Raw genomic sequence first — 83,708 nt, 5'->3', positions numbered from 1 at the left:
CGCGAACGCGACGCCCTGGTCGAACTCGGCAAGCACAACGGCAAGCGGATCCGGGAAGACTCCATCCAGCGCTTCAAGGGTCTGGGCGAGATGAACGCCGAGGAACTGCGCATCACCACCATGGACGCCGACCACCGCGTACTGGGCCAGGTCACCCTGGACGACGCCGCACAGGCCGACGACCTGTTCTCGGTGCTGATGGGTGAGGACGTCGAAGCCCGGCGCTCCTTCATCCAGCGCAACGCCAAGGACGTCCGCTTCCTCGACATCTGAACGCGGCCGCATCCGGCCCCCCACCCCGGTCGGCCCCCTCGGCTGACGCGCTCGCCAACGGCGTGACAGAGCCCGGCCGGGGGGCTACGTTCCCGGCCGGGCTCTGCGTATGGGGGGCGGGTGGAGCTCCGGTCAGAGCTCCTCGTCGCGGTGGTCCTCCTCGCGCGGCGGGTCGTCCGCACGGCGGCGCGAGGGATCGTCCCGGGCCGGGTCGCGGGACGGCCGGCCGAACTCGGGGTGGACCGGGTCCGGGCCGGAGTCCTGGCGGCGTGCCGGCTCCTCGCGGCGCTTCCCGGGCTCTCGGCGATCGTCCTGCGCATCGCCCATGACGGCGACTCCTTCGCTTCCTTCGGCGTACTGGTGACGCCTGCCCCTCCCACGCTGCCACGGTTCGTCACGTTCCGCACCACGAGAGCCACCCACGGTGAGGTGCGGGTCGGGCGGCGGGGCCGCCCCCGGAATGCGGACCGCGCCCAGGGATCCGAAGATGGACGCCACCACACCACCCATGTCGTCAGGAGCTTCCCCATGCTGGAGCGCACCCCGCGCACGGACCGCACCGAGATCACCTTCGTCCTTCCGGCGGACGCTCCGCCGGGACCGGTGAGCGTGGTCGGCGACTTCAACGACTGGCGGCCCGGCGCCCACACCCTGCGGACGCGCGAAGACGGGACGCGGGCCGTCACCGTCGAGCTGCCGAAGGAGAGCACGCACTCGTTCCGGTATCTGGCAGCCGGTGACTACTGGTTCAACGACGGGAGCGTCGGCGACCAGGACGGCCCGAACAGCCGCCTGCACACCTGATCCGTCCGCCCCGTGCCCCGGCGGGCCCGCCACCGCGTCCGCACGGACCGGTTCACATGAACAGCGCGCCGACGAGGACGAAGTACGTCGCGGCCAGAGCGGTCAGCGCCAGTAGGGTCCCCCACGGGTGGGCGTGCCACCAGGACAGCCGTACGCGGGGAAACCGCCTCCTCAGCTCCTTGGGAGTCGAGGCCGGCGCGTCCTCCACCGGTACGTCCCGCAGCCGGCGCGTCAGCCGCTCGACGTCGGCGGCGCGCCACAGCCGCAGGTCGAGCACGTAAGGGCGGGTGCTCTCCGAGGTGATGACCACGCGTCCCGGCGTCGGGTTGAAGGGTCCGGCGCCGAACGTGATCGGGCGCAGCGCGGTCACGAACTCCAGCGGCGCGCTGTAGGTGTTCACGCCGAAGGCGTTGTCGATCCGGAGCTCGTCGCCGACGACCGCGATCTCGGCCATGGACGTGCGCAGGGCCATCATCACGAGGGTCGCCGCGACGGGCAGGACGATCAGCACCACGAAGGGGACGAGCCAGCCGACGCCGAACTCCCCCACCGTCAGCGCCGCGAGGGAACAGCCCGCGGGAACGCCGATCATCCCGTACAGCGCCAGCCGTCTCCGGTAGACCGAGTTGTCCGGCTTCACCACCACGCGCGCACCCACCGCACTCACGGCAACCCCCTGATTCCCCGCGACCGTTCGCACCATCATGGGGCCCTCGCGCACGCCGCGACAGGGAGCGGTCCGGACAACCGGCGGCTTGCGGCCGGCGGCTACGGCTGGCGGCCGACCACGAACTGCGTGCAGGCGGCCACCGTACTGATCACCGCGCCGGACAGCGCCGAGGGGCGGTCCCCCGCCACGACCGCGGTGAGGTCGACCGTGAGGTAGCCGGGCGGGCGGTTGATCCACCGGTCCGCCCGCAGGGTCATCCGGCCGTCCTCGAACGAACCGACCATGGTGAACGACCCGTTCGGCACCGTCGGGTTGTCGGAGTGCGCGGAGAAGGCGAAGACCGCCTCCAGCACCTTCCCGCCCGGCGAGGTGATCCTCAGGTCGAGCCGGGTCAGGCCCTGGCCGCACAGGTACGTACCCTGCCACGAGCCGACGACCGGGACGGCCCGTGCCGAGGAGGTGCGCGGCCCCGAACTCCCCGGCGCCGAACTCCCCGGCGTCGCGGTCCGGGGCGTCGCGGTCCGCGAGGCCGAGGGGCGCGCCGGGCCGGTCCGCACGCCGGGGGTGGGGGTGCCGCTGTCGGCCGTGCTCCCCGCGGCGCCTTGGCCGGCGGCCGGCGTCGAGTACGCGGGCGAGGGGGTCGGGGGCGAGGCGCTGGTCCCGGTGCCGCCGGTCATCCGGGGCACCAGCCAGACCAGCAGGCCGATCGCGGCCACCGCCGCCGCGGCGGCCGTCAGGGTGCGCCGGGGGGAGGACCCTCCTGCCGTGACCACGGGACCGTACGCCCGCGGCGGGTCCGTGACGACCGGCGGGTGCGGCGGTACGGGTGGGGGCGCGCCGACGGTGCCGCGGCCGGGCGGGGGCGCCGTCCAGGTCGGCCCTTCGGGATCGACGGCGGTCGGGGACACGGGCGGAACGGGCGCCCCGGGCGGGGCGGAGTCCGACCGCGCCACCGGCGTACGCGGATCGGCCGGGACACGGGGACCGGCCGGGGTACGCGGATCGGCCGAGGCACCGGGCCCTGCCGGGGTGCGGGGATCCGGCGGGGCGGGGGGATCGGCCGGAGTCGCGGGCTCCGCCGACGGTCCGGGGCCCGCCGGCGCGAACAGCAGGCCGGCCAGGCCCGGGGGCAGCCACTGGGAGCCGGCGGCGGTGTCCGGCCCGTCGGCGAGCTGGTCGAGCAGCGCCGAGACGGTGGGCCTGCGAGCGGGGTCCTTCGCCAGGCAGCGGGCCACCAGGTCGCGCAACCCGGCGGGGAGCGCGCCGAGGTCCGGTGCGTCGTGCACGACCCGGTACATCAGCTCGGAAGTGGTTCCGGCGCCGAAGGGTCCGGTGCCTGAGGCGGTGAAGGCCAGCACCGCGCCGAGCGAGAACACGTCGGTGGCCGCGGTGACGCCGGCGCCGGTGAGCTGCTCGGGTGCCATGAATCCGGGGGTGCCGATCACCGTGCCGACACGGGTGAGTTCCGTGGCGGCGTCGGCGACGGCGGAGATGCCGAAGTCGATGACGCGCGGGCCGTCGGACGCCAGCAGCACGTTGGACGGCTTCAGGTCCCGGTGGACCACGCCGTGGACGTGGATGGCCTCCAGTGCCTCGGCGACCCCTGCCGCCAGCGCCAGGACGGATTCCCCGGGCCAGGGGCCGTGGTTCCGGACCGCCTCGCTCAAGGAGGGCCCGGCGACGTAGGCGGTGGCCAGCCACGGCGGGCTGCCGGTCGGGTCGGCGTCGATGACCCCGGCCGTGTACACGCCGTTCACCAACCGCGCGGCCCGTACCTCGCGGGCGAACCGCCGCCGGAACTCAGGGTCCTCGGCCAGTTCCGGGCGGATGACCTTGACCGCGACCGACCGGCCGCCCCGCGAGCGCCCGAGGTAGACGGAACCCATCCCGCCGCTGCCCAGCCGGGCCGCGATCCGGTACGGGCCCACCAGGGTGGGATCCCCCGCGCGCAACGACTCCATCTCCCGTTCCTCCCCCACGCCTTTCCGGCCGGCGCGGCGACCACGCCCTCCGCTGACGCGCCATGATGTCAGCGTTGCACCCGGCACAACAGCTTTTCCGGACAAGCCGCCGCATAGGGCCCGGCCTGAAATCCGGTCAGTCCCGCCGGGCCGTCGAATCGCCGAGTCGCCGCGCCCTACAGGACGACGGGCAGGGCCTGGAGACCGCGCATCAGGCGGGTCTGCCGCCATTCGAGGTCCTCGCCCGGGACGGCCGGCCGCATCCCCGGGAAGCGGGTGACGATCGCCCGGAGCGCGATCTCCGCCTCGGCCAGCGCGAGCGGCGCACCCAGGCAGCGGTGGATTCCGTGCCCGAACGCGAGGTGGCCGGCGGCTCCGCTCCGGTCCAGGTCGAGCCGGTGCGGCTCCGCGAAGCGGGCCGGATCGCGGTTGGCGGCTCCGGGGGCGATGAGGACCGCAGCGCCCTCGGGGATGTCGGTACCGCCGAGCCGGAGCGCTTCGGTGCTGTAGCGGAAGGTCGCGATCCCGACCGGGGAGTCGAAGCGCAGCAGTTCGTCGAGGGAGCCGGCGATCAGGTCGGGGTCCCGGCTCAGCCGGGCGAGGGACTCGGGGTGCTGGATGAGGGCCAGGACGGCGTTGGCGATGAAGTTGGTCGTCGTCTCGTGGCCGGCCACGAGCAGGAGCACGGCCAGGGAGACGACCTCGTCCGGGTCCAGCGGTCCTTCGTCGCCCTGTTGGATCAGCAGGTGCAGAAGGCTTTCGCCTGGTGCGCGGCGCGCGGACGCGACGAGGCCGGTCATGTAGTCGCCGATGGCGTGCGAGGCGGCGTCGATGCGGTCCGGCCGGCCTGCGGCGAACAGTTCGTTCGACCATCGGGAGACCATGGCGCGGTCGTCCCGGGGCACACCGAGCAGTTGGCAGATGACGGTGACGGGAAGGGGTGCGGCCAGGCCTTCCACGAGGTCGACGCGGGTGCCCGGCTCCCAGCCGTCGAGCAGGCCGTCGACGACCTGCTCGATGTACGGGCGCAGCCGCGCGACGGGGCCCGCGGTGAAGAGCCCGGCCGCCACCCCGCGCTGCCGGGTGTGTTGGGGCGGGTCGCTCGCGAGCATGTTCCGGGACACGGCCGGGTGCAGGTTCCGGCGGGAGGCCTGGCCGGCGAAGAAGCGTGCCGTGTCCTTGGACAGACGGGGGTCGGCGAAGGCCTGCCGGGCCTCGGCGTGGCCGGTGACGAGGTACGAGTAGTGCCCCTCGGACCCGGTGGGGACCTTCTGGACCGGCGCCGCTCCGCGCAGGCGGTCGTAGGTCGCGTACGGGTCGCGGAAGAAGCCGGGATCGTGCAGGGGGTCGGTCATGATACCGATCCGGCGGCCGTGGCGGACGGCTCGGCCGCGGCGGTGTCCCGGGGCCGGCGGCGGAGGTAGGCGCGCGTCACGAGCAGGAGCCACGCGGTCTCCGCCTGGAGGTCCCCCCTGCGGGAGTGCGTACCGGCGGCGGGAGGCGCCTCCGCTCCGCCGGGCGCGTCGCCCGCTCGCTTCGCGGCGACGGCCGCGACAAGAACCGCTGCTTCCACTTCCGCGTTCCCTTCCGGGGTGCCGGCTTCACCGCGGTCCGCGACCGCACCGGCCTCCGCCGCCTGTACCTGCGGGGAACGGTACCCGCGCAGGGCCGGCACTCCGTCGTTGATCTCGATCACGCGGCGGTGGAGGTGGAAGTCGAAGTCCTGCCCCCGGGTGCCGGACGCGTCGTCGCCGTGGTCGAGGCGTGACCCCGCCCCGCCCGTACGCCGCCGGGCGCGGCAGAGGGCGCGGAGGGTCCGGAGCGGACCCGACCCACCGCTGCCGACACGGCCGGGCACTACCCCTAGGGTGACCCCATGCCTGCCACATTGAGTTCCACCAAGGCCGCCGCCGCGCTCAGAACATCGGCGCGCGTCTCCGTCGAGTTGCTGCTGGTCCTCGCCATGGCCGCCGTGGCCCTGTGGGTGCTGGGCAGGATGTGGTCGGTCGTCTGGCCGCTCATAGTCGCCCTGTTCCTCACGACCCTGACCTGGCCCGTGGCCAACTTCCTGCGCCGGCGCGGCTGGCCGCCCGCGATGGCGTCGGCGGTGGTGACCGTACTGTTCCTGCTCGTCGCCGCGGGCATCGTGGCGCTGATCGCGGTGCCGGTGGCCTCCCAGTCCGGCGAACTGGCCGACGGCGTGGTCGAGGGCATCCAGCGGCTGCGCGAGTGGGCCGCCGGGCCGCCGCTGAACATCGGCGACGACCAGATCACCAGTGCCATCGACACCGCGGTCGCCCGCATCCAGGACAGCGTCGGCAGCATGCTCACCACGGTCGTCACGGGGGTGGGCACCGTGGTCAACGGCGTGGTCACCGCGGTCCTGTCCGTCTTCCTGATGTTCTTCTTCCTCAAGGACGGGCCGCGGTTCCTGCCGTGGCTCACCCGCCAGCTCCCCGGCCGGCTCGCCACCGACGTCCCCGTCGTGGCCTCGCGCGCGTGGGACACCCTGGGCGCGTTCGTGCGCTCCCAGGCCTTCGTCGGTCTGCTCGACGCCGTGTTCATCGGCCTCGGCCTGTGGATCGTGGGAGTGCCGCTGGTGCTTCCGCTGGCGGTGCTGACCTTCGTGTCGGCGTTCGTGCCGATCGTGGGTGCCCTGTTCGCCGGTTTCGTGGCGGTGCTCATCGCCTTGGTGTCGAACGGCCCGACGGACGCGCTGATCGTGCTGGCGATCATCGTCGTGGTGCAGCAGCTCGAGGGCAACGTCTTCCAGCCCATGATCCAGAGCCGCGGGCTCGGCCTGCACGCGGCGATGGTCCTGCTGGCCGTAACCCTGGGCGGCAGCCTGGCGGGCGTGGTGGGCGCCCTGCTCGCGGTACCGGTGGCGGCCCTGATCGCGGTGGTCTGGAACTACCTCCGCGAGCAGCTCGGCGACGCGCCGGAAGAACCGGAACAGGAGGCGGGCGCCACCGTCCGCTCTTAGCACGCCGCTGCGGCGGGTTGAGCGGGGCCGGCCGGCCCGGAGCCGCTGACGAGGCGCCCCGGGTCCTGGAGGACGCGGGCGCCCGCGGCGCCGGCCGGACCGGGCTTTGACGGCACCCCCTAGGTTCCGGTGTACGTCAGGTGGGTGGGGGCGAGTGCCCGCAGGAAGTCCGGGGCGTCGAAGAGTTCGCCCGCCGCGGCCACGCCGGTCCGGGCGCTGCGGCCGTCCAGGATCCGTACGGCGGCCTCCACGACGAGGGGCGCGGTGACCGCGTAGATGTCTCGGCCGGACGCCGTCGCCCGGCGGTGGGCGCCGGCCCGGGTCGCGACCACGTCGACGACGAACGTCTGCGCCGAGCGCCCGTCGGCGTCCACGGCCGTGGGCGGGGGCGTCGCGGGGTCGCCCAGGTCGAGCAGGGGCTCCTCGTTGATGCGGACGTGGATCTCCGGGACCCGCAGGTGGCGGGAGATGGTGACCTGGTCGGCCGTGGAGAGCGCGGTGACCTTCCGGGTGCCCAGCGGGGGCGGGAAGTCCCAGGTGGAGGTCTGTGGGGGGCCTTCGGGCCGAACCAGGCGGTTGCCGGTGAAGACGAGGTGCCGGCCGGCGTTGCGGCGGACCGTCTTGCGGGTTCCGTCGGTCGGGTGCCAGCTGTCGAGGGCGATCGCGACCGTGATGCTGTTCGAGGCCGCCGCGGCCTGCGAGGTGTTCGGCGTGGACCGCGGGCTGACCGACGCCTGGTACGACTTCCGGGTGTGCGGGCCGCGCGGGGCCCGGCTCGGCGGCTGGCTGCGCGTCGACACCCCTCACGGCTTCGACGCCCTCGCGGAGGCGGACACCGTCGTCGTCCCGGCCTGCGCCGATGTCGACGCAGGCCTGCCGGGCGACCTGGTGGAGGCCGTACGGGCGGCCCATGACCGGGGGGCCCGGGTCGTCTCGCTGTGCACGGGGGCGTTCGTGCTGGCCGCCGCGGGCGTGCTGGACGGCCGCCGGGCCACCACCCACTGGGAGCACACCGCCGCGCTCGCGGCCCGCTACCCCCGGGTCGAGGTCGATCCGGACGTCCTCTACATCGACGACCGGGGCGTGCTGACCTCCGCGGGCAAGGCCGCCGGGATGGACCTGTGCCTGCACCTCGTCACCGCCGACCACGGCGCTGCCGTCGCCAACGCGCTGGCCCGCCGGCTGGTGGTTCCGGCCCGCCGCGCGGGCGGGCAGGCCCAGTTCATCGCCGCCCCGCCGGCCGCCGACACCGGCCACGCGCTCTCGGAGCTGCTGCACTGGATGGGCGGGCGGCTGGACGAGCCGCTGACCGTGCCCGACCTGGCCCGCCGGATGAACATGAGCACCCGGAACCTGACCCGCCGCTTCACCGCCGCGACCGGCACCACCCCGCTGCGCTGGCTGCACACCCAGCGCGTCCACCGGGCCCAGGAGCTCCTGGAAACCACCGACGACAGCATCGAACTCATCGCCTCCCGCACCGGCATGGGCACCGCCACCACCCTGCGCCGCCACTTCCACCGCGCGCTCGGCGTGCCCCCGGACGTGTACCGGCGTACGTTCCGCACCCACCGCCCGCCCGCCGCCGCTGACTGACGGGCCCCGTCGAGGGCCCCCGGCGGTGTCCGTCGGGGGCCCCGGCACCGGCTACGGCGCGGGGAGTTCCGCGAAGTCGGCGACCAGCCCCCGATGGTGGCCGGCCGTGCCGAGGGCCAGGGAGTCGGCCTTGGCGCGCTTGAGGTAGAGGTGGGCCGGGTGTTCCCAGGTCATGCCGATGCCGCCGTGCAGCTGGACGCACTCCTCCGCGGCCCGGACGGCGACGCCCGAGCAGTAGGCCTGGGCGACGGCCACCGTCAGGGGCGCGTCGGGCGACCCGGTGGCCAGCGCGTCGGCCGCGGCCCGGGCGGCGGCGCGGGCGGACGCCACGTCGAGCCAGAGCCGGGCGAGGCGGTGCTTGAGGGCCTGGAAGGAGCCGACGGGCCGGTTGAACTGGTGGCGGCCCCGTACGTACCCCACGGTCTGCGTCAGGCACCATTCGGCGATCCCGAGCTGTTCGGAGGCCAGCAGCCCGGCCCCGGAGAGCAGCGCGCCGGCCACCGCGGCCCGGGCCGTTACCGGGTCCGCGAGCCGGGTTCCGGCGGCGGCGTCGAGGGTGACCCGGGCGAGCGGGCGGGTCAGGTCCAGCGGTACGAGGGGCGTCAGTTCGGCGGAGGCCGCCGGTACGGCGTACAGCCCGGTGTCGGCGAGCACCAGCAGGACGTCGGCGGCGGCCGCGTCCGCCACGGAGGTGGCGGTGCCGGTCAGCACTCCCCCGCCGCCGTCGCGGATCAGGGCCGGCAGGGGCGCGCCCGGGGCGAGAGTAAGCGGTACGGCCGGCGCGCACACCTGCCGGCCGGAGGCCAGCTCCCGCAGCAGCGGCGCGACGTCCGCCGTGTCGCAGGCGAGCAGGATCTCCGTCGCGAGTACGGAGCTGGTGAGGTAGGGCAGGGGCGCGACCGCCCGGCCCAGTTCCTCCAGGACGACGGCGGCCTCGCGGTGGCTCGCGCCCTGGCCGCCGAGCTTCTCGGGGACCAGGAGCCCGGCGGCGCCGATCCCCGTGGCGAGGGTGTCCCACAGGGCCGGGTCGTGCGGGCGGCCGCTCTCGGCCCGGGCGAGGACGGTCGCGGCGTCGCAGCGGTCGGCGAGCAACGACCGTACGGCTGCGCGGAGTTCCTCTTCGGTCTCGGAGTAGAGCAGGTCGAGGGGGGCGCTCGGGAGGGGCGAGTCGGTCATCGGGCCAGGTCCTTCCAGGCGAGGTCCTTGTCGTCGCGCGGTTCGGCGGGCAGGCCGAGGACGCGTTCGGCGACGATGTTGAGGAGGATTTCGCTGGTGCCGCCCTCGATGCTGTTGCCCTTGGCGCGCAGGTAGCGGTATCCGGCGTCGCGGCCGGTGAAGTCGACGTGTTCGGGCCGGCTCATGGTCCAGTCCTCGTACAGGAGGCCCTCCTCGCCGAGGAGTTCGACTTCCAGGCCGCTGATCTCCTGGTTGAGCCGGGCGAAGGTGAGCTTCATGCCCGACCCCTCGGGGCCGGGCTGTCCGGCGACGAGCTGCTGGCGCAGCCGCTCGCCGGTGAGCCGGGCCACCTCCGCTTCGACCCACAGCTCCAGCAGGCGCTGGTGGAGCGCGTGGGTGCGCAGGGCGGGGCGCTCGCGCCAGGCGGAGGCGACCGGGGCGATCATGCCGCCCTCGCGCGGGATGCGCATGCCGCCGATGGAGACGCGTTCGTTCATCAGGGTGGTGCGGGCGACCGCCCAGCCCTCGCCGACGGGTCCGAGGCGGTGGGCGTCGGGGATGCGGACGCCGGTGAGGAACACCTCGTTGAACTCGGCCTCGCCGGTGATCTGGCGCAGCGGCCGGACCTCGACGCCGGGGGCGTGCATGTCGCAGAGGAAGTAGGTGATGCCCCGGTGCTTGGGGAGCGCCGGGTCGGTGCGGGCGATCAGGATGGCCCAGCGGGCCGTGTGGGCACTGGACGTCCACACCTTCTGGCCGTCCACCACCCATTCCCCGGCGGCCTCGTCAAGGACGGCGCGGGTGCCGAGCGCGGCGAGGTCGGAGCCGGCGCCGGGCTCGCTGAAGAGCTGGCACCAGACTTCTTCCCCCATCCACAGCGGGCGCAGAAAGCGGCGCTTCTGCTCCTCGGTGCCGTACGCGAGGAGGGTGGGGGCGGCCATGCCGAGGCCGATGCCGATGCGGCGCGGGTCGTTGTCGGGGGCGCCCGCGGCCTCCAGTTCGGCGTCGACGACAACCTGGAGGGAGCGGGGGGCGCCGAGTCCGCCGAGGCCCTCGGGGTAGTGGACCCAGGCGAGCCCGGCGTCGAACCGGGCGCGCAGGAAGTCCGTACGGGGCGTGCCTGCGGGCGGGTGCGCGGCGAGCAGGTCCGCGACCCGGGTGCGCAGTTCCCCGGCGGTGGCGGTCATCGTGCTCCTCCGTCCAGGGCCGGTACGACGACCAGCCGGCCGGTGGTGGTGCCGTCGGCGACGCGTTGCACGGCGTCGGCGGCCCCGGCGAACGGGACCCGCTCGCTGACCAGCGGTTTGATGGCGCCTTCGGCGGCGAGGCGGGTCAGCTCGGCGTGGCAGGCTCCGATCGCGGCGGGCTCCTTGATCGCGTACAGCCCCCAGTGGAGGCCGAGGACGGCGTAGTTCTTCACGAGCGCGTGGTTGAGCGCGGGGGTGGGGACGGTGCCGCCGGCGAAGCCGACGACGACGATCCGGCCTTCAAAGGCAACGCACTTGGCGGAGGCCGTGTAGGCGTCGCCGCCGACCGGGTCGTAGACCACGTCGGCGCCGTGGCCGCCGGTGAACTCCTTGACGCGGGCGGCGATCCCGGCGGGGTCCTCCGTCTCGCGGTCGATCACCAGGTCGCAGCCGAGTTCCTCGGCGGTGCGCACCTTGGCCTTGCCGCCGACGACGCCGATGACGGTGGCCCCGGCGGCCTTGCCGAGCTGGACGGCGGCGCTGCCGACCCCGCCCGCGGCGGCGTGCACGAGGAGGGTCTCGCCGCGCTGGAGGCGGGCCCGGCGGTGCAGGCCGAACCAGCCGGTCTGGTAGCCGATGTGCAGGGCGGCGGCCTCGGCGTCGTCGAGGGAGTCGGGGGCGGGGAGCAGGGCGCGGGCGGGCGCGGTGACGTACTCGGCGAAACCGCCGTGCGGGAGGCTGGGGTTGGCGATGACGCGGCGGCCGTCCTCGGTCTCGGCGCAGACCTCGACCCCGGGGGTGAAGGGCAGCGGGGGCTTGATCTGGTACTGGCCGCGGGCCAGCAGGGCGTCGGGGAAGTTGACGTTGGCCGCGAGCACCCGCAGCTTCACCTCGCCCTCGCCGGGCACCGGTTCCGGAACCTCTTCGAGGCGCATGGCCTCACGGGGCTCTCCGGGGGTATGTACTCGCCATGCCTTCATCCGGGGCCTCCAGCCGCCGTCGGTGAACCACGCTCCGGGCGCATACTAAGCGGTCGCTTGCCCTCCTGGGAACCCATGCGGGAAGGGATCGGGTCCGGATGAGCGCCCGCGGTGCGGCCCTCGCGGTCCCCGACGACGACCGGGTCGGCGGCTCCTGCCGGAACCGGTCCGGTGGCGGGTCCGGCGCGGTGATCCGGACCCGCGCGAGCGGGCCGGCGTACCTCCCGCGGGGCCGATGCCGTCACGGGCATGGCGATCTGCGCGTCCGCACGCTATCGATGCCCCCATGACGGACGACGCCACGAGCCACCACGCCCCCACGGACGGCACCGCGCGCGGGCTGCCCGCGCCGCCGCCGCTCGGTGCGGCCGCCCTGCCCCCCGGGACGTACGCGGGGCAGGTGGTCCTGGTCACCGGCGGCGGTACCGGGCTGGGCAAGGCCATCGCCGCCGAGTTCGCCCGGCTCGGCGCCGACCTGGTGATCGCCGGCCGGCGGCCCGCGCGGCTGGAGGCGGCGCGCGCGGAACTGGCGGCCGTCCCCGGCGCGGGCCGGGTGACGGCCGCCGTCTGCGACATCCGGGACCCCGAGCGGATCGAGGAGGTCTTCGACGCGGCGCAGGCGGCGCACGGCCTGCCGGACGTACTGGTCAACAACGCGGCCGCCAACTTCCCCTCCCCCGCGGAGGACCTGTCCCCGAACGCCTGGCGGGCGGTGGTGGACATCACCCTGACCGGCACCTGGTTCATGACCCGCGCGTTCGGCCGCCGCCACCTCGCCGCGGGAACGCCGGGGTCCATCGTGAACATCGGCGCGTCGTACGCCTGGACGGGCGGCCCGGGCTTCGCGCACAGCGCGGCCGCCAAGGCCGGGGTGAAGAACCTGGTGGAGACCCTGGCCGTCGAGTGGGGCCCGTACGGCATCCAGGTCAACGGGCTCGTCCCCGGCCTGTTCCCGCACGCCGACATGACCGCGGACGTACGGGACGGGCTGGAGCGGGCGGCGCCCCACGCGAAGGACGCCCGGCAGCCGGCGCTGCGGGTGGGCGTCCCGCGCGAACTGGGCTGGGCCGCCACCTTCCTGGCCTCGCCGTACGCCCGTTTCGTCACCGGCCACACCCTGGTGGTCGACGGCGCGAACTGGCAGCGGCGGTCCCTGGTCCGGCCCGAGGTCGTCCCCGTACGGGAGCAGCTGGGGCGCGGGCCGTTCAGCCCGTGAACCGGCGCGGTGCGCCGCTCCGCGGCTCCGCCGCGGCCTGCCCCGCCGTGCGGGTGTGGCAGATTGCCTCCCGGAGGTGGCGCGGTGACGACGGTGCGGGCGACCAAGAGCGGTACGGGCGACGCGGGCACGGGCGGGTCCGCGGCGAGGGGGCGGCCGTCCCTGACGGAGCGGCGCCGGGAGGCCACGCGGTACGAGATCGCGGAGGCCGCGGCGGCCCTCTTCGCCGAGCGGGGGTACGAGGCGACGACCGTCGACGACGTCGCGCGCGCGGCGGGGATCTCCCTGCGGACCTTCTACCGGTACTGCCCCACCAAGGAGGACGCCCTGACCCCCGTGCTGACGGCCGGGGTCGCGGAGCTGGTGGAGCAGCTGGCCCTGCGCCCGGCGGCGGAGCCGGTGACGCGGGCCGTGCAGGCGGCCTTCGCCGCCTCGACGGCCGGCGCGCGGTACGCGGAACCGGGCCGGACGGTCCGGCTGATCCAGGTGATGAGCGGGGTTCCGGCGATCCGGATGCGCTGGCTCGCCGCCGCCCGCGCGATGCAGGACCGACTTGCCCCGGTCCTCGCGGCGCGCACCGGCCGCCCGGAGTCCGACCTGGAAACCCGGCTGCTCGCGGCGGTCCTGATCGACGCGGTGACGGTCGCGCTGGAGCACTGGGCCGCCGGGGACGGCCGCGAACCGCTGACGGACGTGTCCGCGCGCGCCCTGGCCCTGCTCCGGCTGGAGACCTGAGGCCGCACCCGGCGCGGCCCCGTCAGCCTCCTGTGAAGTGCGGGGGACGGCGCTGCGCCTTCGCCCCGTAGCCCTCGCGGCAGTCGTCGGAGGTGAGGGTGAGGGCAGCGGTCATGGCGACGCGGTCGAGGGCCGCCGGGAGGGCGGCGTCGGCGTAGGCGTCGACCGCGCGCTTGATGCCCTGGACGGCGAGCGGGGCGTTCGCGGCGATCTCGGCCGCCAGCGCGCGGGCGGTGGATTCCAGTTCCGTTACGGGGACGACCAGTTGGACCAGGTTGAGGCTCTGCGCGGTCGCGGCGTCGACGCGACGACCGGTCAGGGCGAGGTACTTGGCCCAGCCGGCGCCCGCCTCGCGGGCGATGCGCAGGTCGCCGCCCGCGTCGACCGCCACCCCCAACTGCGCCTCGGGCAGGGCGAACACGGCGTCCTCGGCTGCCACCCGGATGTCGGCCATCAGCGCCAGCTCGAATCCGAAGCCGAGGCAGTACCCCTGGACGGCCGCCACCACCGGTTGCGGGAGGCGGGCGAGGACCGCGAAGCGTTCGTGGACCCAGCGGATGCCCTCGTAGTAGTTGCGGGTCCGCTCGGCGGCCGTCGCGCCGGAGACGGCGCCGCCGGGGGCGGTCACGTCGATGCCCGCGCAGAAGGCACGGCCTTCGGCACGGAGCAGGACCGCCCTGACCTCCGGGTCGAAGCGGATGCGGTCCGCCAGCAGCCCCAGCTGCCGGGTGGAATCCCAGCTCCATCCGTTGAGCCGGTCGGGTCGGCACAGGGTGAGGACGGCGAGGCCGTCGGCCACCTCCAGCCGGATCCGCTCCTCGCCCTCCGCGATCTGCGTGCTGACGGTGTCGATCACCCTTGCCTGCACCCCCCTGGGAAACTGACGGACCGTCAGCCTAGGGGTGGCGGGTCAGCGGGGGAAGACCTCGAACAGCACCGCCGGGCGGCCGCCGAAGCGGGCTGCGGCCTGCTCGGCGTATCCGGTGAGGAACCCGCGTACGTACTCCTCGGGGTCCTGGTCGGTCAGCACCTCGATGTACGCCTTGTGCTCCATGAGGGACTTCACCGCCCGCTCCATGCCCGGACCCGCGTCGGCGGCGTGCGTCGGGGTACTCGTGCCGGTCACGGCCACCCAGCGCACCCCGTTCCAGGGCTCCAGGCCCTGTTCGGAGAGCAGCTCGGGAAAGATCCACCGGTTGCCCGCGTCGGAGGCCGCGTCCAGGGTGGCGCGGCCGACGGCCTTGTGGTCGGGGGTGTTCCAGGCACCGCCGCCGCCCTCGCCGCCCCACGTGTCGCGGTGGTTCATGGTGATGACCAGTTCGGGGCGGTGCCTGCGGATGGCCGCGGCGATGTCCCGGCGCAGGTCGAGACCGTACTCGACGACACCGTCCCGGTGGTCGAGGAACTCGACCCGTGACACCCCGACGACCGCCGCGCTCGCGCGCTGCTCCGCCTCGCGGAGCGGGGCGCAGATGGCGGGGTCGATGGTGTCGATGCCCGCCTCGCCGCGCGTGGCGAGGAGGTAGCCGACCTCGCGGCCGCCGTCCGTCCAGTCCGCGATGGCCGCGGCGCCCCCGTACTCCAGGTCGTCGGGGTGGGCCACCACCGCGAGGGCGCGCCGCCAGTCGGTGGGCAGGGGCGGCAAGGGGGCCCGCCGGTCAGGTGCTTCGCTCATGCCCCGCACCTTAGGGGGTGTCGTCAGAGTCGCTCCGTACGCCCGCGGGGCGGGCCGCGCGTGTCTGATGCGTGCGCTCGCAGGAGCGTCGACCTTCCCGCCGGCGTCCCCGACCGGGCACGCGACAACCTCGACGCCGGGCCCCGGTCCAGGGGGTACGGGCCGTCCGGCACGGAGGCCGGATCCGCCGCCCGGTAACCGGTGGCGGCGACCGCGCCGGCCACGTCCGCCGGCGCCCGCCCGGGATTCAGTGCGCGTACGACGTCCTCGGTCAGCGGCCGGAGCGCCAGGACGTGCCGGACGGCCCCGGCCAGGCGGGATGACGCCCGCTCGACGCCCAGCGCACCACCCCGCCGTCGGCCGGGGGGACGAAGGCGTACCGGTGGAAGTCGGGGCCGGCGATCGCGTCGACGGCCGCGAGCGCCCGGCACCGGTCGAGCAGGGCGGGCACGTCCGGCATCAGGCGCGCTGTGTGGTGAGCGTTCATTGCCCGTGATGAGTGCACGCCGGTACGACAGCGCCCGCGGCGGCCGCCCCCGCGCGGCCGGTTCCGGCGCGCTCACACGCCGGGTCGCGGAGCGCGTCCCGGCGTGTGAGCCTTTTGTGCATGGACTGGGCGTCGTGGACCACGGTCAATGTCTTCGCAGGCCGAGGCGGTGTGCGCACCGAGGAAGCCGGTTCGATCACGGGTGACCTCACCGTGCACACCACCTGGACGGGCGCCGAAGCGCGCGTGTCCGTGCAGTACAGCGGCTCGTCCGACTGGTTCACGCTCACCGGCAGCCCCCTGTCCTGCACCTCGGAGCGGGACAGCCGCGACCTCCACGACGTGGTGGTCGAGCTGGTGCGCGCGGGGAAGGCCGCCGAAGGCCTGCCCCCGATCCTCGCGGCGTAGGCCGGGGGTACTCCCGGCCCGGCGGCCGGCCGCGTACGCAAAAGACGCCCGGCGGGGAGTCCCCGGCCGAGCGTTCAGGTGCGTCTACTGCCCGCTGGTACTGCCCACTGGCGGCTTAGTACCAGTGGTGGGACTGCCAGAAGTTCCAGGCGCCGACGGGGCTGCCGTAGCGGGAGTTCATGTAGTCCAGGCCCCACTTGATCTGGGTGGCCGGGTTGGTCTTCCAGTCGGAGCCCGCGGAGGACATCTTCGAGGCCGGCAGGGCCTGGACCAGGCCGTAGGCGCCCGAGGAGGAGTTCGTGGCGGTGTGGTTCCAGCCGCTCTCGCGGGACACGATGTTGTTGAACGCCGCGAACTGGGCCGGGTCCTTGATCATCTGCTGCGCGATCGCCTTGGCGTTCATCGGGGCGGCCTGCGCGGGGACGGCGGCGAGCATGGAGCCGGCGACGCCCAGGGCGAGGACGGAGCCCGCGATGGTCTTCTTGGAAGCGGCGATGCGGCGGATGACGGTGTTGGACACGGACTGACCTTCCGACGGGGACAAGGACGGTCGCTGCATGCCGGAGACATGCGTGAGCCACTCACGCGGTGGAGAGGGGTTCGTCTGCGGCGGGTGAAGTACCCCTGCCGGCTGGCGACTCATCCAGTTCTACAGACGCCCCGACCCCTTGGCAACGCCGTCACCTACTAGGCGCCCTCGCAGCCCGGGACGTCGGCCCCGCCCCTGCCCGCACCGGTATCCGCGCAGGTGGGCGCGGATGCGGGCAGGACCGACGGCCCCCCTCGGGGCTACTATTCCGGCTCGTAAGTGACGTGGGTCCTATGGGGCGGGTCACCTCCCGGACCCCCGGATCTCACCGAACGTGACGGCACGAACCCCTCCGAGTGGCCGCTCCGGACGCCGGGACGACGGGCATCCGGCGGCCCGCCCACGCGTACAGGGCGGCGGCCCCCACCAGTGCTCGGCCCCGACGGCGGTCACCATCGCCCCGAACAGCGCGCTGCCGCGCAGCACGGCGGGTCCCCGGGCGGCGCCGACGGGGAAGACCCGCAGGAACCGGCACACGTCCCCGGCCCCCAGGTCCGTCGGCCGGGCGAGCTCGGCGCGCATCAGCCGCTCGGACTCGGCGTCCGGATCGGCGCAGCCGGTGACGTCGGCCGTCTCCATCCGCAGCGGCGGCGGCCCGGCGGGTATCTGCCGCACCGTGCCGTCCTCCTCGGCGAAGCGGACGCGGAGCGCGTCGGTCCCGGCCACCGTCAGGCGCACTGCCTCCGCGAGGAGCACCGGGTCCACCGCCCCGCGGATCTCCAGGTACGCGCCGATGGTGTGGTCGAGGCGCGAGGGGTCGAGCTGCTGCGCGCACAAGACGCCGTTCTGTGGGCGGGGTCAGGGGCAGCGGCCCGCGGTCGTGAGTGGCCATGCGATGGTCAGTCTCCTCAGTCGGATCGGTCGACCAACGACGACGTGACGTCACTCTCCGTGACGGGGAACCGCCCTGAAAGTTCCACCAATACACCTCTTGACGGCCATCGCACCCGGGCTTCGAAACCCGGTACCGCGAATCCGTGACAGCCGGTGCGGCCCGCCCGATCGGCCCGGCCCGCGCCGGGCCGCCCGCTCCGGCCGCGCCGCACTGCTCATCGGACAACTCACTCGTCGGGAGTATTCGTATCCCTCTGACGTGGTACGGACGGGAATCCCGGGCCGCGACCAGTGTCACAGCCGATTGACTGGTGCTCCTTGATGATCTGCCGGCAGAGGAGCACGGGGCATGACCGGAGAATCGTGGGACCAGGCACAGCAGGCACAGCGGGCACAGCAGGCACGGCAGGCACGGCAGACGACCTGGAGTCCCTTCGCCGCCCTGGAAGAGGTCGCTCTGCTCGCTCTGGGCGCCGTCGATCTCGCGCTGGACCAGGTGCGGCAGGCCACCGGCCGGGGCGAGGACGTGGTGCGGCGCTCGGATCTGCGCGAGCTCGTCGCCGACGGGGTGAAGGAGCTGAGGGCGCGCGGGGAACTCGCCTCCAAGCGCGTCGTCGCGGCGGACGACGACAACTACCTGGAGCTGATGGCCCGTCGGGCCGCCGGGCGGCGCGAACGGGCCGACGGCGCCCGGACCCCGGCGGGGGCCGGGCCGACGGCGGGGGCCGGGCCGGCGCATGCATGACGACCTGGCGTTCCGGCGGCGCATCGACGACCACCTGCATCGGCTGGTCGACGAGGAGGAAGCCGAGCTGTTACGCCTCTCCAGTGAACTCCGCCCGCTCTGCGACCAGTTGCGCAGCTCGCTGACGCGGGGCAAGCGGATGCGGGCCGCCTTCCTGTACTGGGGCTGGCGGGCCGCCGGCCAGCCGGACTGCGACGGGGTGATCAGGGCGGCCGCGGCCATGGAACTGGTGCACGCGGCGGCCTGCACCCACGACGACATCATCGACGACAGCCTCATGCGGCACGGCGTCCCCACCGCCCACGCGGCCTTCTCCGAGACCGGAGCGGCCCGGTGGGGCGGTAGCGGTGGCAGCAGCGGCAGCGGTGACGGCAGCGGTGCCGTCGCACGGACCCTGGTCGTACGGCAGCATCGGTCCGCCGCGCTGGCGATGATGCTGGGCGACCTGCTCATGGGGTACGCGGCCCAGGTCTTCGCCACCTGCGGGCTGCCCGGCGCGTACGTGGCGCGGACGGTGCCCCTGTGGTCGACGCTGCTGCGCGAGACCGTCGCGGGCGAGTTCCTGGAAGTGCTGCGGACGGGTACCGACGTGCCCGAGGTCGCCGAGTCGCTGGAAGTGGCCCGGTACAAGACGGCCAAGTACACGGTGGAGCGGCCGCTGCACATGGGTGCCACCCTCGGCGGCGCCCCCCGGCAGGTCATGACCGCCTTCACCGCGTACGGACTGCCCCTGGGCGAGGCGTTCCAGCTGCGCGACGACCTGATCGGAACGTTCGGCGACCCCGCCGAGACCGGCAAGTCGAACCTGGACGACCTCCGGGACCGCAAGCCCACCGCGCTGCTCGCCACGACGCTCGCCCTGCTGGAGCCGCACGACCGGGCGCTGCTGGACAAGACCCTCGACAGCCCGGCCCTGGACGAGTCCGGCGCAGCGCTGGTGCGGAGGCTGATGGACGGGTGCGGGGCCCGCCGGCGCGTCGAGGACATGATCTCGGACCGGGTCGCGACGGCCCGCGGCGCGCTGGACTCCGTGGCGCTGCCGATGGACGTACGGACGGCGCTCGCCGCGCTGGCCACCTCGGCGACCGCACGAACCCTCTGAACGGCCCCGCGGACCACCTGCCGGGCGGGACCGTACCGGCACGAGCACTACGAGGAGCACGACGTGACAACCGAGACCCGGTCGCGCTACACCGACGCGAAGCTCGACGAACTGAGCGGGCAGGGCGACCCCTTCGCCGACGAGACCGTGGCCGCCATGTTCGAACGCGGTGAGGTGGGGGACTTCAACACCCTCATGCGCTTCTTCAGCACCGCCGGCCACAAACTGCCCGAGGGGCTCCCGCCGTCCGCGGTGGCGTTCCTGGAGGCCACCGCCATGCCGCCGAAGTGGGTGGACTGGGACGTCATGGAGCGCGCCCGCCTGTTCTTCATGGACAACGCCGCGCACATCAACACGGGCCTGTCCTTCGCGGCGATGCCCGCGACGTACGCCGTACCGCGCGTCGCCCGGCTGCTGGCCTCGACGCACTCGATGGACTACCCGTCGCGCCGGATGGCGAACACCGGCCAGTTCGTCACGTACCTGATGCGGACCAACGCCTTCGAGGAGGGCAGCAAGTTCATCCCGGCCGCCCAGAAGGTCCGGCTGCTGCACGCGGCGGTACGCCACCACCTCACCGGGTCGGGGCGCTGGGACGTCGCGCGGGACGGTGTGCCGATCAACCAGGAGGACATGATCGGCGGGCAGATCTGCTTCTCGATCCTCGTCCTGGACGCCATGCACCGCCTCGGCATCCACATGAGCGAGGAGGGGGCGGAGGCCTATTACTACGCCTGGCGGGTCGTGGGCTCCATCCTCGGCTGCGACATGACGGCCGTCCCGGACAACCTCACGGAGGCCCGCGCGTTCGCCGACCTCTATCTCAGCCGCAACCTCGGCCCCTCCGAGGACGGCGTCCGGCTCAACAACCAGCTGATGCGGATGTACGAGGACGTGGTCCCCGGCACGCTCTTCGACCCGATCGTCCCCGCCACCATGCGCTACCTGATCGGCCCCACGATCGCGGACTGGCTCGAGATCCCCCGCGGCCCCTGGGACACCGCGGCGAAGGCCGTGCCCCTCGTCCTCGGCCTGCTGGAGACCGTGGAGGACAGCAGCCCGCTCGGCGAATGGGCGCTGGACAAGGCGGGCAGCCTGCTGACGGCCTTCGAACTGGCCTCGCTCACCCGCGGCCGGGTCATGCAGTACGCCATCCCGGAGGAGCTCAAGGGCGAGTACGGCGTACGGTCGCAGGCCCCGCGCACGAACCGGTGGGTGCCGCCGGTGCCGAGCCCCGCGTAACGGCGGGACCCGGACGCGCCGGCCGGGCGGCGCTCAGGGGCGCTGGGCGTCGACGGCGTCTTCGACGGTGGGCTGGAAGGTGAAGAGCTGGTCCAGGCCCACGATGCGGAAGACGTGCATCAGATCGGCGCTCAGCCCGACGAGGGACAGGGGGGCGTCGGCCTCGCGCGCGCGGTGGTAGGCGCTGAAGAGCACGGTGATGCCGGTGGAGTCGCAGTAGGTCAGCTCGGAGAGTTCGATCAGTACGGGGACGTCGGGGCTGAAGGGCGTTTCCTGGATGACCCGGGTGAGCTCCGGTGCGGTGTGGTGGTCGAGTTCACCGGCTACGGACAGCACGGTCGCACCGCGTGCGTGCGTGCGTCGGGTGGCGGTCAGATTGCGGTCGGTCACCTGTTCTCCTGGGCGGGTGGGAGTGTGCGGCGGGACGGGGCGGACTGGGCGAGCAACGCGCTGTCGCCGCTCACTCCGGCTCCCGGATCGGTGAAGAGCTGGTGCACCGTGGCCGGCGGGTCGGCGGGTCGGCGGCTCCTCGGCGGCGGGAGCGGGTTTCGAGGACGTTGACGGTACCCAGGCAGCACCCGTCGGCCGTGGTGATCGCCGCGACGGCCCCCGCGTGCCGGCGGACGGCGTGCCCGGCCCCCGTCATGTCGCCTCCCACCCCGCCTCGTCAGCCGTGCCTGTCCGTCCGAGGCGCAGCTGTCCTATCCTACGGATCACGTCGGCAAACGCCTCCTCGGGGACCGCGGAACGCGGATGGGCCAGCACGAGGAACACCGGCGGGCCGCGCTCGGACACCGGCCGCCGCGAACGAAGGGGTGGGCAGTGACGCGTTCGGGGGATGCCGGGCCGGAAGCGGCGGTCGGGGCCGGCGTGTTCGCCGCCGACGAGGCGGTCGGCCGGGACCTGGCCCTGGTGGACTGGGCGGCCACTCCGCTCGGGGTCCCGGAGGGCTGGCCGCAGAGCCTCAGGACGACCGTGAGCATCCTGCTGTCGTCGAAGTTCTCGATGTGGATGGCCTGGGGACCGGAACTCACGTTCTTCTGCAATTCCGCCTACCGGCGCGACACCCTGGCCCGGAAGTACCCGTGGGCCCTGGGCCGGCCGGCGAGCGAGGTCTGGGCGGAGATCTGGGGCGACATCGGCCCCCGCATCGACACCGTGCTCACCACCGGCGAAGCGACCTGGGACCAGGCGCTGCTGCTGTTCGTGGAGCGCTCCGGGTACCTGGAGGAGAGCTACCACACCTTCTCCTACAGCCCGCTGCGCGACGACGACGGCGACGTGGTCGGCATGCTGTGCGTGGTCAGCGAGGAAACCGAACGCGTCATCGGCGAACGGCGGATGGCCACGCTGCGCGACCTCGGCTCCGATCCGAGCGTGGTGCGCACCGAGCGGGAAATGCTCGACTTCGCCCGCCTGCAGCTGAGCCGCAACCCCCACGACCTTCCGTTCACGCTGACGTACCTCCTCCAGGACGACGGCAGCTCCGGACTGGCCGCGGCGACCGGGATCCGGAAGGACCACCCGGCCGCCGTGGAGCTGCTCCCGCCGGACTCGGAGTCGGTGTGGCCGACGGCCGCTCCGGCCCGGGGCGAGACCGCGCTGGTGTCGCTGGACGGCGACGGCGACGGCGCCGTGTTCGCGGATCTGCCGACGGGAGAGCGGGCCGAAGCGCCGCTCCAGGCCCTGGTGGTGCCGCTGCGGCGGCAGGGCGGCGCCCCGTACGGATTCATGGTGGTCGGCCTGAACCGGTACCGGGACCTGGACGAGGGATACCGCGGCTTCGTGGAACTGGTCGCCGGGCACGTCGCCACCGGACTGGCCAGCGCCCGCAGCTACCAGGCGCAGCAGCGGCGCGCGGAGGAGCTCGCGGAGCTGGACCGGGCGAAGACGGCGTTCTTCTCCAACATCAGCCACGAGTTCCGTACCCCCCTGACGCTGATCATGGGGCCGGTGGAGGAGCTGCGGGACCGGCTCGCGGACGCGGACGCGGGCGTGCGCGAGGAGCTGGAGGTCATCCGCCGCAACGGGTTGCGATTGGGCAAGCTGGTCAACACGCTGCTCGACTTCTCCCGCATCGAGGCCGGCCGGATGCAGGCGAGCTACGAGCCGGTCGACCTGGCCGCGGTCACCGGTGAACTCGCCAGCGTGTTCCGCTCCGCCGTCGAGAAGGCCGGGCTCGACTTCCGGGTCGACTGCTCCCCGCTGCCCGAGCCGGTCTTCATCGACCGGGGCATGTGGGAGAAGGTCGTCCTCAATCTCCTCAGCAACGCGCTGAAGTTCACCTTCGACGGCTCGATCCGCGTCGCCGTGGGTGCCGAGGACGGTGCGGCCGTGGTGAGCGTCGCCGACACCGGGATAGGTGTCGCGGCCGGGGAGATGCCACGGCTGTTCGAACGGTTCCACCGCATCGAGAACGTGCGTTCCCGCTCCAACGAGGGCAGCGGCATCGGCCTGGCCCTGGTGAGGGAGCTGGTCGGGTTGCACGGCGGCGAGATCAGCGCCTCGTCCACGCAGGGCCTGGGCACCCGGTTCACCATCCGGCTGCCCTTCGGCTCCGCCCACCTGCCAGCCGACACCGTCCTCCCGGGTACGGGTGCGGACCCCGGTGCAGGTGCAGGTGCGGGCGCAGGCGCAGGCGCGGGCGCGGCTCACACCTCGACCGAGCCCTTCGTGCAGGAGGCCCTCCGGTGGCTGCCCGGCGAGCGCACCGCGGCGGTGCCCGCCACGGTCGGGCGCATGCCGGTCGGGAGCGTCCCGGACGGGAGCGCCGACGGATCCGCCGCCGGCTCGGAGCTCCCGGCGCACGTACTGGTCGCCGACGACAACGCCGACATGCGCGAGTACCTCAGCCGTCTGCTGCGCGGCGCCGGTTACCAGGTCGGCACGGTCGACGACGGCCGGCAGGCCATGGCCGCCATCCGCGCGCAGGCCTTCGACCTGGTGGTCACCGATGTGATGATGCCCCACCTCGACGGGCTCGCCCTGGTCGCCGCGCTGCGGGCCGACCAGCGCACCGCCTCGCTCCCCGTACTGCTGCTGTCCGCCCGGGCCGGGCAGGAGGCGTCCATCGAGGGCCTGCAGGCCGGTGCGGACGACTACCTCGTCAAACCGTTCGCGGCCGCCGAACTCCTCGCGCGGGTGCGGGCGAACATCCAGTTGGCGCGGCTGCGCGGCCACCACGCCCGCTGGCGCACCGCACTGGTGGACTCCCTGCAGGAGGCCTTCTTCGTCTGCGACGAGGACGGCGCCGTCATCGAGATCAACACGGCGTTCACCGACATCCTCGGCTACGGCACCGAGGGCCTGCCCTACCGGCCGGTCCACCCCTGGTGGCCCGACGCCGCCACGGACTCCGAGGCGCACCGGCAGGTCGGCGACGCCTTCGCCACGCTGCTCGGCAGCACCAAGGGCTCGTACACCATTCCGGTCACCCACCGCGACGGTCACCGGCTGTGGGCGACGGCCACCTTCAACCAGGTCGACGATCCCGACACCGGGCGCCGCGTGACGGTCGGCACCTTCCGCGACGTCACCGCCGAGCACTACGCCATCCAGCGCGAGAGCGCCCTCGCGGCCCTGGGCACCGGCCTGTCCCGGGCCGCCAGCCTGCCCGAGGCGCTGGCCGGCGCCCTGGGCGAGCTGAAGAAGCTGTGGCGCGCCCGGCGGGTCCTGGCCGCGGTCTTCGACTACGGCGACGAACCCAAGCTGACCTCCACCGACGCGTCGTCCGCCTGGTCGGAGCTGTCCGCCGAACGGCGCGGGGCGCTCGACGACCTGCGGCGGGGGCCGATCCTGACCCCGGTCGCCGGCCAGGGCGGGGCGGGCATCCTGCTGGAGTTCCCCGACGGCCCGCTCGCCCTGTGGATAGACCTGGGCGAGAACCGTCCCTTCACCGGCGAGGACCAGCTGCTGCTGTCCCTCCTGGCCGGTCACCTCGCCCAGGGGCTGAACCGCGCGCACCAGACCGACCAGCAGCGCGAGACCGCGATTGCCTTGCAGCGCGCCATCCTCGGCCCCTCCCGGCTGCCCGACGGGTTCGCCGTCCGCTACGAACCCGCGACGCAGCCCCTGGAGGTCGGCGGCGACTGGTACGACACCGTCACCCTGCCGGACGGCCGGATCGGAATCGTCGTCGGCGACTGTGTCGGCCGGGGCCTCGAAGCCGCCAGCGTCATGGGCCAGCTGCGCAGCGCCTGCCGCGCCCTGATGCTCCAGGACGCGACTCCCGCCCGGACGCTGATGGCCTTGGACCAGTTCGCCGCCGGCGTTCCGGGCGCGGCCTGCACCACCGTCTTCTGCGGCGTCCTCGATGCCGGCACCGGGCAGCTGACGTACTCCAGCGCCGGCCATCCGCCCGGCATCCTCGCCCATCCCGACGGCACCACCCGGCTCCTCGAGGAGGGCCGCTCCCTGCCGCTGGCCGTCCGGCCCGGCAACCAGCGCCCCGAGGGCACCTGCGCCATCCCGGCGCGGTCGACGCTGCTGCTGTACACCGACGGGCTCGTCGAACGCCGCCGCCGCCCGCTCAGCGCGGGCATCGACCAGGCCGGCGAAGCCCTCCAGGACGGCCGGAACACCGCGCTCGACGACCTCGCCACCGACGTCATGTCCCGGCTGGCCCCCGCGGACGGCTACGACGACGACGTCGCCCTGCTGCTCTACCGCCACCCGGCCCCGCTGGAGCTGTCCTTCTCCGCCGAATCCTCGCAGCTCGCCCCCGTCCGCAAGACGCTGCGCGGCTGGCTCGACCAGTGCGACCTGCCTCCCACCACCGTGCAAAACGTCTTGGTCGCCGCCGGCGAGGCGTGTGCCAACGCCGTCGAACACGGCCACCGGGACGCCCCCGGCGGCACCATCCGCTTCCGGGCCGAGGCCGGCGTCGACCATCTCCACCTGACCATCGTCGACAGCGGCTGCTGGAAAGCCCCGCAGCCGGAGCTCAACACCCACCGCGGTCGCGGGATGGGCCTGATGCGCGCACTGATGCAGCAGGTCACCGTCACCCCCGGCCCGTCCGGCACCACCGTCGACATGCACACGAGGATCGCCTGATGACCACTCCCCTGACCCTCACCCCGGGGCGGCGGCCCGACGGCACCGCGCTGCTGGCCGCTGTCGGCGAGATCGACATGAGCAACAGCAGGGAGCTGGCCGCCGCCCTCGCGGGCACGGACGGCCCGCTGGTCCTCGACCTCACCGGGGTCGAGTACCTCGACAGCGCCGGCCTCAGCGTGCTCTTCCCGCACGCCGAACGCATCGAGCTCGTCGCCAACCCCCTCCTGGAACCCGTGCTGACGATCTCCGGCCTCTCCGGCCTCTCCGGCCTCACGACCGTCCACGGCGGGTAGGCCGTCCGGCCGCCGCCTCCGGGCCGGTCAGGAGGGGGACCAGCCCGGGTCACGACCGCTGAGCCCGACGGCGCGGTCCAGCAGCGGGGCGTCGTCCGGTACGGGCACGACGGGTCCGAAGATGTCCCCGCCGCCGTTCCCCTCCTCGGCGGAGGCCAGCAGCAACGCGTACGAGGCGCTCAGCGCGGCCTGATCGGGTGCGTACGGCTGGCCGGTGGCCCTGGCCAGGTCCCAGCCGTGCACCAGCAGTTCGTCGGTGGCCACCGCTGCCGCGACGTCGCCGGGCAGGTCCACGCCGCCCGCGCGGGTCATGCCGGTCCAGGCGGCCGGGTCCTTCCAGGCCTCGGCCAGTTCTCCGAGGACCCGGGGAAGGTCCTCGCGCCAGTCGGCGGGCAAGGTGGGCGCGGTCGAGTCGGGGGACGTGTCCGTGGTGGGGCCCAGGTCCTTGCGGGCGGCGTCGCGGAAGGCGACGGCGAGGCCCGCGAGGTGACCCAGCAGGTCGCCGACCGTGTACGCGGGGCAGGGCGTCCGGTCGGCGAGCCGCGCGTCCGGGACGGCCGCCGCGAGGCGGGCCACGATCAGGGCCTGCGGTCCGAGGTCGAAAGTGGTCGTATCGGTCATCTGCCGCACCTTTCGCAACGAGGGGTGTGAAGGGTAGACCGGCGACGGCCCCCGAACTCATCGCGACGCGGGCGGGGACGAGGGCCCCGGGGGGATGAAAGAGCAGGGCCCACGGGCGCCCGGCAGTACCGGCGGGGCCGGAGGGCTTCTTCGTGCTGGTGGGTCGTGACGTTGTCGTCATGCCGATGACCATGACGCCGGGGCGCCCGCCCGGTCACCGCGGTGGGCCGCCCACCCGGGGTGTGGCCTGCCACACCCCGGCGGTGATGCGCGTCAGTTGTTGACGTCCTCGTTGAAGCGGTTGGAGCAGTCCTGCTGTTCCTGCTGCGTCTGGGCGTTGTTCATGCAGGACCGCAGGTCCTTGCCCTCGTCGGAGTTGAGGATGGACACCCCTACGGCGACCAGGATCCCCGCGATGACCACGGTCACGGCGCCCAGGACCAGGCCGGCGATGGCCATGCCGCGGCCACCGGCACCGGCGCGGGCTCTGCGGAGGGCGGCTATGCCCAGGCCGATGGCCACCAGCGCCAGCGGGATGCCCACGAACCAGATCCACAGGAGCAGCAGGGACGCGATGCCGGTGATCAGTGCGGCCACGGCCAGGCCGCTGCGCCCCGTGGCGGGCTCGGGGTGGGCACTGGTGGCGTCGGGAGAGCGGTACGCGTCGGACATGAGTGGGTCCCTCCAGGAGCCGGTCGGTGAACAACTTCACTGCGGAGCAGTGGTGTTCAGCCCGTGTGCCACGGCCGGCCCGCCGCAAACCCACCCCGCCCGTTCGGCGTGGGGAACGGGGCCGGCGGACGGGCACGGCGGACAGGGACGGCCGACAGGGACGGCCGACAGGGCGCGCCCGGCGCGCCCGGGCGACCCCGCCGGGCGGCGCTCAGGACGGGGCGTTCCAGGCGGTCGTCAGTCCGTCCAGCCAGGCGGGCGGCAGCTCCGCGGCGTCCCACTCCTCCCGCAGCCCCTGCGGGGCGGCGACGAGCCGCTCCAGCACGGCGATGCTCGTGACCGAGTGGACGAGCGAGTACCGGCCGTGGACCGTGATGGCGCTGCCCGGCCCGTACGCCGCGAACAGCCGCTCCAGCCGGGTCCGGTGGGCCGCGGCGAACCGCGTCAGCCGCCCGGGGTACCCGGCCCGCTGCCGGGGGCTCATCGTGGCGAGGACGGCGGTGAGGACCTCGCCGGTCACCTCCGGGTCCAGCTCCGAGGCCGCGGTGAACGACAGGTACAGGGGGGTGACCGCCACCTGCGCCCGCTCCACCTCCATGCGCCGCGGCCGCGGCCGCTCCCCGGCCGGGTCCGGCGGCCCGTCCTCCCCCACCACCCGGGCCAGGGTCCGTTCGGCGACGGCGCCCAGCTCTTCCAGGAGGCCGGCGGCGCCGTCGAGCCAGCCCGACTCGTACGCCTCGCCCTTGTCGCCCGGCGCGCTGCGGCCGTCGGCGCCCAGCTCCTCGTACGCGAGAGCCAGGGTGCCGGCCTCGACGAGCCCGATCAGCGCCCGCGCGTCGTCGGCGGGCACGCCGGCCCGCGCGAGGAGCTGCAGCAGCGTCGTCCTCGCGTTGTCGACACTGGCCTCGTCCGGCCACTGCCGTCCCTGGTCGGCCGCGCCCATCGGCCCCTTCTCATCGCTCGGGTTGTGCGGTGTGTGCAACGTGATCGCTCCCTTCGACGGTCCAACGCCCGACGGCCCGGCTGTGATCCCGTCGGCAGGGTACTGCCGGGGGCACTCCCACAGGACCGACCGGACCGTCAGCGCAGCCGCCGCCTTCGCCGGGCGGGCCACCAAGCGCGCCGTGCGTCACGCCGTGTTCCGGTCGACGAGGAGCAGCACCAGCGTGAGGGCGCACACGAGAAGGAGACCGCCCGACGCGAGGAGACAGCCGGAGCGGGATTCCTTCGGCCTGAAGTGCGCGATGGCGACGCACACCGCGAGGACCATGAGGACGGGAACCATCAAGAGGACGACGATGCCGAGTGCCATGTACCTCTCCGAGAACCGCTGCGAGGGGTGGGCCGGCAGGCGCACCCCTCACCCATGACACCCGAGCGGGACGGACGGTCCTTCGGCGGGTTCGAGTCGCTGGCGCCGCCGGCCGGAGCGTACAACCCTGGGGGGAGGCGGAAATCAACTCCGGTGGGCCGGCACGGGCGGCGGCCGAGGGCTACGTTGACGCCCGTCCCGCACCCCTTCCGCGTGCGCTGGTCGGCGCCCGGGCCGCCGCGTCTGCGCTGCTGGGACCGCCGATCGGCCTCGGGCCGCCCACGTACGACCACAACCACGCGCCCACCTGCTCCCAGTGGCCCGCGGAGCGCCCGAGCCGCTTCGAGGGTTCCTACGGGCGGCCGGTTCCGCCCCGATCCTCGTCCTCGGCACGACCGGAGACCCGGACACCCCGTACCAGGACGCCGTGGCGCCGGCCGGGACGCTGGACAACGGGCGGCTGCTGTCCTTCGCCGGCGAAGGACACACGGCCTACAACCGGAGCGCGTGCGTCAGCGCCCTGGCCACGGCCTACCTCGCCACCCTGGCGCTGCCCGCGCGGGCACCGTCTGCGCGGACGAGGCCCCCCGGGCGCGCTCGGCCGCAGCACCACCGCGGCCCTCGGGGTCGACGAGACGCGCGATGTGATCCCCGCCCCGCACTGAGCCCCCGGAACCGGCCGCGGGCGCGGCCCTGGACACCGGCCACGGGGTCGGGGCGGCAGCCGGCAGCCGGCCGCCGGCCGCGGCCCCGCGCCTCCCGGGCAAAAAAGTTCCGGCGCGGATGTCGAGAACCCGTGGCCGGCTCCGTCCCCGCTGCGAACGCGGCCACAATGGGTCGCACCAGCACCGAGGAGATGCACCATGGCCAAGTACCTGCTGCTCAAGCACTACCGCGGCGCCCCGGCTCCGGTCAACGACGTGCCCATGGATCAGTGGACGCCGCAGGAGATCTCGGACCACATCCAGTACATGAACGACTTCGCGGCCCGGCTCGAGGGGACCGGCGAGTTCGTCGGTGCCTCCGCGCTCGCCCCCGAGGGGTCGTTCGTCCGGTACGACGGCGAGGGTCGCCCGCCGGTGACCGACGGCCCGTTCGCCGAGACCAAGGACCTCATCGCCGGCTGGATGGTGATCGACGTAGACAGCCACGAGCGCGCCGTCGAGCTGGCCGGGGAACTGTCGGCCGCTCCCGGGGCGGGCGGGAAGCCGATCCACGAGTGGCTCGAGCTGCGCCCGTTCCTCACCGCGCCGCCCACGGTCACCGAGTGAGCTCCGAGGTGGACGAGGTCCTGCTCCGGAGCCTCACCCCGAGCGTGATCGGGATCCTCGTCCGCCGCGGAGCCGACTTCGCGGCGGCCGAGGACGCCGTGCAGGACGCGCTGGTCGCGGCGGTCCGCGCCTGGCCGGCCGGCGCCCCCCGGGACCCGAAGGGCTGGCTGGTCACCGCGGCCTGGAGACGGTTCCTCGACGCGACCCGGGCGGACGCCGCCCGCCGCCGGCGTGAGGGAGTCGCCGAGGAGGAGCCGCCGCCCGAGCCCGGGCCCGCGGTCGACGACACGCTCCTGCTCTACTTCCTGTGTGCCCACCCGTCGCTGACCCCGTCGTCCGCGGTCGCGCTCACGCTGCGCGCCGTCGGCGGGCTCACCACCCGCCAGATCGCCCGGGCCTACCTGGTGCCCGAGGCAACCATGGCGCAGCGCATCAGCCGGGCCAAGCGCACCGTCTCCGGCGTGCGCTTCGACCGGCCCGGCGACGTCGCCACCGTATTGCGCGTCCTCTACCTGGTCTTCAACGAGGGCTATTCCGGCGACGTCGACCTCGCGGCCGAGGCCATCCGGCTCGCCCGGCAGCTCGCGGCCGCGGTCGACCACCCCGAGGCGGCGGGACTGCTCGCCCTCATGCTGCTCCACCACGCCCGGCGCGCCGCCCGGACGGCGTCCGACGGCAGCCTGGTGCCGCTCGCCGAGCAGGACCGGGGCCGGTGGGACACCGGGGCGATCACCGAGGGCGTCGCCGTTCTCCAGGCGGCCCTCGCCCGCGACCGGCTGGGCGAGTTCCAGGCGCAGGCCGCCATCGCGGCGCTCCACGCCGACGCGCGGAGCGCCGACGAGACCGACTGGGTGCAGATCGTCGGGTGGTACGACGAGCTCGTACGCCTGACCGACAACCCGGTCGTCCGGCTCAACCGCGCGGTGGCCGTCGGCGAGGCCGACGGACCGCGCGCAGGCCTGGCGGCGCTCGCGGCGCTGGAGGAGTCCTTCCCGGGCTCCGCGGGCACGGAGCACCCCGTGCCCCGTCACGCGGCGGTGGCGGCGTACCTCCACGAGCGTGACGGCGACCTGGCGGCCGCGGCCCGGCTGTACACCGAGGCGGCCCGGAAGGCGACCAACCTCGCCGAGCGCGACCACCTGACGCGGCAGGCCGCCCGGCTCAACGCCCGCCGGATGCTCTGACGGGTCACGCCGTCCGCCCGGCCCCGACCCTGCGGTGCCGTCCTCGGGGAGGGGGGGCGGGGCCGGGGATACGCAAGGGCCCCGACCGGCCGGGGGGGGAGGGCCGGCCGGGGCGGCCCCGGCCGGCAGGGGGGACAGCCGGCCGGGGCGTTCGAAGGCGGGAGCGGGAAGGGCGGTCGCCTCGCGGCGAAAGGCTCTGCGGGGCTTCAGCCGGACGATCTTCCCCACAGGCGATGGTCAGGCCCGGGGACATCATCCCTTCCCGCACCCACATGTAGATGAACGGTCAACGAAACCTGTTTGTTCCCCGCTCCCGAAACCGAACGGCAAACACCGGGGGTGTGCGGTCCGCGCACCCCGGGGAGGGTAACGGTGGCCCCGGCGGGGCCGACCGATCGTGATCCGTCCTCCCTGGAGCAGCCCATGGCAGTGAAGATCCTCATCGTGACCGGTGACGCGGCCGAGTCGCTGGAAGTCCTCTATCCGTACCAACGCCTGCGCGAGGAGGGCTACGAGGTCCACATCGCGGCGCCGTCCGTCAAGAAGCTGCGGTTCGTGGTCCACGACTTCGAGGACGGCTTCGACACGTACACCGAGAAGCCGGGCTACACCTGGCCGGCCGACCTGGCCTTCGCCGACGTGGTCACCGAGGACTACGAGGCCGTGGTCGTCCCGGGCGGGAGGGCTCCGGAGTACCTGCGCAACGACCCGGAGGTACGGCGGATCCTGGCCGCCTTCGCCGGGGCGGACAAGCCGATCGCCCAGATCTGCCACGGCCCGCTGATCACGGCCGCGGCGGGCGGCCTGGCCGGCCGCCGGGTGACGGCCTACCCGGCGCTGGAGCCGGACATGAAGGCGGCCGGAGCGGCGTTCGAGGACTCCGAGACCGTGGTCGACGGCACGCTGGTCTCGGCCAGGGCCTGGCCGGACCACTCGAGCTGGATGCGGGAGTTCCTGACCGTCCTGCGGGCCAAGGCCCCCGTGACCTGACCGGCCCGCTCGGAGCGGGCGCGAACGTCACGGCGGGCTCAGGGCCGGGCTCGTCAACGTCACGCGTCCTCCTTCCGGGCAGCGCGGGCGGCCCACCCGTCCTTCTCCGGGCAGCGCGGGCGGCCACCCGTGCTGCCCGGACCGGCGGGCGGCGGCGGGGCGCAGCTCAGTAGGCGTGTCCCGCGTAGGCGAGTGCCTGCTTCAGCAACACCCCGTGCCCGCCCGGCATCTCGTTCTGAACGGAGATCGAGGCCGCCTCCTGCGGACTCAGCCAGACCAGGTCAAGCGCGTCCTGACGGGGCCGGCAGTCGCCGGTCACCGGCACGATGTAGGCGAGGGACACCGCGTGTTGGCGGGGGTCGTGGTACGAGGTGACCCCCACCGTGGGGAAGTACTCGGCGACCGTGAAGGGCTGGAGGGAGGCGGGGACGTGGGGCAGGGCCATCGGGCCGAGGTCCTTCTCCAGGTGGCGCAGCAGCGCGTCCCGGACCCGCTCGTGGTGCAGGACGCGGCCGGACACCAGGTTCCGGCTGACCGTCCCGTCCGGGCCGATGCGCAACAGCAGCCCGATGCTGGTGACTTCGCCGCTGGTGTCCACACGTACGGGCACGGCCTCCACGTACAGGATCGGCATCCGGGCCCTGGCCAGTTCCAGCTCGTCGCTGGTCAGCCAACCGGGCGTGGTTTCGGTCATGTCAGACATTGCTTGATCATACTTTCCGGGTGCGGCGGCCGCAGGATCCCGGGAAGAGTTCGAATACGCCAAGCGGGCGCGCGGACCCCGCCCTTCACCGCGGTTCCCGGTCAAGGCCTGATCGGGGAGGGCTGGGCGTCGGCCCCGGGCCATCTTGAACGAGCGGACCGGGGGGATGGTCACGACCGTCCCGGCGGGGAGCGCCGCCGGGTCCCCCGGCGCTCCCGGGTACGCCCCGTCCCCGTGTCCCCCTGGGCACAGAGCGTCGCACCGCGTCGCACCGGCCCTCTCGGGCGGCCGCGGGGGTTCGGGCCGCCCGGTGGGCGTACCGGCCGATATCCTGGGTGTTGCCTCGGGGCTCTCCTCACGAAGGACAGCACGATGATCCGGCAGACGAACCGGCGTCGGTGCCTCTCGCTTCTCGCGGCCCCGCTCCTCGCCTCCTCGGTAGCCCTCACCCCCGCCTTCGCGGCCCAGGGCCGCGCGGCGGGCCCGGGCGCCGCACCCTCGGCACCCTCCTGCGAGCTGGTGCCGGGCGGCGGCGGCAAGCCGGGCGTCACGTGCGCCAAGCCTCTCCCGCAGAAGCCGGGAGGCGGCAAGGGGAGCGTGAAGGTCACCAAGGCCGAGGTGGTCGTCCTGACTCCGCCCGGGTCCGTCATCGACTGCTCCAAGGGGACCACGGCCGAGTTCGACGGCAAGATCACGGCCACCGGGCCGGGGAAGGTCCGCTACTACTGGACGTTCGCCTCCAGCTCCGACCCGGTCTCCCCGGGCTCGGCCGACTTCGCCGCCGGGACCGGCAGCCGAGCCGTGCTGCACGTGGTGAAGGTGCCGGGCCAGGCGAACGCCTCGACGGTGAGCACCTTCGTCACCCTGCACCTGCCGGACCAGAAGATGAGCGCGCGGAGCGCTCAGGTGACCTTCACCTGCGAGAAGAAGTAGCGCCGCGCCCCCGCGACGGCGGGCCGCCCCCTGAGCCGTGCGCGGTGCCGGCCTGGAAGGGCCGCGAGCAGGACGGCCGCCCGGCGTAAGGGGTGTACGCGCGTCCCGACCCGGACTCCGAGCCCGGCCCACGGTTGTACGGGCCGGGCCCTTCGGCGTGAACGGAAAGTGGCGGAAACCAGATGGGGTTCCGGTCCGACTACATGGCGGAGGTGATCAGGAGCCGGCAGGCGGTCCCTCACCCGTGCGTGCCAGGAGGAGGAGCCGTGTCGGAGCGGAAGTACCGGGTGACCCGCACGTTCTCCGGCCGGTGTACCGGGCGCGGCCGCGGTTACCGCGCCCGCGCGCCCGGCACACACCACCTACCGGCTTCGCCGTACGCGCACGCACTGAGCGCGCGTACTGATGGGGGAACACACATGTCTTCGGCCATCGGTCACGACACGCGGGGGCAGGACCGGACGACACGGGAGGAGCCCCCCGGCCGCTCGTGGCGGGGTGCGCGCGCCCTGGTGCTCCGACTGCACTTCTACGCCGGGGTGTTCGTCGCCCCGTTCCTGCTCGTCGCGGCCCTCACCGGGCTGATCTACACCTTCACCCCTCAGCTCGACCAGCTCGTGTACGGCGAACAGCTGCGCGTCGAGCAGAGCGGCGGGCAGGCCCGTCCGCTGGCGGAGCAGATCACCGCGGCACGGTCGGCGCACCCGGAGGGCACCCTCGCCTCCGTCACGACACCCGCAGGGCCGCGGCACACCACCCGAGTGGTGCTGTCCGTGCCCGAGTTGGGCGAGAGGCAGCGCACGGTCTTCGTCGACCCGTACACCGCGCGGGTGCGGGGCGAGCTCACCACCTGGTACGGATCGACTCCGCTGACCACCTGGCTGGACGACCTGCACCGGAACCTGCACCTGGGCGAGACCGGCCGCCTCTACTCCGAGGTCGCCGCGAGCTGGCTCGGGGTGGTCGTCGCGGGCGGCCTCGTGCTCTGGCTCGGCCGCTGTCGCGGGCAGCGCGCCGGCTCGGCCCGCGGCGTGCTGCTGCCCGACCGGGGTGCCAAGGGCGTGCGCCGTACCCGCAGCTTCCACGCGGCGACGGGCGTGTGGCTCGCGCTCGGCCTGTTCTTCCTCAGCGCCACCGGGCTGACCTGGTCCCACTACGCCGGCGAGCGCTTCGGGCAGCTGCTGGACGCGGTCAAGGGGCGCGCGCCGGAACTCGACACCCTGCTGCCCGGAGCCGAGCCGCCGGATGGGGCGGAGGGCGGGGAGCACGCGGGCCACGGCGGTACCCCGAAGGCCGCCGACGCCGATCCGGCCGCCTTCGACTCGGCACTGGCCGCCGCCCGGGCGGCGGGTCTGGGCGGCACCGTCGAGGTGACGCCCCCTGCCGACGCGTCCAGCGCGTGGGTCGTGGCGCAGAACGACAACGCGCAGGGCCTCGATGGGCAAGGCCCCGGCCCGCGGCGCCTGGCGCACCCTGCCCCTGCCGGCTCTCGTGGCCGGTCTGCCGGCCGTGGCGGCGCCTGGGCTGGGCGCTGCCGGTACTCGGGGTGACGCTCCTCGCCTTCCTGCTGTTCGACGGGGCCGTCGGGCTCGTACGCGGGGTTCGGGCGCGGCGCACCTCGACTTGATAGGCAAGTGTGTGGTTGCCTATCGTGTGGACGTGGCCGGTGACCTCTTCAAAGCCCTGGCCGACCCCACCCGCCGCACCATCCTCGACGAGCTCACGGAAAGGTCCGGACAGACACTGTTCGAGATCTGCGCGCGCCTGAGCATGAAGCACCGGCTCGGCATCTCACGCCAGGCGGTTTCCCAGCACCTCGCCGTGCTGGAGGCCGCCGGGCTGGTCGAGAGCAGGCGGGAGGGCCGCTACAAGTTCCACGACCTGAACACGGCCCCGCTGCGGCGGATCGCCGAGCGATGGCTCGCGCCCGACCCATCCGGACCGGAGGAAAGCACCCCGTGAAGATCCATCTGACCAGCGTCTTCGTAGACGACCAGGCCGAGGCCCTGCGCTTCTACACCGAGATCCTCGGCTTCGTGAAGAAGTACGACGTCCCCGTGGGCGAGAAGGACCGGTGGCTGACCGTCGTCTCGCCGGACGAGCCCGGCGGCACCCAGCTCCTCCTGGAGCCCGCCGGCCACCCGGCCGTCAGGCCCTACCGCGACACGCTCGCCAAGGACGGCATCCCGCTCGCCCAGTTCGCCGTCGACGACGTGCACGCGGAGTACGCGCGCCTGCGCGCCCTCGGGGTCCGCTTCACCCAGGAACCCCTGGACATGGGCGTCGTCACCACCGCCGTCTTCGACGACACCTGCGGCAACCTGATCCAGATCGCCACTCAGCCGCAGTAGGCGGCCGCCGGGGCGCGGGATTGGGACGGCGGCCCGGGGGCACGCGGGCCTCATGACCAGTCACGACATGTGGAACCACCGACAGGCCCCGGAGTTCGTCGAGGGCGTGGACCTGGCCGGCTGGCCGGTCGAGGCGACCGACGGCACCGTGGGCAAGGTCGACAAGCACTCGGCCGAACTCGACTCCTCCTACCTGGTGGTCGACACCGGAGTCTGGGTCTTCGGCAAGGAGGTACTGATCCCGGCCGGGACCATCACCCGCATCGAGCTGGACGAGCAGCGGATCTACGTGGGCCTGACGCGGGTGCAGATCGAGAACGCCCCCGAGTTCGACCGGCAGCTACACCTCGGCGATCCTGCCTACCACCACGGCCTCAGCACCCACTACGGCCCCGGCGGCACGACCGCCTGAGCGGCACCCACCCCCGCCCCCGCGCCACGAGGGGCGGGATGTGTACCGGGCGCGCATCGGGGAGCGCGTGGTTGTCCCTGGGCTTGAGCGGCGGGCGGCGGCGGGCGGCCGCTGCCCGCCGCCGTCCGTGTCACTGCTGTTCGGGGGGCTTGCCCTGCGCCGCCGACACCTCGACGAACTCGGCCTGGCCCGCCGCGTTGAGCCGCAGGACCGGTACCGCCTTGTTGCGGGGGTTGCCGTTGTTCTGGAAGGAGATGAAGCCGCTGGCTCCCGCCACCTGCTGACTTCCGTCCATCTGGTGGAACATCCGGGCCACGGCGTCGCCGGCGACCTTGCCCTGCCAGCGTGCGGCCATCTGGATGCCGTGGGCGGCGGCGAGGACGGCGTCGTGGCCCATCAGCGCGCCGCCGTCGTGGCGCGCGTCGTGCGGGAACCACTGGTCGAGCAGGCCACCCTGCTGGAAGTTCTTCGCCGAGGGGGCGGACACCGACTGCGGGGACGCCCGGTACATGTCGGGGTGGGAGAGGCCGGTGTAGAGGACCTCGACCCCGGTGTCGGCGGCGTGGGCGAGCTGTTCGGCGGTCAGGTTCGTGGTGTCGTCCCCGGCGAAGACGGTGAACTTCTGCTCGGTGCAGCTTCGGTTGGCCAGCGAGTCCAGGAAATGGGTGAGGTGCCGGCCGCGGCCCGCGAAGTAGACGACCTGCGGGCGTTGCAGGCACAACTGGCCCGACATGTAGCGGAGTTCGTTCTGCCAGGCGCTGCCGACGGAGGAGTCGTAGGTCATCCGCTCGGCCACCAGTTTGTGAGCGCCGCCGTCGTGGAAGGCCTCGGTGAAGGCCGTGCCGAGCGTGGAGGCGTACAGATTGCCCTTGGCCACGTCCTGGATGACGACGGCGCTGGCGACGCCGCGCCTCTTCAGGTAGCCGGCGGCGGCGTACGCCTCGTCGACGTTGGTGGGGGCGACCCGGACGAAGCCGTTGATGTTCTGGATGTCGGTGGCCGTCATGGTGGCTCCGACCATGGCGATGCCGTGTTCGGAGAGCCGTCGTATGGCCGCGAGGTTCTCGTCCGTGCTGGGGCCGAGGCCGGCCACCGCGACCAGCCGGTCCGGGGAGTCCTTGCGGGCGATCAGCTCGTCGACGGTGTGCCGCCAGTGGGCCGACCGGCTGCCCGGGTTGGCGATCAGCAGGCGGATCTTCGGCGTGGCCGACAGGTCGCCGCGGTTGTGGCGGTACTGGGCGAGGTAGGCGCCCTGGAGTTCGTGCCGGACGCCTTCCGCGGAGTTGCTGTCCTCGGCGGTGGTGGTGAAGGAGGTGAGGTAGGCGACGCTGACGTAGGGCTCCTCGCCGGCGTCGGCCAGGACGCGGGCGTTCTCCTCCTGGATCTTCTTCCCGACCTCTTCGAGGTGCGGGGCGAACGTGTAGGAGCCGTCGGTCACCCCGACGCATTCGTCCCGTTCGCCCCGTTCTACGACTCCCTCGGCGCAGGTGGAGCGCCATTCCTGGATCCAGCCGGCGCCCAGCCAGAGCGCCGTGGCGAGCACGGCGGCGCCCGCGAGGGCGAGGGCGACGCGGCGTACCACGTGCAGCGGCCATTCGAGTCTGACCACGGGCTCAGCCCTCCCCGCCGGCGGTCTGGGGATCGCGCCAGTGCCGGTGTCGCTCCGCCTCGTTGAAGAGGGCCACGATGTCGTTCCTCCGCAGTTGGGACAGCTGGGTGAAGCCGTCGGCGATCATGTCGTTGAGTCGCATGGCGGGGTCGGCGAGCGGATCGCTCCACACCCATCGGGTCGTCACCAGCGTGTGGATGACGGCTTCCACGTCCATGACGCGCCCACCGGCGCGCCCGGTGGTGCGCGGGCCCAGCCCGGCGAGGAGTTCCAGCGGGCCGCCGTCGGCGGGGAGGCGATTGGGTGCGGCGGTGACCGCGTGGAACTCCGCGATCCACTGCAGGGCCGGCACCGTGGTGAAGCGCCGGGTCAGGTGGGCGGTGACCGCGTCGGTACGCCCGAGAGCGAGCTCGTGGTACATCTCCTGGACGGGGCGTCCCTCGTCCCGGTAGTGCTCGGCGAGGAGTTCGTGCGCGGTGTCCCACGCGTCGGGACGCCGGGCGAGCCGCCACAGCAGCAGCCGGCGCAGCCAGGGGTGGAGTACGGGGACGACGGCGGCCGGTCCTGACAGCAGCCAGCGGGACCGGACTTCGCCGAACAGGGCGTCGCCGGGGCTGAGGAGGCGCGTGCCGACGGAGAAGTCCCGGGCGGCGGCGCATTCGGCGAGGGCGGCGCGCCCGGTCTCGTCGAAGTCGCGCAGGAGGTGGCCGAGGGCGGTGTCGGCGAGGGTGGCGGTGTGCTCGCCGATGCTCAGCGGCCGGTCGGGAAGGGCGCGCAGCCAGCGGTCCTGCCGGGGCCCCGAGTCCGGGGGCGGCCCGGACTGGCGCAGCGTCTCCAGGACCTGGTGGACGGCGCGCGGCAGTCCGCCGGTGAGGCGGTGCACGAAGGGGGTGAGGCGGGTCAGCGGGGCGAGGTCGCCGTGTCCGCCGAGCTGGAGCTCGATGCGGATGCGGACCTCGTCGAGGTTGAGGTCGCGCAGGCGTAAGGGGTACCACCAGGTGTCCTCGCTGTCCCGGGTGGGCCGGTGGGTGTTCCAGTCGGTCAGGGAGGCCCGGTCGGGGCCGCGGAGCTGCCAGGGCCAGGAGTCCCCGGTGGCGGGACCCCAGCGGGGCAGCCAGCGGTTGGAGCTGGCGACGACGGTCAGCGGGTCGCTCGCGTGGCCCGCGACGACCGTCTCGTCGTGCCGGGCGCGCACGAGCAGGTCCAGGAAGCGGCGGCCGTACTCGGTGTGGGAGTTGTCGAGGAGGAGCAGGTAGGAGCGGGGCATGAAGTTGCGGGCGGTGTTGCGTCTGAGGTCTTCCAGGAACGCCGAGAACAGCACGAGGTCGAGGCGCTCCTGTGCGTTCTCGTCTCCCTCGTGGCGCCACAGGTTGAGTTCGACGAGGGCTTCCATGGGGTCCCCGCTGCGGGTCATGGGGTGAGCGCCGTACCAGTGGGCGCCGGTGGTGAGCCTGCTGCCGGTTCGTCCGCGGAACAGGCCCGGCATGCTGCGGCGGCCCCGGCGCAGGGCGTCCTGGAACAGGGCGAGGGCGGCGGTGGAGGCGCCTTCGGGCATGCCGACCGCGCCCATGCCGACTTCGAAGAAGGCGGCGAGGTAGTCGCCGTGGCGGGCCTCGTTGTCCTGCTGGAACTCGTCGAGCTGCCGCTGGACGGCGCGCCGGCCCTCGGTGAGGCTGCGCATCCGCAGCTCCTGGTCGGAGGCGAGCAGGCCGAGGCTGAGCAGCGGGAAGCGGGAGCGTCCGTAGCGGGGGAGTTTGCGTTCGAGCTGGCGGGCGAGGAGGCCCAGGGCGTAGCGGGGCAGGAGTGACTGGGAGCCGCCGAAGTTGACGAAGGCGAAGGGGTACTCGGGTCCGAAGTGCTCCATGAGGGCGCTGTGCGCCTCGCTGGCGCCGCTGCCGGGTGGTCCGAGCAGCATCGTGAGGGGCCGTTCGGCCGCCGGGGTCTCCTTGAGGCACGCGTCGACAAGGGTGAGGATGCCGCTGCGGCCCCGCAGGCCCATGCCGATACCCGGCTCCGTCACGTGTCCGCCCCCCAGGCTCGCGCATTCGAGGACACGAGCGTGTCATCTGTCGCCGATCTCTGCCATAGGCCGGGTCTCCCGGATTCGGGGCGGCGCGCGGGACGCCCCTCCCCCGGGCGGCGGGGGCCGCCGCCGGTCTCCGCGAGTCCGGCGGGGCGGGCGGCGGGCTGGGAGAATGGCGGGGTGCCGCATCCACAGCCGACGGAACCCGTGAGCGCGGAGCCGCCCTTCTCCCTGGCGCGCCCCCTGCTGACGCAGTCCTGGCTCGACCTGGCGTTCCTGCACTGGGCGGTCGACCCGGCCGAGGTGGCTCCCCTGCTGCCCGCGGGGACCGTCCCCGACACCCTCGACGGATTCTCCTACGTCGGCCTCATCGCCTTCCGGATGCACCGCGTGGGCTGGCTGGGGCTGCCCGGCGTCCCGTACTTCGGCTCCTTCCCGGAGACGAACGTACGGCTGTACTCGGTGGACGCCCGGGGGCGGCGGGGCGTCGTGTTCCGGTCCCTGGACGCCTCGCGGCTCGTACCGGTGGTCATCGCCCGTGCGGGCTTCCGGCTTCCCTACCGGTGGGCGCGGATGTCCGTCGTGCGCGACGGTGACGTCCTCACGTACACGGGCCGGCGCAGGTGGCCGGGCCCGCGGGGCGCGGGCTCGCGCATCGCCGTCCGCGTGGGCCCGCCGGTCGACGAGCCGACCGCGCTGGAGCACTTCGTCACGGCCCGGTGGGCCCTGCACAACGACTTCCACACCGGCCCGCTGTACCTGCCCAACACCCATCCGCGCTGGCCGCTGCGGCGCGCGGAGCTGCTGGAGTGCACGGAGGACCTGGTCGCCGCGGCCGGACTCTCCGCCCCGGCCGGCGCCCCGGCCAGCGTCCTGTACTCCGCGGGGGTCCCGGTCCGCTTCGGGCGCCCCCGCCGGCTGACCCCGCGCTGACGGGACCGCGCGGGACGGGACCCCCGTGGGGCGGGGCCGCTCAGGCCTCGTCGCGTACGAGGGCCAGCAGCCGGTCCAGGACGCGGGAGCCGCCCGCGCGGACGCCGTCGTGCTCGAACTCGTCCGTCACCCACGTCCGCAGCCCCCGGATCGCGCGGGCCGTCTCCAGCGAGTGCGCGGTGTCGACGTACAGGTCGTCGTGGTAGACGGCGGCGGCCACGGGTACCTCGTTGGCGGCGAGCCGCGCGGGGTCGTACAGGGGCGTCCAGCCCGTACGGGCGGCCAGCAGCTCGGCGGTCTCGCGCAGCGGGGCCAGGGCCGGGTCGGTGGTGAAGTGCCAGGGGTGGACGTTCTCCGCGGTGAACAGCAGGGGTTCCGTGCCCGCGAGGGTCGTGCCGGCGTCGAAGCGCGGGTGGCGCGCGCGGACCCGGTCGGCCGCCCAGCCGGTGGGGACGGCCGGGTCCTGGGCGTAGATCGACTCGTGGATCAGCGCGTACAGGGGGTGTCCGGCGTAGGAGAGGAGGGCGTGGACGCCCTCCAGGAAGGCGTCGGAGAGCTCCGGTCCGCCGGGGGCGGGGACGAAGGCGTCCTCGAGGAGGTAGTGCAGCTGGTGGCTGCCGTCGCCGGAGCCGAGGAGGATGCCGAGGGACTGGAAGGCCTCGGGCGTCAGCCGGTGGCCGCCCGGGAGTCCGGCCGGGCGGACGGCGAGGTGGGCGGCGATCCGGCGGGCGCGCTCCACGTCCATGGGGTAACGGGCGTAGTGCGCGGCGGTCTTGCGTTCCATCCGGGGGTACGCGGCCTCGTACACCTCTTCGGCGGTGGCGGTCAGCGACGGCAGCCCGCCGGTGATCAGGACCGCGGCCAGTCCCTCGGGCGCGTGGCCGAGGTAGTGGGTGGCGCAGAAGCCGCCGAAGCTCTGCCCCAGGACGGTCCAGGGCGCACCGCCGGTCAGGCCGGGCCGGATGGCCTCGGCGTCGCGCACGATGGAGTCGGACCGGAAGTGGGCCAGGTAGTCGGCCTGTTGGGCCGTTCCGCCGCGCAGCGGCAGGGTCTGCCGGTTGACCGGGGTGGAACGGCCGGTCCCGCGCTGGTCGAGGAGCAGGACGCGGAACTCGGTCAGGGCCCGGTCCAGCCAGGCCTGACGGCCGATGAACCGCCGCGCGCCGAACCCGGGGCCGCCCTCCAGGTACAGCAGCCACGGCAGGCTCTCCGGGTCCTTGCCCGCGGCGACGACCTCGCGGGCGTAGAGCTGGATGCGCTCGCCGTCCGGGTGCGCGTGGTCCAGGGGGACGGTGAACCGGTGGTCGGTGAGGACCGTTCCGGGCTGGCGGTAGGTGTGCTCTGCGGTCACGGACGGCCCCTGGGGTACGAGGTGCGAAGCCCCGCGGCCCGGCCGGATCGCGGCGGGGGCACGGGGGTGGCGGTCCGGCGGACCTGCGGACCGCCGGACCCCCGGTCCGGCCGAGTTTAGTACCGGGTCCGATTCCCGGTACGGGGTCCGGCGGGCGGCCGGGTCTTACGGGAACTCGACCACCGAGCGGAGCACCTCGCCGCGCTCCATCCGGGCGAAGGCGGCCTCGACCCCGTCGAGCGGGATCGTCTCGGACACGAAGGCGTCCAGGTCCAGCCGGCCCTGGAGGTAGAGGTCGACGAGCACCGGGAAGTCGCGCTCGGGCAGGCAGTCCCCGTACCAGGAGGACTTCAGCGCGCCGCCGCGGCCGAAGACGTCCAGGAGCGGCAGTTCGAGCTTCATCTCCGGGGTCGGGACTCCGACCAGGACCACGGTCCCGGCCAGGTCGCGGGCGTAGAACGCCTGCCGGTAGGTCTCGGGCCGGCCCACGGCGTCGATGACGACGTCGGCGCCGTTCCCGTCGGTCAGCGCCTGGATGGCCTTGACCACGTCCTCGGTGCCGCCGTTGACGGTGTGCGTGGCGCCCAGGCCGCGGGCCCACTCCAGCTTCCGGTCGTCCAGGTCCACCGCGATGATCTTGGAGGCGCCCGCGAGGCGGGCCCCGGCCACGGCTGCGTTGCCCACTCCCCCGCAGCCAATGACGGCGACGGAGTCGCCCCGCCCGACGCCTCCGGTGTTCAGGGCGGCGCCGAGGCCGGCCATCACGCCGCAGCCCAGGAGTCCGGCGGCCGCGGGCGAGGCGGCCGGGTCCACCTTGGTGCACTGGCCGGCCGCGACCAGGGTCTTCTCGGCAAAGGAGCCGATGCCGAGCGCCGGGGACAGGGGGGTGCCGTCCTCCAGGGTCATCGGCTGGGTCGCGTTGTGCGTGGCGAAGCAGTACCAGGGGCGTCCGCGCCGGCACGCACGGCAGGTCCCGCACACCGCCCGCCAGTTGAGGACGACGAAGTCGCCGGGCGCCACGGAGGTGACGTCCGGGCCGACCGACTCGACCACGCCCGCGGCCTCGTGGCCGAGGAGGAAGGGGAACTCGTCGTTGATTCCGCCCTCCCGGTAGTGCAGGTCGGTGTGGCAGACCCCGCAGGCCTGGACCTTGACCAGCGCCTCGCCGGGTCCCGGGTCGGGGACGAGGATCGTCGTCGTCTCCACCGGTGCGCCCTTGCTCCGGGCGATGACCCCTCGTACGCGGTGCGTCACGTGCTACCCCACTCTCATTCGGCTGCCGTCCGAACGTACACGGGCGCCCCACCAGGCGGGAGCCGTCTCACCGCGCGGCGCGCGAACCGGCCAGTTCCGGTGGTACGGACTCCCGCAGCGCGGCGGCGAACGCGGCCACCGCCGGGTGGGCGGCGGATCCGCTGCGGAAGGCGACCTCGGTGCGGCGCTCCATGGGCAGCCGGGTGAGGCGGACGGCGGGGTCGGGGGGTGCGGTGACTCCGAGTTGCGGTACGACGGCCACGCCCTGGCCGGCCGCGACCAGGGCGAGCACGGTGGCGAACTCGTCGACCCGGTGGCGGACGCGCGGGGTGAATCCGGCCGCCTGGCAGGCCCGTACGGTCATCGCGTGGCAGAGGGTCCCGGGGGTGGCCGTGATCCAGGGGTCCTCCGCGTGCGCGAGCAGGACGGCGGCCTGGTCCGTGGTGCGGCCCGGGCTCCCCTCCGTGGTGCGGCCCCGGCTCCCCTCCGGGCCGCGGCCCGGGCCGCCGGGCGGCGGCGGGCCCGGGGCCCGGCCCGCGGGCGCCGCCAAGTACATCGCCTCCCGGTACAGCGGCTCGGTGTCGAGCCCGGGCTCCCGCGGAGCCGGCACCAGGTCGTACGCGTGGATCAGCGCCACGTCCAGGTCCCCGGCCCGCAGGGCGTGCGCGACGGCCGCCGGGTCGGTCTCCGACACCATCGGCTCCAGCCCCGGGTGGCGCCGCGCGAGGGCGGTCAGGGCAGCCGGGACGATGGCCCGCGCGGCCGTGGGGAAGGCACCGACGCGCAGCGCCCCGGCGAGGCCGCCACGGGCTTCGGCGAGGTCGGCACCGGCCCGTTCCAGCCGTTCGAGGACGGCGTCGGCATGGCGGACCAGGGTCTCGCCGGCGGGGGTGAGGCGGACCCGGCGGCCGGTGCGCTCCAGCAGGGGCAGGCCGGCTTCGCGTTCCAGGACGGTCAGTTGCTGGGAGACCGCCGAAGGGCTGAAGGCGAGGGCCTCCGCCACGGCGGCGATGGTCCCGCGGCGGGCGAGTTCGCGCAGCAGGCGCAGGCGTCGTACATCGAGCATCGGCTCAGCTTACGGTTCTGGTGAGAAACGCGAACTGGATTCGGCGCTCCCCGGGCGCCAGGCTCGGAGCATGAACCAGGACACCGATCGACGTTCCGCCGGGGGCCTCTCCCTGCACGGGATCCACGTACCCCTCGTCACGCCCTTCGACCGTTCCGGGGAGGTCGCCGCCGAGGCCCTGGAGGCCCTCGCCCACGACATGCTCGACGGGGGCGCCGCCGGTCTGGTGGCCCTCGGGACGACCGCGGAGGCGGCCCTGCTCGACGCGGCGGAGCGCGACCTCGTCACCGACGTGTGCGCCCGGGTCTGCGGGGAGCGGGGCGCGCTGCTGACCGTGGGCGCGGGGGCGAGCGGGACCCGTGCGGCCGAGGAGTCGCTGGCCCGGCTGGCGCGCCGGCCGGGGGCCGGGGCGGCGCTGGTGACCGTGCCTGCGTTCGTACGGCCTTCGGCGGCGGGGGTGTTGGCGCACTTCGCGCGGCTGGCCGAGGTGAGCCCCGTACCGCTGATCGTCTATCACGTCCCGTACCGCACGGGGCAGCCGCTGGACGCCGCCGCGCTGCGGGCCGTCGGCTCGCTGCCGGGGGTGGCCGGGGTGAAGTACGCGGGCGGCGGCATCGACCAGGAGGCGGTGGCGCTGCTCGGGGACCTGCCGGACGGGTTCGAGGTGCTGGCGGGCGACGACGCGTACCTCTCGCCGCTGCTGGCCATGGGCGCGGTGGGCGGCGTACTGGCTTCGGCGCACCTGGCGACGGCCCGGTTCGCGGAGCTGGCCGAGGCCTGGCGGGCGGGCGACGTGGAGCGGGCTCGGCCGCTGGGGCACGCGCTGGCCCGGATGTCGGCGGCGGCGTTCGCCGAGCCGAATCCCGCGGTGGTCAAGGGGGTGCTGCACGCGCAGGGCCGCATCCCGACCGCCGGTGTACGGCTCCCCCTGCTGCCGGCCTCGGCGGGGGCGGTGGCCGCGGTCGCGGAGCGTCTGGCGGAGCTGTGAACGGCCGCGGCGCGGTCGAAGCGCGGTGGCCCCGCGGCCGGCACGACGTCGACGGCCTCCGACTGACCGCGAAAAGCCGGAAAGAGTCCTGAATGGGCGATTCGCAACCAACGCGCGAGTCGCCCGAATGAAGCACGTGGAGCGCCGACTTGCCCGTATTGAGATTCCGGCCGCCAAACCGTGACGTCAGTCACTCGAAAACATTCAACATCATTTCCGTGCGACCGGCCGATTCCCTTTCCCCGGAAAGGGAATCGGCAATTGCACGAAGACCCTTCCATGGTCATTTTGCGGGCGGAATGCGGGAAGTCGATCTCCGGGCGGAATTCATGTCTTGTTCCGGCCCGGCGAACTCGCCTACGGTCACCTCGTTCCCAGCGGCCGACAGCCGAATCAGGCCACCGCCGGGGATCTCCCGTCCCCCCACGTGAGGAATTCCGCCATGCCCGCACAGGGTAAGCACCGCCGGCCGAAGCAGAACCCGATCACCCGCAAGCTGGCCCTCGCCGGCATCGGCGGGCTGGCCTTGGCCCTCCCCCTGGTCGGCGCGACCACCGCCGGAGCGGCCGAGTCTGCCGCCGCGCGCACCACGTACGCGGTGGTCGCCGGCGACACCCTGTCGCAGATCGCGGCGAAGCACTCCCTCACCGGCGGCTGGGAACAGCTCTACGCCGCCAACCGGAGCACCATCGGCGACAACCCGTCGACCATCCGCCCCGGCCTGAAACTGACCCTCGGCACGGCCGCGAAGAAGGCCGCGGCCACCACCGCGGCCAAGGCCTACCCGAACAACCTGGACGGCTGGATCCGCGAGTCGCTCGACGTCATGGCGAAGCACGGAATTCCCGGCACCTACAACGGAATTCACCGCAACATCATGCGGGAATCCTCCGGCAATCCGCTGGCGATCAACAACTGGGACTCGAACGCCGCGGCCGGCATCCCCTCCAAGGGCCTGCTCCAGGTCATCGACCCGACCTTCCGGGAGCACCACGTGCCGGGCACCTCCCTGGACTCGTACGACCCGGTCGCCAACATCACCGCCGCCTGCAACTACGCGGCCAAGCGCTACGGCTCCATCGACAACGTGAACGGCCCCTACTAGAACCCGCCCGGCTCCGGTTCGCCGCCGGTCAGGAGCGCTGGACCTTGCGCACCTTGCCGTCGATTCCGGCGAGGACGTAGCCGCCCTGGCCGTACTCGTCGCTCAGGTACGGCCTCATGCACGGGAGGCCGTCCATCATCCAGGCGTCGACGATGACGTAGCGCGATGTCGGAGCGGACACCCCCAGCTCCTTCCGGGACTGCTCCAGCAGGCCCGGAAGGGCGTCCCAGGAGACCGTGGACATGTCGATCAGGGGCTTGTCGGCAGCGACGGTCCCCTTCGGGCCGGTGCGCTTGGCGGCCCCATCGCGGTACTGCCAGGCGTCGACCGTCCTGGCGCCCGGGGCGGTGGGGATCGAGGCGAGGACGTACCCGTCGTAGACCAACAGGTCCACGAACACCGTGGTGCCGGTCTGCTGTTTGAGCGCCTCCAGGGCCGTCCGGATGCCCGCCGGGGTCAGCAGCCCGCCCTTGGCCGGGACGGCGGAACCGTCCTGCCGGCCGCCGCCGGTGGCCGCCTGCGGGGTGCTCGCCTGCGGGACGGGCGTCTTCGCGGCCGGGGTGCCGGGGCCGCTGGTGGCGGTGGTGGCGGTGGCGCCCTTCGCGTCGCCGCCGGACCGCTCGCCCCCGAAGGGCAGCCACTGGACGAGGCCGATGGCCCCGCCCGTCAGGGCCACGGTCAGGACCGCCGCGATCAGGGCCGTCCTGCGGCGCGGGCCGCGGGTGGCCGGGAGCGGCGCGGTGGCGTCGTACGGGGAGCCGCCGCCGGGACGGAACGCCGGCGGCGTGTGGGCCAGGGGCGCCGACGGCCGGTACGGACCGTACGGCGCCGGGGGCCCGGTGTGCGCCTGCGACGCGGCGGCCGGGGCGGCGGGCCGTACGGGCGGCGGGGGCGGACCGTACCCGGCCGCCGGGCCCGCGAGAGCGGTGCTCGCACCGCGGAGCAGCTGTTCCAGGAGCGCCGCGTCGGGGCGCGCGGCCGGGTCCCGTACAAGCAGCCGCTCCAGTACGGGCCCCAGCGGGCCGGACCGTACGGGCGCGGGCAGCGGCTCGTCGAGCACGGCGACCACGGTGGCCAGGCTGGAGGCCCGGCGCAGCGGGTGGACACCCTCCGCGGCCACGTACAGCATCATGCCGAGCGACCACAGGTCGGAGGCGGCCAGCCCCTCGGCGCCGCGCACCCGCTCGGGCGCGATGTACTCGGGCGAGCCGATCAGCACCCCGGTCGAGGTGAGGCCCGCCGAGTCGTGCAGGGCGGCGATGCCGAAGTCGGTGAGCACCGCGGAGCCGTCGGGGCGCAGCAGCACATTGGCCGGTTTCACATCACGGTGGAGGACGCCCTCGGCGTGCGCGGCGCGCAGTGCGGACAGCACGTCGAGGCCGAGCCGGACCACCTCCGGGACCGGCATGGGGCCGGACTCCAGCCGGTCGTACAGCGAGCCGCCCCGGACCATTTCCATGACGATCCACGGGTGGCCGTCGGCGCCCGGCGCGGGCTCCACGATGTGGTGGATCGTGACCACGTTCGGGTGGGCGAGGCGGGCGAGGGCGCGGGCCTCGCGGACGGCCCGTTCGCGCAGCTGGCCGGCGAGACCGGGCTGGGCGGCGGCGGTGGCCGGGTCCGGCGGGCGCACCTCCTTCAACGCGACGTCGCGGTGCAGGGCGATGTCACGGGCGCGCCACACCGTGCCCATGCCGCCGGCGCCCAAAGGTTTGATCAGTTCGAACCGGCCGTCGATCAGCTGTCTGCCGGCCTCACTCGTCTCCATGGCCGGTCATCGTAGGGCCCCGCTCCGTCAGCAGCGGAGGCGGTCCACCGTGAGGGTGCCCTGCACCGCGGTCAGCGTGCGGTCGTGACATCCTCCGGGCGTCTGAGCCCCGTACGCCCGGGTGTGGGCGGTGGTGGTGGCGACGGCGTGCCGCTGATCGCGCGGGACGCCGGTCGTGTACGTGGCGTCGCCGGTGTAGCGGTCGTCGAGCCGGGAGGCCTCGACGGTCCGGCCGCCGCGCCGGGTCGTGGTGTCCGCCCGGTCGCCGAGGGACAGGACGGTGCGCAGCCGGTCGCCGGCGCCGAGGGTGGTCTCGCCCTCCATCGTGTAGGTGCGCACGGTGCGGGTGGTGGTGGCGCCGCGGGTCACGTTCTCCTCGTCGGTCCACCCGGCGGTCAGGGCGTCCAGGTTCTCGCCGTCGGTCCAGCGGTGTACGGAGGTGTTGCGGACCGCGCGGGTGACCGTGGTGGTGACCCGGCCGTGCGAGGTGTCGAGGTATCCCGCGACGGTGAGCCGGTGGCCGCCCTCGGTGTCGAGGCGGTGCGCCGCGCCGGGTGCGGCGGGCGTCCAGCGGGAGTGGCCGGTCGGCTCGCCCTCCTCGTGCCGGGTCAGGGCGCCGGTGACGACCGCCCGTGCCTCGTCCTGCCACAGCAGCAGGTTGGCCGGGGTGCTCCAGCCGCTCTGGCCGGCCGGCACACCGGCGACGGTCACCTCGATCCGGTGCGGGCGGCCGTCGTTGAGGAGGGCGGCGAAGGGGGTGAGGTCGTAGAGAACGGGCTGGACCTCGAAGGCGCGGGGGCCGGGGGTGACGTACCAGAGGAAGGGGTTGGACCAGCCGCCGGTCCAGACGGTGGGGAAGGGCGCGGCGAGGCCGGCGAGCCGGCCGTCGACGTGGACGCGGACCTCGCGGTACGGGCCGTCGGCCGCCTTACAGGAGTACGGGGCCGGATCCGGGGCGGTCATGTACCAGTACTCCTCGCAGCCGCCGCCGGAGCCGGTGGCGTACACCTCGGCGAGCAGCCGCTCGGTGTTGCGCGGGGTGGTGACGGCCGGGGAGGTGAGCGGCAGGACGCGGTCCGGGGTAGCGGCCGGGCCGGTGCGGCCTTCGGCGGCGTAGAAGGTGAGGGTGACCGTGGCGTCGATGACTCCGGTGTAGGTGTCGTCGACGACGTTCCCGATGAGCATCTCGACGGGCTGCGGCCGGGCGAGGGTGTCGCGGTAGCGGGTGACGTCCTTCTCCACGGACCAGGTGATGCCGTCGGGCGAGGGCTGGGGCGTGGAGGTGCGCAGGATCTCCACGCCGCCGACGGAGAGGTGGCCGAGGCGGTCGTACTGGCGGCCCTTGACCTTCCCGTCGAGGCGGAGCACCACCGCGGCCCAGTGGTCGGCGCCGCAGCCGGCGGGGGGTGCGTAGGTACCGCGGTACGGGGTGAAGTCGCGGAACCGCGCCTCGGCGAGGGTGACCCGGCAGGACCGTGTCGCGGGGCGGGCGGCGGGCGGGGCGGGCGTGAGGGGGTCGTGCCAGTCGGTTCCGAACTCGGCGGGCGGGGTCGGCCAGCCGGGAGCGGGGGCCGGCCCGCGGGGAGCCGGGGCCTTGCCCGGGGCGGGGGCCGGGGCCGGGGCCGGGCGGACGCCGGCGGCTGCGCCCGGGGCAGGGCGGAGGTCGGCTGCTACGCCCGAGGCAGGGGCAGGGAGGACATCTGCGACGGCGGGGCCCGGGAACTGGCGCGCGGCGGGGCCCGGGACGGGCGCCGGGGAGGCCGCCGCCGTCGCGGGTCCCGAGGCGCCGGCCAGGCCGGCCGCGGCGAGGGTGAGCGCGCCGAGCAGGCGCATGATCCGGTGTCGTGTCATGGCCCCGGAGTGAAGCCCGGCGTCCGGTGGCACACCAGGGCGGGCCGCCCCGCCCTGGCGCGATCCGGCCCCCGCGACGGGGACTCCGGCTCAGCCCGCGGAACGGCGCCACGGCCGCTCGTCGGCAAAAGCGCCGCCTGGGGCTCTGGTTGGCCCACTGGAGGGGGCTGTTGCCCCGCGGCCGGCCGACCGCGTGCCACCGGGGGCTCCGCCTGCGAGCCGGGGCCGGCGCCCCGACCGGTGCCACCGCGAGTGACGGCGGGGGTGACCGCCCCCCAGCGGGAGTCCGGCGGCCGTGTCCCGCCGCCCGCCGGGGCTCCGGCCGCCTCCGGCCGGGCGGCGGAACAGGACCCGCCGGGGGCCGGACAGGACCCGCCGGGGCCGGTCAGCTCCCGGCGGGCAGGACGGCGACGGCGTCCGCGTACACCGTGTCCCCGGGGCGGAAGGTGACGTCGCCGATGGCGACGGGCCCGTCCGCGGCGCCCGCGCCGGTGTTGCCGCTCGTGCACGGGATCGTACCCAGGGCCTTGATGCCGAGGTCGGGTACGCCGAGGGCCACGCTGTCGCGGACGGCGCCGTGCAGGATCGGCCCGGCCCAGCCGTTGCGCTGCGCGGCGCCCGCGATCAGGTCGCCGACGAGGGCGGTGCTCAGCGAGCCGCCGCCGTCCACGACGAGGACGGCTCCGCCTCCGGGCTGTGGACGAGCTCGCGCAGCAGCGCGTCGTCCGCCTCGCCCGCTCTTCGTCTCGTCTCTACGCGTCTACGTCGCGCCGTGCGGCCGGGGTAGGCGGGACGGCGGCCGTTCAGTCGCGGGAGTTGCCGAACAGGATGCGGTAGCCGATCAGCAGGACCAACGAGCCCGCGATGGCGGAGCCCCAGGTGGCGAGGTCGAAGAACTGCGTCTGGATCGGGCGGTCGAGGAACTTGGCCGAGAGCCAGCCGCCGAGGAAAGCCCCGGCGACGCCTATGAGGACGGTACCGATCAGGCCGCCCGGATCCCGGCCCGGCAGCAGGATCTTGGCTGTGCCTCCGGCCAGCAGTCCCAGGATGATCCAGCTCACGAACCCCATGACCAGTCACTCCGTTTCGGTGGTGCGTCGCGTTCACCGGGGAGGACGCGAGCGGGGCCGAAACGGTTCTCCGGCCGTGGTCAGCGGTGCGCGGCCGACCTGGTGAGCGCGAGCACGGTGAGGGCCGCGACACCGGCCGCTCCGACCGCGCCCGCCGCCAGGAAGCCGCCGCGCGAGCGCCAGGAGAGTACGGAGAAGGAGGACTGCGCGGAGAGGACCGAGCCCACGCTGAGCCAGGAGCCGGCGGAAATGAGCGAGAGGCTCGAGCCGAGGGAGGCGGCGGACAGCGTGGAGCCGACCGAGCCGATCGAGAGCACGCTGCCGACCGAACCGACGGAGAGCACCGAGCCCACCGAGCCGATCGACAGCACCGAGTCCTTGGACCACAGGGAAAGGGACGATCCTTCGCGCATGCGCGTCATGCTGCCACACGGGCGGGCGGTACGGCGGGAACGACGGGGAGGGTGGGCGCGGTGGGGCTGGTGGGGCCTGAGGGACTGGTGGGGCCTGAGGGGTCGACGGAGACAGTCGGCCCCACGGGCACGGCAGGCCCCACGGGCACGACGGGCACGACGGGCCCCACGGGCACGGCAGGCGCGACGGGCGCGGCGTCCCGGGGTGCCTGTGCGCCGCCCGCCGGAGCCGGGGTCGTCCGGGTGAGCAGGAGCACCCCGCGCGCCGCCGCGAGGGCACCCGCCGCCGCCAGCAGTACTCCCGCCGCTCCGCCCTGGAGGCGTTCGCCGAGCAGCACCATGCCGATGGCGGCGGCCGCGAGGGGGTTGGCCAGGTTCACGACGGCGAGCGGCGCACCGAGCCCGCCGCGGTAGGCGCGCTGGGACAGCAGCATCCCACCGACGGCGAACACCACGACGAGCAGGGCCACCGAGACGACCCGGACGCTGAGCAGGGCTCCCCCGCGGCCGCCCGCCACGGCCACGGTCTGGGTCAGTGCGGAGGCCGCCGCGGAGGCGAGTCCGGAAGCCGTCGCGTGCCGCAGTCCCGAGCGCGGGTCCCGGGCCGCGGTCAGCAGCAGGATCACGGCGGCCGTGGCGCCGGAGACGGCGAACGCCTCGGCCAGGCTGAGGGTGTCGTCGGGGGCCGGACCGGAGGCGGGGAGCAGCAGCAGGCCGAGCCCGGCGACGGTGGCCAGGGTGCCCCGCCATTCGGTGGCCGCGACCCGGCGCCCGGCTCCGCGCGCCCCGAGCGGAACGGCCGCCACGAGGGTGAGTGCGCCGAGCGGCTGGACCAGGGTGAGTGGGCCGTACCGCAGGGCCGCCGCGTGCAGCAGCGCCGCGGCGGCGTTCAGCCCGGCCGACCACCACCAGGCGGCGTTGCCGAACAGCGCCCTGGCGGTACGGGCCTCGGCGGCCCGGGCGAGCCGCTCCTGGGCGACGGCGGCGGCCGCGTACGTCACGGCGGAAGCGAGGCAGAGCCCGACGGCGAGGGCGGTGGCGTTCACCGCCCGGCTCCCACGGCGGCACGCCTGCCGCGCGGTCGCGGCGGGCGGAGTACGGGGACGGCTCCTGCGGCGGCGGGGGGCACGCCCGGGCCGGCACCGGACACGCCGACTCCGGCACCTTCCGTAACGGAGCTTTCGGATGCCTCGCAGGCTTCGGCTTCGAGGGCATGGGAGGCTCCGGCGCTGCCGGTGTCCGCGCCCGGTGTCGGACCCGGCGTGCCCGGTCGGGGGATCAGCAGCAGCGCCGCCCCCAGCAGTACGGTCGCCACGATCGCGTCGAGCCAGTAGTGGTTGGCGGTGCCGACGACCACCAGCAGGGTCACCAGCGGGTGGAGCAGCCACAGCACGCGCAGCCGGGAGCGGGTGGCGGCCATCATGCCGAGCGCGAGCATCAGGGCCCAGCCGAAGTGCAGCGAGGGCATCGCCGCGAACTGGTTGGCCATCGTGTCGGTGGCGGGCGCGGCCCGGTAGACGGTGGGGCCGTAGACCTGCCCGGTGTCGACGAGGTGCGCCGCGGCGAGCATCCGCGGGGGCGCCAGCGGGAAGGCGAGGTGGAGGGCGAGGGCGGCTCCGGTGAGGACGACGAGGACCCGGCGCGCCCACAGGTAGTGGGCGGGGCGGCGCGCGTAGAGCCAGACCAGGAACAGCACCGTCGCGGGGAAGTGGACGCCCGCGTAGTAGGTGTTGGCGGTGCGCACGAGGATCTCCCCGTGCAGCAGCAGCCCCTGCACCGCCCCCTCGCCCGGGAGGCGCAGGACGCGCTCGGCGTCCCAGATCCACCCGGCGTTGCGGAAGGCCTCGTCGGTGCGGCCGGTCGAGAGCGTCCGGCCCGCCTTGTAGACGGCGAACAGTCCGGCGACGAGCAGCAGCTCGCGTACGAGGCGGCGGCGCGCGGCTCTCGGTCCGGCTGCCGGCCCGGCAGGTGTGGTGTGGGAGGTCATCCCCCGTCTCGCTTCCTGTTTGCGCGCACATCGACCATCGACACGCCAGTGTATCGATACATTCGCGTATCGATACGCGGGTGTACCGATACGCTCGCGTTCCCGTACACTCCGAACTGGAACGTGCCACCGAAGCGCCCCCGAGGAGAGCCGCACCCCATGACGTCGACGCCGGTCACCGCGCGCCGCTCCAAGATCAGCCCGGAGCGGGAGCAGGAGTTCTACGACGCCGTCCTGGACCAGCTGCGCGAGGACGGCTACGAGGCCCTCACCATGGAGGGCATCGCCGCCCGGGCCAGCTGCGGCAAGTCCACGCTGTACCGGCAGTGGAAGACGAAGCCCCAGCTCGTCGCCGCCGCCCTGCGGGCCGGCCGGCAGGGGACCCTGGTGGCCGTGGACACCGGATCGCTGGCGGGCGACCTGCGCGAGGCGGCCCGGATCGCGGGCTGCACCTCGGGGCGGGACACCCGGCTGATGCAGGCCCTGGGGCACGCCGTACTGAGCGACGAGGAACTCCAGGCCGCCCTGCGCGAGGCGCTGGTCGGGCCGGAGCTGGCCGCCTTCGACGTGATGGTGGCGCGGGGCGTGGCGCGGGGCGAGATCACCGCGGACCACCCGGCCGTGGAGTTCCTGCCGGCGCAGCTGATGGGCGTGCTCCGCATCCGGCCGGTCCTCGAGGGCCGGTACGCCGACGCCGAGTACCTCGTCCGCTTCGTCGACGCGGTCCTGCTGCCCGCCCTGGGCCTGACCCCGCCCGGCGCCCCGGACGGCCCGACCCCCTGATACCGGTGGCCCGCCGGCTCGATGACCGGACGGCGGACCGCCCGCGCTGCCTCGTGGGGACGGCGGCAGCGCGCCACCCGGACCGGGCGGCGGCCACTCCCGAGCGGAGTGACCGCCGCCCGATCTGCGCGGACGCCACCCCCGGCCCGTGGCGGCACGCCTTCCCCCCTCCGGAACCCGCGCGACGGCCCGCCCGGGGCCGCCCCAGGCCCGCGCTCCTCATGCACGCACTCCTCGGGCACGCACTCCTCAGGCCCGTACTCCTCAGGCGCGGCCGGTGATCGCGCGCCGGGCCCAGCGGGCCGCGGCGAGGAGGCACTCGTCGAGGTACATCTCGCCGTCGCGCGTGGAGTCGTTCGCCGGTATGCGGCGGCGGCCGATCACCGACTCCACGGCGGGCAGCGCCGGCCGTGCGGCCGGGCCGATCCGGCCGAGCCCGGCCGGGTACCACTCCCCGAAGCCGTACGCGCGCACGTGCGGGGTCATCAGGGCGAGCACCCGGGGCAGTTCGGCGGGCCCCGCGTGCCGGAGCCACACGGGGGCGGCCGCCGCCTGGCCGCGCGAGAGCCACCGGAAGGCCGGCCCAGCCGCCCGCGGGCCGCCCCCTACTCCTCCGCCGAACCGTCGGCCGGAGCGGCGTCGAACCAGTCGGCCGGCGCCGTCAGTGGACGGCGCCCATGATGCGGGTGAACTCCTCCGGATCGGTGTCGAAGCCGTGCAGCCGCGCGGCCAGCGACCACCCGCCCGAGCCGTCCCGGGTGAACTCGGCCACGGTGGCCGCGGTGGCCGTCGCGATGGAGTCGAAGCCGGTCGCCGCCAGGTCGGTGTGGCCTTCGCGTATGCGGACTCCCGCGCCCTCTATGTCGGCGAAGGTCTTCCGGGTGCCGCCTTCGCCTGCCCGCTGGATGACCACGCCCACCACGACCCGGCGCAACTCCGCCGCCATCCGGTCCAGTTCGAGGGTCATGACCTCGTCGAACCCGAAGCCCTGGCCGGTGTGGCTGTCCCGGTTCAGGGTGATGGTGCCGTCGGGGGACCTGCTGCCGAAGTGGACCAGATGGACGGGGGTGCCGTGCGGGTCCGCCGCGCCGTAGACCGCGATGACTATGTCCAGGTCGTTCGCCGGTGTGCCGGCCCGACTCGGGTCCCACCGCAGTGCGACCTCTATTTTGGCCAGGCCCTTGCGTACACCGGTCACCGAACTCCCCCTCCGTTTGCCGGGATCTGCCCGGCCATGGTCCCACGGGCTCCGGGCGGCGGGCCGGGCGAACGTACGATCCCGGCCGCCGGTCCGCCGCCCGGCGGCGTCACCAGTCGCCGTCCTGCACGGGTTTGCCCGGCCGCGGGGCGTTTCCGAGCGGCTTGATCTGGCCGGGAACCGGCTCGGACCACGGGGTGTGGTCGTCTCCCAGCCACTCCCCCACCGGCTTGACCTGCCCCAGGGGTCCGGCCGGCGCGAGGTCGGTCCCGGACTCGTCGTAGTAGTCGAACCAGGGCAGGCCGGCCCGCGTGTAGGCGGCCCGGTCGACGGGTGAGGGCGGCGCCTCCTCCCCGGTGATGCGGCGCCACGCGGGCGGGGTCACCAGGTGGACGAAGACCCGGGCCGCCGGCTCCTCGTCCCAGTCGGACAGCGGCCGGTCGTCCCGGTAGACCTCCTGGCGCATGGAGCCGCCGGCCCCGAGCCCCATCGCGGGGGCGGGGACCGCCGCGGCACGCGCGGGCGCCGATCCGGGCTGGGGGAAGCCGCCCGGGGCCGCCGCCATCGGCATGGGCACCGCGCCCCCGTACCCGCCGGGCGCTCCCGGGCCCGTGCCGTACCGCGGGAGGGGCGCCCGGAGTCGTTCCCGCTCCGCCCGGAGCCGCTCCTCCTCCGCCCGGCGCCATGCGGCGAGCGGCGCCGTACGCAGCGGGAACGCCTGGAGCTGCACTCCGCCGGTCGTCTCCTCGCCGGTGACCTGCCCCTCGACGGTGGCGCCGAGCCCCAGCGGTACGGCGACGAACTGGCGCACGGTGCCCTCGCCCGAGTTGATCCCGTCCAGCCACGGCTGGCGCGGCAGCACCACGTAGTTCTGCGGGGTACGGGCGGGCCGCCCCGTCCAGCGCTCGCCGGAGACGGCGCACACCTTGCCGACGCCGACCTGGAGGGCGGCGGGCTCCAGGGTCCCCCCGAAGCTGAGCCACATCGCCTCGCGCAGGTAGACGGGCAGCATCACGCCGCCCTTCGCCAGCCACTCCGGCGGCACCGTGCCGGGATAGTCCTCGACCCTGCGCAGCGGGAAGTCACCGAGGCCCGGGGGCAGCGCGTGCGTACCCGTCTCGGGCAGCCGCAGGGTCCGGACGAACCGGATCCGCACCCCCTCGCCCAGCAGCAGCGTGCTTCCGTCGATGCGTACCGAACGTGCTCCCATGCCCACCCCTTTATCCCGCTCCGGACCGTTTCGGCCGGAGATTCGGCGGCCGATCCGGATCGTTATCCTCAAGTTTTACTCAGATCTAGTGACGCTGCGGCCGTCGCCTTCCTAGCTTCCTCGTACACGTGTCACGACGTCCCCCCACGTCCCCGCGGTTCCACGTGCGCAGGCGATCCCCGCGCACGTCCCGCGTTCCGAGGAAAGAGTGCAGCATGAAGGTTCCCCAGGTCGGCGCGGTCTCCGCAGTGATCGCCCTCGTCCTGACCACCTCCGGATGCGGTGGCGACGAAGAGACCAAGGGGATCTCCATCGGCATCAAGTTCGACCAGCCGGGCATCGGGTTCCGCGAGGCCGACGGATCGTTCACCGGCTTCGACGTGGACGTCGCCACCTACGTGGCGAAGCGGCTCGGCTACAGCGCGGACCGGGTCGAGTTCAAGCAGGTCTACAGCAACGACCGCGAGCTGCTGCTCCAGTACAACGAGGTCGACTTCGTCGCCGCCAGCTACTCGATCAACAACAAGCGCAAGGAGAAGGTCGACTTCGCCGGCCCGTACTTCGTCGCGCACCAGGACCTGCTCGTACGCGCCACCGACACCAGCATCACGAAGGCGGAGGACCTCAACAGCAAGAGGCTCTGCTCCGTGACGGGATCCACCTCGGCGGAGAACATCAGGACCAACCTGGCGCCGAAGGCGAGCATCCTGGAGCTCCCCGGATACTCCGAGTGTCTCGTCGCCCTCCAGGAGAACCAGGCCGACGCCATGACCACGGACAACGCCATCCTGGCCGGGTACGTGGCGCGCAAGGGCAACGAGGGCAAGTTCAAGCTGGCGGGCCAGAGCCTGAGCAACGAGAACTACGGCATCGGCGTCAAGAAGGGCGACAAGGAACTCCAGGGCAAGATCAACGACGCGCTGCGGAAGATGGTCGAGGACGGCTCCTGGGACCGCGCCGTGAAGAAGAACTTCGGGCCGGCGAACTTCAAGTACGACCCGGCCCCGCAGGTCACGGCGGGCAGCTGACGCGCGCCGGAGGCGTGAACCGCCGCGCGGCGGTTCACGCCTCCGGCGCGGGCGGCGCGTAGTGCTCCGGGTAGTCGCGCAGCAGCGGATCGAGCCCGGACGGGTCGCCGACGGTGACCGCGCTCCACAGCCTGATCCCGATCCCGGAAGCGGTGGGCGAGCTCCTCGAGCGAGGGCGCGCAGCAGAGCATCGCGGTTCGCCGCTCCTCGGTGCCGCCGAGGCGGTCCCCCTCGTACGCGTGGTCGAGGTGGGAGTGCACGACGAACGCCTCTTCCGACGGTCGCGGGCAGAGGTACCAGAGGACGCGGCCCTGCCGGTCCCGCGGAAACCGGACGAGGAAGGCCCCCGCTCGACCGGACTCGGCAGGGGGTCCGGGATGTCGCCCCGGCACCCGTCACGGATACCTCGTCCAGCAGCCGGTAGAGCCGTGCGGTGGTCTGGAAGACGGTGAAGTCCCGTGGCACCGCCAGGCCGTGGGCGGCCAGGTCGCGCGCCAGGCGGGGGGCGGGCGGCCACCCCGGCGGGAGCACTGATTTCCGCGTGCCGGACACATGGTTTTCACCTGATCAGCACATGACAATGCGAGCCTCGCTCTGCCACCTGACACCCCGCCAACCGCAAGGGCGGGGACGGTGCGTGGAGAGGAACCCCCACGTCATGAGATTCTCCCGCCTGACTCCCGCGGCCGCCGGCCTCGCGGCGGTCGCCCTGCTGGCCGTACCGGCCACCGCCACGGCCGGACAGGAGCGGACGGCGGCTCCCCACGCCGCCGCGACCGGTTCCGCCGCCGTCGAGCCGTACTACGCGGCCGCGGAGGGCAAGACCGGAGCCGCGCTGAAGGCCGCCCTGCACACCATCATCAAGTCCCAGTCGAAGGTGAACTACGACGGCGTGTGGAACGCCCTGAAGGTGACCGACCAAGACCCCGCGAACCCGAACAACGTCATCCTGCTCTACTCCGGCCGCTCCCAGTCCAAGTCCACCAACGGCGGCGGGGCCAACGACTGGAACCGCGAGCACGTCTGGGCCAAGAGCCACGGCGACTTCGGCACCGCCACCGGCCCGGGCACCGACCTGCACCACCTGCGCCCCGAGGACGTCACCGTCAACAGCACCCGCGGGAACAAGGACTTCGACATGGGCGGCAGCCCCGTCGGCGAAGCTCCCGGCAGCCTCACCGACTCCGACTCCTTCGAGCCGCGCAACGCCGTCAAGGGCGACGTGGCGCGGATGCTGCTCTACATGGCGGTCCGCTACGAAGGCGGCGACGGCTTCGCGAACCTCGAAATGAACGACAAGGTCAACAACGGCTCCGCCCCGGCCATGGGCCGGATCAGCGTCCTGAAGCAGTGGAGCCAGCAGGACCCGCCGGACGCCTTCGAGAAGCGCCGCAACCAGGTCATATTCGACAGCTACCAGCACAACCGGAACCCGTTCATCGACCACCCGGAGTGGGTCGCCGCCATCTGGTGACGCCACGGCGCGGGGTTGGACCGCGCCAGGACGGGTATTCGCCGGTCAGAGGCCGCCGACCGCGCCCCGCGGCCGGTGGCCGAGCCGACGGAGGTACGTCGCCATGGACGGAGCCGGACTCTCGGATCGCGAGCAGCGCGCCCTCTCCGCGATCGAGGCCGAACTCAGGGGAGACCGCTCCCTCGACCGGATGCTGCGCTCAGGTCCCCGGCGGCACCGGATCGTGGCGGCCTGCCTGCTCGGCGCGGTGACGGTGGCGCTGCTCGTCGCGGCCTCGGTCACCGTGTCGCAGCCCCTGATCTGGGCGTTCGCGGCCACGTGGACGCTGACCGTGGTGACGGCCCTGCCGCTGCTCGGCCGATGGGTCCTCCGGCGCTGGCAGGGCCGGGACCGCACGGCCCGCCGGAGCCTCGACGACCACGTGTAGGGGACGACCGCGCGGAAGGTACGACCGCACAGCGGGGACGACCGCGTGGAGGGGACGACCGTACGTCCGCCGTCACCGGATCCGGTCGGTCAGGGCCTTGAACTCGGCCCAGGACTGCCGGGGTTGACGCTCGTCCCACACCTTCTGGGAGAGCGCGGCCAGCGGCGTCCGGATGCCCTCCGCCACCTGCGCCTGGGTCTGGGCGTTCGCCAGGTCGCTCCAGACGGCGAGCCGGGCTCCGAGTATCTGTGCCCCGTACCGGGCGGGCACCGCGGTGGTGCCGCGGAGCACCAGCGGGGTCCACTCCTCGTAGATGCGCCGGCCGGTGGGGTAGGTGAACTGGTTGGGCTGGCCGAGGACGTAGTACAGGTACTCGTCGTTCAGGTTGACCACCTTGCGGCCCTCGCGCAGGTACTCCAGCGGCGGGCGGGCGCCGAGTTCCTTGCCGGTCCAGTATTCGACCTGGATGTCCTCGGCGGCCTTGGCCACGCCGCCGGAGAAGAAGCCGTCGTTCCAGGCCTTGAGCGCCTTGCCGGACGGGCGGACCACGTCCGCGCGGTCGTTGAGCCAGCCCGTCGCGAGGTCCTGGACGCGCGCCGTGGGGCCGTACCGCTCCCGGGCGGCGGCGGCGAGCCGCGGGAAGGAGGCCTGCGGGTCACGGACGACGAGGGCCTGGTACTCGTCGGCACCCAGGTGCCAGGCCCCGCCGGGGAACAGCGGCAGGTACTCGCGGAGCAGTTCGTCGATGAGCTTGGCCGCGGCCGGGTTGGATATGTCCACCGCGCCCTTGACCGCCTTGCCCTGTACGTCGCGCAGTTGCAGGTCGGGGTGGGCGCGCAGCACCGCGCCGAGGTGTCCGGGAGAGTCGATCTCCGGGACGACGGTGATGTGCCGGCTCGCGGCGAGGGCCGTGATCCGGCGCACGTCCGCCTTGGTCAGGTGCGGCGTGGAGACGATCTCGGGGTGGCTCTCGGACTCGATGCGGAAGGCCTGGTCGTCGGAGAAGTGCAGGCCGAGCTGGTTGAGTTTGAGGTCGCCCATCTCGCGGATCCGGTCCTCGATCCAGGCCGGGGTGAAGTTCTTGCGCGCGATGTCGAGGTTGAGGCCGCGCTGCGGGCGGGCCGGGGCGTCGCGCACCGTGCCCTCCGGCGCGGAGCCGGCCGTCTTCACGGCCTGCTTGAGGGTGCGGGTGCCGTAGAAGACGCCGGCCTCGTCGCGGGCGGTGACCCTGGCCCGGCCGTCCTTGACGGTGAGGGTGTACGACTCGGGCATCTCGGAGGCCCCGGCGTCCAGGGACAGCTCTACGTCGCCGGGGCCGGGGTCCTGTGCCTCGGCGAAGCCCATGCCCAGTTCGCCCGCGAGCAGCTTGCCCTCGTCGGTGAGTGCCGAGGCGTCGTCCGCGCGGACGATCACGCGGCCGCTGGTGGCGGGCTTCCAGCCGGGGCCCCGGGCCGGAACGTGCTCGCGTACGGCGGGGACGGTGCTCGGGGCCGTCGACAGCGGGAGGGCCGGCGACGGGGTGGGGACCGGGGTCGGGTCGGCCGCACCGGGGGTCGCGGCCCGGGCCGACGCCGCGGCGCGGGTTCCGGGGGTGGGGGCTGCCGCGGGGGCCTCGTCGGAGGCCGCGGTGCAGCTCGGGACGGCGAGGGTGACCAGCGCGGCGACCGTTGCCGTCGCGATGACGTGGACCCTCATGTGCCGCCTCGGATTTCGCATCGTGCGCCCGTGTCCCCCGTACCAACGTGGCACGGGGGACACGGGCGCGCGACCCGGCGTGCTCAGACCAGGGCGTCGAGCGCCGCGGCGGCGAAGCCGTGGTCCTGGTCGGGAGCCCCGCCGCCGACGCCGATGGCGCCGATCAGGCGGCCGTCGCGGTGGCCGGGCAGCCCGCCGGCGATGAAGAGGAGCGGCCGGTCGAGGGCGGTCGGCAGGGTGTGGAAGAGGCCGTCGGGCCGGACGGCGTCGACCAGGTCGGCGGCCGGTGCGTCGAGCTGGAGCGCCGTGAAGGCCTTGGTCAGCGGGGCGACGGCGGTGCGGGCGGTGGTGGTGGTGAGGGACATGGTGCGTGCTCCTTGAGCGGTGCGGGGCCTGGGTACGGGGCTTCGGTACGGCCCGGTACGCCCCGGTACGGGGCTTCGGTGCGGGGTGGGTTCCGGGGGGTGTCAGTGGTGGGCGGATACGGGCGCGGCGGCCCCGGGGACCTCGGCCCCGTCCGCACCGGCCGGGGCGCCGCCGAGCGGGCGGGCGGCCGTACGGCGCTCCAGTGCGCCCGAGACGAGGGCGAGTACGAGGGCAGAGGCGGCCAGGGCCGCGCCGACCCAGTTCGGAGCGGTCCAGCCGAGGCCGGCGGCGATCACGAGCCCGCCGAGCCAGGCGGCGAGGGCGTTGCCGAGGTTGAAGGCGCCTATGTTCACGGCGGAGGCGAGGGTGGGTGCGCCGGCGGCCTGGTCGAGGACCCGCTTCTGCAGCGGCGGCACGGTGGCGAAGCCGAGGGCGCCGATGAGCACGATGGTGACGGCCGCTCCGGCCTTCGTGTGGGCGGTCAGGGTGAACACCGCCAGCGTGACGGCGAGGGCGCCGAGGGACACGTACAGCAGGGGCATCAGGGCGCGGTCGGCGAACCGGCCGCCGATGAGGTTGCCGGCGACCATGCCGAGGCCGAAGAGGACGAGCAGCCAGGTGACGGACGTGTCGGCGAAACCGGCGACGTTGGTCATCATCGGGGTGATGTAGGTGATCGCGGCGAAGACGCCGCCGAAGCCGAGGACGGTCATCGCCATCGCGAGCAGCACCTGTACGTTGCGGAAGGCGGCCAGCTCGCTGCGGATGCGGACGCCGCCGGCGGGCCGGGGCAGCTCGGGCACCAGCTTGGCGATGCCGAGCAGGCCGAGGACGCCGAGTCCGGCGACGATCAGGAAGGTGACGCGCCAGCCGAGGGTCTGCCCGACGAGGGTGCCGAGGGGCACGCCGACCACGTTGGCGACGGTGAGGCCGGTGAACATCATCGCTATCGCGCCGGCCTTCTTCTCGGGGGCGACGAGCTCGGCGGCGACGACCGCGCCGATGCCGAAGAAGGCGCCGTGGGCGAGGGAGGCGACGACGCGGCCGGCCAGCATGACGCCGAAGGCGGGGGCGAGCGCGGAGAGCACGTTGCCCGCGATGAACAGGCCCATGAGCAGCATCAGCATCCGTTTGCGGGGGATGCGGGTGCCGAGGGTGGTCATCAGTGGCGCGCCGAGGACCACGCCGAGGGCGTAGCCGGTGACCAGGAAGCCCGCCGTGGGGATCGAGACGCCGTAGTCGCCGGCGACCTCGGGGAGCAGGCCCATGATCACGAATTCGGTGGTGCCGATCCCGAAGGCCCCGATGGCGAGGGCGAGGAGTGCGAGAGGCATGAGGGGAGGTGCCCTTCAGGGAGGTGGTGGTGCGGGGTGCGGCGCGCGGCCGCCGAGGGCGACATATGTGTGCTGTCGCTGCTTACGTGCGTCCACATTAATTGCAGACGCGGGATATTTGCAAGCGCGGGATATTGCGGGAGTGGCCTATCCTGGTGGCACAGGTACGGCTGCGGCTGCGGCTGCGGCTACGGCTGCGGCTGCGGCTACGGCCGATGTGGCTGTGGCCGCGCGGCCCGCGCGAACGTTCCGCACCGAAGCACCGAAGCACCGCAGCACCGGATCTCCAGTTGGAGGAGCCCATGACGGCCACGGACAGCGCACTCACCGCCCTTTCCCAGGGCTGGTGCGCCCTCTCCCTCCTCCACGGGCGGATCGAGGCGCACATCGAGCGGGCGCTACAGACGGGGCACGGGCTCAGCGTGCGCGAGTACTCGCTGCTGGACGTCCTCAGCCGCCAGCACAGCGGACCGGGCGGGCACCTGCGGATGCACCAGGTCGCGGACTCGGTGGTCCTCAGCCAGAGCGCGACGACGCGCCTGGTCAGCAGGTTGGAGGACCGCGGCCTGCTGAACCGCTACATCTGCGACACGGACCGCCGCGGGATCTACACGGACGTGAGCGAGGCGGGCCTGACCCTCCTCGCCGCGGCCCGGCCCACGAACGACGCCGCCCTGCGCGTCGCCCTGGACGAGGCCGCGCGCGACCCGCAGCTGGCCCCCTTGGTCACGGCGGTGGAGAACACCGTCCCCGCCGGGCTCCAAGGGCACTGAACACGGGCTGGCCTCGCGGCCCGGTCAGCGCTGTCCCGGTGACGACGGCGTGGCCCCCGGGCCGGCCGAGTGGGCCGGCGAGGACGGCTGCCGGGACGGGCTCGGCCCGCCCGGCGGCTGCGGTGACGAGGCCGAGGGGGCTGCCGACGGGGTCCCCGCCCGGGGCGTCGGGGTCACGGACGGGGTCGCCCGCGGGTGCGGGTACGACGGTGTCGCGTCCGGCCCGGGGGCCGCGGTGGGCTCCGCCGGCTCCGCGGTCCCGGGTGGCGGGGACGGGGTCACGTACGGCGACCGTTCCGGCGCCGGGGTGGACGGGGTGAGCTCCCGGGGCGCGGCCGGCGGGGTCGGCCGCGGCGGGGCGGGGTCCGGGGTGAGCACCAGGTAGCCCACCAGGGCCGCCGCCGCGGCGAGACCGCTCAGGGGCAGCGTGAACCCGCGCAGCCGGGCCACCGGGGACCGCCACAGGCCCGGCCCCGGCGGGTCGGCCGGGCGGAGCTCGCGCATGGTGATCCCGGCGGCGCGCGCCTCGAGGGCCTGCCGGAGCCGCCGCTCGGCGGGGCGCTCGCCGTCGTGCGTCGTACGCGTCATACCCGACCCTCCAGGATCCGTTCCAGCGCGTCCAGGCCGCGGCTCGCGTTCGACTTGACTGCCCCCCGGCTGATGCCGAGGGTGGCCGCGATCTCCGCCTCGCTGAGGTCCGCCCAGTACCGCAGCACCAGCACCTGTCGGCGGCGCGGGGTCAGCCTGCCGAGCGCGGCGAGCACTTCGCGGTGTGCCTCGCCGAGCACGACGTGCGCCTCCGCCGACGGTACGTCGGCCGCGGCCGGCGGGGTCCACGCCCGTACGGTCCGCCTGCGGCGCAGCACCGAGCGGGAGGTGTTGACCACGGCGGTGCGCAGGTAGCCGAGGGCGTTGTCCACTTCGGTGATGTGTTCCCCGTGGCGGCGGTACAGGGCCGTGAAGGCGTCCTGGACCACGTCCTCGGCGGTGGAGAGGTCGTCGACGAGCAGCACCGCCAGCCGCACCATGCCCAGCCGGTGGGCGTGGTAGAGCGCGCTGACGGTGGGCGGGGCGCCGTCCCCGTGGGCGGGGTGGTGGGCGTCCGGCCGCGCGTACGGGTAAGCGTGCGCGGGCCCGGCGGGAGGGGAGGAGCGGTCGCGGCGCAGGAACGACCACAGGCCCCGCCGCGCCCGGTCGATGACGGGAGCGGCCGGGCCGGCGGTCGGTGCGAGGTGGAGCACGTGGTTCCTAGACGTTGGCGCGGCGCCGTACGACGTACAGGGCTCCGGCGCCGACGACGATCAGGCCGGCCGCCCCGGCGCCCAGGGCGGCGGTGGTGGCGGAGGAGCCGGTCTCGGCGAGCTCGGGCGTACCGGACGGGGCGCCGGGGGCCGCGCTGGGAACGGCGGCGGGGGCGCCGGTCGGCCGGACGCTCGGGGCGGCGCTCGGGGTACTGCCCGCCGGGGCGCTGACCGACGGAGCCGGGGCGGCGCTGGGCTTGGCGCTCGTCGCCGGAGTCGGGGCGGCGCTCGGCGTGGCGCTCGCCGGCGCACCGGCGACGGCCGGAATCGGGGCGGGGGCGGCCGGGGCGGGGGCGACCGGGGCGGGGGCGGCCGAGGCGGGGGTCGCGGCGGAGGCCGGCCCGACGAGAGCGACGGCCACACCGGCGGCGGCAGCGGTGACGGCCACCGCTCGGCGGACGGACAGGGGGACGCGCTTCAGGTTCTTCACTGTGGTTCTCCACGGTCGGTCGAGGACGCCGGATCACGCCCTTCAATCCCGCACGACGCGCGACCCGCCGTTCGGTTGCCGCCGTCGGCGAAGTTTTTTTCCGGCGGTCGGAAACCACCCCGCTGCCGGACCGGTCGGCGGACGTCGCGCGCCAGCGGGGGTCAGCGCGCCGGAAGGGGACCGGCTGCGGCCGGGCGGGGCCCGCAGGACTCGTCGCCCGAGCTCGGGGGTGTCGTCAAAGTCGTTCCGTACGCCCGCACGGCAGAAACGAGTTTGACGACACCCCCGGGGGCCCGTCGGCATGACGAACAGCCAGACCCAGCCGATCAGCGGGACGACGACCTCCGGGGTCCACCAGCCCGAGCGGCCGATGCCGTGCAGTCTGCGTACGGTCGCGCCGAGGGTCGCCAGCAGGACGGCGAGACCGCAGAGGGACGCGGGGCGGTCGTCGCCGAGGAGGTCGCCCAGGCGGACGCACCCCGCGATGATCAGGGCGTTGAACAGCCAAGGTCCAGAACGTCCAGAACTCGCGGCGCGGGGCCCGGCCGCCGAGGACGAGGCACTTGCCGAGGACGTCGGTGGAGTGGCGCATGACTTCCCGGAGAGAGGAGGAACGGGCCCCGGACCGGAACGGAACCGGCCGGACTCGGACCGTAGAGCGGACGCACCCTCCCGTCAAGGGGAATCGGCCCAGGTCAGAGGGTCGGTCGGGCTTCCCCGGCCAACCCGCGTCCCCACGCCCGTCCCCTCAGCCCGCTCAGCCTGCTCCGCCCGCTCATCCCGGTCCGCCCAGCCCGTCCAGGGCCGCCGCCAGGGTGGCGATGCCCTCCTCGATCTCGCCGGCCGGGCCCGCCGCGTAGCCGAGGATCAGGCCCGGCGGCCCCGGGCGCATCCGGTGCCAGGACAGCGGGTGGGTCTTGACGCCGAGCGCGAGGGCGGCCGAAGCGAGGTCGGCGTCCTCGAAGCGGGCCCCGTCGAACGTGACCATCAGGTGCAGGCCGGCCGCCGCGCCGTGCACGCGGGCTCCGGGCAGCCGCTCGGCGAGCGCCCGGAGCATCGCGTCCCGGCGGCGCCGGTGACGGCGCCGGACGAACCGGAGGTGGCGTTCCAGCTCGCCCGACTCCATCAGCCGGGCCAGCACCAGCTGGGCGAGGACCGGATTGCCGAGGTCCTCGTAGCGCTTGGCCTCCGTGACCGCGTCCCGCAGCCGAGGCGGCACCAGCAGCCAGCCGAGGCGCAGCGCCGGGGCGAGCAGCTTGGACACGCTCCCGGCGTAGCAGACGCCCTCGGGCATGAGGGCGCGCAGGGCGGGCACGGGGGCCCGGTCGTAGCGGTGCTCGGCGTCGTAGTCGTCCTCGATGACCAGTCCCCCGGCGGCGGCCCAGCCGAGCAGGTCCCGGCGCCGCTCGCCGTCGAGGACGACCCCGGTCGGGAACTGGTGCGCCGGGGTCAGCAGGACGGCGGCGGCCCCGCAGGCGCGCAGCTCGGACACGTCCAGCCCGGCGGCGTCCACCGGCACGGGGACCGGCTCCAGCCCCCAGTGCGCCAGCTGCCGGCGGGCCCCCAGCGAGCCGGGGTCCTCCACCGCGACGCGTCGTACGCCGTCGTCCCGCAGGACCCGCGCCAGCAGCGCCAGCGCCTGGGCGACTCCGGCGACGATCACCACCTCGTCGGGGGCGGCGCGGATGCCCCGGTTGCGGGCCAGCCAGCCCGCCACGGCCGCCCGGAGTGCGGGCGCGCCCCGGGGGTCGCCGTAGCCGAAGTCGGCCGGGGTGAGTCCGGCGAGCACCCGTCGCTCCGCCTGGAGCCAGGCGGTACGGGGGAAGGCCGCCAGGTCGGGCACGCCGGGCGAAAGGTCGATCCGGCAGGGCACCGCGCGGAGCGCTTCGACGAGCCCGCCGCGGGCGGGTCCGGCCGGCCCGCCGGGGGCCGGGACGGCGGACGGGCCGGCCGCCGCGGGCGGGGCGGCAACGAGCGGGGCGGCGACGGGCGGGGCGGCGACGACGACCGTGCCGCCGCGGCCTCGGCCGGAAACCTGGCCGGTCTCCGCCAGCCGCTGGTACGCCTCGGTGACGAGACCCCGGGAGACGTGCAGTTCGGCGGCGAGGACGCGGCTGGCCGGGAGGCGGGAGCCGACGGGCAGCGTGCCGTCGGCGATGGCGGCGCGGAGCCGGGCGGCCAGCCACTCGGTCCGGCCCCCGGCCGGTGCGCCGGTCAGGTCGAGCTGGAGGAAGTCGGAGCCCCCGGCGGCCGCGCGCCCACCGGGCACCGTCGTTGTGGACCCCTGTGTCGCGTGTTCTTTGGACCTGCTCACCGGTCCATTATGGGACCAGGCTGGACCGCATGAGGACATCCAGCGCGCCATCCACCGCACCTTCCACCACGCCATCCGGCGCACCTTCCGCCACACCACCCGCCACTACCGCCGCATCCACCTCCCTTCGGGATCTGGCACCCGGTATCGCCGGCATGGCGCTGGTCGGCAGCAGCGTCACCGTCTCCCGAGCCCTCGTCGACGCTCCGCTCTTCGCCGTGCAGGCCGTCCGGTACACGGCGGCCGCGCTGCTGCTGCTCGCCCTGGCCCGGGCCGCCCGGGTGCCGGTCCTGCGCCCGCGCGGCCGCGAGTGGCTGTGGCTGGCGGGGATCGCGGCGACCGGCCTGGTGCTGTTCAACGTGGCCGTCGTCCGCGGGGTCGCGCACGCCGAACCGGCCGTCATAGCGGTCGCGGTGGCCTCCGTACCGGTGCTGCTCGGGGTGATCGGTCCGTTCCTGGAGGGACGGCGGCCCAGCCGCCGGGTGCTGCTGGCCGCCCCCGTCGTGGTCGCCGGGGCCGTGATGGTCGAGGGGACGGGCCGGACCGACGCCGTCGGGGTGGCCTGGGCGGCGCTCGCGCTGGGCTGTGAGGCCGGCTTCACCCTGCTCGCCGTACCGGTGCTGCGGCGGCACGGTGCGTGGGGAGTCTCGGTGCACGCGGTGTGGATGGGGGCGGCGATGCTGGCGGGGCTCACGCTGCTCTTCGAGCGGCCGGCCGACCTGGCCTCGCTCGGCGCGGGCCAGTGGGCGGCCGCGGGGTACCTGGCCGTCATGGTGACGGCGGTGGCGTTCCTGCTCTGGTACCGCACGGTGGCCGCCGTGGGCTCCGGCCGGGCGGGGCTGCTGTCCGGGGTCGCACCGCTCGCCGCGGCCGGTGCGGGAGCCCTCACGGGCAGCGGGGTCCCCGGCCCGGCGGTCTGGCTGGGGCTGGCCGTCGTAGTCGCCGGACTCGCGGCGGGGCTCCGGCCCGAACGCGGCGGTCCGGTGCCCGCCGCCCCCCGTGCGGCAGCGGACCGCCCGGCCTGCTCCAGCCGCCCGCTCAGCCGCCTGTTCGTCCGCCCGTTCAGCCGCCGGGCGGGCACGGCTTCCGTCAGGTTCCGGGCCCGCCGGCCGGAACGGGGGCCGGGCCCGGTCCGCTGACGTTCACGGCGGGGCGCCGCGCGTAGCAGAACAGGTGTTCCTCCGGGTCGGCCAGGCCGCCGGCGGGGTGGAACAGGACCGTGCGGTGGTGCAGCACCTCCAGCCCCTGGGCGGTGAGCCGGGTCAGGTGGTCCTCGGCGGACAGGCTGCTGACGGTGACCCGGTGGCCCATGAACTCGATGCCGAGGCCGCGGATGTCACCGGGCACGGTCGCCAGGACGAGGTATCCGCCGGGCCGGACCCACGACGCCATCCGCTCCAGGGAGGCCGCCACCTCCGGCTGATCCATCATCAGCAGCGGGAAGAAGGAGCACACGGCGTCGAAGCCAACCTCGCCGGGCGCGTACGTGCGTACGTCGGCCTGCTCGAACCGGGCCCGCGGCACCCGGCCCCGGGCCAGGGCGACCATCGCCGCCGAGACGTCGATGCCCGTCACCGCGCAGCCCGCCGCGGCGAGCACCTCGGCGGTGGGCCTGCCGGTGCCGCTGCCCACGTCCAGCACCCGGGCGCCGCTCGGCAGCCGGGCGGCGAGCCAGTCGAGGGCCTCCAGCTGCGCGGGGTCCTGTCCGAAAGCCTCCTCGTAGCGGATGGCCAGGGCGTCGAACACCTGGGCCGCGGACGCTTGTTCCGGCTCGTTCATCGGCACGTTCGTTCCTCCATCGGCACGTTCGTTCCTCCCGGTCGGTCGTCGTCGGTGCGGGGTACGGGCGGCGTCAGCGCAGGATGCCGGCCCGGCGGGCGTCCTGGATCCAGGACGGGAACTCCGACAGGAGCCGGTCGTACAGCTCGGGGTCGGAGACGGTGTCGATGTCGTCGACGGCGAAGAAGCCGACGTTGTCGACGCGGCGGCCGGGCAGGGTGTCGAAGCGTTCCAGTACCCCGTAGTCGGCCCGGCCGAGGCCGATGAACTGCCAGAAGACCGGCTCCTCGACGGCCCCGCGCAGTTCCCGTTCGATCGCGTCGTTGCGGTAGACCCCGCCGTCGGAGAAGAAGAGGACCAGCGTCGGTTCGGGCGCGGGGTGGTCGCGGACGAAGGCGCGGACCTCCGCGATGACCTTCTGCTCCTCGTTTCCGATGCCGACGGCGCGCATGTCGATCTGGCCGGGGACCAGGCCTTTGGGCGGCTTCCGGCGGCCGAACAGGCTGAACTCGCCGCCGCGCACGTGCAGGCGCAGCCATTCGGGCAGCGCGCCGATCGTCAGGTCGGGCAGCCGTGCCGGGTGGGAGGCGAACGTCCAGGCCTGCATCTCGCCGTCCTCGTCGAGCTGGGCGGCGACGGCGGCCATCCGTTCGGCGACGCCCGCGACGGTGCCGCGGTGGTAGAGGCCGGCCATGGAGCCGGACGCGTCGAGGACGAGCACGACCCGGGCGGACAGGCCGGTGACCCCCCGCTTGCTCAGGCTGACCGCGACCTGCCGCTTGCGCAGCGACAGGCGCTCGCGCACCTCGGCGGGCAGCCGCTCCTCCCCCTTGGTGAACCGTACGGCCGGCTCGGCGGGCGCGGCCCGAGGAGCGGAGGCGGGAGCGGGCGCGGCCGGAGGAGACGCGGACGGAGAAGGGGCGGCCGGAGAAGGGGCGGCCGGAGAAGGGGCGGCCGGAGGAGACGCCGCCGGAGAAGGGCCGGCGCTCCGAGGGGCCGCCTGCGGAGCGGCCGCCCGCTGCGGCTCGTCCACGGTGATGCCGAAGTCCGTCGCCAGGCCGGCCAGCCCGCTCGCGTACCCCTGGCCGACCGCCCGGAACCGCCAGGCCCCGGACCGCCGGTAGAGCTCGCCGCTGACGAACGCGGTCTCCGGGCCCGCCCGCATGTCGAAGCGGGCGAGTTCCACCCCGGAGGCCGCATCGAGGAGGACCAGGTGGAGCCCAGGCACCTGCCCGAAGCTGCCGCCGTCCGCCGACGCGCAGAGCAGGACCCGCTCGACCCCCGGCTCCACCGCGGCCAGGTCGACGGCGACGGTGTCGGCGCAGGGCCGCTTGCCGAGGTGGCGTACCGCCCCGGAGGCGTGCCGGGGCTGGTTGTAGAAGACGAAGTCGGCGTCGGAGCGGACGCGTCCGGCCCCGGTCAGCAGCAGCGCGGACGCGTCCACGTCCGGAACCCCGGGCCCGGCCGTCCAGGCGAGCACGGCCCGGACCCCGGTCGACGCGATCGGCAGGTGGGAGCCTTTGTCCATGAGGGTCACGGCGACCAGTCTGCCGCTCCACCCCCTACGGGCGGTAGGAGACGGCCGGTTCCACGACGGAGGGCCGGATGAGGGAGGACGCTCACGCGGAGGCGGGGACGAGGACCACGGCCGTACCGTAGGCGCACACCTCGGTCCCGACATCGGCCGCGTCGGTGACGTCGAAGCGCATCATCAGCACCGCGTTCGCGCCGCGCGCCTTGGCCTGCTCGATGAGGCGGTCCATGGCCTGGTTGCGGGTCTCCACCAGGGTCTTGGTGAGACCCTTGAGTTCGCCGCCGATCATGGACTTCAGCCCCGCGCCGATCTGGCTGCCCAGGTGGCGGGAGCGGACGGTGAGGCCGAAGACCTCTCCGATGACCTGCTCGACCCGGTAGCCGGGGACGTCGTTCGTCGTCACGACGAGGACACCGGTCTGCTGGGCCCCGGGGCCGCCGCCGTAGTCATCGATTCCCATGGCACCCACTGTGGCGCGGGCGGGCACCGGCCGCATCCGGAGGGGCCGGTGCCCGCCCGGTCAGGGCCTGCGGGCGGCGAGGCCGAACTCGTACGCCATGACCACGGCCTGGGCGCGGCTGGACAGCTCCAGTTTGCTCATGCAGCGGTGCACGTGCGTTTTGACGGTGGCGGCGCTGAGGGCGAGCCGGCCGGCGATGTCGGCGTTGGACAGCCCGGCGCCGACGAGGCCGAGCACCTCGCGCTCGCGCGGGGTCAGCGTGTCCAGACCGGCGTGCGGGGCGCGGGTGACCGGGGCGGCGTACGTGTCGATCAGCCCGCGCAGCGCCCGGGGGCTGAACAGCATGTCGCCGGCGTGCACGGTGGAGATCGCGGCGAGCAGCCGCTCGGGCGGGGTGTCCTTGAGGAGGAAGCCGCTGGCGCCGGCGCGCAGCGAGCGGAAGACGTACTCGTCGGAGTCGAAGGTGGTGAGGATCAGCACCTTCGGCCGTCCGGGCTCCGGTCCGGCCAGGATCCGTTCGGTGGCGGCGATGCCGTCGGTGCCGGGCATCCGGACGTCCATGAGGACGACGTCAGGGCGGGTCCGCTCCGCGAGGCGGACGGCCTCCTCGCCGTCCGCGGCCTGGCCGGCGACCTCGTAGCCGACGGCGGCGGTCAGCAGCGCGGCGAGTCCGGACCGGATCAGGAACTGGTCATCGACGACGAGTACGGACGGCATCCGCTCCACTCCTTTCCGGTCGGGGTACGGGGATCCTCAGCCTGACGTCGAATCCCCCCTCGGGGGCGGGCCCGGTGATCACCGTACCGTGGTGATCGTCGCCCTTTCGTGGACGCGGGCGGTGGTGCGCGCCTGCGGGGCGTGCGGGCGGAAGGGCGTACGCCGTGCCCGTGATCCGCACCTCCACGGGCACACCGGCCTCCCCGATCCGCCTGACCGGCTCGGCCGTTCCCTGTTGCTTCAGGCGGAGTTGGCGGGTGAGCCGGCGCAACCTGCGGGAGCCGTAGGCAGTGACCGGGCACACGACGGTGGCGGCGGTCACGGATCCCCCGCTGAGGGCTTTGGCCGTTCGGGTCGGGCCAGTTGCGGAGCACGGTGGAGGAGATCCACAGCGAGCCGACGGCGTACACGGCCTCGCCGGCGACCGGTAGCGCGGCACGGCGCGGCGCCGGACCGTCGCCGGATGTGTGGACAGCTGCACGTCAACCCCCTCGTGTACACCCCTGGTTGTACAGGGTCGCTCCCCGAGGGGGTAGCCGGGTTTCAACCCGTGGATGGGCGCGGGCGGATGCCGCGCGCCCGTAGATTCGCCAGCGCCGGTTCACCGGCCGGCATCGGCCCTGCCCCCCGGGGCCCGCCGCGCGGCCGTGCCCGTTCGGGGGAGGGCACGGCCGCGCCTCCCCGCTGTCCCGGGACGGACGGGACGGAGGGGACCGATGGGACCGATGGGACCGACACGACGGCCCGGACGGACGGGGAGCGGAGCCGGGTCCGACGGCCACGGCCACGGCGTCCCCCCACAGTGACGGGCACCCCCGGCGGCACGCCCGGCCGGCGCTCCCACGGGGACACCCGGCGGCGGGACCCCGGCGCCCTCCGGGTCGACACTCCCGGCACCCTGCCACGGCGCACACTGTCACGGCCGACCCGGCCCGCGCCCCGACGACCGGCCCGTGCCGCTCCACGCGGCCGAGCCCACGACGCCGTCCACCTGCCGGCGCGCTGCGCACACAACCTGGGCCGCGCCCAGGTGGGCCGCGGCGACCTGGTGCCCACCCCGCTCGGGACGACATACGGGGGCGTTCCGCCTCCTCGGCACCCGCTCCACGGCTTGGCCCGGCTGACTCCGGCTGACCCGTCGACAGCCCGCCCCGTGCGATGCGGCGGGAGCCCGGCCCGCTCGGTTTCGCGGCGGTGTCCCCGCCCGCCCCGCATCCCGCCCCTCCCGAGTACGTGGACCCAGCCGTCGGAAGTACGTGCGCGCCCGCTGTCCGGGGGTGATGGTCCGCCGGATCCGCCTCCGGGGTGCAGATTGGGCATTTCGGGCTAAACGGCGGTGAGTCAGCGGGGCTGTCGGCTCCCGCGTCGTCATAGTCGACCCTGGCAGCCGCCTGGTTGCCGTCCCGCGCCGCGCGTCGCGGCCGGGTGGATGTCTTCGTAGAGGAGCCGGCTCATGCTGAAGCCCACCAGGACCATCCTCGCTCTCGCCGCCGGAAGCCTGGTTCTCGGCCTGGTCGGGACGGGCGCCGCCATCGCGGACGAGAACCCGATGGCCGGGGCCCCGTCGCAGGCCGCGGCGGTCCGCGACGGCCACGCCGTCGGCCGGGTCGTCTCGAAGGGCCCGCTGAAGGTCCGCAGCAAGCCGTCCACCCGCTCGCGGATCGTCGGCCAGGTGTACCCGAACCGCAAGGTCGAGATCGAGTGCAAGAAGTACGGCGAGTCGGTCGACGGCAACCGCCTGTGGTACCGCCTGGACGGCCGCAACGGTGAAATGGAGAACGGCAACGGCGGCATGGACGGACGCGAGGACGAGCGCGAAGATGAGCGCGAAGATGAGCGCGAGGACGGCCGCGAGGACGAGCGCGAGGACGAGGACGGCCGCGAGGACAGCCGCGACGACGAGCGCGAGGACGAGGACGGCCGCGAGGACAGCCGCGACGACGTCAGGGCCGGCCACAACGACCGCTGGGTCGCCGCCCGCTGGGTCAAGAACCTCTCCCCGGTGAAGTACTGCCGCTGATCCGGCACCCCGGCTCGGCTCCCGTGCGCCCGGTACCGCTCAGGGTGCCGGGCCCACGGCGCGCGGGCCCACGCACTCGGCCCCGTACGCCCGGACCCGCTCGCGCAGTTCCCGGTCGGCGGTGACCACGGTGCAGCCGCGCTCCGCGTAGGCCGCGGCCAGCTCCACGATCCGGTCGTCGCCGCTGCCGGGCGCCGAGTCCACCCGCACCCCGGGTACCGACGCGACACCCCGGGCCGCTCCTTCGACGACGAGGACGACCTCCTCCCCGCCCTCCCACCCGGCCAGCCGGTCACGCAGGCGCTCCGCCGCGCCCCGGCGGTCGCGCCACCAGCCGTCCGGTACCGAGCCGACCACGTTCGCGCCGTCCACGACGAGCACGCGGGCCACGGCTAGAAGTCCCCGTAGTTGACCTGCCAGGTGGGCAGGCCCATCCGGCGCCACACCGCGACCACCCGGTCCCGGTCGTCGAGCGACACCCGCACCGCGTACCGGTGGCGCACGTGCGCGTCGAACAGCTCCGCCTTCACCACGTCGTCGCGGCGCCCGTCACCGGCCGCGCGCATCCACAGCTCGTCGTACGGCACCTCGTGCCGGCGCAGCCACGACTCGGTCCGCGTCCGGTGCTCCTCGCCGCGCCCCGACAGCAGCACGATCGTGTCGCCGTCGGCACGCCGGAAGGCGTCCAGGGCGTGCTTGACCGACTCGTTGAGCAGGTCGAGCTCGCAGCGCGAGAAGTCGTACGGGCCGCGGTCGCCGGTCAGCGCGAGCGTCCCGTCGATGTCGCACATCACCGCGGACGGCAGCGCCGGATCGGGGACGTACTCCGTCACGGGCGGCCCGGACGCGCCGGAGCCGCCGTTCATCCACTCCGCCGTCAGCCGCCAGCCGCCCTTGCGGGCCTTCTGGTGCTTCTCGGCCAGGATCCGGATGATCTCCTCGCCGACCGGGCGTTCCCGGGCGGCGTCGCGGCGCAGGCACTCCTCCAGGGGAACGTCGGTGAAGTCGTGCACGACGAAGGTCGCCAGGCCGCCGACCGCCGCCTTGAGCCGCTTGGGGATGTGCTTGGTCAGGTGGGTGTTGTCGACGACCACGTCGAACCCGCCGTCGACGGCCGCGCGGAGCGCCGCGTCCTGGACGGCCAGCACGGTCTGTTCGTGGGCGAAGCCGCGGCTCCGCCCGGGGTCGGGCAGGTCGAGCATGCTCCGCAGGTCGTCGAGGTTGACGCGGCGCATGCGCCCGCCCGCCTCGGCTTGCAGGGCGCGCGCGGCGGTCGTCTTGCCGGAGGCGGGCAGGCCCGTCATGACGTGCACGACGGGCAGCGGGGCCTCCTCGGCCGCGGCGAGCGCCTCGGCCGCGACCACCGTCGCGGCTTCGGGCCCGGCCACGGGCTCGGGTGTCTGGGACACGGTTCAGTTCTCCTCGTCGTTCGTGAAGGGGTCGGCGGCCTCGGGCCGGACGAAGCGCCAGACGACGAGGCCGGTGGACTTGCCGTCGAGGCGCAGGAACATCGCCGCGCGGATCCCGCCGTCGGGCAGTGCCTTCGCGGCGCGGGCGAAGGCGCCCCGGTCGGCGGCGAGGTGCGCGAGCCCCGCGTACGCCTCCTCGACCGCGCGCTCGCGGAGCGCGGCCTCGTCCTCGAGGCGGGCGACGACCTCGCGGACCCAGGTGTCGAACTCGTCGGGCACCTGCTCCAGGAGCGCGTCGAGCGGCTTCCCGCCGGCCGTCTCGATGTCCTCGACCCGGCAGTTCAGGCCCTGGGCGAGCTGCCTGGCGGGCAGTCCGGCGAACCGCTGGACGCCGTGGGACCGCCAGATGTCCCGCTCGGTGACGCCGGTGAGCACCTTGTGCAGGCGTACGTACTCCGAGAGCTTGGCCTTGGCGCGCACGCCGGAGGCGAAGCGCAGCACGAAGCCCTCGGCCTGGGTGCCGGTCGCGGCGGTGCCCCCGGGCAGGGTGTTGGAGTCGGCGTGCGCGATCAGCTCGGCGAGGGGCATCGCGGGCCACACCGTGACGACGGAGCCGATCCCCGCCCAGCGGGGCGCGGCCTCGGCGAGCGGGACCTCGGCGCCGTCCGTGGTGAAGGCGGCGAGGAGGACGAGGTCGCGGCGGTCGCCGTAGTCGACGACGATGCGGTTCTGCGGGTAGAGGACCTCCGCGAGGTAGGTCGTGCCCGGCACGAGGGCCGTGGTGTCCCTGGCGTCGAGGTGGCGCTGCGCCCAGGTGGCCTGGGTGCTGGTGAAGGAACCCTTGGAGGCGGCCCGCCAGCGGTCCGCGTAGTGGAAGACCACCGCGAGGCTGCCGTCGACCTTGTCGTAGACCTCGAACGGCTCGTCGGGCAGGGCGGGCGCGTACGGCTGGCCCGACTCGTGCTCGCCGACGTTGAAGAACTTCGGCAGCGGCAGCGCGACGACCGCACCGGTGGTGTCGTCGGCGACGAGTCCCCGGCAGCGGGTGGTGACCTGGTTCCAGACGCGCTCGTACTGGGCCGTCCGCGTGTACGTGTAGAGGGACAGCGGCAGTTCGGGGTGCGCCTTGCGGGTCACGTACCCGGCGTCGATCGAGGCGGCGAGCTCCTGCGCGGGCATCAGGTCGTGCAGAGTCAGGCGGTCCTGGCTCATGGGGTCCCTCCCGGATTGAGATGGTCCATTCTCACGTGCGGGAGGGTCTGCCCGGTACTCGATTATGACTGGTCGGAGCCCGTTGCCAGCCGGTTGATGTCCCGGGGGCGCAGGATGCGCCCGGGCACACCGGCGCCGGGCGGGGCGGCCGCGACGGCGATCATGGCACGGCCGAGGGCCTCGGTGGTGGTGACGAGGTTGGGCGCGATCCGGCGCAGCAGGGGGAAGAGCGGCGCGGCCACGGCGTAGAGGGTGCGGTAGAGGCGGGTCTTGGAGGGCACGCCGCACACGGGCTGCACGATTCCGGGCCGGAACATGTAGGCACGGAAGGGCAGTTGGAGCAGGTCGTTCTCGGTGCGCCCCTTGACGCGGGCCCACATGGAGCGGCCGCGCTCGGTGCTGTCCGTGCCCTCGCCTGAGACGTAGACGAAGGTCAGGGCGGGGTTGGCCGCGGCCAGGGGCCGGGCCACCGCGAGCGTCAGGTCGTACGTCACGCGCCGGTACGCCTCCTCCTTCATACCGACGGAGGAAACGCCGAGGCAGAAGAAGCAGGCGTCGTACGCGGTCGGGTCCAGGTCCGGCGCGGAGAGGTCGGACGGGTCGTCCTGGACGCGCTCGCGGAGCTTGGGGTGGGTCACGCCGAGCGGGGTGCGGCCGATCGCGAGGACGCTCTCGACGGAGTCGTCGCGGAGGCATTCACGCAGGACGCCCCGGCCGATCATGCCGGTCGCGCCGAAGAGGATGACGTTCACGGCAGCAGCTTAGGCCTGGTCCGTCATGCCTGCTCCGGCGGCGGGTTCAGCGGGGCAGCCGGGTGCCGCACCGGGTGCGGGGGCGGGCGCCGCGCTCACCGGAGAGGCGTCCGCGGGCGGCGCAGACCCGGTCCGGGAGGCACGCCGGTTCCCCGGTCGGCTCCTCGTCAGTGGTCGCGTGCGGCGGGGCGAGTCGGGTCAGTTAGAGATGCAGATCTCGTTGCCCTGCGGGTCGGCGATCGTCGTCCAGACGCTGGGACCCTGGTGCCCGTCGTGGAGGAAGGTGGCGCCCTTGGCGAGGAGCCGCTCGACGACGCTCTTGTGGTCCTCGTCCGGCCCGGTGCGGACGTCCAGGTGGACGCGGTTCTTGACCGTCTTCGGCTCGGGGACCGACTGGAACAGGACGCGGGGCGCGCGCTCCAGGCCCTCCGGGTGACGGATGGCGGCGCCCGCCTTCCAGACGAGCACGCCGTTGTGGGTCGTCGTGTCCTCGTCGGTCGCGTGGCCCGCGGCGATCAGCCCCCGGATGAACGCCTCGTCACTCGGCTCGACTTCCCATCCGAGCGCGTCCGCCCACCAGTCGGCGAGGGCGTGCGGGGCAGCGGAGTCGATGGTCACCTGGAACGTGTATGCCATGCCGGGACCCTACTGAGCGGGAGCCGTGGCCGCCACAGGAGGCGGCGTGCGGGGCGGGTCTGGCGCACGGGGCGGGTGGGCCGCGTGGGCGGAGGCGGCGGCGGGTCGCGCGGGACGCGCCTGCCGGGGCCAGCACCATGCAGCGAGGCAGGACAGTCCACGGCACGGCACGGCAGGCAGGGTACGGGAGGACTTCATGACGTCAGGCACCCGTCGCGGCATCCTGCGGCCGCTGGCCGCACTGCTCTTCCCGCCCGGTCCGCAGGGCCCCGGCGGCCCGCACGGGGTGCTGCCGCCGCTGCTCGTCGTGCTCACCTTCGTGAGCGGGGTGGTGGACGCGGTGAGCTACCTCGGGCTCGACCATGCCTTCGTCGCCAACATGACCGGGAACGTGGTCTTCCTCGGCCTCGCGCTCGCCGGGGACCGCACGCTCTCGGCCCCGGCCACCCTCCTGGCCCTCGGCGCCTTCGTCGTCGGCGCGGGGGCGGCCGGCCGGCTGCTCCCCGGCGGGACGGCGGAGCGGGCGTTCGGGCCGCTGGTGGCGGTGCAGGCCCTGCTGGTGTCCGCCGCCCTCGCGATGACGGCGGGCGGCACCGGGCAGCTGGCGGTCGTCGCGCTGCTGGCCCTCGGCATGGGGCTGCAGAACGCGGTCGTGCACCGGCTCGGCGTCCCCGATCTGACCACCACCGTCGTCACCCGCACCCTGACCGGCCTCGCCGCCGATCCGTGGGGCGCGGCCTCCGTACGCCGCCTGGTGTCGGTCGGGGCACTCGTCTGCGGGGCGCTGTCCGGGGGCCTGCTGATGCTGCGGCACGGGTCGCGGTGGGCGCTGCTGGCGGCGGTCGCCCTGCTGGTCTGGGTGGCGGTCCTGGGGTGGTGGAGGCGTACGGAACTCAGCCCGGCCGCCCCGCCCGGCGGGAGGTGACCATGGCGGCGAGGGTCAGCAGCCAGGCGCCCACGGCGATCCAGAGCAGCACCTCGCCCAGCGGGCGCAGCCAGCCGATCCCCACCGGGCCGGCGGCTGAGAGGCAGGCGGTGGCGGTCATCCCGAGCGGGAAGACGGTCGACCAGCGGCGGATGTCGTACCGCGTCCGGGGGTGGCGCAGCTCCGCGGCGAGGAGGACGGCGTACCAGGCGAGGGACACGGCGAGGGTCACGAGCGTGACGGCACGCAGGGCCTCGTGCGCGGGACCGGTCCACACGGGTGACGCCGTGAGCTTGGAGCCGGCCAGGGCGGAGATGGACAGCGCGCCGCCCGCTACCCAGTGGTCGCCGGCGCCGCCGGCCACCTCGCGCAGGTCGAAGTGGCCGAGGGCCCGGGCGTAGAGCAGCAGTCCGAGGCAGAAGGCGGCGAGCGCCGCCCAGGCCGGCCAGGTAAGCGACAGGGCGACGGCGAGGACCGCCGCCAGGACGGCGAGCCCCTGGGTGGCCACGCAGACGAGGAAGGCTACGCCGGGCATCCGCCGCCGCCAGTGGCGTACGACGTGGAGCATCAGCCAGGGCCACAGGGCGGCTGCGACCGCGAGCAGTACGACCGCGGCGCCCTGCCAACCGAGTCCGGAGATCCGGGTGCCGATCACGGTGGTGGCGGCGACGGCGGTGAGGCCCGCCGGGGTGTCCGCCTCGGCCCGGAACCGGCCGCGGTCGCCGATCAGCCGGGTCGTGAAGTCGATGCCGAGTACCAGCCACAGCACCACGGCGACGGCCAGCGCGGCCAGGGACAGCGCATCGCGCCCGACCAGCTCCAAGCCGACGGAGAGGATGCCGGTCGCCATCACGGCGGCCCCCGCCGCGGGCGGGAGCCCGGCCCACCAGCCGCGCTCGGGGAGAGGGCTCACCCCTCCAGCGGACACCACGGGCCGGCGCCCCGCCAGCGGGGACACGGAGCCGGGCGGGGCCCCCGGGCACCTGACCGGCAGCGGCCGGGCGGGTGGGGCCGCTGAGTAGGGTGGGGCGCATGGAGTCCTACACGATCGGCCAGGCGGCGCGGCTGCTGGGCGTCAGCGTCGACACCGCCAGGCGGTGGGCGGACGCCGGGCGCTTCCCCACCCGGCGCGAGGCCAACCGCCGCATCGTCGACGGCCCGGACCTGGCGGCGTTCTGCGTGGAGGCGGGCCGGGAGGGCGCCGAGGACGAGGACCCGTCCCACACCTCCGCCCGCAACGCCTTCCCCGGCATCGTGACCGGGATCCGGCTCGGTGACGTGTCGGCCCAGGTCGAGGTGCAGGCAGGCCCGCACCGGGTGGTGTCGCTGCTGACCAGGGAGGCGGTCGAGGAGCTGGGGCTCGAGGTCGGCATGCGGGCCACGGCGCGTGTGAAGTCCACCAGCGTGCACGTCGACCGCGGCTGAGCCGACCGGGGTGGACTGGGGGACGATCCTCGGCGGCCTGGCCGCCGGGCTGCTGATCGCCGTCGTGACGGCGCCGGTCGGGGTGTCAGGGGCGGTATTCCTGCTGCCCGTACAGCTGAGCGTGTTCGCCGTGCCCAGCCCGGCCGTGACCCCGACGAACCTGCTGTACAACGTCGTCGCCGGGCCGGGGGCGCTCCTGCGGTACCGGCGCACCGGTGCGCTGCGGGGGCCCCTGGTACGGCAGTTGGTGCTGGGCACACTGCCGGGTGTCGTACTCGGCGCGGTCGTCCGGGTGTTCGCCGTGCCCGGGCCGGGCGTGTTCCGCGTACTGGTGGCCGTACTCCTGTTGCCGCTGGGGGTATGGCTCGTCGTACGGACCCTCCGGCCGGCCCGGCGGCCGGCCGGTTCCGGTTCCGTGCTGCGCCCGCGGACGGTCACCGGGCTGGCCCTGGCCGTGGGGGTGGTCGGCGGGATCTACGGCATCGGCGGCGGCTCGCTGCTCGGTCCGGTCCTCGTGGGGCGCGGCATGCCGGTCGCGCGGGTCGCCCCGGCGGCGCTGGCCGCCACCTTCGCCACGTCCGTCGTGGGAGCGGCGGCGTACGCGCTGCTGTCGCTCTCCGGCTCGGACGACATCGCGCCGCACTGGCTGCTCGGCCTGTCCTGCGGCGCGGGCGGGCTCGTCGGCGGCTATCTCGGCGCGCGGCTGGCGCCGCGCCTCCCCGACCGGGCGCTCCGGCTCCTGCTCGGCACGCTGGCGGCCTCGGTCGGCGCCCTGTACGCGACGGGGACGCTGGGCTGAGGGGCCGGTCGGCGCGAGCGCGCGACGCTTGCACATCGTGGTGCGATTCGCCCGTTGTTCCGCCGAATTGCACCGACGTCGATCCGGACGCATGGTGAGCTTGCGTGACCAATCTCCCCAGGAAGGAACGACCTCATCATGAGCAAGGCGAAGGCGAAGGCCAAGCAGGTCAAGGGCAAGCTCAAGGAGACCGCGGGCAGCGCCATGGACGACAAGAAGATGCAGACGGAAGGCAGCACCGAGCAGATGAGCGGCAAGGCCGAGGGGATGGCCACGAAGGCCGGCGACAAGATGAAGAAGGCCAGGGGCACCCACTGACGCTCCGGCCCACGCAGTGAAGCGGCGCCCGTCACCCGTACGGGCGCCGCACCCGACTCTCCACCCGTGCTGACACGTACGCCCCCTCGGCGCGTCCCGGTCGACCCACCGGGCACGCGCGAGGGGCCACCCCTGCCGAAGGGACCGTCGTGATCTTCACCGTGCTCCTCGTGCCGCCCCTCCTCCTCTGCGTCATGCTCGCTCTCGGCCGCTACGAGGAGCACATGTTCGATCCCGACCGGCTGCGGCCGGCGACGCCGCGACGCCATCTGACCCCCGTGCCCGAGGCGGAGGCGGAGGCAACTCCCGCGCCGCCCGCGGCCCCGGTCATCCCACCGGTGATCCCCGGCAGCCAGGCCGCCTGAGCCGCGCCCCGGACGGGCGCGGAGCCCCTTCAGGCGGGCGTGAGCGCCAGGCGCCGGATCGGGCGTACGGCCAGGAGAGCGAGGGCGCAGCCGAGTCCGATCGCGGCCCCGGCCGCCAGGAGCCGGTGGACGCCGAAGACGGCGCTGGCGGGACCCGCCAGCACCTGCCCGAAGGGAACGGCCAGGATCGATCCGGCGACCTCGTAGGCGGCCACCCGGTTGAGCCGGTCGGCGGGGATCCGGGTCTGTACGGCCACTGCCCACTGGACGCCCCAGAAGGCCCAGCCGAGCCCGCTCAGCCCGTACCCGAGCATCAGCAGCGGCAGCTCGGGAACCAGCGCGGCCGCGAGCGGCATCAGCGGGAACATGGTGTGGCTCCCGCAGCTGGTTCGCCCCCGTCAGCCGGACGGGACGCGCCGTAAGAGGGAACCCGGTGGGAATCCGGGACTGCCCCGCAGCGGTGAGCGGGAACGACCGCCGTCATACGCACTGGACCCGGGACGGGTCTGGGAAGCGACGGCCAGTAGGTGCCCGCCGGGAGACCGGCAGGCGTGCCCGCGAGTCCGAAGACCTGCCCGTTGCCCGTGCGCGATCGACCGCGCGCGGTTTCCCGGTGACCTCGTGGGCGGGTCGGCGTGCTTCAGGCGGATCCTCCCGTCGCGTACCAGCCGTACGCGACCCCGGCGGCCCGCCCGTTCCGGCACCCTTCGCGCCCTCGGCCCTCACCGGGCTTGGAGGCCATCCCCGTCGAACGGCTCTGTGTCAACCTCGACTGCGGCCTGAAGACCCGTGGCTGGGCGGAGACCCGGGCCTCGCTGGAGCACCTCGTGGCGGCCGCCCGCGAGATCCGGGCGGAACTGCCCTCCTCCTGAATGCGGTTGGGCCGGGCCAGGCGGGGGTTACCCGGCCGGCCCGGCCCGGCCTTTTTCCCGGGGCATATTCGACGGCCTGATCCCCCCTTTCTCCCCCGCGCTCACACTCTTAGGTTAGGCTTACCTAAACATAGGGGTGTGGGGATGCACGAGAAGGCGCGACGCCAGTCACAGCAGGACGAGTGGGCCGACGAGGTGGTGGCCCGGCTGGGTTCGCAGGAGGACATGGACCGGGCACTGCGCGACGCGCTGCGGCGCACGCCCAGCCAGC

86 protein-coding genes, 6 pseudogenes and 1 riboswitch (1 of these 93 cut by a window edge) are annotated in these 83,708 nt (G+C 74.3%); of the genes and pseudogenes, 38 read left to right on the top strand and 54 right to left on the bottom strand.

Annotated features, from left to right (window positions below; genetic code table 11):
- A pseudogene (locus OTB16_RS11660) lies at positions 1-273 on the top strand (DNA topoisomerase IV subunit B); the annotation flags it as partial.
- Positions 274-405: 132 nt separating this feature from the next.
- Here OTB16_RS11660 and OTB16_RS11655 read toward each other — a convergent pair.
- Positions 406-600 carry a hypothetical protein gene (locus tag OTB16_RS11655; protein WP_267720005.1) on the bottom strand — a complete coding sequence of 65 codons (195 nt, stop codon included), beginning with the start codon at positions 598-600 and terminating at the stop codon, positions 406-408.
- A gap of 201 nt (positions 601-801) precedes the next feature.
- Between OTB16_RS11655 and OTB16_RS11650 the strand changes: the two genes are divergently transcribed.
- Entirely contained in the window at positions 802-1,077 is a 276-nt protein-coding gene (locus tag OTB16_RS11650; protein WP_267720004.1) for an isoamylase early set domain-containing protein, read from the top strand.
- A 52-nt stretch (positions 1,078-1,129) separates the two neighbouring features.
- On the opposite strand, the gene OTB16_RS11645 is transcribed toward OTB16_RS11650, so the two are convergent.
- The 4 genes from OTB16_RS11645 to OTB16_RS11630 all read right to left on the bottom strand — a co-directional run bounded on the left by OTB16_RS11645 (position 1,130) and on the right by OTB16_RS11630 (position 5,566).
- A complete protein-coding gene (locus OTB16_RS11645) occupies positions 1,130-1,744 on the bottom strand; it encodes a hypothetical protein (protein WP_267720003.1) in 615 nt (204 codons plus the stop codon).
- Between the two features lie 101 nt (positions 1,745-1,845).
- Complete coding sequence (locus OTB16_RS11640) at positions 1,846-3,708, bottom strand: serine/threonine-protein kinase (protein ID WP_267720002.1); 1,863 nt, start codon at positions 3,706-3,708, stop codon at positions 1,846-1,848.
- A 176-nt stretch (positions 3,709-3,884) separates the two neighbouring features.
- Positions 3,885-5,063, bottom strand: a complete 1,179-nt coding sequence (locus OTB16_RS11635) for a cytochrome P450 family protein (protein WP_267720001.1) — start codon at positions 5,061-5,063, stop codon at positions 3,885-3,887.
- Positions 5,060-5,566, bottom strand: coding sequence for a DUF6545 domain-containing protein (locus OTB16_RS11630; protein ID WP_267720000.1), 507 nt, complete (start codon positions 5,564-5,566; stop codon positions 5,060-5,062). The genes OTB16_RS11635 and OTB16_RS11630 overlap by 4 nt, the downstream gene beginning before the upstream one ends.
- Positions 5,567-5,584: 18 nt before the next feature.
- Between OTB16_RS11630 and OTB16_RS11625 the strand changes: the two genes are divergently transcribed.
- On the top strand, positions 5,585-6,691 hold the full coding sequence (locus OTB16_RS11625; RefSeq protein ID WP_267719999.1) for an AI-2E family transporter: 1,107 nt from the start codon (positions 5,585-5,587) through the stop codon (positions 6,689-6,691).
- Positions 6,692-6,810: 119 nt separating this feature from the next.
- Here OTB16_RS11625 and OTB16_RS11620 read toward each other — a convergent pair whose 3' ends face one another.
- Positions 6,811-7,491: a saccharopine dehydrogenase family protein gene (locus OTB16_RS11620; RefSeq protein WP_267719998.1), complete on the bottom strand. Its 681-nt coding sequence runs from the start codon at positions 7,489-7,491 to the stop codon at positions 6,811-6,813.
- Between OTB16_RS11620 and OTB16_RS11615 the strand changes: the two genes are divergently transcribed.
- Entirely contained in the window at positions 7,394-8,287 is an 894-nt protein-coding gene (locus tag OTB16_RS11615) for a GlxA family transcriptional regulator (protein ID WP_267719997.1), read from the top strand. The two genes, OTB16_RS11620 and OTB16_RS11615, sit on opposite strands and share 98 nt — an antisense overlap.
- 51 nt (positions 8,288-8,338) lie before the next feature.
- Here OTB16_RS11615 and OTB16_RS11610 read toward each other — a convergent pair whose 3' ends face one another.
- From OTB16_RS11610 to OTB16_RS11600, 3 genes are read right to left on the bottom strand one after another with little or no spacing between them, the layout of a single operon-like run.
- On the bottom strand, positions 8,339-9,463 hold the full coding sequence (locus tag OTB16_RS11610; protein WP_267719996.1) for an acyl-CoA dehydrogenase family protein: 1,125 nt from the start codon (positions 9,461-9,463) through the stop codon (positions 8,339-8,341).
- Complete coding sequence (locus tag OTB16_RS11605; protein ID WP_267719995.1) at positions 9,460-10,650, bottom strand: acyl-CoA dehydrogenase family protein; 1,191 nt, start codon at positions 10,648-10,650, stop codon at positions 9,460-9,462. The genes OTB16_RS11610 and OTB16_RS11605 overlap by 4 nt, the downstream gene beginning before the upstream one ends.
- Complete coding sequence (locus OTB16_RS11600; protein WP_267719994.1) at positions 10,647-11,630, bottom strand: NADPH:quinone oxidoreductase family protein; 984 nt, start codon at positions 11,628-11,630, stop codon at positions 10,647-10,649. Before OTB16_RS11600 ends, OTB16_RS11605 begins: the two co-directional genes overlap by 4 nt.
- 286 nt (positions 11,631-11,916) lie before the next feature.
- Here OTB16_RS11600 and OTB16_RS11595 point away from each other — a divergent pair, with 286 nt between their 5' ends.
- On the top strand, positions 11,917-12,846 hold the full coding sequence (locus OTB16_RS11595; RefSeq protein ID WP_267719993.1) for an SDR family oxidoreductase: 930 nt from the start codon (positions 11,917-11,919) through the stop codon (positions 12,844-12,846).
- 84 nt (positions 12,847-12,930) lie between these two features.
- Complete coding sequence (locus tag OTB16_RS11590; protein ID WP_267719992.1) at positions 12,931-13,581, top strand: TetR/AcrR family transcriptional regulator; 651 nt, start codon at positions 12,931-12,933, stop codon at positions 13,579-13,581.
- Between the two features lie 22 nt (positions 13,582-13,603).
- Here OTB16_RS11590 and OTB16_RS11585 read toward each other — a convergent pair whose 3' ends face one another.
- From OTB16_RS11585 to OTB16_RS11575, 3 genes are all read right to left on the bottom strand, one after another.
- Positions 13,604-14,437, bottom strand: a complete 834-nt coding sequence (locus OTB16_RS11585) for an enoyl-CoA hydratase/isomerase family protein (RefSeq protein WP_267719991.1) — start codon at positions 14,435-14,437, stop codon at positions 13,604-13,606.
- 54 nt (positions 14,438-14,491) lie between these two features.
- The gene (locus tag OTB16_RS11580; RefSeq protein ID WP_267719990.1) at positions 14,492-15,256 is read right to left on the bottom strand and encodes a PIG-L deacetylase family protein; all 765 of its coding nucleotides are present in this window, start codon (positions 15,254-15,256) and stop codon (positions 14,492-14,494) included.
- Between the two features lie 271 nt (positions 15,257-15,527).
- Positions 15,528-15,716 carry a hypothetical protein gene (locus OTB16_RS11575; protein WP_267719989.1) on the bottom strand — a complete coding sequence of 63 codons (189 nt, stop codon included), beginning with the start codon at positions 15,714-15,716 and terminating at the stop codon, positions 15,528-15,530.
- 147 nt (positions 15,717-15,863) lie between these two features.
- On the opposite strand from OTB16_RS11575, the gene OTB16_RS11570 reads away from it, so the two are divergent.
- Positions 15,864-16,151: a hypothetical protein gene (locus tag OTB16_RS11570; protein ID WP_267719988.1), complete on the top strand. Its 288-nt coding sequence runs from the start codon at positions 15,864-15,866 to the stop codon at positions 16,149-16,151.
- 115 nt (positions 16,152-16,266) lie between these two features.
- Here the strand turns inward: OTB16_RS11570 and OTB16_RS11565 are convergent, their stop codons facing one another.
- The gene (locus OTB16_RS11565; protein WP_476470165.1) at positions 16,267-16,671 is read right to left on the bottom strand and encodes an aggregation-promoting factor C-terminal-like domain-containing protein; all 405 of its coding nucleotides are present in this window, start codon (positions 16,669-16,671) and stop codon (positions 16,267-16,269) included.
- Positions 16,672-16,983: 312 nt separating this feature from the next.
- Positions 16,984-17,517, bottom strand: a complete 534-nt coding sequence (locus OTB16_RS11560) for a condensation domain-containing protein (protein WP_267719986.1) — start codon at positions 17,515-17,517, stop codon at positions 16,984-16,986.
- A 406-nt stretch (positions 17,518-17,923) separates the two neighbouring features.
- Here OTB16_RS11560 and OTB16_RS11555 point away from each other — a divergent pair, with 406 nt between their 5' ends.
- From OTB16_RS11555 to OTB16_RS11545, 3 genes are all read left to right on the top strand, one after another.
- Positions 17,924-18,319, top strand: coding sequence for a hypothetical protein (locus OTB16_RS11555; RefSeq protein WP_267719985.1), 396 nt, complete (start codon positions 17,924-17,926; stop codon positions 18,317-18,319).
- Complete coding sequence (locus tag OTB16_RS11550; protein WP_267719984.1) at positions 18,312-19,421, top strand: polyprenyl synthetase family protein; 1,110 nt, start codon at positions 18,312-18,314, stop codon at positions 19,419-19,421. The genes OTB16_RS11555 and OTB16_RS11550 overlap by 8 nt, the downstream gene beginning before the upstream one ends.
- Positions 19,422-19,484: 63 nt before the next feature.
- A complete protein-coding gene (locus OTB16_RS11545; protein WP_267719983.1) occupies positions 19,485-20,663 on the top strand; it encodes an oxygenase MpaB family protein in 1,179 nt (392 codons plus the stop codon).
- Between the two features lie 33 nt (positions 20,664-20,696).
- On the opposite strand, the gene OTB16_RS11540 is transcribed toward OTB16_RS11545, so the two are convergent.
- The gene (locus OTB16_RS11540) at positions 20,697-21,053 is read right to left on the bottom strand and encodes an STAS domain-containing protein (protein ID WP_267719982.1); all 357 of its coding nucleotides are present in this window, start codon (positions 21,051-21,053) and stop codon (positions 20,697-20,699) included.
- A 432-nt stretch (positions 21,054-21,485) separates the two neighbouring features.
- On the opposite strand from OTB16_RS11540, the gene OTB16_RS11535 reads away from it, so the two are divergent.
- The gene (locus tag OTB16_RS11535; protein ID WP_420717669.1) at positions 21,486-25,718 is read left to right on the top strand and encodes a SpoIIE family protein phosphatase; all 4,233 of its coding nucleotides are present in this window, start codon (positions 21,486-21,488) and stop codon (positions 25,716-25,718) included.
- Positions 25,718-26,014, top strand: a complete 297-nt coding sequence (locus OTB16_RS11530) for an STAS domain-containing protein (protein ID WP_267719981.1) — start codon at positions 25,718-25,720, stop codon at positions 26,012-26,014. Before OTB16_RS11535 ends, OTB16_RS11530 begins: the two co-directional genes overlap by 1 nt.
- Before the next feature lie 27 nt (positions 26,015-26,041).
- On the opposite strand, the gene OTB16_RS11525 is transcribed toward OTB16_RS11530, so the two are convergent.
- From OTB16_RS11525 to OTB16_RS11510, 4 genes are all read right to left on the bottom strand, one after another.
- Positions 26,042-26,635, bottom strand: coding sequence for a TIGR03086 family metal-binding protein (locus OTB16_RS11525; RefSeq protein WP_267719980.1), 594 nt, complete (start codon positions 26,633-26,635; stop codon positions 26,042-26,044).
- Between the two features lie 273 nt (positions 26,636-26,908).
- On the bottom strand, positions 26,909-27,307 hold the full coding sequence (locus OTB16_RS11520; protein ID WP_267719979.1) for a DUF4190 domain-containing protein: 399 nt from the start codon (positions 27,305-27,307) through the stop codon (positions 26,909-26,911).
- 211 nt (positions 27,308-27,518) lie between these two features.
- A complete protein-coding gene (locus tag OTB16_RS11515) occupies positions 27,519-28,289 on the bottom strand; it encodes a hypothetical protein (RefSeq protein ID WP_324290288.1) in 771 nt (256 codons plus the stop codon).
- 147 nt (positions 28,290-28,436) lie between these two features.
- Positions 28,437-28,619 (bottom strand): hypothetical protein, encoded by a 183-nt coding sequence (locus OTB16_RS11510; protein ID WP_267719978.1) that lies wholly within the window; start codon positions 28,617-28,619, stop codon positions 28,437-28,439.
- Between the two features lie 316 nt (positions 28,620-28,935).
- Here OTB16_RS11510 and OTB16_RS39235 point away from each other — a divergent pair.
- The 4 genes and pseudogenes from OTB16_RS39235 to OTB16_RS11490 all read left to right on the top strand — a co-directional run.
- A pseudogene (locus OTB16_RS39235) lies at positions 28,936-29,121 on the top strand (alpha/beta hydrolase); the annotation flags it as partial.
- A gap of 361 nt (positions 29,122-29,482) precedes the next feature.
- On the top strand, positions 29,483-29,890 hold the full coding sequence (locus OTB16_RS11500) for a YciI family protein (RefSeq protein WP_267719977.1): 408 nt from the start codon (positions 29,483-29,485) through the stop codon (positions 29,888-29,890).
- A gap of 8 nt (positions 29,891-29,898) precedes the next feature.
- Positions 29,899-31,074 (top strand): RNA polymerase sigma factor, encoded by a 1,176-nt coding sequence (locus OTB16_RS11495; RefSeq protein WP_267720025.1) that lies wholly within the window; start codon positions 29,899-29,901, stop codon positions 31,072-31,074.
- A gap of 423 nt (positions 31,075-31,497) precedes the next feature.
- Positions 31,498-32,064, top strand: coding sequence for a DJ-1/PfpI family protein (locus tag OTB16_RS11490; protein ID WP_267719976.1), 567 nt, complete (start codon positions 31,498-31,500; stop codon positions 32,062-32,064).
- Positions 32,065-32,230: 166 nt separating this feature from the next.
- Here OTB16_RS11490 and OTB16_RS11485 read toward each other — a convergent pair whose 3' ends face one another.
- On the bottom strand, positions 32,231-32,758 hold the full coding sequence (locus OTB16_RS11485) for an NUDIX hydrolase family protein (protein WP_267720024.1): 528 nt from the start codon (positions 32,756-32,758) through the stop codon (positions 32,231-32,233).
- Between the two features lie 381 nt (positions 32,759-33,139).
- On the opposite strand from OTB16_RS11485, the gene OTB16_RS11480 reads away from it, so the two are divergent.
- The 5 genes and pseudogenes from OTB16_RS11480 (at position 33,140) to OTB16_RS11460 (ending at position 36,463) form a co-directional block, all read left to right on the top strand.
- Positions 33,140-33,700 (top strand): hypothetical protein, encoded by a 561-nt coding sequence (locus OTB16_RS11480; RefSeq protein WP_267719975.1) that lies wholly within the window; start codon positions 33,140-33,142, stop codon positions 33,698-33,700.
- A gap of 419 nt (positions 33,701-34,119) precedes the next feature.
- Positions 34,120-35,327, top strand: a pseudogene (locus OTB16_RS11475) (PepSY-associated TM helix domain-containing protein).
- Between the two features lie 32 nt (positions 35,328-35,359).
- Entirely contained in the window at positions 35,360-35,662 is a 303-nt protein-coding gene (locus OTB16_RS11470; RefSeq protein ID WP_267719974.1) for an ArsR/SmtB family transcription factor, read from the top strand.
- Positions 35,659-36,051, top strand: coding sequence for a VOC family protein (locus tag OTB16_RS11465; RefSeq protein WP_267719973.1), 393 nt, complete (start codon positions 35,659-35,661; stop codon positions 36,049-36,051). The genes OTB16_RS11470 and OTB16_RS11465 overlap by 4 nt, the downstream gene beginning before the upstream one ends.
- Positions 36,052-36,103: 52 nt before the next feature.
- Positions 36,104-36,463 (top strand): PRC-barrel domain-containing protein, encoded by a 360-nt coding sequence (locus tag OTB16_RS11460; RefSeq protein ID WP_267719972.1) that lies wholly within the window; start codon positions 36,104-36,106, stop codon positions 36,461-36,463.
- A gap of 130 nt (positions 36,464-36,593) precedes the next feature.
- On the opposite strand, the gene OTB16_RS11455 is transcribed toward OTB16_RS11460, so the two are convergent.
- Positions 36,594-38,072 (bottom strand): type 1 periplasmic-binding domain-containing protein, encoded by a 1,479-nt coding sequence (locus OTB16_RS11455; RefSeq protein WP_267719971.1) that lies wholly within the window; start codon positions 38,070-38,072, stop codon positions 36,594-36,596.
- Positions 38,073-38,076: 4 nt separating this feature from the next.
- Positions 38,077-40,092, bottom strand: coding sequence for a hypothetical protein (locus OTB16_RS11450; protein WP_267719970.1), 2,016 nt, complete (start codon positions 40,090-40,092; stop codon positions 38,077-38,079).
- Positions 40,093-40,275: 183 nt separating this feature from the next.
- On the opposite strand from OTB16_RS11450, the gene OTB16_RS11445 reads away from it, so the two are divergent.
- Positions 40,276-41,028 carry a YqjF family protein gene (locus OTB16_RS11445; protein ID WP_267719969.1) on the top strand — a complete coding sequence of 251 codons (753 nt, stop codon included), beginning with the start codon at positions 40,276-40,278 and terminating at the stop codon, positions 41,026-41,028.
- Between the two features lie 40 nt (positions 41,029-41,068).
- Here OTB16_RS11445 and OTB16_RS11440 read toward each other — a convergent pair whose 3' ends face one another.
- From OTB16_RS11440 to OTB16_RS11430, 3 genes are all read right to left on the bottom strand, one after another.
- A complete protein-coding gene (locus tag OTB16_RS11440) occupies positions 41,069-42,379 on the bottom strand; it encodes an alpha/beta fold hydrolase (RefSeq protein WP_267719968.1) in 1,311 nt (436 codons plus the stop codon).
- A 165-nt stretch (positions 42,380-42,544) separates the two neighbouring features.
- A complete protein-coding gene (locus OTB16_RS11435) occupies positions 42,545-43,633 on the bottom strand; it encodes an S-(hydroxymethyl)mycothiol dehydrogenase (protein WP_267719967.1) in 1,089 nt (362 codons plus the stop codon).
- 67 nt (positions 43,634-43,700) lie between these two features.
- The gene (locus tag OTB16_RS11430; protein WP_267719966.1) at positions 43,701-44,699 is read right to left on the bottom strand and encodes a LysR substrate-binding domain-containing protein; all 999 of its coding nucleotides are present in this window, start codon (positions 44,697-44,699) and stop codon (positions 43,701-43,703) included.
- Positions 44,700-44,769: 70 nt separating this feature from the next.
- On the opposite strand from OTB16_RS11430, the gene OTB16_RS11425 reads away from it, so the two are divergent.
- Entirely contained in the window at positions 44,770-45,687 is a 918-nt protein-coding gene (locus OTB16_RS11425) for a dihydrodipicolinate synthase family protein (protein WP_267719965.1), read from the top strand.
- 442 nt (positions 45,688-46,129) lie between these two features.
- Entirely contained in the window at positions 46,130-46,792 is a 663-nt protein-coding gene (locus OTB16_RS11420) for a LysM peptidoglycan-binding domain-containing protein (RefSeq protein WP_267719963.1), read from the top strand.
- Positions 46,793-46,820: 28 nt separating this feature from the next.
- Here OTB16_RS11420 and OTB16_RS11415 read toward each other — a convergent pair whose 3' ends face one another.
- From OTB16_RS11415 to OTB16_RS11385, 7 genes and pseudogenes are all read right to left on the bottom strand, one after another.
- Positions 46,821-48,560, bottom strand: a complete 1,740-nt coding sequence (locus OTB16_RS11415; protein WP_267719961.1) for a serine/threonine-protein kinase — start codon at positions 48,558-48,560, stop codon at positions 46,821-46,823.
- A gap of 27 nt (positions 48,561-48,587) precedes the next feature.
- A pseudogene (locus OTB16_RS11410) lies at positions 48,588-50,105 on the bottom strand (peptide-N4-asparagine amidase); the annotation flags it as partial.
- A gap of 691 nt (positions 50,106-50,796) precedes the next feature.
- Positions 50,797-51,081, bottom strand: coding sequence for an RraA family protein (locus tag OTB16_RS11405; RefSeq protein ID WP_267719958.1), 285 nt, complete (start codon positions 51,079-51,081; stop codon positions 50,797-50,799).
- A 133-nt stretch (positions 51,082-51,214) separates the two neighbouring features.
- Complete coding sequence (locus OTB16_RS11400) at positions 51,215-51,481, bottom strand: GlsB/YeaQ/YmgE family stress response membrane protein (RefSeq protein WP_267719956.1); 267 nt, start codon at positions 51,479-51,481, stop codon at positions 51,215-51,217.
- Between the two features lie 80 nt (positions 51,482-51,561).
- The gene (locus OTB16_RS11395; protein WP_267719954.1) at positions 51,562-51,894 is read right to left on the bottom strand and encodes a hypothetical protein; all 333 of its coding nucleotides are present in this window, start codon (positions 51,892-51,894) and stop codon (positions 51,562-51,564) included.
- Positions 51,895-51,899: 5 nt separating this feature from the next.
- Positions 51,900-52,940: a hypothetical protein gene (locus OTB16_RS11390; RefSeq protein WP_267719953.1), complete on the bottom strand. Its 1,041-nt coding sequence runs from the start codon at positions 52,938-52,940 to the stop codon at positions 51,900-51,902.
- A complete protein-coding gene (locus OTB16_RS11385; protein ID WP_267719951.1) occupies positions 52,937-53,881 on the bottom strand; it encodes a phosphatase PAP2 family protein in 945 nt (314 codons plus the stop codon). Before OTB16_RS11385 ends, OTB16_RS11390 begins: the two co-directional genes overlap by 4 nt.
- A 159-nt stretch (positions 53,882-54,040) precedes the next feature.
- Between OTB16_RS11385 and OTB16_RS11380 the strand changes: the two genes are divergently transcribed.
- Positions 54,041-54,664: a TetR/AcrR family transcriptional regulator gene (locus OTB16_RS11380; RefSeq protein ID WP_267719949.1), complete on the top strand. Its 624-nt coding sequence runs from the start codon at positions 54,041-54,043 to the stop codon at positions 54,662-54,664.
- Between the two features lie 264 nt (positions 54,665-54,928).
- Here OTB16_RS11380 and OTB16_RS11375 read toward each other — a convergent pair whose 3' ends face one another.
- From OTB16_RS11375 to OTB16_RS11365, 3 genes are all read right to left on the bottom strand, one after another.
- Complete coding sequence (locus OTB16_RS11375; protein WP_267719948.1) at positions 54,929-55,201, bottom strand: hypothetical protein; 273 nt, start codon at positions 55,199-55,201, stop codon at positions 54,929-54,931.
- A gap of 124 nt (positions 55,202-55,325) precedes the next feature.
- Entirely contained in the window at positions 55,326-55,862 is a 537-nt protein-coding gene (locus OTB16_RS11370) for a TerD family protein (RefSeq protein WP_267719947.1), read from the bottom strand.
- Between the two features lie 109 nt (positions 55,863-55,971).
- Positions 55,972-57,072 carry a hypothetical protein gene (locus OTB16_RS11365; RefSeq protein WP_267719945.1) on the bottom strand — a complete coding sequence of 367 codons (1,101 nt, stop codon included), beginning with the start codon at positions 57,070-57,072 and terminating at the stop codon, positions 55,972-55,974.
- Positions 57,073-57,287: 215 nt separating this feature from the next.
- Here OTB16_RS11365 and OTB16_RS11360 point away from each other — a divergent pair, with 215 nt between their 5' ends.
- The 3 genes from OTB16_RS11360 (at position 57,288) to OTB16_RS11350 (ending at position 60,001) form a co-directional block, all read left to right on the top strand.
- Positions 57,288-58,100: a glutamate ABC transporter substrate-binding protein gene (locus tag OTB16_RS11360; protein ID WP_267719943.1), complete on the top strand. Its 813-nt coding sequence runs from the start codon at positions 57,288-57,290 to the stop codon at positions 58,098-58,100.
- A 658-nt stretch (positions 58,101-58,758) separates the two neighbouring features.
- On the top strand, positions 58,759-59,574 hold the full coding sequence (locus OTB16_RS11355; protein WP_267719942.1) for an endonuclease I family protein: 816 nt from the start codon (positions 58,759-58,761) through the stop codon (positions 59,572-59,574).
- Between the two features lie 103 nt (positions 59,575-59,677).
- Positions 59,678-60,001 carry a DUF3040 domain-containing protein gene (locus tag OTB16_RS11350; protein WP_267719941.1) on the top strand — a complete coding sequence of 108 codons (324 nt, stop codon included), beginning with the start codon at positions 59,678-59,680 and terminating at the stop codon, positions 59,999-60,001.
- 72 nt (positions 60,002-60,073) lie between these two features.
- Here OTB16_RS11350 and OTB16_RS11345 read toward each other — a convergent pair whose 3' ends face one another.
- From OTB16_RS11345 to OTB16_RS11335, 3 genes and pseudogenes are all read right to left on the bottom strand, one after another.
- Positions 60,074-61,696 (bottom strand): beta-N-acetylhexosaminidase, encoded by a 1,623-nt coding sequence (locus OTB16_RS11345; protein ID WP_267719939.1) that lies wholly within the window; start codon positions 61,694-61,696, stop codon positions 60,074-60,076.
- An 83-nt stretch (positions 61,697-61,779) separates the two neighbouring features.
- A pseudogene (locus OTB16_RS11340) lies at positions 61,780-62,013 on the bottom strand (heme-binding protein); the annotation flags it as partial.
- A 150-nt stretch (positions 62,014-62,163) separates the two neighbouring features.
- The gene (locus tag OTB16_RS11335; RefSeq protein WP_267719937.1) at positions 62,164-63,396 is read right to left on the bottom strand and encodes an MFS transporter; all 1,233 of its coding nucleotides are present in this window, start codon (positions 63,394-63,396) and stop codon (positions 62,164-62,166) included.
- A 302-nt stretch (positions 63,397-63,698) separates the two neighbouring features.
- Here OTB16_RS11335 and OTB16_RS11330 point away from each other — a divergent pair, with 302 nt between their 5' ends.
- Positions 63,699-64,169, top strand: coding sequence for a MarR family winged helix-turn-helix transcriptional regulator (locus tag OTB16_RS11330; RefSeq protein WP_267720023.1), 471 nt, complete (start codon positions 63,699-63,701; stop codon positions 64,167-64,169).
- 24 nt (positions 64,170-64,193) lie between these two features.
- Here OTB16_RS11330 and OTB16_RS11325 read toward each other — a convergent pair whose 3' ends face one another.
- From OTB16_RS11325 to pdxR, 5 genes are all read right to left on the bottom strand, one after another.
- Positions 64,194-64,757: a hypothetical protein gene (locus OTB16_RS11325; protein WP_267719936.1), complete on the bottom strand. Its 564-nt coding sequence runs from the start codon at positions 64,755-64,757 to the stop codon at positions 64,194-64,196.
- Positions 64,754-65,410, bottom strand: a complete 657-nt coding sequence (locus OTB16_RS11320; RefSeq protein WP_267719935.1) for an RNA polymerase sigma factor — start codon at positions 65,408-65,410, stop codon at positions 64,754-64,756. The genes OTB16_RS11325 and OTB16_RS11320 overlap by 4 nt, the downstream gene beginning before the upstream one ends.
- Before the next feature lie 7 nt (positions 65,411-65,417).
- Positions 65,418-65,900, bottom strand: coding sequence for an LAETG motif-containing sortase-dependent surface protein (locus OTB16_RS11315; RefSeq protein ID WP_267719934.1), 483 nt, complete (start codon positions 65,898-65,900; stop codon positions 65,418-65,420).
- Between the two features lie 42 nt (positions 65,901-65,942).
- Positions 65,943-66,368, bottom strand: a complete 426-nt coding sequence (locus tag OTB16_RS39510; RefSeq protein ID WP_420717677.1) for a DUF805 domain-containing protein — start codon at positions 66,366-66,368, stop codon at positions 65,943-65,945.
- 307 nt (positions 66,369-66,675) lie between these two features.
- Positions 66,676-68,253, bottom strand: a complete 1,578-nt coding sequence (gene pdxR, locus OTB16_RS11310; protein WP_420717676.1) for a MocR-like pyridoxine biosynthesis transcription factor PdxR — start codon at positions 68,251-68,253, stop codon at positions 66,676-66,678.
- 116 nt (positions 68,254-68,369) lie between these two features.
- On the opposite strand from pdxR, the gene OTB16_RS11305 reads away from it, so the two are divergent.
- Positions 68,370-69,353 (top strand): DMT family transporter, encoded by a 984-nt coding sequence (locus OTB16_RS11305; RefSeq protein ID WP_267719933.1) that lies wholly within the window; start codon positions 68,370-68,372, stop codon positions 69,351-69,353.
- Here OTB16_RS11305 and OTB16_RS11300 read toward each other — a convergent pair.
- The 4 genes from OTB16_RS11300 to OTB16_RS11285 form a co-directional block, all read right to left on the bottom strand.
- Positions 69,304-69,993: a class I SAM-dependent methyltransferase gene (locus OTB16_RS11300; RefSeq protein ID WP_267720021.1), complete on the bottom strand. Its 690-nt coding sequence runs from the start codon at positions 69,991-69,993 to the stop codon at positions 69,304-69,306. The genes OTB16_RS11305 and OTB16_RS11300 overlap by 50 nt on opposite strands.
- 73 nt (positions 69,994-70,066) lie before the next feature.
- Positions 70,067-71,521 carry a VWA domain-containing protein gene (locus OTB16_RS11295; protein WP_267720020.1) on the bottom strand — a complete coding sequence of 485 codons (1,455 nt, stop codon included), beginning with the start codon at positions 71,519-71,521 and terminating at the stop codon, positions 70,067-70,069.
- Between the two features lie 91 nt (positions 71,522-71,612).
- Positions 71,613-71,987 carry a YbjQ family protein gene (locus OTB16_RS11290; RefSeq protein ID WP_267719931.1) on the bottom strand — a complete coding sequence of 125 codons (375 nt, stop codon included), beginning with the start codon at positions 71,985-71,987 and terminating at the stop codon, positions 71,613-71,615.
- A gap of 60 nt (positions 71,988-72,047) precedes the next feature.
- Positions 72,048-72,704 carry a response regulator gene (locus OTB16_RS11285; RefSeq protein WP_267719929.1) on the bottom strand — a complete coding sequence of 219 codons (657 nt, stop codon included), beginning with the start codon at positions 72,702-72,704 and terminating at the stop codon, positions 72,048-72,050.
- 1,453 nt (positions 72,705-74,157) lie between these two features.
- Here OTB16_RS11285 and OTB16_RS11280 point away from each other — a divergent pair.
- The gene (locus tag OTB16_RS11280) at positions 74,158-74,724 is read left to right on the top strand and encodes an SH3 domain-containing protein (protein ID WP_267719927.1); all 567 of its coding nucleotides are present in this window, start codon (positions 74,158-74,160) and stop codon (positions 74,722-74,724) included.
- Between the two features lie 39 nt (positions 74,725-74,763).
- Here the strand turns inward: OTB16_RS11280 and OTB16_RS11275 are convergent, their stop codons facing one another.
- The 5 genes from OTB16_RS11275 to OTB16_RS11255 form a co-directional block, all read right to left on the bottom strand.
- Entirely contained in the window at positions 74,764-75,114 is a 351-nt protein-coding gene (locus OTB16_RS11275; protein ID WP_267719925.1) for an NYN domain-containing protein, read from the bottom strand.
- A gap of 2 nt (positions 75,115-75,116) precedes the next feature.
- On the bottom strand, positions 75,117-76,133 hold the full coding sequence (locus OTB16_RS11270; RefSeq protein WP_267719924.1) for a phosphatase domain-containing protein: 1,017 nt from the start codon (positions 76,131-76,133) through the stop codon (positions 75,117-75,119).
- Between the two features lie 3 nt (positions 76,134-76,136).
- Positions 76,137-77,345 carry an RNA ligase gene (locus OTB16_RS11265; RefSeq protein WP_267719923.1) on the bottom strand — a complete coding sequence of 403 codons (1,209 nt, stop codon included), beginning with the start codon at positions 77,343-77,345 and terminating at the stop codon, positions 76,137-76,139.
- Between the two features lie 62 nt (positions 77,346-77,407).
- Positions 77,408-78,097 (bottom strand): Rossmann-fold NAD(P)-binding domain-containing protein, encoded by a 690-nt coding sequence (locus OTB16_RS11260; protein ID WP_267719921.1) that lies wholly within the window; start codon positions 78,095-78,097, stop codon positions 77,408-77,410.
- A gap of 198 nt (positions 78,098-78,295) precedes the next feature.
- The gene (locus OTB16_RS11255) at positions 78,296-78,733 is read right to left on the bottom strand and encodes a VOC family protein (RefSeq protein WP_267719918.1); all 438 of its coding nucleotides are present in this window, start codon (positions 78,731-78,733) and stop codon (positions 78,296-78,298) included.
- 196 nt (positions 78,734-78,929) lie between these two features.
- Here OTB16_RS11255 and OTB16_RS11250 point away from each other — a divergent pair, with 196 nt between their 5' ends.
- Complete coding sequence (locus tag OTB16_RS11250) at positions 78,930-79,658, top strand: YoaK family protein (RefSeq protein WP_267719916.1); 729 nt, start codon at positions 78,930-78,932, stop codon at positions 79,656-79,658.
- Here OTB16_RS11250 and OTB16_RS11245 read toward each other — a convergent pair.
- Positions 79,627-80,571: a tellurite resistance/C4-dicarboxylate transporter family protein gene (locus OTB16_RS11245; RefSeq protein WP_267719912.1), complete on the bottom strand. Its 945-nt coding sequence runs from the start codon at positions 80,569-80,571 to the stop codon at positions 79,627-79,629. The two genes, OTB16_RS11250 and OTB16_RS11245, sit on opposite strands and share 32 nt — an antisense overlap.
- Before the next feature lie 119 nt (positions 80,572-80,690).
- Between OTB16_RS11245 and OTB16_RS11240 the strand changes: the two genes are divergently transcribed.
- From OTB16_RS11240 to OTB16_RS11225, 4 genes are all read left to right on the top strand, one after another.
- Entirely contained in the window at positions 80,691-81,083 is a 393-nt protein-coding gene (locus tag OTB16_RS11240) for a TOBE domain-containing protein (protein ID WP_267719910.1), read from the top strand.
- 10 nt (positions 81,084-81,093) lie between these two features.
- Entirely contained in the window at positions 81,094-81,882 is a 789-nt protein-coding gene (locus OTB16_RS11235) for a sulfite exporter TauE/SafE family protein (protein WP_267719908.1), read from the top strand.
- Positions 81,883-82,020: 138 nt separating this feature from the next.
- A complete protein-coding gene (locus OTB16_RS11230; RefSeq protein WP_267719906.1) occupies positions 82,021-82,200 on the top strand; it encodes a CsbD family protein in 180 nt (59 codons plus the stop codon).
- 149 nt (positions 82,201-82,349) lie between these two features.
- Positions 82,350-82,565: a hypothetical protein gene (locus OTB16_RS11225; RefSeq protein ID WP_267719904.1), complete on the top strand. Its 216-nt coding sequence runs from the start codon at positions 82,350-82,352 to the stop codon at positions 82,563-82,565.
- A 29-nt stretch (positions 82,566-82,594) separates the two neighbouring features.
- On the opposite strand, the gene OTB16_RS11220 is transcribed toward OTB16_RS11225, so the two are convergent.
- Complete coding sequence (locus tag OTB16_RS11220) at positions 82,595-82,933, bottom strand: MFS transporter (protein WP_267719902.1); 339 nt, start codon at positions 82,931-82,933, stop codon at positions 82,595-82,597.
- A riboswitch (cobalamin riboswitch) is annotated at positions 82,934-83,158 on the top strand.
- 135 nt (positions 83,159-83,293) lie between these two features.
- Between OTB16_RS11220 and OTB16_RS11215 the strand changes: the two are divergent.
- Both OTB16_RS11215 and OTB16_RS11210 read left to right on the top strand, forming a co-directional pair.
- A pseudogene (locus OTB16_RS11215) lies at positions 83,294-83,437 on the top strand (hypothetical protein); the annotation flags it as partial.
- Positions 83,438-83,575: 138 nt separating this feature from the next.
- On the top strand, positions 83,576-83,708 hold the 5' end (the start) of the coding sequence (locus OTB16_RS11210; RefSeq protein WP_267719900.1) for a serine/threonine-protein kinase. 539 nt of this gene lie beyond the right edge of the window; the window shows 133 of its 672 coding nt (coding positions 1-133); the start codon lies at positions 83,576-83,578; its stop codon lies off the right edge, out of view.

The sequence above is a fragment of the Streptomyces antarcticus genome (assembly GCF_026627255.1).
Taxonomy (GTDB): domain Bacteria; phylum Actinomycetota; class Actinomycetes; order Streptomycetales; family Streptomycetaceae; genus Streptomyces; species Streptomyces antarcticus.
Note: the sequence above shows the minus strand (reverse complement) of the source record. Positions and strands in the feature narration are given on the sequence as shown.

Coding starts and splice junctions, on each gene's coding strand:
- OTB16_RS11480 (WP_267719975.1), top strand. CDS start 33,140: ATGATCCGGCAGACGAACCGGCGTCGGTGCCTCTCGCTTCTCGCGGCC.
- OTB16_RS11640 (WP_267720002.1), bottom strand. CDS start 3,708: ATGGAGTCGTTGCGCGCGGGGGATCCCACCCTGGTGGGCCCGTACCGG.
- OTB16_RS11550 (WP_267719984.1), top strand. CDS start 18,312: ATGCATGACGACCTGGCGTTCCGGCGGCGCATCGACGACCACCTGCAT.
- OTB16_RS11580 (WP_267719990.1), bottom strand. CDS start 15,256: ATGAGCGAAGCACCTGACCGGCGGGCCCCCTTGCCGCCCCTGCCCACC.
- OTB16_RS11230 (WP_267719906.1), top strand. CDS start 82,021: ATGAGCAAGGCGAAGGCGAAGGCCAAGCAGGTCAAGGGCAAGCTCAAG.
- OTB16_RS11335 (WP_267719937.1), bottom strand. CDS start 63,396: ATGCCTCTCGCACTCCTCGCCCTCGCCATCGGGGCCTTCGGGATCGGC.
- OTB16_RS11345 (WP_267719939.1), bottom strand. CDS start 61,696: ATGAGGGTCCACGTCATCGCGACGGCAACGGTCGCCGCGCTGGTCACC.
- OTB16_RS11365 (WP_267719945.1), bottom strand. CDS start 57,072: ATGGGAGCACGTTCGGTACGCATCGACGGAAGCACGCTGCTGCTGGGC.
- OTB16_RS11395 (WP_267719954.1), bottom strand. CDS start 51,894: ATGCGCGAAGGATCGTCCCTTTCCCTGTGGTCCAAGGACTCGGTGCTG.
- OTB16_RS11360 (WP_267719943.1), top strand. CDS start 57,288: ATGAAGGTTCCCCAGGTCGGCGCGGTCTCCGCAGTGATCGCCCTCGTC.
- OTB16_RS11290 (WP_267719931.1), bottom strand. CDS start 71,987: ATGGGAATCGATGACTACGGCGGCGGCCCCGGGGCCCAGCAGACCGGT.
- OTB16_RS11600 (WP_267719994.1), bottom strand. CDS start 11,630: ATGAAGGCATGGCGAGTACATACCCCCGGAGAGCCCCGTGAGGCCATG.
- OTB16_RS11570 (WP_267719988.1), top strand. CDS start 15,864: ATGGACTGGGCGTCGTGGACCACGGTCAATGTCTTCGCAGGCCGAGGC.
- OTB16_RS11500 (WP_267719977.1), top strand. CDS start 29,483: ATGGCCAAGTACCTGCTGCTCAAGCACTACCGCGGCGCCCCGGCTCCG.
- OTB16_RS11350 (WP_267719941.1), top strand. CDS start 59,678: ATGGACGGAGCCGGACTCTCGGATCGCGAGCAGCGCGCCCTCTCCGCG.
- OTB16_RS11420 (WP_267719963.1), top strand. CDS start 46,130: ATGCCCGCACAGGGTAAGCACCGCCGGCCGAAGCAGAACCCGATCACC.
- OTB16_RS11510 (WP_267719978.1), bottom strand. CDS start 28,619: ATGGCACTCGGCATCGTCGTCCTCTTGATGGTTCCCGTCCTCATGGTC.
- OTB16_RS11555 (WP_267719985.1), top strand. CDS start 17,924: ATGACCGGAGAATCGTGGGACCAGGCACAGCAGGCACAGCGGGCACAG.
- OTB16_RS11635 (WP_267720001.1), bottom strand. CDS start 5,063: ATGACCGACCCCCTGCACGATCCCGGCTTCTTCCGCGACCCGTACGCG.
- OTB16_RS11380 (WP_267719949.1), top strand. CDS start 54,041: ATGACGTCGACGCCGGTCACCGCGCGCCGCTCCAAGATCAGCCCGGAG.
- OTB16_RS11625 (WP_267719999.1), top strand. CDS start 5,585: ATGCCTGCCACATTGAGTTCCACCAAGGCCGCCGCCGCGCTCAGAACA.
- OTB16_RS11330 (WP_267720023.1), top strand. CDS start 63,699: ATGACGGCCACGGACAGCGCACTCACCGCCCTTTCCCAGGGCTGGTGC.
- OTB16_RS11255 (WP_267719918.1), bottom strand. CDS start 78,733: ATGGCATACACGTTCCAGGTGACCATCGACTCCGCTGCCCCGCACGCC.
- OTB16_RS11400 (WP_267719956.1), bottom strand. CDS start 51,481: ATGGGGTTCGTGAGCTGGATCATCCTGGGACTGCTGGCCGGAGGCACA.
- OTB16_RS11385 (WP_267719951.1), bottom strand. CDS start 53,881: ATGACCTCCCACACCACACCTGCCGGGCCGGCAGCCGGACCGAGAGCC.
- OTB16_RS11425 (WP_267719965.1), top strand. CDS start 44,770: ATGAACCAGGACACCGATCGACGTTCCGCCGGGGGCCTCTCCCTGCAC.
- OTB16_RS11610 (WP_267719996.1), bottom strand. CDS start 9,463: ATGACCGACTCGCCCCTCCCGAGCGCCCCCCTCGACCTGCTCTACTCC.
- OTB16_RS11285 (WP_267719929.1), bottom strand. CDS start 72,704: ATGCCGTCCGTACTCGTCGTCGATGACCAGTTCCTGATCCGGTCCGGA.
- OTB16_RS11485 (WP_267720024.1), bottom strand. CDS start 32,758: ATGACCGAAACCACGCCCGGTTGGCTGACCAGCGACGAGCTGGAACTG.
- OTB16_RS11575 (WP_267719989.1), bottom strand. CDS start 15,716: ATGCCGGACGTGCCCGCCCTGCTCGACCGGTGCCGGGCGCTCGCGGCC.
- OTB16_RS11460 (WP_267719972.1), top strand. CDS start 36,104: ATGACCAGTCACGACATGTGGAACCACCGACAGGCCCCGGAGTTCGTC.
- OTB16_RS11595 (WP_267719993.1), top strand. CDS start 11,917: ATGACGGACGACGCCACGAGCCACCACGCCCCCACGGACGGCACCGCG.
- OTB16_RS11240 (WP_267719910.1), top strand. CDS start 80,691: ATGGAGTCCTACACGATCGGCCAGGCGGCGCGGCTGCTGGGCGTCAGC.
- OTB16_RS11355 (WP_267719942.1), top strand. CDS start 58,759: ATGAGATTCTCCCGCCTGACTCCCGCGGCCGCCGGCCTCGCGGCGGTC.
- OTB16_RS11220 (WP_267719902.1), bottom strand. CDS start 82,933: ATGTTCCCGCTGATGCCGCTCGCGGCCGCGCTGGTTCCCGAGCTGCCG.
- OTB16_RS11490 (WP_267719976.1), top strand. CDS start 31,498: ATGGCAGTGAAGATCCTCATCGTGACCGGTGACGCGGCCGAGTCGCTG.
- pdxR (WP_420717676.1), bottom strand. CDS start 68,253: ATGTCCTCATGCGGTCCAGCCTGGTCCCATAATGGACCGGTGAGCAGG.
- OTB16_RS11525 (WP_267719980.1), bottom strand. CDS start 26,635: ATGACCGATACGACCACTTTCGACCTCGGACCGCAGGCCCTGATCGTG.
- OTB16_RS11655 (WP_267720005.1), bottom strand. CDS start 600: ATGGGCGATGCGCAGGACGATCGCCGAGAGCCCGGGAAGCGCCGCGAG.
- OTB16_RS11325 (WP_267719936.1), bottom strand. CDS start 64,757: ATGACGCGTACGACGCACGACGGCGAGCGCCCCGCCGAGCGGCGGCTC.
- OTB16_RS11305 (WP_267719933.1), top strand. CDS start 68,370: ATGGCGCTGGTCGGCAGCAGCGTCACCGTCTCCCGAGCCCTCGTCGAC.
- OTB16_RS11605 (WP_267719995.1), bottom strand. CDS start 10,650: ATGACCGCCACCGCCGGGGAACTGCGCACCCGGGTCGCGGACCTGCTC.
- OTB16_RS11280 (WP_267719927.1), top strand. CDS start 74,158: ATGCTGAAGCCCACCAGGACCATCCTCGCTCTCGCCGCCGGAAGCCTG.
- OTB16_RS11295 (WP_267720020.1), bottom strand. CDS start 71,521: ATGGACAAAGGCTCCCACCTGCCGATCGCGTCGACCGGGGTCCGGGCC.
- OTB16_RS11430 (WP_267719966.1), bottom strand. CDS start 44,699: ATGCTCGATGTACGACGCCTGCGCCTGCTGCGCGAACTCGCCCGCCGC.
- OTB16_RS11415 (WP_267719961.1), bottom strand. CDS start 48,560: ATGGAGACGAGTGAGGCCGGCAGACAGCTGATCGACGGCCGGTTCGAA.
- OTB16_RS11650 (WP_267720004.1), top strand. CDS start 802: ATGCTGGAGCGCACCCCGCGCACGGACCGCACCGAGATCACCTTCGTC.
- OTB16_RS11520 (WP_267719979.1), bottom strand. CDS start 27,307: ATGTCCGACGCGTACCGCTCTCCCGACGCCACCAGTGCCCACCCCGAG.
- OTB16_RS11530 (WP_267719981.1), top strand. CDS start 25,718: ATGACCACTCCCCTGACCCTCACCCCGGGGCGGCGGCCCGACGGCACC.
- OTB16_RS11250 (WP_267719916.1), top strand. CDS start 78,930: ATGACGTCAGGCACCCGTCGCGGCATCCTGCGGCCGCTGGCCGCACTG.
- OTB16_RS11265 (WP_267719923.1), bottom strand. CDS start 77,345: ATGAGCCAGGACCGCCTGACTCTGCACGACCTGATGCCCGCGCAGGAG.
- OTB16_RS11300 (WP_267720021.1), bottom strand. CDS start 69,993: ATGAACGAGCCGGAACAAGCGTCCGCGGCCCAGGTGTTCGACGCCCTG.